At 69.9% G+C, this 113402-nt stretch carries 115 protein-coding genes and 1 pseudogene (1 of these 116 running past the window's edge); 60 read left to right on the top strand and 56 right to left on the bottom strand.

The genetic code is table 11. The features are described 5' to 3' along the window. Positions 1-126 precede the first annotated feature (126 nt). The 4 genes from L942_RS27265 to L942_RS27280 form a co-directional block, all read right to left on the bottom strand. On the bottom strand, positions 127-690 hold the full coding sequence (locus L942_RS27265; RefSeq protein ID WP_037365847.1) for a DNA-3-methyladenine glycosylase I: 564 nt from the start codon (positions 688-690) through the stop codon (positions 127-129). Then, positions 687-1142 (bottom strand): SRPBCC family protein, encoded by a 456-nt coding sequence (locus L942_RS27270; RefSeq protein WP_037365850.1) that lies wholly within the window; start codon positions 1140-1142, stop codon positions 687-689. The genes L942_RS27265 and L942_RS27270 overlap by 4 nt, the downstream gene beginning before the upstream one ends. Next, positions 1135-1464 carry a DivIVA domain-containing protein gene (locus L942_RS27275; protein ID WP_037365852.1) on the bottom strand — a complete coding sequence of 110 codons (330 nt, stop codon included), beginning with the start codon at positions 1462-1464 and terminating at the stop codon, positions 1135-1137. The genes L942_RS27270 and L942_RS27275 overlap by 8 nt, the downstream gene beginning before the upstream one ends. Positions 1465-1763: 299 nt before the next feature. Then, the gene (locus L942_RS27280) at positions 1764-2669 is read right to left on the bottom strand and encodes a glucosyl-3-phosphoglycerate synthase (RefSeq protein ID WP_037365853.1); all 906 of its coding nucleotides are present in this window, start codon (positions 2667-2669) and stop codon (positions 1764-1766) included. 53 nt (positions 2670-2722) lie between these two features. Here L942_RS27280 and L942_RS27285 point away from each other — a divergent pair, with 53 nt between their 5' ends. Further along, positions 2723-3397 (top strand): lysophospholipid acyltransferase family protein, encoded by a 675-nt coding sequence (locus L942_RS27285; RefSeq protein ID WP_037365855.1) that lies wholly within the window; start codon positions 2723-2725, stop codon positions 3395-3397. 6 nt (positions 3398-3403) lie between these two features. On the opposite strand, the gene L942_RS27290 is transcribed toward L942_RS27285, so the two are convergent. Both L942_RS27290 and L942_RS27295 read right to left on the bottom strand, forming a co-directional pair. After that, positions 3404-3946, bottom strand: coding sequence for a TIGR00730 family Rossman fold protein (locus L942_RS27290; RefSeq protein ID WP_200862929.1), 543 nt, complete (start codon positions 3944-3946; stop codon positions 3404-3406). After that, positions 3946-4731, bottom strand: a complete 786-nt coding sequence (locus L942_RS27295) for a TIGR00730 family Rossman fold protein (RefSeq protein WP_037365860.1) — start codon at positions 4729-4731, stop codon at positions 3946-3948. The genes L942_RS27290 and L942_RS27295 overlap by 1 nt, the downstream gene beginning before the upstream one ends. 358 nt (positions 4732-5089) lie before the next feature. On the opposite strand from L942_RS27295, the gene L942_RS27300 reads away from it, so the two are divergent. Continuing rightward, positions 5090-7177, top strand: coding sequence for a M4 family metallopeptidase (locus L942_RS27300; RefSeq protein ID WP_037365861.1), 2088 nt, complete (start codon positions 5090-5092; stop codon positions 7175-7177). 187 nt (positions 7178-7364) lie between these two features. Then, on the top strand, positions 7365-8423 hold the full coding sequence (locus L942_RS27305; RefSeq protein WP_037365862.1) for a chitinase: 1059 nt from the start codon (positions 7365-7367) through the stop codon (positions 8421-8423). A 352-nt stretch (positions 8424-8775) separates the two neighbouring features. On the opposite strand, the gene dapE is transcribed toward L942_RS27305, so the two are convergent. Beyond that, positions 8776-9849, bottom strand: a complete 1074-nt coding sequence (dapE, locus tag L942_RS27310) for a succinyl-diaminopimelate desuccinylase (RefSeq protein ID WP_037365863.1) — start codon at positions 9847-9849, stop codon at positions 8776-8778. A 42-nt stretch (positions 9850-9891) separates the two neighbouring features. Here dapE and L942_RS27315 point away from each other — a divergent pair, with 42 nt between their 5' ends. The 3 genes from L942_RS27315 to L942_RS27325 all read left to right on the top strand — a co-directional run bounded on the left by L942_RS27315 (position 9892) and on the right by L942_RS27325 (position 12397). After that, entirely contained in the window at positions 9892-10332 is a 441-nt protein-coding gene (locus L942_RS27315; protein ID WP_037365864.1) for a hypothetical protein, read from the top strand. 29 nt (positions 10333-10361) lie between these two features. Continuing rightward, on the top strand, positions 10362-11342 hold the full coding sequence (gene dapD / locus L942_RS27320; protein WP_037366054.1) for a 2,3,4,5-tetrahydropyridine-2,6-dicarboxylate N-succinyltransferase: 981 nt from the start codon (positions 10362-10364) through the stop codon (positions 11340-11342). 98 nt (positions 11343-11440) lie between these two features. Next, positions 11441-12397, top strand: a complete 957-nt coding sequence (locus L942_RS27325) for a CHAD domain-containing protein (RefSeq protein WP_037365865.1) — start codon at positions 11441-11443, stop codon at positions 12395-12397. On the opposite strand, the gene L942_RS27330 is transcribed toward L942_RS27325, so the two are convergent. After that, positions 12390-13787, bottom strand: a complete 1398-nt coding sequence (locus tag L942_RS27330) for an FAD-dependent monooxygenase (protein ID WP_037365867.1) — start codon at positions 13785-13787, stop codon at positions 12390-12392. The genes L942_RS27325 and L942_RS27330 overlap by 8 nt on opposite strands. Positions 13788-13874: 87 nt before the next feature. Here L942_RS27330 and L942_RS27335 point away from each other — a divergent pair, with 87 nt between their 5' ends. Both L942_RS27335 and L942_RS27340 read left to right on the top strand, forming a co-directional pair. Then, positions 13875-14495, top strand: a complete 621-nt coding sequence (locus L942_RS27335; RefSeq protein WP_037365869.1) for a TetR/AcrR family transcriptional regulator — start codon at positions 13875-13877, stop codon at positions 14493-14495. Positions 14496-14555: 60 nt separating this feature from the next. Further along, entirely contained in the window at positions 14556-14912 is a 357-nt protein-coding gene (locus L942_RS27340; protein ID WP_037365871.1) for a DoxX family protein, read from the top strand. A 10-nt stretch (positions 14913-14922) separates the two neighbouring features. Here L942_RS27340 and dapC read toward each other — a convergent pair whose 3' ends face one another. From dapC to L942_RS45030, 3 genes are all read right to left on the bottom strand, one after another. Further along, positions 14923-16011: a succinyldiaminopimelate transaminase gene (dapC, locus tag L942_RS27345; protein WP_037365873.1), complete on the bottom strand. Its 1089-nt coding sequence runs from the start codon at positions 16009-16011 to the stop codon at positions 14923-14925. Next, positions 16008-16328, bottom strand: a complete 321-nt coding sequence (fdxA, locus tag L942_RS27350; RefSeq protein WP_037365876.1) for a ferredoxin — start codon at positions 16326-16328, stop codon at positions 16008-16010. Before fdxA ends, dapC begins: the two co-directional genes overlap by 4 nt. Positions 16329-16448: 120 nt before the next feature. Then, a complete protein-coding gene (locus L942_RS45030) occupies positions 16449-16622 on the bottom strand; it encodes a hypothetical protein (protein WP_200862930.1) in 174 nt (57 codons plus the stop codon). 46 nt (positions 16623-16668) lie between these two features. On the opposite strand from L942_RS45030, the gene L942_RS27355 reads away from it, so the two are divergent. The 8 genes from L942_RS27355 (at position 16669) to L942_RS27385 (ending at position 21477) form a co-directional block, all read left to right on the top strand. Then, positions 16669-17418 (top strand): GNAT family N-acetyltransferase, encoded by a 750-nt coding sequence (locus tag L942_RS27355; RefSeq protein ID WP_037365879.1) that lies wholly within the window; start codon positions 16669-16671, stop codon positions 17416-17418. Beyond that, entirely contained in the window at positions 17415-18407 is a 993-nt protein-coding gene (gene cofD / locus L942_RS27360; RefSeq protein ID WP_037365881.1) for a 2-phospho-L-lactate transferase, read from the top strand. The genes L942_RS27355 and cofD overlap by 4 nt, the downstream gene beginning before the upstream one ends. After that, positions 18343-19737 carry a coenzyme F420-0:L-glutamate ligase gene (locus tag L942_RS27365; protein WP_440201344.1) on the top strand — a complete coding sequence of 465 codons (1395 nt, stop codon included), beginning with the start codon at positions 18343-18345 and terminating at the stop codon, positions 19735-19737. Before cofD ends, L942_RS27365 begins: the two co-directional genes overlap by 65 nt. Continuing rightward, the gene (locus tag L942_RS27370) at positions 19734-20261 is read left to right on the top strand and encodes an NUDIX hydrolase (RefSeq protein WP_037365886.1); all 528 of its coding nucleotides are present in this window, start codon (positions 19734-19736) and stop codon (positions 20259-20261) included. Before L942_RS27365 ends, L942_RS27370 begins: the two co-directional genes overlap by 4 nt. Positions 20262-20270: 9 nt before the next feature. Next, positions 20271-20417, top strand: a complete 147-nt coding sequence (locus tag L942_RS43205; protein ID WP_081655255.1) for an LPXTG cell wall anchor domain-containing protein — start codon at positions 20271-20273, stop codon at positions 20415-20417. Next, a complete protein-coding gene (locus L942_RS27375; protein ID WP_037366058.1) occupies positions 20414-20767 on the top strand; it encodes a GntR family transcriptional regulator in 354 nt (117 codons plus the stop codon). Before L942_RS43205 ends, L942_RS27375 begins: the two co-directional genes overlap by 4 nt. Positions 20768-20822: 55 nt before the next feature. Next, the gene (locus L942_RS27380) at positions 20823-21092 is read left to right on the top strand and encodes a hypothetical protein (protein ID WP_037365888.1); all 270 of its coding nucleotides are present in this window, start codon (positions 20823-20825) and stop codon (positions 21090-21092) included. 67 nt (positions 21093-21159) lie between these two features. Next, entirely contained in the window at positions 21160-21477 is a 318-nt protein-coding gene (locus L942_RS27385; RefSeq protein WP_051166283.1) for a hypothetical protein, read from the top strand. A gap of 1 nt (position 21478) precedes the next feature. Here the strand turns inward: L942_RS27385 and L942_RS27390 are convergent, their stop codons facing one another. Both L942_RS27390 and L942_RS27395 read right to left on the bottom strand, forming a co-directional pair. Next, on the bottom strand, positions 21479-22372 hold the full coding sequence (locus L942_RS27390; RefSeq protein WP_037365891.1) for a DNA-3-methyladenine glycosylase family protein: 894 nt from the start codon (positions 22370-22372) through the stop codon (positions 21479-21481). After that, positions 22372-23457, bottom strand: coding sequence for a sugar phosphate nucleotidyltransferase (locus L942_RS27395; protein WP_037365893.1), 1086 nt, complete (start codon positions 23455-23457; stop codon positions 22372-22374). Before L942_RS27395 ends, L942_RS27390 begins: the two co-directional genes overlap by 1 nt. A gap of 140 nt (positions 23458-23597) precedes the next feature. Between L942_RS27395 and L942_RS27400 the strand changes: the two genes are divergently transcribed. Beyond that, on the top strand, positions 23598-24077 hold the full coding sequence (locus L942_RS27400) for a hypothetical protein (RefSeq protein ID WP_037365895.1): 480 nt from the start codon (positions 23598-23600) through the stop codon (positions 24075-24077). A 100-nt stretch (positions 24078-24177) separates the two neighbouring features. Here the strand turns inward: L942_RS27400 and L942_RS27405 are convergent, their stop codons facing one another. Together L942_RS27405 and L942_RS45035 are read right to left on the bottom strand one after the other, a co-directional pair. Next, positions 24178-25041: a glycosyltransferase family 2 protein gene (locus tag L942_RS27405; protein ID WP_200862932.1), complete on the bottom strand. Its 864-nt coding sequence runs from the start codon at positions 25039-25041 to the stop codon at positions 24178-24180. A 70-nt stretch (positions 25042-25111) separates the two neighbouring features. Then, the gene (locus L942_RS45035; protein ID WP_440201345.1) at positions 25112-25363 is read right to left on the bottom strand and encodes a TetR-like C-terminal domain-containing protein; all 252 of its coding nucleotides are present in this window, start codon (positions 25361-25363) and stop codon (positions 25112-25114) included. A 159-nt stretch (positions 25364-25522) separates the two neighbouring features. Here L942_RS45035 and L942_RS27415 point away from each other — a divergent pair, with 159 nt between their 5' ends. Continuing rightward, entirely contained in the window at positions 25523-26497 is a 975-nt protein-coding gene (locus L942_RS27415; RefSeq protein ID WP_037365897.1) for an amidohydrolase family protein, read from the top strand. Here the strand turns inward: L942_RS27415 and L942_RS27420 are convergent. Together L942_RS27420 and L942_RS27425 are read right to left on the bottom strand one after the other, a co-directional pair. Next, on the bottom strand, positions 26494-27624 hold the full coding sequence (locus tag L942_RS27420) for a glycosyltransferase family 4 protein (RefSeq protein ID WP_037365899.1): 1131 nt from the start codon (positions 27622-27624) through the stop codon (positions 26494-26496). The two genes, L942_RS27415 and L942_RS27420, sit on opposite strands and share 4 nt — an antisense overlap. Before the next feature lie 339 nt (positions 27625-27963). Next, the gene (locus tag L942_RS27425; protein ID WP_037365901.1) at positions 27964-29049 is read right to left on the bottom strand and encodes a glycosyltransferase family 4 protein; all 1086 of its coding nucleotides are present in this window, start codon (positions 29047-29049) and stop codon (positions 27964-27966) included. A gap of 18 nt (positions 29050-29067) precedes the next feature. Here L942_RS27425 and L942_RS27430 point away from each other — a divergent pair, with 18 nt between their 5' ends. The 3 genes from L942_RS27430 to L942_RS27440 are packed head-to-tail and all read left to right on the top strand — an operon-like array spanning position 29068 to position 33620. Beyond that, on the top strand, positions 29068-29997 hold the full coding sequence (locus L942_RS27430; protein WP_235079433.1) for a glycosyltransferase family 2 protein: 930 nt from the start codon (positions 29068-29070) through the stop codon (positions 29995-29997). Positions 29998-30028: 31 nt separating this feature from the next. Then, entirely contained in the window at positions 30029-32542 is a 2514-nt protein-coding gene (locus L942_RS27435; RefSeq protein WP_037365903.1) for a glycosyltransferase, read from the top strand. Next, on the top strand, positions 32535-33620 hold the full coding sequence (locus L942_RS27440; protein ID WP_037365905.1) for a glycosyltransferase family 4 protein: 1086 nt from the start codon (positions 32535-32537) through the stop codon (positions 33618-33620). The genes L942_RS27435 and L942_RS27440 overlap by 8 nt, the downstream gene beginning before the upstream one ends. Positions 33621-33918: 298 nt before the next feature. On the opposite strand, the gene rfbD is transcribed toward L942_RS27440, so the two are convergent. Together rfbD and rfbB are read right to left on the bottom strand one after the other, a co-directional pair. Beyond that, positions 33919-34803 (bottom strand): dTDP-4-dehydrorhamnose reductase, encoded by an 885-nt coding sequence (gene rfbD, locus L942_RS27445; protein ID WP_037365907.1) that lies wholly within the window; start codon positions 34801-34803, stop codon positions 33919-33921. Positions 34804-34831: 28 nt separating this feature from the next. Next, positions 34832-35824: a dTDP-glucose 4,6-dehydratase gene (rfbB, locus tag L942_RS27450; protein WP_037365909.1), complete on the bottom strand. Its 993-nt coding sequence runs from the start codon at positions 35822-35824 to the stop codon at positions 34832-34834. A gap of 117 nt (positions 35825-35941) precedes the next feature. Here rfbB and L942_RS27455 point away from each other — a divergent pair, with 117 nt between their 5' ends. From L942_RS27455 to L942_RS27465, 3 genes are read left to right on the top strand one after another with little or no spacing between them, the layout of a single operon-like run. Then, positions 35942-37468, top strand: coding sequence for an LCP family protein (locus L942_RS27455; RefSeq protein WP_037365911.1), 1527 nt, complete (start codon positions 35942-35944; stop codon positions 37466-37468). Continuing rightward, positions 37449-38960: an LCP family protein gene (locus L942_RS27460; protein ID WP_200862933.1), complete on the top strand. Its 1512-nt coding sequence runs from the start codon at positions 37449-37451 to the stop codon at positions 38958-38960. The genes L942_RS27455 and L942_RS27460 overlap by 20 nt, the downstream gene beginning before the upstream one ends. Before the next feature lie 21 nt (positions 38961-38981). Then, the gene (locus L942_RS27465; protein WP_037365914.1) at positions 38982-39686 is read left to right on the top strand and encodes a TIGR03089 family protein; all 705 of its coding nucleotides are present in this window, start codon (positions 38982-38984) and stop codon (positions 39684-39686) included. 37 nt (positions 39687-39723) lie between these two features. Here L942_RS27465 and L942_RS27470 read toward each other — a convergent pair whose 3' ends face one another. Beyond that, positions 39724-40152 carry a DoxX family protein gene (locus tag L942_RS27470; RefSeq protein ID WP_037365916.1) on the bottom strand — a complete coding sequence of 143 codons (429 nt, stop codon included), beginning with the start codon at positions 40150-40152 and terminating at the stop codon, positions 39724-39726. Positions 40153-40432: 280 nt separating this feature from the next. On the opposite strand from L942_RS27470, the gene L942_RS27475 reads away from it, so the two are divergent. Beyond that, positions 40433-42337 (top strand): elongation factor G, encoded by a 1905-nt coding sequence (locus L942_RS27475; RefSeq protein ID WP_037365918.1) that lies wholly within the window; start codon positions 40433-40435, stop codon positions 42335-42337. On the opposite strand, the gene L942_RS27480 is transcribed toward L942_RS27475, so the two are convergent. From L942_RS27480 to L942_RS27495, 3 genes are all read right to left on the bottom strand, one after another. Continuing rightward, complete coding sequence (locus L942_RS27480) at positions 42273-42695, bottom strand: hypothetical protein (protein WP_037365919.1); 423 nt, start codon at positions 42693-42695, stop codon at positions 42273-42275. The genes L942_RS27475 and L942_RS27480 overlap by 65 nt on opposite strands. 84 nt (positions 42696-42779) lie before the next feature. After that, complete coding sequence (locus tag L942_RS27485) at positions 42780-43715, bottom strand: esterase/lipase family protein (protein WP_037365921.1); 936 nt, start codon at positions 43713-43715, stop codon at positions 42780-42782. Between the two features lie 452 nt (positions 43716-44167). Beyond that, positions 44168-45325 (bottom strand): acyl-CoA dehydrogenase family protein, encoded by a 1158-nt coding sequence (locus L942_RS27495; protein ID WP_106965051.1) that lies wholly within the window; start codon positions 45323-45325, stop codon positions 44168-44170. Between the two features lie 119 nt (positions 45326-45444). Here L942_RS27495 and L942_RS27500 point away from each other — a divergent pair, with 119 nt between their 5' ends. After that, positions 45445-47118 (top strand): class I adenylate-forming enzyme family protein, encoded by a 1674-nt coding sequence (locus L942_RS27500; RefSeq protein ID WP_200862934.1) that lies wholly within the window; start codon positions 45445-45447, stop codon positions 47116-47118. A gap of 51 nt (positions 47119-47169) precedes the next feature. On the opposite strand, the gene purE is transcribed toward L942_RS27500, so the two are convergent. After that, positions 47170-47667: a 5-(carboxyamino)imidazole ribonucleotide mutase gene (gene purE / locus L942_RS27505; protein WP_037365925.1), complete on the bottom strand. Its 498-nt coding sequence runs from the start codon at positions 47665-47667 to the stop codon at positions 47170-47172. Between the two features lie 11 nt (positions 47668-47678). Then, positions 47679-48863: a 5-(carboxyamino)imidazole ribonucleotide synthase gene (locus L942_RS27510; RefSeq protein ID WP_037365926.1), complete on the bottom strand. Its 1185-nt coding sequence runs from the start codon at positions 48861-48863 to the stop codon at positions 47679-47681. A 921-nt stretch (positions 48864-49784) separates the two neighbouring features. Between L942_RS27510 and L942_RS27515 the strand changes: the two genes are divergently transcribed. After that, positions 49785-50147 (top strand): hypothetical protein, encoded by a 363-nt coding sequence (locus L942_RS27515; protein WP_037365928.1) that lies wholly within the window; start codon positions 49785-49787, stop codon positions 50145-50147. Positions 50148-50317: 170 nt separating this feature from the next. Here the strand turns inward: L942_RS27515 and L942_RS27520 are convergent, their stop codons facing one another. Next, positions 50318-51646: a glycosyltransferase 87 family protein gene (locus L942_RS27520; protein WP_037365930.1), complete on the bottom strand. Its 1329-nt coding sequence runs from the start codon at positions 51644-51646 to the stop codon at positions 50318-50320. A gap of 52 nt (positions 51647-51698) precedes the next feature. After that, positions 51699-52550 (bottom strand): hypothetical protein, encoded by an 852-nt coding sequence (locus tag L942_RS27525; RefSeq protein ID WP_037365932.1) that lies wholly within the window; start codon positions 52548-52550, stop codon positions 51699-51701. Between the two features lie 256 nt (positions 52551-52806). Between L942_RS27525 and L942_RS27530 the strand changes: the two genes are divergently transcribed. From L942_RS27530 to L942_RS46210, 5 genes are read left to right on the top strand one after another with little or no spacing between them, the layout of a single operon-like run. After that, entirely contained in the window at positions 52807-55080 is a 2274-nt protein-coding gene (locus L942_RS27530) for a sigma-70 family RNA polymerase sigma factor (protein WP_037365933.1), read from the top strand. Between the two features lie 10 nt (positions 55081-55090). After that, positions 55091-55591, top strand: a complete 501-nt coding sequence (locus L942_RS27535; RefSeq protein WP_037365935.1) for a GtrA family protein — start codon at positions 55091-55093, stop codon at positions 55589-55591. Positions 55592-55628: 37 nt separating this feature from the next. Then, the gene (locus L942_RS27540) at positions 55629-56153 is read left to right on the top strand and encodes a GtrA family protein (protein ID WP_037365938.1); all 525 of its coding nucleotides are present in this window, start codon (positions 55629-55631) and stop codon (positions 56151-56153) included. After that, positions 56150-56653, top strand: coding sequence for an HAD family hydrolase (locus L942_RS27545; protein WP_051166284.1), 504 nt, complete (start codon positions 56150-56152; stop codon positions 56651-56653). The genes L942_RS27540 and L942_RS27545 overlap by 4 nt, the downstream gene beginning before the upstream one ends. Further along, positions 56613-56855, top strand: coding sequence for an HAD hydrolase-like protein (locus tag L942_RS46210; protein WP_369094766.1), 243 nt, complete (start codon positions 56613-56615; stop codon positions 56853-56855). The genes L942_RS27545 and L942_RS46210 overlap by 41 nt, the downstream gene beginning before the upstream one ends. Here L942_RS46210 and L942_RS27550 read toward each other — a convergent pair. Then, on the bottom strand, positions 56779-58062 hold the full coding sequence (locus L942_RS27550) for an ATP-binding protein (RefSeq protein ID WP_037366077.1): 1284 nt from the start codon (positions 58060-58062) through the stop codon (positions 56779-56781). The genes L942_RS46210 and L942_RS27550 overlap by 77 nt on opposite strands. A 12-nt stretch (positions 58063-58074) precedes the next feature. Next, on the bottom strand, positions 58075-58776 hold the full coding sequence (locus L942_RS27555) for a response regulator transcription factor (protein ID WP_009072764.1): 702 nt from the start codon (positions 58774-58776) through the stop codon (positions 58075-58077). Between the two features lie 42 nt (positions 58777-58818). Between L942_RS27555 and hisN the strand changes: the two genes are divergently transcribed. Next, complete coding sequence (hisN, locus tag L942_RS27560; protein ID WP_037365941.1) at positions 58819-59610, top strand: histidinol-phosphatase; 792 nt, start codon at positions 58819-58821, stop codon at positions 59608-59610. Here the strand turns inward: hisN and L942_RS27565 are convergent. The 6 genes from L942_RS27565 to L942_RS27590 all read right to left on the bottom strand — a co-directional run bounded on the left by L942_RS27565 (position 59604) and on the right by L942_RS27590 (position 63711). Then, positions 59604-59867, bottom strand: coding sequence for a hypothetical protein (locus tag L942_RS27565; protein WP_037365942.1), 264 nt, complete (start codon positions 59865-59867; stop codon positions 59604-59606). The two genes, hisN and L942_RS27565, sit on opposite strands and share 7 nt — an antisense overlap. Continuing rightward, the gene (locus tag L942_RS27570) at positions 59864-60664 is read right to left on the bottom strand and encodes a TNT domain-containing protein (RefSeq protein WP_235079434.1); all 801 of its coding nucleotides are present in this window, start codon (positions 60662-60664) and stop codon (positions 59864-59866) included. The genes L942_RS27565 and L942_RS27570 overlap by 4 nt, the downstream gene beginning before the upstream one ends. 82 nt (positions 60665-60746) lie before the next feature. Beyond that, on the bottom strand, positions 60747-61322 hold the full coding sequence (locus L942_RS27575; RefSeq protein WP_037365948.1) for a GNAT family N-acetyltransferase: 576 nt from the start codon (positions 61320-61322) through the stop codon (positions 60747-60749). Beyond that, positions 61312-62241: a hydroxymethylglutaryl-CoA lyase gene (locus tag L942_RS27580; RefSeq protein WP_037365951.1), complete on the bottom strand. Its 930-nt coding sequence runs from the start codon at positions 62239-62241 to the stop codon at positions 61312-61314. The genes L942_RS27575 and L942_RS27580 overlap by 11 nt, the downstream gene beginning before the upstream one ends. 1 nt (position 62242) lies before the next feature. Beyond that, positions 62243-62818, bottom strand: a complete 576-nt coding sequence (locus L942_RS27585) for a PH domain-containing protein (protein ID WP_037365955.1) — start codon at positions 62816-62818, stop codon at positions 62243-62245. Positions 62819-62901: 83 nt separating this feature from the next. Then, entirely contained in the window at positions 62902-63711 is an 810-nt protein-coding gene (locus tag L942_RS27590; protein ID WP_037365957.1) for a biotin--[acetyl-CoA-carboxylase] ligase, read from the bottom strand. An 80-nt stretch (positions 63712-63791) separates the two neighbouring features. Here L942_RS27590 and L942_RS27595 point away from each other — a divergent pair, with 80 nt between their 5' ends. Beyond that, entirely contained in the window at positions 63792-64898 is a 1107-nt protein-coding gene (locus L942_RS27595; RefSeq protein ID WP_037366080.1) for a C40 family peptidase, read from the top strand. A gap of 107 nt (positions 64899-65005) precedes the next feature. Beyond that, a complete protein-coding gene (locus L942_RS27600) occupies positions 65006-65548 on the top strand; it encodes a hypothetical protein (protein WP_037365959.1) in 543 nt (180 codons plus the stop codon). Here L942_RS27600 and L942_RS27605 read toward each other — a convergent pair. Next, positions 65508-68435 carry a BTAD domain-containing putative transcriptional regulator gene (locus L942_RS27605; protein ID WP_051166286.1) on the bottom strand — a complete coding sequence of 976 codons (2928 nt, stop codon included), beginning with the start codon at positions 68433-68435 and terminating at the stop codon, positions 65508-65510. The genes L942_RS27600 and L942_RS27605 overlap by 41 nt on opposite strands. Before the next feature lie 70 nt (positions 68436-68505). Between L942_RS27605 and L942_RS27610 the strand changes: the two genes are divergently transcribed. The 3 genes from L942_RS27610 to L942_RS27620 all read left to right on the top strand — a co-directional run bounded on the left by L942_RS27610 (position 68506) and on the right by L942_RS27620 (position 71273). Then, on the top strand, positions 68506-69366 hold the full coding sequence (locus L942_RS27610; protein ID WP_037365961.1) for an alpha/beta fold hydrolase: 861 nt from the start codon (positions 68506-68508) through the stop codon (positions 69364-69366). A gap of 134 nt (positions 69367-69500) precedes the next feature. Beyond that, positions 69501-70337 (top strand): alkaline phosphatase family protein, encoded by an 837-nt coding sequence (locus L942_RS27615; protein ID WP_037365964.1) that lies wholly within the window; start codon positions 69501-69503, stop codon positions 70335-70337. A 111-nt stretch (positions 70338-70448) separates the two neighbouring features. Next, positions 70449-71273: an NBR1-Ig-like domain-containing protein gene (locus L942_RS27620; protein WP_051166287.1), complete on the top strand. Its 825-nt coding sequence runs from the start codon at positions 70449-70451 to the stop codon at positions 71271-71273. A 125-nt stretch (positions 71274-71398) separates the two neighbouring features. Here the strand turns inward: L942_RS27620 and L942_RS27625 are convergent, their stop codons facing one another. Beyond that, on the bottom strand, positions 71399-72382 hold the full coding sequence (locus L942_RS27625; protein ID WP_106965052.1) for a GlxA family transcriptional regulator: 984 nt from the start codon (positions 72380-72382) through the stop codon (positions 71399-71401). 70 nt (positions 72383-72452) lie between these two features. On the opposite strand from L942_RS27625, the gene L942_RS27630 reads away from it, so the two are divergent. Beyond that, positions 72453-73154 carry an NAD(P)H-dependent oxidoreductase gene (locus L942_RS27630; RefSeq protein ID WP_037365969.1) on the top strand — a complete coding sequence of 234 codons (702 nt, stop codon included), beginning with the start codon at positions 72453-72455 and terminating at the stop codon, positions 73152-73154. Positions 73155-73185: 31 nt separating this feature from the next. Next, positions 73186-74064 (top strand): SRPBCC family protein, encoded by an 879-nt coding sequence (locus L942_RS27635; RefSeq protein WP_037365971.1) that lies wholly within the window; start codon positions 73186-73188, stop codon positions 74062-74064. Between the two features lie 42 nt (positions 74065-74106). Here L942_RS27635 and L942_RS27640 read toward each other — a convergent pair whose 3' ends face one another. Further along, positions 74107-74925 (bottom strand): GNAT family N-acetyltransferase, encoded by an 819-nt coding sequence (locus L942_RS27640; RefSeq protein WP_235079435.1) that lies wholly within the window; start codon positions 74923-74925, stop codon positions 74107-74109. Positions 74926-75008: 83 nt separating this feature from the next. Between L942_RS27640 and L942_RS27645 the strand changes: the two genes are divergently transcribed. From L942_RS27645 to L942_RS27660, 4 genes are read left to right on the top strand one after another with little or no spacing between them, the layout of a single operon-like run. Further along, complete coding sequence (locus L942_RS27645) at positions 75009-76103, top strand: hypothetical protein (RefSeq protein ID WP_051166288.1); 1095 nt, start codon at positions 75009-75011, stop codon at positions 76101-76103. Continuing rightward, positions 76084-76293 (top strand): hypothetical protein, encoded by a 210-nt coding sequence (locus L942_RS27650; protein ID WP_037365978.1) that lies wholly within the window; start codon positions 76084-76086, stop codon positions 76291-76293. Before L942_RS27645 ends, L942_RS27650 begins: the two co-directional genes overlap by 20 nt. 14 nt (positions 76294-76307) lie before the next feature. Continuing rightward, positions 76308-77945 carry an acyl-CoA carboxylase subunit beta gene (locus tag L942_RS27655; protein WP_037365980.1) on the top strand — a complete coding sequence of 546 codons (1638 nt, stop codon included), beginning with the start codon at positions 76308-76310 and terminating at the stop codon, positions 77943-77945. 7 nt (positions 77946-77952) lie between these two features. After that, complete coding sequence (locus tag L942_RS27660; protein WP_037365982.1) at positions 77953-78165, top strand: acyl-CoA carboxylase epsilon subunit; 213 nt, start codon at positions 77953-77955, stop codon at positions 78163-78165. 51 nt (positions 78166-78216) lie between these two features. Here L942_RS27660 and L942_RS27665 read toward each other — a convergent pair whose 3' ends face one another. Continuing rightward, positions 78217-78621, bottom strand: a complete 405-nt coding sequence (locus L942_RS27665; RefSeq protein WP_037365983.1) for a hypothetical protein — start codon at positions 78619-78621, stop codon at positions 78217-78219. Between the two features lie 12 nt (positions 78622-78633). After that, the gene (locus L942_RS27670) at positions 78634-79245 is read right to left on the bottom strand and encodes a TetR/AcrR family transcriptional regulator (RefSeq protein ID WP_037365984.1); all 612 of its coding nucleotides are present in this window, start codon (positions 79243-79245) and stop codon (positions 78634-78636) included. A gap of 91 nt (positions 79246-79336) precedes the next feature. Between L942_RS27670 and L942_RS27675 the strand changes: the two genes are divergently transcribed. After that, on the top strand, positions 79337-80623 hold the full coding sequence (locus tag L942_RS27675; RefSeq protein ID WP_235079437.1) for an MFS transporter: 1287 nt from the start codon (positions 79337-79339) through the stop codon (positions 80621-80623). On the opposite strand, the gene L942_RS45930 is transcribed toward L942_RS27675, so the two are convergent. Further along, positions 80613-80735 carry a hypothetical protein gene (locus tag L942_RS45930; protein WP_268745748.1) on the bottom strand — a complete coding sequence of 41 codons (123 nt, stop codon included), beginning with the start codon at positions 80733-80735 and terminating at the stop codon, positions 80613-80615. The two genes, L942_RS27675 and L942_RS45930, sit on opposite strands and share 11 nt — an antisense overlap. Positions 80736-80797: 62 nt before the next feature. Next, positions 80798-80941 (bottom strand): annotated as a pseudogene (locus tag L942_RS45575) (tyrosine-protein phosphatase); the annotation flags it as partial. Between the two features lie 256 nt (positions 80942-81197). Here L942_RS45575 and L942_RS27680 point away from each other — a divergent pair. From L942_RS27680 to L942_RS27695, 4 genes are all read left to right on the top strand, one after another. Then, complete coding sequence (locus L942_RS27680) at positions 81198-81806, top strand: PadR family transcriptional regulator (RefSeq protein ID WP_037366084.1); 609 nt, start codon at positions 81198-81200, stop codon at positions 81804-81806. Then, positions 81787-83406, top strand: coding sequence for a DHA2 family efflux MFS transporter permease subunit (locus tag L942_RS27685; RefSeq protein WP_081655257.1), 1620 nt, complete (start codon positions 81787-81789; stop codon positions 83404-83406). Before L942_RS27680 ends, L942_RS27685 begins: the two co-directional genes overlap by 20 nt. A gap of 1013 nt (positions 83407-84419) precedes the next feature. Further along, positions 84420-85031 (top strand): Maf family protein, encoded by a 612-nt coding sequence (locus L942_RS27690; RefSeq protein WP_037365988.1) that lies wholly within the window; start codon positions 84420-84422, stop codon positions 85029-85031. 103 nt (positions 85032-85134) lie between these two features. Continuing rightward, positions 85135-86481 carry a dicarboxylate/amino acid:cation symporter gene (locus tag L942_RS27695; RefSeq protein WP_037365990.1) on the top strand — a complete coding sequence of 449 codons (1347 nt, stop codon included), beginning with the start codon at positions 85135-85137 and terminating at the stop codon, positions 86479-86481. Positions 86482-86485: 4 nt separating this feature from the next. Here the strand turns inward: L942_RS27695 and L942_RS27700 are convergent, their stop codons facing one another. After that, positions 86486-87214, bottom strand: a complete 729-nt coding sequence (locus tag L942_RS27700) for a hypothetical protein (protein WP_037365991.1) — start codon at positions 87212-87214, stop codon at positions 86486-86488. A gap of 50 nt (positions 87215-87264) precedes the next feature. Here L942_RS27700 and L942_RS27705 point away from each other — a divergent pair, with 50 nt between their 5' ends. The 6 genes from L942_RS27705 (at position 87265) to L942_RS27730 (ending at position 92369) form a co-directional block, all read left to right on the top strand. Then, the gene (locus tag L942_RS27705; RefSeq protein ID WP_037365993.1) at positions 87265-87564 is read left to right on the top strand and encodes an SAV_915 family protein; all 300 of its coding nucleotides are present in this window, start codon (positions 87265-87267) and stop codon (positions 87562-87564) included. Between the two features lie 101 nt (positions 87565-87665). Continuing rightward, positions 87666-89459, top strand: a complete 1794-nt coding sequence (locus tag L942_RS27710) for an acetyl/propionyl/methylcrotonyl-CoA carboxylase subunit alpha (protein ID WP_037365995.1) — start codon at positions 87666-87668, stop codon at positions 89457-89459. Positions 89460-89513: 54 nt separating this feature from the next. Then, entirely contained in the window at positions 89514-90065 is a 552-nt protein-coding gene (locus tag L942_RS27715; protein ID WP_037365997.1) for a DUF1707 SHOCT-like domain-containing protein, read from the top strand. Between the two features lie 8 nt (positions 90066-90073). After that, positions 90074-90469 (top strand): DUF1707 SHOCT-like domain-containing protein, encoded by a 396-nt coding sequence (locus L942_RS27720; protein WP_037365999.1) that lies wholly within the window; start codon positions 90074-90076, stop codon positions 90467-90469. Continuing rightward, on the top strand, positions 90454-91731 hold the full coding sequence (locus L942_RS27725; protein WP_037366001.1) for a sensor histidine kinase: 1278 nt from the start codon (positions 90454-90456) through the stop codon (positions 91729-91731). Before L942_RS27720 ends, L942_RS27725 begins: the two co-directional genes overlap by 16 nt. A 104-nt stretch (positions 91732-91835) precedes the next feature. Next, complete coding sequence (locus L942_RS27730; protein ID WP_200862936.1) at positions 91836-92369, top strand: GNAT family N-acetyltransferase; 534 nt, start codon at positions 91836-91838, stop codon at positions 92367-92369. A 34-nt stretch (positions 92370-92403) separates the two neighbouring features. Here the strand turns inward: L942_RS27730 and L942_RS27735 are convergent, their stop codons facing one another. Continuing rightward, positions 92404-94173 carry a glycerol-3-phosphate dehydrogenase/oxidase gene (locus L942_RS27735; RefSeq protein WP_051166289.1) on the bottom strand — a complete coding sequence of 590 codons (1770 nt, stop codon included), beginning with the start codon at positions 94171-94173 and terminating at the stop codon, positions 92404-92406. Between the two features lie 213 nt (positions 94174-94386). Between L942_RS27735 and L942_RS27740 the strand changes: the two genes are divergently transcribed. Beyond that, on the top strand, positions 94387-95133 hold the full coding sequence (locus L942_RS27740; protein ID WP_037366090.1) for an MIP/aquaporin family protein: 747 nt from the start codon (positions 94387-94389) through the stop codon (positions 95131-95133). Positions 95134-95155: 22 nt separating this feature from the next. Continuing rightward, on the top strand, positions 95156-96664 hold the full coding sequence (glpK, locus tag L942_RS27745) for a glycerol kinase GlpK (RefSeq protein ID WP_037366005.1): 1509 nt from the start codon (positions 95156-95158) through the stop codon (positions 96662-96664). Between the two features lie 700 nt (positions 96665-97364). Here the strand turns inward: glpK and L942_RS27750 are convergent. The 5 genes from L942_RS27750 to L942_RS27770 form a co-directional block, all read right to left on the bottom strand. After that, on the bottom strand, positions 97365-98162 hold the full coding sequence (locus L942_RS27750; RefSeq protein ID WP_037366009.1) for a VOC family protein: 798 nt from the start codon (positions 98160-98162) through the stop codon (positions 97365-97367). Between the two features lie 71 nt (positions 98163-98233). Then, a complete protein-coding gene (locus tag L942_RS27755; protein WP_037366013.1) occupies positions 98234-98818 on the bottom strand; it encodes a class F sortase in 585 nt (194 codons plus the stop codon). Positions 98819-98878: 60 nt separating this feature from the next. Continuing rightward, on the bottom strand, positions 98879-99532 hold the full coding sequence (locus L942_RS27760; RefSeq protein ID WP_037366015.1) for a hypothetical protein: 654 nt from the start codon (positions 99530-99532) through the stop codon (positions 98879-98881). A 196-nt stretch (positions 99533-99728) separates the two neighbouring features. Further along, on the bottom strand, positions 99729-100184 hold the full coding sequence (locus tag L942_RS27765) for a hypothetical protein (protein WP_037366017.1): 456 nt from the start codon (positions 100182-100184) through the stop codon (positions 99729-99731). A gap of 78 nt (positions 100185-100262) precedes the next feature. After that, on the bottom strand, positions 100263-101666 hold the full coding sequence (locus tag L942_RS27770) for an NAD(P)H-quinone dehydrogenase (RefSeq protein WP_009072684.1): 1404 nt from the start codon (positions 101664-101666) through the stop codon (positions 100263-100265). Between the two features lie 133 nt (positions 101667-101799). Here L942_RS27770 and L942_RS27775 point away from each other — a divergent pair, with 133 nt between their 5' ends. Next, positions 101800-102252: a gamma-glutamylcyclotransferase gene (locus tag L942_RS27775; RefSeq protein ID WP_183124553.1), complete on the top strand. Its 453-nt coding sequence runs from the start codon at positions 101800-101802 to the stop codon at positions 102250-102252. A 75-nt stretch (positions 102253-102327) separates the two neighbouring features. Here L942_RS27775 and L942_RS44470 read toward each other — a convergent pair whose 3' ends face one another. The 6 genes from L942_RS44470 to L942_RS27800 form a co-directional block, all read right to left on the bottom strand. Beyond that, positions 102328-102672, bottom strand: coding sequence for a hypothetical protein (locus tag L942_RS44470; RefSeq protein ID WP_158684543.1), 345 nt, complete (start codon positions 102670-102672; stop codon positions 102328-102330). A 185-nt stretch (positions 102673-102857) separates the two neighbouring features. Next, complete coding sequence (locus tag L942_RS27780) at positions 102858-104144, bottom strand: amidohydrolase (protein WP_037366022.1); 1287 nt, start codon at positions 104142-104144, stop codon at positions 102858-102860. 190 nt (positions 104145-104334) lie between these two features. Then, positions 104335-104649 (bottom strand): hypothetical protein, encoded by a 315-nt coding sequence (locus L942_RS27785; protein ID WP_037366025.1) that lies wholly within the window; start codon positions 104647-104649, stop codon positions 104335-104337. 188 nt (positions 104650-104837) lie between these two features. After that, a complete protein-coding gene (gene meaB, locus L942_RS27790; protein WP_037366027.1) occupies positions 104838-105827 on the bottom strand; it encodes a methylmalonyl Co-A mutase-associated GTPase MeaB in 990 nt (329 codons plus the stop codon). Between the two features lie 3 nt (positions 105828-105830). Further along, complete coding sequence (scpA, locus tag L942_RS27795; RefSeq protein WP_037366028.1) at positions 105831-107999, bottom strand: methylmalonyl-CoA mutase; 2169 nt, start codon at positions 107997-107999, stop codon at positions 105831-105833. Then, complete coding sequence (locus L942_RS27800; RefSeq protein ID WP_200862937.1) at positions 107996-109861, bottom strand: methylmalonyl-CoA mutase family protein; 1866 nt, start codon at positions 109859-109861, stop codon at positions 107996-107998. Before L942_RS27800 ends, scpA begins: the two co-directional genes overlap by 4 nt. 229 nt (positions 109862-110090) lie before the next feature. On the opposite strand from L942_RS27800, the gene L942_RS27805 reads away from it, so the two are divergent. After that, a complete protein-coding gene (locus tag L942_RS27805; RefSeq protein ID WP_037366092.1) occupies positions 110091-111845 on the top strand; it encodes a serine/threonine-protein kinase in 1755 nt (584 codons plus the stop codon). A 218-nt stretch (positions 111846-112063) separates the two neighbouring features. Here the strand turns inward: L942_RS27805 and L942_RS27810 are convergent, their stop codons facing one another. Continuing rightward, positions 112064-112684 (bottom strand): MerR family transcriptional regulator, encoded by a 621-nt coding sequence (locus L942_RS27810; protein ID WP_051166290.1) that lies wholly within the window; start codon positions 112682-112684, stop codon positions 112064-112066. Positions 112685-112792: 108 nt separating this feature from the next. Between L942_RS27810 and L942_RS27815 the strand changes: the two genes are divergently transcribed. Beyond that, a protein-coding gene (locus L942_RS27815; protein WP_051166291.1) for a hypothetical protein crosses the window boundary here: on the top strand, positions 112793-113402 show its 5' portion. The gene runs 368 nt beyond the window's last position; 610 of the gene's 978 nt are visible here — the first part of the coding sequence; it begins with the start codon at positions 112793-112795; its stop codon lies off the right edge, out of view.

A 113402-nucleotide genomic window follows, 5' to 3' on the forward strand; every position in this document is an offset into this window, starting at 1 on the left:
GCGGGAAAGATGCCTTGACAAGCACCCCAAGACCGCAGGGAGGCTTCGTATCGGGGTGCAGGGTCAGGGCTGGGTGCACCGATCGTCGGGTGCGGCGGTTGCGGTTGGCGAGGAGGCGTCGGCGGGTTAGGTTGCGCGGAAGCAGCCTTTGACGTGGTCGTCTACCATGCCGGTGGCTTGCATCAGGGCGTAGCAGGTGGTGGGGCCCAGGAAGGCGAAGCCGCGCTTCTTCAGCTCTTTTGCCATTGCCTTTGACTCATCGGTTACGGCTGGGACGTCGGCCATGGTGCGGGGGCGGCGGTGTTTCGGCGGGGCGAAGGACCACAGGAGTTTGTCCAGTGGGATGTCCAGGTTTGCCACCGCTCGCGCGTTCTTCACGGCGGCCTCGATCTTCGCGCGGTTGCGGACGATTCCGGCGTCTTGCATCAGGCGTTCGATGTCCTTTTCGCCGAAGCGCGCGACCTTCTCCGGTACGAAGCCTCGGAAGGCTTTCCGGAAGTTCTCGCGTTTGCGCAGGATCGTGATCCAGGACAGCCCGGACTGGAACGATTCGAGGCACAAGCGTTCGTACAGCTCAGCCTCGCCGTGGAGCGGGACGCCCCACTCCTCGTCGTGGTAGACCGCGTAGTCCGGGGCCGAGTTGCCCCAGCTGCAGCGGGCGATGCCGTCTTCGCCCAGTAGTTCCGTCACTGTTCCCCCATTGAATAGTTCTCCGCGAACTTCGCGAACTGCCGCAGCGAATGCCGGACTCCCAGGGCGAACGCCGGGCGCGCCAGGGGCCAGCCCGCGCGGCCGAGGAGGCCGAACGGCAACTTCAAATGCTCGGCCCAGACGAACGTGCACTGTCCGGCGCCCTTGGCCAGCACCTGGAACACCCCGGTTCCCTGCACCAGGCTGCCCAGGTGACGCACCGTGCAGCGCAGCGGCGGCTCCCAGGTCGTGATCTCCATCGTGTCGGTGAATCCGATGCCGCCGAAGCCGGTGAAGGCCGCGAGCTTCGAGCCGACGCTGCGTCCGTTGCCCTCGATGACGCGCACTGACGTGCCGAGCATCCATTCGCCTTGCCGGGCCCAGTCGGTGAGCGCGAGCCAGGTCGTGCCGGCCGGTGCCGCGACGTCGACCGACAGCACCAGGTCACTCACCCGACGGCCTCCGGTGCGCCCCTTCGCGCGGCTGCAGCGCGGCCTCGAGCCGGGCGACCCGTTCGCGCAGTTCGTCCAGTTCCGCGCCGGTCCTGCGCAGCACCCAGTCCACTTCGGACATTTTGTAGCCGCGGAACACGAGCTGGAAGCGCACCTGGCGGACGTCCTCGCCGGTGATGTCCTCGGCGGGCAGACGGGTGGGCGAGCTGCCCGGCGGCAGCGGCGCCAGTTCCTCGCCCCGGCCGAACACCACAGCGGCCAGCAGGAACACCACGGCGGCCACCAGCAGCATGACTACGAGGTAGATCAGCGCGGTCGTCACGCGACGATCGTGGCACACCGCCGCCGGGAACGTCGCGCTAGCACGGCAAGTCGGAACGACCGGACCACCCAGGCGACCACCAGCGGACCGCACTGGCCGCTCCGCGCACGGGCTGGCACCGCGCCCGCACGCGCCGTGGCCGCCCGTGCGCGCCGCGGTCACGCTCGTGATCGTCTCCGTTCCCCGCCCTCTCGGCTCCGACGCAGCCGCGTGTCCGATGTGGACGCTCGCGTTCGGCCAGCCGCGCGACCTGCTTCGGGTGCCTCCCTGGGAAACCGAACCGCTGTCCGATGTGGACGCTACGGCTGCCGGGCGGCCAGCACCTCCCGCATCGGGGGCCGGTCCACCACCGGCACCTCCGTCACGTCCGGCACCCACTCCCCGGACACCTGCACGAACTGCGTGAACCGCGCCGCCTCCGCGCTCGGCATCCCGCAGCGGGCCAGCGCGGTGCCGAGGATCTGCCGGGCCATCACGCCGAGTTGCAGCAGCGACCGGTTGCGGTGTTTGCGCACGCCGAGGTTGACCTGCGCCAACCCGTCGAGCCCATAGCGCTCCTCGGCGTCCAGCAGCAGGCCGATCTCCACGCCGTATCCGCCGGCGAACGGCACCGACTCCAGGAACTCGCGCGTGCCCGCGTACTCGCCGCCCAGCGGCTGCACCAGTTCGCCCAGCGACGGGCGCAGCGCGGACAGCACCGGGCGCGCCAGCAGCTCCGTCACCCGGCCGCCGCCGGTGCTCTCCAGCCGCAGCGGGCGGCGGTAGAAGCCCTTGACCAGGTGCACGCCGTCTTCGGTCAGCAGCGGACCGAGCAGCGACGGCACGAACGCCGGGTCCGGGTCGACCAGGTCGGAGTCGAGGAACACCACCACGTCGCCGGTCGTCGCGGCGAGCGAACGCCACAGCACCTCGCCCTTGCCCGGACGCGGCGCCAGCTCCGGCACGACATCCTCGCGGCGCACCACACGGGCCCCGGCGGCCGCGGCGACCTCGACGGTCGCGTCCGTGGAACCGGAGTCGACGACCACCAGCTCGTCGACCACCCCGCCGAGCAGCGGGCGCACCGACGCGACCACGGCGCCGACTGTTTCCTCCTCGTTCAGCGCCGGCAGCACGACCGACACGGTCCGGCCGCGTTTGGCGGCGAGGATGTCCGCGGCGCTCCACCCGGGCTCCTGCCAGGTGCGACGGTGAAACCAGCTCATGGGGCGATCGTGCCATGCTAGAACCGGTGCCCGATCCTCCGGAGGGAGAACCCTTGCTGCCGCTGCTCGTCCGTTTCGTGCTCGGACCGCTGGTCCGCGCGCTTTACCGGCCCCAGGTCGAGGGAGTGGAGAACATTCCCGCGGACGGCCCGGTGCTGCTCGCGGCCAACCACCGGGCGGCGCTGGACACCGGTGTGATCACGTTCACCACCCCGCGGCAGGTCCGGTTCCTCGGCAAGGCCGAGTACTTCACCGGCAAGGGACTCAAGGGCCGGTTCATCGCGAAATCGCTCGACGCGCTCGGCTACGTCCCGGTCGAACGCGGCAACGCCCAGGCCGGGCTCGCCGCGCTCGAGGCGGGCCGCAAGGTGCTCACCGACGGCGGCGTCTTCGCGATCTACCCCGAGGGCACCCGCTCGCTCGACGGACGGCTGCACCGCGGGCACACCGGCGTCGCCGCGCTCGCGCTGTCCACCGGGGCCAAGGTGGTTCCGGTCGCCTTGTTCGGCACCGAGGGCATCCAGCCGAACGGCGCGAAAATCCCGCGGCTCGCCAAGATCAAGGTCCGGTTCGGCGAGCCGCTGGACTTTTCGCGGTACGAGGGACAGGACTCGTCCTCGGCGATCCGCCGGTCGGTGACCGACGAGATCATGTACGCGATCCTCGAATTGTCCGGGCAGGAATACGTCGACACCTACCACAAAAGGCCGGACGAAAAAGCGTCGTAACGCGCGTTATCCGGCGGAACGGCTCATGATGTCGATCAGCTTGTCGGCATCGGAGGCGACGCTGATCAGCTGCCGGGTCTCCGGACGCAGGAAGCCCTTTTCCAGCATCTGGTCGGCGAACGCCACCAGCGGCGAGTAATACCCGGCCACGTCGAGCAGTCCGATCGGCTTGCGGTGAATGCCGAGCTGCGCCCACGTCCACACCTCGAACAATTCCTCGAGGGTGCCGACGCCGCCGGGCAACGCGACGAACGCGTCCGACAACGCGGCCATTTTCGCTTTGCGCTGGTGCATGTCGGCGACCACGTGCAATTCGGTGAGGCCGCCGTGCGCGATTTCCACGTCCGACAGCACTTCCGGGATCACCCCGATCACTTCGCCGCCCGCGGCGAGCGCGGCGTCGGCCACCACACCCATGGTGCCGACGCTCGCGCCGCCGTAAACGAGGCCGATTCCCCGCTGTGCCAGCAGTTTCCCGACGCCGGCCGCCGCCTCGGCGTACTCCGGCGAGAAGCCCCGCGCCGAACCGCAGAACACACAGATCCGCATCAGTGCGTGTCCTCCCAAGCCTGATAAGACTCCTGCACGACGCGCACCGCGTCGTCGATGTCGTCGGTCAAGTGCAGCAGGTCGAGATCTTTCTCGCCGATTTTCCCGCCGCCGAGCACCGATTTCGCGATCCAGTCGTACAGCCCGCCCCAGTATTCGGTGCCGAACAGCACCACCGGGAACTTCGTGACCTTCTTGGTCTGGACCAGCGTGAGCGCCTCGAACAGTTCGTCGAGCGTGCCGAATCCGCCGGGAAGGCAGATGAACGCCTGCGAGTACTTGACGAACATGGTCTTGCGCGCGAAGAAGTACCGGAAGTTCACGCCGAGGTCGACCCACGGGTTCAAGCCTTGCTCGAACGGCAGCTCGATGCCCAGCCCCACGGAGAATCCGCCCGCCTCGTTCGCGCCGCGGTTCACCGCTTCCATCGCGCCCGGGCCGCCGCCGGTCATCACCGCGAACCCGGCCTGGGCGAGCGCGGCCCCGATCTTGCGCCCCAGTTCGTACTCCGGGTTGTCGCGTTTGGTGCGCGCCGAACCGAACACGGTCACCGCGCGCGGAACCTCGGCCAGCGCGCCGAACCCCTCGACGAACTCGGCCTGGATCCGCAGCACGCGCCACGGGTCGGTGTGCACCCAGTCGCTCGGCCCCCGCGAGTCGAGCAGCCGCTGGTCGGTGGTGCTGCCCTGGTCGCGCCGATCGCGCCGGAGCACCACCGGACCCTTGTGCCGCTCCACCGGACGTTCGGGGTACTGGCCGTCGGGAAACTCAGACTGTTGGCTCACCAGCCAAGCCTACGGGCCGTCCGGCGGGGGCGGGCGCCCGCGTCGGCACCAGAGCGTGACGGATCGGTTGCCCGCGGCTGAACGCCGGAAAGCAGACCACCAGCGGGTTCCGGTCCTGCTACCAACGGCCGGTTGTCGGCAACTACCGACGAAAGTCGCCCGGACCGTCCCAAACCGGCGTTTTCCCTGGTACGGGGCTAGTTGCGAGGAATAGTCCCGATCGCCCCCGAGGTCCCGCTGGTCCGTTCAGCGCATTGACCGCCCCGGTGAGCGCTTTTTTACTCACGGTGTCCGCGGCCTGATCAGCCCAGCTCAACGCGTTGCGCTTTCCCCATCGTGTACCCCGAAAGGACTGTCGATGACGTCCAGAAGAGGGCTCGCCACCGGCATCGCCGGTGTCGCCGGTCTCGCCCTTTCCCTGCTCGCGCTGCCGGTGACCCCGGCATCCGCGGCCCCCGCCCACCCTTCCGCCGACCCGCTGGCCACCGCGATCGCGGCCGCCGACCGGGCCGCCGCCGGCGCCGTCGGGCTCCGCACGAGCTCGGCCGAGAGCCTGCACCGCGTCAGCACCACCCTGGGCGACGCCGGGCTGTATTACAACTCCTACGAGCGCACCTACGACGGCCTCCGGGTCGTCGGCGGGGACGCGGTGATCGTCTCCGACGGAACGGGCCGCGTGCGCGGCACCGACTCCGCCGAGGGCGCGGCGATCACCGTGGGCACCAAGCCCGCTGTCGACGCGGCGCGCGCGGCTTCGGTCGCCCGCGGCCAGCTGCCGACCGTGAGCACGGTGAGCAAGTCTGATCTGGTCGTTCTCTGGGGCGCGCAGCCGAAACTGGCCTACGAGGTCGTCGTCAAGGGCCGCACCGCGAAGGCTCCGAGCAACCTGCACGTCTTCGTCGACGCCGCCACCGGCAAAGTCCTCGACCAGCGCGACGACGTGAAGGCCGAAAGCCCGGCGATGTCCGGCGCGAACGCCGCGGCCCCCGCCGCGGCGGGCAACGGCAACAGCTACTACGTCGGCCAGGTCAGCATCGACACCACCGGTTCGGGCAGCTCGTACTCGATGCGCGACCCGAACCGGTCGGGCATCAGCTGCGGCCGCGAGGGCGGTTCGGTGTTCACGAAGTCCAGCGACAACTGGGGCAACGGCAGCGGCACCGACCTCGAAACCGGTTGCGTCGACACGCTTTACAGCGTGCAGACCGAGTGGAACATGCTGAAGGACTGGCTGGGCCGCAACGGCATCGACGGCAACGGCCGCGGATTCCCCGCCTCGGTCGGGCTGAGCGACGTCAACGCGTACTGGGACGGCTCGTCCACGCACTTCGGCCACTCGCAGGACAACCAGCGCCAGGCCACGTCGATGGACGTGGTGGGCCACGAGTTCGGCCACGGCATCTTCCAGAACACGCCGGGCGGCGCGGGTTCGGGCAACGAGAACGGCGGGCTCAACGAGTCCACTGGCGACATTTTCGGCGCGCTGACCGAGTTCTACGCGAACAACCCGGTCGACAAGCCGGACTTCACCGTCGGCGAGGGCGTGAACCTGGTCGGCAACGGCCCGATCCGCTACATGTACAACCCGGGCCAGATCGGCGACCCGAACTGCTACTCGTCGTCCATCCCGAACACCGAGGTGCACTCCGCGGCGGGTCCGCAGAACCACTGGTTCTACCTGCTCGCCGAGGGCAGCTCGCCGTCGGACGGCCAGCCGTCGAGCCCGACCTGCAACAACAGCAGCGTCACCGGCGTCGGCATCCAGAAGGCGGGCAAGATCTTCTACAACGGCCTGCTGCACAAGACGTCGTCTTGGAACCACAAGGCGGCCCGCAAGGCCACCCTGCAGGCGGCGGTCGACCTGTTCCCGGGCAGCTGCACCGAGTTCAACGCCACCAAAGCGGCGTGGGACGCGGTTTCGGTCGGCGCGGTCTCCGGCGAGGCCACCTGCACCGGCAACCCGCCGGCGGGCAACGACTTCTCCGTCGCGCTCTCGCCGACGACCGCGACTGTCCAGCCCGGAGAGTCCGTCAAGTCGACGGTGACCACCAAGATCACCAACGGCAACGCGCAGTCGGTGAAGCTGACCGCGAGCGGCCTGCCCTCGGGCGCGACCGCGACGTTCGACCCGGCGACCGTCCAGTCCGGCGCCACCGCGACCGTCACGATCGCCACCTCGGCCAGCACGCCCAAGGGCACCAGCAAGATCACGATCACCGCGACCGGCGCGAACGCCACCCACACCTCGGACTTCACGCTGACCGTGGGCAGCGGCACCCCGCCGGGCTGCGGCGGCGTGGCGGCGTGGGACGCGAACACATTCTACGGTCCGGGCGACGTGGTCTCGTACCACAGCCACAAGTGGACCTCGACGTGGTACTCCGTCGGCGCTGAGCCGGGTGCGCCCGGTTCGTGGGCCGTCTGGACCGACAACGGGGCCTGCTGACGCGGTAACCGCCGCATAGCGAACTCCAGACCAGCCGGGCACGGCGCCTCGTGCCCGGCTGGTCCGCTTAGGCGGAAGTTGTCCAGACCAGCCCCGAATTTGTCTAGACCATACGATCGGCGGTAGGCAGCTCACCGCCCGCCGCTTACCGTTTGCGGCGACACCGTTATCGGGGACGGGAGCCGTGATGAACGGATGGAAGTCACGCTGGTTCGGAACCGCCGTCGCGGCCCTGCTCGCCCTGCCGCTCGCGGGAATCGCCCCCGCGTCCGCGGCCGTCGCGCCGCAGTCGGACACCTGCGCGGTGAAGCCGAGACCATCCGGCCCGGTGCTGCAGGGCTACTGGGAAAACTGGGACGGTGCCTCGAACGGCGTCCACCCCGGCATGGGCTGGGTGCCGATCAACGACCCGAGCATGGCCGCGCACGGCTACAACGTCATCAACGCCGCCTTCCCGGTGATCCAGTCCGACGGCACCGTGCTGTGGGAAGACGGCATGGATTCGACGGTGAAGGTCTCCACTCCCGCGGAGATGTGCGCGGCGAAAGAAGCCGGAGCCACCATCCTGATGTCGATCGGCGGCGCGGCGGCCGGCATTGACCTGTCCTCCAGCGCGGTCGCCGACAAGTTCGTCAGCACCATCGTGCCGATCCTGAAGAAGTACAATTTCGACGGAATCGACATCGACATCGAAACCGGCTTGTCGGGCAGCGGCGACATCAATTCGCTGTCCGCCTCGCAAGCAAACCTGGAACGCATCATCGACGGCGTACTGTCGCAGATGCCACCCGGTTTCGGCCTGACCATGGCCCCGGAAACGGCATACGTAACGGGCGGCTCGGTCACCTACGGCTCGATCTGGGGCGCGTACCTGCCGATCATCAAGAAGTACGCGGGCAACGGCCAGCTGTGGTGGCTGAACATGCAGTACTACAACGGTTCCATGTACGGCTGCTCCGGAGACAGCTACGAAGCCGGCACCGTGCAAGGCTTCACCGTGCAGACGCAATGCCTGGACAAGGGCCTCACTGTACAAGGCACGACGATCCGCGTGCCACTGGACAAACAGGTCCCCGGCCTCCCCGCCCAACCCGGCGCAGGCGGCGGCTATCTGGACCCGAGCTCGGTTTCACAGGCCTACCAGAGCGTCCCCGGCCTCAAAGGCTTGATGGACTGGTCGATCAACTGGGACGGCTCCCGAGGATGGACCTTCGGCGACAACGTGAAGTCGCTGCAAGGCCGCTAAAACCGCTGTGGGCCGGGGTGCCTGCGCAAGACGCCACCCCGGCCTCAGCCCAACTTCCGTGAAGGGCTCCTTGAGGGAATTAGATTCCCTCAAGGAGCCCTTCACGAACAACCAACCCGAAAACCGCAGCCCCCGCACCCACCCAGCCCACCCAACCGCAGCCAGCGCACTCAACCGTCGAGGCACCCAGCCCCCGCCCTGCACCCCGATACGAAGCCAAACTGCGGTTCGGGGGTGCTTGTCAAGGCACGCTTTCCCGCCTTGACAAGCACCCCCGAACCGTCAGCACAATCAAGCTTCGGGGTGCCCCACGCCGAACCAGGCGCAATGTCGCCGCCAGGCGACGAGCAGCTCACCCCAAGAACCGCCTCAAAACCGCAGCCACCCCCCGAATCTCCCCCACCCGAACATTCTCCTGCCGCGTATGCGCCAACGTAGGATCCCCCGGCCCGAAATTCACCGCAGGCATCCCCAGCGCAGCGAACCGAGCCACATCCGTCCACCCCAGCTTCGCCGACGCCTTCCCCCCAGCCGCGGCCACCAGCTCCGCCGCGGCCGGCGCGGACAACCCGGGCAACGCCCCCGGCGACATATCCACCAAGGTCACGTCGAACCCGGCAAACACCTCCCGCACATGCGCCTCGGCCTGCTCCGCACTGCGATCCGGCGCGAACCGATGATTCACCGTCAACACAGCGGCATCGGGAACGACATTCCCCGCCACCCCACCGGAAATAGCAGTAGCCTGCAATCCTTCCCGATAAGTCAGCCCGTCGATATCGACCACCCGAGCCGAATACGCAGCCAGCCGCGCCAACGGCTCCGCCAACGCATGAATCGCGTTGCTCCCCATCCAAGCCCGCGCGGTATGCGCGCGAGCCCCGGACGTCCGCACCTCAACCCGCAAGGTCCCCTGACACCCAGCCTCGATCACCCCGTTGGACGGCTCTCCCACGATCGCGAGATCCCCGGTCAGCCATTCCGGCAGTTCCCGCTCAATCCGCCCGAGCCCGTTCCGGACCGCCTCGACCTCTTCATTGTCGTAAAACACGAAAGTCACATCATGCCGAGGCTCCGGCAACGTAGCGGCGAGATGCAAAAACACCGCATCTCCGCCCTTCATGTCCACCGATCCGAGCCCGTGCAACACGGCGTCGTCGCCGGACCCGGTAAGCCGCGAAGGCAAGTTGGAATTCTCCGGAACCGTGTCCAAATGCCCAGCGAGAATCACCCGCGAAGGACGCCCCAGATTCGTGCGGGCCAGCACCGCGTCCCCGTTGCGCACGACCTCCAGATGCGGAGCCTGCTCGGTCAGCGCCGCCTGCACCGCGTCCGCGAGCTTGCCCTCCTCCCCGGAGACGCTGAACACATCCACAAGGGCAGCAGTGAGCTCGGCCGGATCGGCGCGCAGGTCAAGGGAGGTCATACCGGCACCGTACCCAGCCGGCGCGGGGGCTACCGTGAAGACGTGCGCACGCGAAGCTCCCTGGTCGCTCTCGGCGTCCTCGCCCTCGTCCTCACCGGCTGCAGCAACGAGGCCGGGCCCAAGGCCCGCCCGGGGGCCGGCGATCCGGGTCCGGACGCCCTGCCGACCAAGCTCGACGCGCTGTCGGCCGACGCCTGCTTCACCGGACCGCAGACGCAGCTGCCCAAGGGCTGTGAGAAATACGTCACCGAGGTCGGCAACACCGCCGGTTCGGTGCACAAGCTGGCGAAAGCGGGCAAGACGGTCAACGAGCCGCTCGACGGCGACGCGACCGCGCTCGACCAGGCGGTCGGCGCGTTCCGCCAGGCAGGCTGCACCACCGTGCCGAATCCGGGCGGCGCGTGCACGCAGGCGCTCGTCTCCATCTCGGCCGCGCTGACCGAGATCAAGCAGAAGGTGAACCAGCTGGCCACCACGGGTTGATCCGGTCCGCTTCGGCTACCGTGACCAGCGTGAGCGAGCAGACCCCTGACCCCGAAACGACCGGCGCCGTCGGCGTCGGGCTGGCCACCGTCACTTCCGACGGGACCGTGCTGGACACCTGGTACCCGCATCCCAAGCTGGTCGAAGCAGGCACCAGCGGCACCGAGCGGCTGACCGCGGAGCAGACCGCCGAACTGCTCGGCGAGTCCGCGGCCGCGCTGCTCGGCCCGGACACCGACCGCGGTGTCGAGGTCGTCGCGGTGCGCGTCACGATCGGCACCCTGGCCACCGCGCCCGCCGACGCCCACGACGTCTACCTGCGCTTGCACCTGCTCTCGCACCGGCTGGTCCGGCCGCACGGGCAGAGCCTCGACGGCATCTTCGGCCTGCTGGCCAACGTCGTGTGGACGAACCACGGCCCGTGCCCGGTCGAGGGCTTCGAGCAGACCCGGCTGCGGCTGCGGGCGCGCGGCGCGGTCGCCGTCTACGGCGTGGACAAGTTCCCGCGGATGGTCGACTACGTGCTGCCGACCGGCGTCCGCATCGCCGACGCCGACCGCGTGCGGCTCGGCGCGCACCTCGCGTCCGGCACCACCGTGATGCACGAGGGCTTCATCAACTTCAACGCGGGCACGCTCGGCGCGTCGATGGTCGAGGGCCGCATCTCGGCCGGGGTGCTGGTCGGCGACGGCAGCGACGTCGGCGGCGGCGCGTCGATCATGGGCACGCTCTCCGGCGGCGGCACCGAGGTGATCTCGGTCGGCGAGCGCTGCCTGATCGGCGCGAACGGCGGCGCGGGCATCTCCCTCGGCGACGACTCGGTGATCGAGGCCGGGCTGTACATCACCGCGGGCACCAAGGTCGAGGTCGACGGGAAGACGGTCAAGGCACGCGAGCTGTCCGGCATCTCCGGTGCGGTCTTCCGCCGCAACTCCGCGACCGGCGCGGTTGAGGTCGTGCCGCGCGGCGGCGTCGGCATCCAGCTGAACGAAGCACTGCACGCCAACTGATCCACCGCGAGAGGGTGCGCTCCCCGGCAACGGGAGCGCACCCTCTCGGCGTTTTCACCCGGCCCCGGCCGGGCAGTCGTTCACCTACCATTAACCGGGTGACTTCCGAAGCGACCCGCCGACGCACTCCAGAACCGACGACGCCGGCCGCTCTCGGGCTCCCGGCCGAACCGGTGCAGGTGGGCCCCGAGGCCCCGGCGGCCGCGCACGTCCGCGCCAAACTCGATCACGAACTGCGCGAACTGCTGTCCCGCGAACCAGGCACGCGGGCCGGGACCGATCCGGAAGAACTGCACCAGATGCGGGTGGCGCAGCGGCGGATGCGCAGCGTGCTGAAATCGACGGGTGCCCTGGTTGGGCCGACCGCGGAACCGGTGCGTGCCGAACTCGGCTGGCTGGGCCAGGTTCTCGGCGAGGTCCGCGATTACGACGTGCTGATCGGGCACCTGCGCGAGGTGATCGCCGAATTCGACGTCCGCGACCAGCCCGCCGGGCGGCGGCTGGTGTCCCGCTTCGTCTCCGAACGCACCACCGCCCGCCGCCGGTTGAACCGCGCGTTGTCGAGTCCGCGGTACGCGACTCTGCTGCAGAACATCGCCCAGCTGTCCCGCACCGCCGAGCACGAGATCGACGAGTCCCCGTCCCAGAAACCCGGCTTGGCCGCCGACGTGCGGAAGCCGTACCGGAAACTCGCCCGCGCGGTCGCCGCCCTCCCGCCGAATCCCCCGGACGACGACCTGCACGCACTGCGCATCCACGGCAAGAAACTCCGCTACACCGCCGAATTGGCCCGGTCCGCGGCGAAGAAGAAGCAAGCCGCGAAGCTGTCCGAGCTGATCAAGGCGACCCGCAAATTCCAGACCGTCCTAGGCGATCATCAGGACGCGGTCTTCGCCGCGGAGAAGGTCCGCGGCGCGCTGGCGGGCGCGGACGCCGAGGTCGGCTTCGTCGCGGGCCGGATCGTCGAGCACGAGCTGGCGAAGCGCGCCCACGCCCGCGCCGTCTGGCTCGACGTATGGCACCGCATCGAAGCCGCCGAGCACGCGGTCAGCTAACCGACCACACGTACCCGTCCGGCCGCACCAGCACCCGCTTTCCCGGCGCACCCTCGTACGCCGCATACGCGTGCCCGCCCGCGTCGACGAGGTCCCCGGTGGATCCCTGCGGCAGAATCCGATACGCCGGATGCTCCGTCCCGAGCGGACCTTCGCCGAAGACCAGCTCTGTCGCATGTGGACCTTGGAACAGCTCGAACAACCGCACGCTCTTGCCGTTCGTGTCGACTAGCGGGGCGTCCGGGGCCCGATCGCCCGGCCGCAACGCCCCGGTACCCGCCGGGGACAGCGGACCGCCCCGGTAAGTCAGGTCGAGCTGCTGAGTCTCCGGACCGCGTTCGTGCGCGTCCTCCGCGCCGTCCTTGTACTTCTCCAGCAACGCACTGCTCACCCCGAGCACCCGTGCCGCGACCGCGCGCCGCTCCGCCTCGTAGCTGTCCAGCAGCTCGGGCGACCCGTCGGCGAGCTTCCAGCCGAGGTTGTACGCGTCCTGCACGCCGGTGTTCAGCCCCTGGCCGCCGGTCGGCGGGTGTACGTGCGCGGCGTCCCCGGCGAGGAACACCCGGCCCTTCCGGAAGGCCGCGGCCAGCCGGATGTTCGGCCGCCACACCGTGGACCACGCCAGGTCGAGCAACCGGACCCCGCCGCCGGACACCGCGTCCAGGTGCTCCTGCAACGCGCTCAGCGAGGTGCCCGCGTCGCCGTCGCCGAGCGGGGAGGCGAACTGGAAGTACGGTGTGCCCGGCAGCGGCGTGAACGCGACCCCGGCCATCGGCTCGTCCGCCTTCGCGAACCAGTACGCCGAGCCGTGGTCGAGCCCTTCCGCCGAGACGTCGCCCAGCAGCATCCGGATCGACTCGTCAGTGGTCCCCTCGAACGCGATCACCAGCGCCTTGCGGACGAAGCTCTTCCCGCCGTCCGCCCCGACCAGGTAGTCCACGCGCAGGGTTTCCCCGGTCGAAAGCTCCGCGGTGACACCGTCCTCGTCCTGGGCGAACCCGGTCAGCGCGGTGGTCAACTCCACCCGCACGCCGAACTCGGCCAGCCGGTCCCGGAGGATCCCCTCCGTCTGCGACTGGCCGAGGAACCAGGCGTTCGGGTACGGCACCGCCGGCGTCGGCTCGACCGGCTCGGCCATCCGCCGCACCATGGTGAACTCCCCGTCGAGGTACACCCGCGTCTCGTGCGGCGGCGCACCCGCCGCGAGCACCGCGTCCAGCACCCCCAGGTCCTCGAAAACCTCCAACGTGCGCGGCTGCAGCCCGTCGCCGCGCGAGCCGACGAAGTACTCCTCCGCCTTGTCGACCACCCGCACGCCGACCCCGCGGCGCGCCAGCTCGATCGCCAAGGTGAGCCCGGTCGGGCCCGCTCCCGCTACCAGCACCGTCATGTCTCTCGCCCCTGTCAGTGAATTATGATTCAGTGAATCTGGATTCAGAATGCCCGCTGATAGCGTTCGCGTCAAGGGAGGCGCCGGATGACAGCCACGAGCCGCAGGGACAAAGCCGCCGAAACGGAAACCGCGCTGAAGGAAGCGGCCAAGCGCGTGTTCGCGGCCAAGGGCTACCTGAACACGAAGATCACCGACATCACGAAGGAAGCCGGCCGCGCCGCGGGCTCGTTCTACAACCACTTCGCGAGCAAGGAGGAACTGCTGGTCGCGCTGCTGGCCGATCTGTCCGCGGCCAGCGACGAGCAGGCCACCCGCGACGACCACCTGTCCGACTTCAGCGACCCGGCCGCGGTCCGCTGGCACGTGCGGCAGTACTGGAACTTCTACCGGGCCAACGCGTCCACCATGGTCGCGCTGCACCAGGCGGCGATGGTGAACGAGGACTTCGCCGCCACCTACGCGAGCTTCGGCGTCACCGAGGCCGTGGACGTCAAAGGCCACCTCGAATACGTCACCGCGGCCGGTTGCCGGCTCCCGGCGACCCCCCAGCTCAGCATCGCGATGATGTACCAGCTGATCCACAACTTCGCGCAGATGTGGCTGCTGAGCCCGCCGCCTGCGGACTGGGAGCCGCCGACCGACGAGGAAGCGGTGGAGGCGTTGACGCGGTTCATCTACCGCGGGTTCACCGGCCGCGACTACTGACCGCCGGTCACCTTTCCGGCCCCCGCCCCGTCAAGGCAGGGAGACCGGAAAGGAGCGGCCATGGAAACCGGACTTCTTGTCGCCACCTTCGCCTGCATCGCGATCAACGCCTTCGAGGTCGTGGCGAAGGTCGCCCGTGCGCGGTTCGTCGTGCAGAACTCCGCCGAGGTCGGCGTGCGCCAGCGATGGCTCCCCTACCTGGCGGCTCTGGAGGGCGCGGGCGTCGTCGGGCTGATCGTCGGCTTGCTCGGCTGGCCCGGCCTGGGGTTGGCCGCGGCGATCGGGCTGACGTTGTTCTTCGTCGGCGCGGTGGGTGCCCACGTTCGCGCGAAGGTGTTTCACAACATCGCGTTCCCGGCGGTCTTTCTCGCGCTGGCGGTCGCGGCGGCCGGGTACTTCACGGGGTCAGTCGCCTGACCCCGTGCCGTCAGCCCTGCGCCAACCGCTCTGCGGCCGCCTCGATGCGCTCGTCCGTCGACGTCAGCGCGACCCGCACGTGCTCCTTGCCCGCGGGCCCGTAGAACGTGCCCGGCGCGACGAGGATCCCGCGCTCGGCAAGCCACTCCACCGTGGCCTGCGCGGATTCCCCGCGCGTGGCCCAGAGATACAGCCCGGCCTCGGAATGGGTGATCTCGAAACCGTTGTCCTGCAACGCTTTGCGCAGCACGACTCGCCGCGCGCGGTAGCGTTCGCGTTGCTCGGCAAGGGCTTCGTCGTCGGTCAGCGCGGCCACCATCGCCTGCTGCACCGGGCGCGGCACGATCATGCCGGCGTGCTTGCGCACCTCCAGCAGGGTTTTCACCAGCTTCGGGTCGCCGGTCACGAAACCGGCCCGGTAGCTCGCGAGGTTCGCCGACTTGGACAGCGAATGCACCGCGAGCAGGCCGTCGGTGTGTCCACCGTGGACTGACGGGTGCAGCACCGACAGCGGTTCGGCCTCCCAGCCGAGCGAGAGGTAACACTCGTCGGACACCACGACGGTGCCGCGCTCGCGCGCCCATTCGACCACCTTGCGCAGGTGGTCGACGCCGAGCACGCGGCCGGTCGGGTTGGACGGCGAGTTCAGCCAGATCATCGCCGGGCGGCGCGGGCCGAGCTGGGTCAGCCCGTCCGCGCGCACCACCTCCGCACCCGCGAGCAGCGCGCCGACCTCGTACGTCGGATACGCCAGCTCCGGGATGACCACGACGTCGCCCGGTCCTAAGCCGAGCAGCCGCGGCAGCCAGGCCACGGCCTCCTTCGACCCGATCGTCGGCAGCACCGCGTCCGGTTCGACGCCGGTGATCCCGTACCGCCGCCGCAACGCCGCGACCGCGGCTTCGCGAAGCTCAGGCGTGCCGTGCGTGGCCGGGTAGCCGGGGATCTCCGACACCGACGCGAGCGCGGCGCGGATCGAGTCCGGCACCGGGTCGACGGGCGTGCCGACGGACAGGTCGACGATGCCCCCGGGATGCGCCTGCGCGCGGGCCTTGACCTGCGCGAGCGAATCCCAGGGGAAGTCGGGCAGCCGGGTCATTCGCCCTGCGGGGGCAGAGCCTTGATGAACCCCGGGTCGTGCGCGGTCTTGCCGACCTTGGAGGCACCGCCGGGCGAGCCCAGCTCGTTGAAGAAGTCGACGTTCGCCTTGGTGTACTCGGACCAGTTGTCCGGGACGTCGTCCTCGTAGTAGATGGCCTCGACCGGGCAGACCGGCTCGCAGGCGCCGCAGTCGACGCACTCGTCCGGGTGGATGTACAACATCCGCTCGCCCTCGTAGATGCAGTCCACGGGGCACTCGTCGATACACGCCTTGTCGAGCACGTCGACGCAGGGCTCGGCGATCACGTAGGTCACTGCGTACTCCTGGCTTCTCCTGCTGGGCCGGTCGGTGCGGACATTACGCGCTTCCCTGGCCCCCGGTGGTGGTTAGGCGACCCTTATCCCACCCCTGGAAACGGGGCGGATCCGCGCCGCTCAGCGGTCCCGGCGACGCGGTTTCGGCGCGTTCCGGGCATCGCCGGTAATGGTGAACGCGGGTCCGGCGGGCTTCCCGTCCTCGCGTTTCTCCTGGAGAGTCCGCTTGAACCCGTCGGCGATCTCGTCGACAAGCTCATCGTTGTGCCGGTCGTCCTTGCGCGCGTAACTCATGGGTTCTCCTGCGGAACGGGACAGCTCTCTCCGTCACAATCTAACCGTGAACTCCCGGGAAAAGCTCGAAATCGTGTGCGCGAAAGCGTGGCCGGCGGTGGTCGAGGAGCCGCTCGGGGAATGGACTTTGCGCTGGGCGGACGGCTTCACCGGGCGCGCGAACAGCGCACTCGCGGTCGGCGACCCCGGCTGTGCGGTCCCGGACGCGCTCGAGGCGGTATGTGACTTCGCCCACGCCCGCGGCATTCCGCCCGCGGTTCAGGTGCTGGAAGACAGCGAACTGGAGCGCGAGGTGGCCGCGGCGGGCTGGCGCGAGCAGGTCGAGCACGCCGCCGGGCACCAGGTGTCGGTGCTGACCGGTCCGCTGCCGTCCGGTCCTTCGCCGGACGCCGAGGTGCTCGACCAGGCGACGCCGGAATGGTGGGCGTTGGCCGAGAACACCACCGAGCCGAGTTCCGCCCAGTGGCACGTCGTGACCACCGGGAAGGTCGGTTACGGCGTGGTGCTCGCCGATGGCGTCACGGCGGGCGCGGTGCGCGGCGCGATCGTGGACGGCTGGCTGCACGTCGGCCGGCTCGCGGTCGCACCGGAGTTCCGCCGCCGCGGCCTGGCCACCACGGTGCTGCACGCGCTCGCCGGCTGGGGCCGCGCGCACGGCGCGGAGAAGTGGGTCCTGCAAGTGGCGGCGGGGAACACCGGTGCGCTGGCGTTGTATTCCGCGCTGGGCTGTTCGGAGCACCACAGGTACCGGTACTGGGGCCCGGCGCCGCGGACGTGCGAGGATCGCCAGTCGTGAAGATCGTCGTACTGGTTGGCGGGGTGGGCGGCGCCCGCTTCCTGCTCGGGGTCAAGACCGCACTCGGACTGCCCGCGATCGGCGCGGGCGAGTCCCCGCACGAGATCACCGCGCTGGTCAACACCGGCGACGACGTGTGGATGCACGGCCTGCGCATCTGCCCGGATCTCGACACCTGCATGTACACCCTCGGCGGCGGCATCGACACCGAACGCGGCTGGGGCCACGCGGGCGAGACCTGGACGGTCAAGGAGGAACTCGCCGCCTACGGCGCGGAGCCGACCTGGTTCGGGCTCGGCGACAAGGACATCGCGACGCACCTGATCCGTTCGCGGATGCTGCGCGCGGGCTATCCGCTGTCCCAGGTCACCGAGGCGCTGTGCGACCGCTGGCAGCCCGGCGTGCGGCTGCTGCCGATGTCGGACGACCGGGTCGAGACGCACGTCGTGATCGACGATCCGGAGAACCCGGAGCAGCGCAAGGCCGTGCACTTCCAGGAATGGTGGGTGCGCTACCGGGCCGGCCTGCCCGCGCATTCGATCGTCGCCGTGGGCAACGACGAGGCCAAGCCCGGCCCGGGCGTGCTCGAAGCACTGGCCGAGGCGGACGTCGTGCTGTTCGCGCCGTCGAACCCGGTCGTGTCGGTCGGCACGACGCTCGGCGTGCCCGGGGTGCGCGACGCGCTGCGGAAATCCCGCGCGAAGGTCGTCGGGGTGTCGCCGATCATCGGCGGGAAAGCGTTGCGCGGCATGGCCGACGCGTGCCTCACGGCGATCGGCGTGGAGACCTCCGCGGAGGCGGTCGGCCGCCACTACGGCGCGCGGTCGGACGGCGGCGTGCTCGACGGCTGGCTCGTCGCGCCGGAGGATCACGAGGTCACGGTGCCCGGCGTGGACGTGCGCGCGGTGCCGCTGCTGATGTCCGATGTGGACGCGACGGCGGACATGGTCCGCGCGGCGCTCGACGTGGCTGGAGTGTCCCTTGGCTGATCACGCTTCGCAGAAGATCGAGATCCTGCCGGTCCCCGGGCTGCCGGAGTTCCGTCCCGGGGACGACCTGACCGGCGCGATCGTGGCCGCCGCGCCGTGGCTGCGTTCCGGCGACGTGGTCGTGGTGACCAGCAAGGCGTTTTCGAAGATCGAGGGCCGGCTGGTGCGCGTGCCGAGCGACCCGGAGGAGCGCGACGCGGCCCGGCGCGAGCTGATCGAGCAGGAATCGGTGCGCGTGGTCGCCCGGATCGCGCGCACGCTGATCACCGAGAACCAGCTGGGCATCGTCCAGGCAGCGGCCGGGATCGACGCGTCGAACGTGCGCGGCGACGAGGTCGCGTTGCTGCCCGCGGACCCGGACGCGTCCGCGTTGGCTCTGCGCAACGGGTTGCGGGAACGGCTGGGCGTCGAGGTGGCGGTGGTCGTCACCGACACCATGGGCCGGGCCTGGCGAGTGGGCCAGACGGACGCCGCGATCGGCGCGTCGGGTTTGCGCGTGCTGCACGGGTACGCCGGAGAGGTCGATTCGCAGGGCAACGAGCTGGCGGTTACCGAAATCGCGGTCGCGGACGAGATCGCCGCCGCCGCGGATCTGGTCAAGGGCAAGCTCGGCGGATTGCCGGTGGCGGTCGTGCGCGGCCTGCGGATCGACGACGACGGCTCCACCGCGCGCGACCTGATCCGCCCGATCGAAACCGACCTCTTTCGCTTGGGCGCCAACGAAGCCATCGCGCAGGGCCGCCGGGAAGCCGTGCCGCACCGGCGTTCGGTCCGGCAGTTCAGCGACGAGCCGGTGGATCCCGAAGCCATGCGCCGCGCCGTCGCGTCCGCGCTCACCGCGCCCGCGCCGCACCACACGCACCCCGTCCGGTTCCTGTGGCTGCGCGACGAAGGCCTGCGCCGCAAACTCCTCGACGCGATGCGCGCCTCCTGGGAAGCCGATCTGACCAGCGACGGCTTCACCCCTGAGCAGATCACGAAACGCCTGTCCCGCGGCGACATTCTTTATCGCGCACCGGAATTGGTCATCCCGTTCCTGGTTCCCGAAGGCGCGCACACCTACCGCGACGACCGCCGGAACCGGCACGAGCGCACCATGTTCACCGTCGCCGCCGGCGCCGCGGTGCAGGGCCTGCTGGTCGCGCTGGCCGCCGAGGACCTCGGTTCCTGCTGGATCGGCTCGACCATTTTCGCCGCCGACCTGGTCCGGTCCACTTTGGACCTGGACGACCAGTGGCATCCGCTCGGCGCGGTCGCGATCGGGCACCCGGCCGAGCCCGCTCCCCCGCGCGGACCGCTTTCCCCCGGCGATGGGCTGATCGAACGATGACCCTGCACGAATCCGCCGTCGCCGCGCTCACCGACTGGAAACCCGAGTCTCCGGCGCAAGAGTCGCTGCGGCAAGCGTTTCTCGGCTTCCTGGCGGCGCGACCGGACACTTGTCAGCGCTCCTGCGAGGCCGGGCACCTGACCGCGTCCGCGGTGGTCCTCGACTCGACCGGCACGCAGATCCTGCTGACCCTGCACCCGCGCGTCGGCCGCTGGCTGCAACTCGGCGGCCACTGCGAACCGTCCGACGCGTCGCTGGCCGAAGCCGCCCTGCGCGAGGCGACCGAGGAATCCGGCATGAGCGGCCTCGTCATCGGGGAAACGCCGGTGCACCTGGACGTCCACCCGATCACCTGCTCGCTGGGCGTCCCGACGAGGCATTTCGACGTCCGGTACGTGGTCCACGCCCCGCCCGGCGCGGAACCGGTGCGCAGCGAGGAGTCCGACGACCTGCGCTGGTGGCCGGTCGACGCGCTGCCCGCGGGTTCGGAAGACCTGGCCGAATTGATCGCGGCGGCCCGTTAGCCTGGACGCATGGACCTGGCGCGACCGCACCCGCACCCGGGCGGCACCGGCGCGGCCATCAGCGGATGGGTGGTGCTAATCGGCTTCGCGGTGGCATTCGCGCTGCTGGCGCTGGGCATTGTGGTGAGCATCCGGAAGAAACGGCGGCAACGATGAGCATCACCTACGACCCGGCTTCGTCCGTTCCGCCGTTCGAACAGGTCCGGACCTCGCTGGCCAACCAGATCAACGACGGCACCCTCGCAGTCGGCACGAAACTCCCGACGGTGCGCGGACTGGCCGCGGAACTGGGCATCGCCCCGAACACCGTGGCGCGTGCGTACCGCGAACTCGAGGAAGCCGGTCTGCTCGAAACCCGAGGCAGAGCAGGCACTTTTGTCAGCGCGACCGGCGACGAGACCCTGTCGCGCGCACAAGCCGCCGCGGCCGCGTACGCCGAGGTCATCCGAGGATTGGGCTTGTCCGCGGAGCAAGGCGTGGCCATCGCCGCGGCTGCCCTGCGCTGACCGCGGCGAGGATTTAGCATCTGGTCTTGTCCAAGCCCGACCCGATGGGAAACCCATGCTGAAATTCGTCCTGCCGGGCGCGCTGATCCTGCTGCTGGTGGTCGTCCTGGTCCTGAAATTCACGGTCGGACGGCCGAAGCCGCAGCCGCCCCAGGCCGGGCCGGGGCGGTATCCGGGGCAGCCGGGCGGTCCGTACGGTCAGCCGCCGCAGGGGCAGTACCCGCCGCAGCAGTTCCCGCAGGCGGGGGAAAACCCCCAGCAGCCGGGTGCGCAGCAGCAGTATCCGCCGCAGCCCGGGCAGCAGCAGTACCCGCCGCAGGGTTGAGCCACTCCGTGCGCGAACCCGACTGAGCAGCCTACGATGAAGCCTCGCCCAGGGGAGGAACTTCATCGTGGCTCTACAGCCTTGGCACCTCATCATCTTGCTGCTTCTGGCTGGCCTGGTGTTCGCGATCGTGCGGACGGTGCGGGCCTCGTCGAGGCGCAAGCAAGGCCCGCCGCCGGGGTACTTCCCGCCGCAGCAGGGCTACCCGCCGCCCGGCCAGGGCTATCCGCCGTACCCGGGCCAGCAGGGCTATCCCGCGCAGAACTACCCCGGGCCGCCCGGCTATCCGCCGCCCGGCCCGCAGTACCCGAACGCCCCGCAACCGCCCGTCGACCAGTACCCGCCGCAGGGCCAGAACCCGCAGAACCCGTACCCACCGCGCTGATTCACATCGCCCGGTAATCCCGCAGCTCGATCCGCGGCCCGAACCGCGGCCGCCGGGCCCCGGCCGCCCCGAGATACCGGATCGCCCGCTGCCGCTGCGGCGCGTAGGGCGCGAGCACCTCCGCCATCTCCTCGTCGTCGATCTTCCGCCCGAGCAGCGTGTACCCGACCGTCGCCGGGATGTTGTAGTCGCCGAAGCTGACCGCGTCCGGGTCGCCCCACGCGCGCTGGGCGACCTCCGCCGCCGTCCACACGCCGACGCCCCGCACCTTCCGCAGCCAGGCGCGTCCCTCTGCCCCGCGCAGCCGCACCGCTTCCTCGAGCCGCGGGGCTGCCCGGGCCGCCTCGAGCAAGGCCGTGCGGCGCTTGAGGTCCACGCCGATCTTGTGCCAGTTCCAGTCCACAATGGACCGGATGGCGAGCGGGTCCGGCGGCACCCGAAGGAACTCCGGCCCGGGTCCGGGAGCCCGCGTGCCGAACCACCGGCACAGCTCCGCCCACGACCGGATCGCTTCCTTGCCGCTCACCTTCTGTTCGAGGATCGCCAGCACGAGCGCGTCCCACACCCGCCCGGTCGAGCCCAGCCGCAGTCCCGGCGCGGCGCGGCGCGCCTCGGCGATCACGTCGTGGTGCGCGACGAAGCCGGTGTCGTCATCGTCCGCGCCGAGCAGCGCGGGCACGCCGTCGAGCAGGAACTCCGCCCCATCGCCCCAGGCTTCGGCCTCGACGACCCCGTCCGGCCGGTGCAGCAGCGCCAAGGTTCCTTTGCCGCCGGGCGTGTTCGCGGCCAGCCACCAGACGCCGCGGTCGCGCCGGAAGTTCAGCGACCCGCGCCCGCGGCTCAGCGGACCCAGCACCTGTGCCAGGTCCACCGGAAACCCCGGACGCCACTCCATCACGCGTCGCTCGAAAACCGGATGCCGCCGTCCGGCACCGTAACGCCGGGCCAGATCCGCGCGCCGTCGAGCAGTTCGCAGCGAGCGCCCACCGACGCGCCGTCGCCGAGCACCACGCCGCGCAGCACCGCGCCCTCGCCGACCTGTGCGCCGCGGCCCAGCACCGAATTCTCGACAATCGCGTCCGGGCCGATCACCGCATCGTCGAAGATGACCGAGCCGGACACCGTCGCTCCCCGCCCGACCGCCGCCCGGACACCGATCGTGGTCCCGCCGGCGAGCTTCGCTCCGGAAGAGACGGCAGCCCCGTCCAGCACCAAAAACTCGCCGGTCGGCCCGGCCAGCGCTGACGTGGGCGCGACACCGCGAACCAGATCGGCGCTGCCGCGGACGAACGCCTCCGGCGTGCCGACGTCGAGCCAGTACGAAGCATCGACAAATCCGTGCAGATGCGCGCCGTTTTCGAGGAGCCCGGGGAAAGTCTCGCGCTCGACCGACACCCGCCGCCCGGCCGGAATGGTCTCGATCACCGGACGGCGGAAGACGTAGCACCCGGCGTTGATCTGATCCGTCGGCGGGTTCGGCGTCTTCTCCAGGAAGGCCGTGACCCGCCCGTCCGCGTCGGTCGGCACCGAGCCGAACCGGCTGGGGTCGGGGACCCGCTGGAGGTGCAGCGTCACGTCCGCGCCGGAGTCGAGGTGGGTGCGCAGCTGGGCGTGCAGGTCGGCCCCGGACAGGATGTCGCCGTTGAAGACGATCGCGTGGTCGGCGCGCAGCCGGTCGTAGACGTTGCGGATGGCGCCGCCGGTGTCGAGCGGCTCCTCCTCCACCACGTACTCGAGTTCCAGGCCGTGCGCGGATCCGTCGCCGAAGTACTCCTCGAACACCTCGGCCCGGTACGACGTGCCGAGCACCACGTGCCGGATCCCGGCCGCGCGGATGCGGGAGAACAGGTGGCTCAGGTAGGGCGTGCCCGCCGTCGGCAGCATCGGCTTCGGCGCGGACAGCGTGAGCGGGCGCAGCCGCGTGCCCTGGCCGCCGACCAGTACGACGGCGTCGACCTCGACCTCGACCTCGGACGTCACAGAAATCTCCTTTGTATCACGCACCGCTGAGCGACAAGCCGCGGGAAACGTGGGCGGCGCGGGCCCCGAGGGCCTACCCTAGACAGGAAACAGGCGGGCCTTTCCCGAGAGGCCCCGGGTCAGTCGGGAGGCCGAGGGGAATGGACCCCCGCGATCGCGCGGACGCTCTGCTCGCACGCGCACGATCCCGCGGCGCCTTCGTGGTGACGCCGGACAACATGACGTCTCCGATGGATTCCTCCAGCACCCAGCAGATCTCCGCTTCGGTGGTCTCCGGGCTGGACCCGGACACGACGACGCAGCTGCCCGCGTCGCTGATCGAAGAGAACGACCATCCGCTGGCCAGCGGCACGCGCACCCAGCCGTCGCCGCATCCGCTGGCCCAGCCGACGCCGACGCGGCCGCTCGAAGTCTCGGGCGCGCAGGACACCGCCCCGCAGCCGACGGTGCCGAGCCCGGCCGGTCCGCAGACCACGACGCCGCTGGTCCCGCGCCCGCAGGCGAAGCCGGTGGCGAGCCCGCTGAAGGACCCGGCCGAGGAGGAAATGACCGGTCTGGTCCCGACGATCAAGCAGACCAACGGACGGTCCAACCTGTCCCGGCGGCTCGACGGGCTGTGATCTTCGCGGGGTTCCGCGCCTGATCTTCCCGACCGCGAAGCGTTGCGGCGGCTGAGCATCCGGACGATCCCCCGGGCAGGCCGGGGGTCCGTCGCGAACCTCAGCCCTTGCGCGTCTCCACCTTCACCCGCAGCGCCAGCCCGAGCTTCACCGCCGCGAGCACCGGCTTCCACCGCAGACCCTGGTGCCGGTCGGCGAGGTAGCGGTAGGCGCTCTCGTGGTGGGCGCGCAGCATCTTCGCCGACGCGCGCGCCGTCGAGTGGCCGCCGATGTGCATCACGCTCGCCGACGGCGCGTAGACGTTCTGCCAGCCCGCCTTCGCGAGCCGGTCGCCGAGGTCGACGTCCTCGAAGTACATGAAGTAGCGCGGGTCGAAGCCGCCGACCGAGTCGAACGCTTCGCGCCGGAAAAGCTGGCAGGAGCCAGACAGCCAGCCGGACGTGCGCTCGGTCGGCGCGGCGTTCTCCTGGCGGTATTCGCGGGTCCACGGGTTGCCCGGCCAGATCTTGCCGAACACCGCGTGCCCGATGCCGCGCCCGAACGACGGCAGCAGCCGCGCGGACGGGTACACGGTCCCGTCGAGGTCGTGGATCAGCGGCCCGAACGCGGCCCCGCGCGGCCAGCGCTGGGCGACCTCGAGCAGCGCGTCGAGCGAGCCGGGCTCCCATTCGAGGTCCGGGTTGACCACGACGACCCAGCCGTAGCTGTCGTCCAGCGCCGCGACGCCGCGGTTGGCGGCCGTTCCGTAGCCGACGTTCTCGCCGATGCTGACCAGCGTGACGTTCTCGCGTTCGGCGGCCTTCTCCGGAGCGCCGTCAGTGGACGCGTTGTCGGCGACGACGACGTGCACTTCGCGATCAGTCGCCTTGTCGAGCGTGTCGAGGAACTTCTCGAGCGTTTCGCCGGGGAAGTAGGTCACGGTCACGACGCCGACGCGGTCACCATACGTGCGCTGCTCAGTCACCGCGCCATTGTCCACTGCTCACGGACGGCTACGTCAGCCCACCGAACCGGTCACCCGGAGTGATTCCCGGTTACGCGGTCAGCTCCGCCAGTTCGTCGTCGATCAGCAGGCCTGGGTCGAACTTCATCCCGGTGAAGTGGCCGGCCAGTTCGAGCGACAGCACCCCGTGCAGCCGGGTCCAGAACGAGAGCGCGCGCCGCACCGCGCCGGGGCCGGCGGTGTCGCTGTCCATCCATTCGCGATGGGTTTCCAGGCGCACGTGGAAGGTCGTCGCCTGTTCCGGTTCGCCCGGCCCCGTGTTCGCCTCGATCAGGACTTCCATCACCTCGTCCCGAGCTCGGTCTTGGCTCGCCGATCTAGCTCGGCGCGCTTTCCGGACTTTGTTCAAATCCATGAACCACCGCCCACCACGTCCGCAAACACCCAAGCCGGGCAACGAAAACTGATAGTCTGAAAACCACCTGCGGCAAAGAGGGGCCCGATGAAAACCGTCGCGATCGAGGAGCACTGGACCACCCCCGGCATCGACCGGATGCTGCGCACCGAATCCGGCGACCCGAGCATCGCGCACAACGACCGCGGCGATCTTCCCGAGCGATTGCTCGACATCGGCGACCAGCGCGTCGCGTGGATGGACGAGGCGGGCATCGACGTCCAGATCCTCTCGATCGCGCCGCCGGGAACGCACGGATGCCCGGCGCGGCAAGGCATCGAGCTGAGCCGCGAGGCGAACGACCTCGTCAGCGAGGCGGTCGCGAAGCATCCCGAGCGCTTCCGGGCCATGACGACGCTGCCCATGTCCGATCCGGACGCGGCCCTCGCCGAACTCGAACGCACCGCGAAAGACCCGGCGCACGTCGGGATCATGTCCTACGGCCGCAGCGGAGACCGGCCACTCGACGATCCCGCGTACGACGAACTGCTCGGCGCGGCCGCCGCGCTCGGGCGGCCGGTGTTCGTCCACCCGCAGATCCCGGTGGAGTCTGTTCGCCAGGCTTCCTACCGTGGATTCGGTCCGGAACTCGATCTGGGACTGGCCACGTACGGTCTCGGCTGGCACTACGAAGCCGGGCTCGCCGTGATCCGGCTGATTTTGCGCGGAACCTTCGATCGCCACCCGGAACTGCAGGTCGTCCTCGGCCACTGGGGCGAGGTGGTCCTCTTCGCCCTGGACCGGATCGACAGCCTGTCGCATACCGCACCCCATCTCGAGCGGCGCGTCTCCGAGTATTTCCGCACCAATATTCACCTCGCGACCAGCGGAATGCTCGTCCCGCGAATGCTGCGCAACGCACTCGAATACACGACCGCCGACCGCATCCTGCTGTCCGGCGATTATCCGTTCCATCGGGTCGCGGGCGCGGCCATCACGGAATTCCTGGAAAACGTGCCCCACGAGGAAGACCGGGAAAAAATCGCGCACGCCAACGCGGAAGCCCTTTACGGTCTCCGTTAACGGTTGCGCAAATGCTGATGCCAGGCTTTTCCGTAAGCCTCGCGATGCCGATCCGCCGTGGTCGCCCACGAGAATTCCTTGGCGCGCCGCTGCGCCGCGGAAGCCAGTACTGAGCGACGCGACGGATCGGCCAGCAATTCCGTCAACGCCGCGGCGACATCGCCCGCACCGACCCCGCAGTACGCGACCGCGTCGCCGCCGACTTCCGGCAGCGAAAGACGGCGCGTGGTCAGCACCGCGGCCCCGCAAGCCATCGCTTCGAGAACCGGGAGGCCGAACCCCTCGCCGAGACTCGGGTAGGCCACCAGTTCCGCGCCGCCAAGAAACCCGGCGAGCGTCCCGAACGGCAGGTAACCCGCGCGGATCACGCGAAGCCGGTGCGGGACCGCGTCCAGCGCGCGCTCCACCTGGGTGTCCCAGCCGGGCTGACCGGCGAGCACGAGCGCCGGAGCGTCGCGCTGCCCGGCGACCGCACGAGCGTAACCGCGGATCAGCGCGGGCACGTTTTTCCGCGGTTCGAGCGCGCCGAGGAACGCGATATACGGAGTCGCGCCGAGCCCGATCGCCTTCCGCGCCGCCGCGACCTCCTCCGGAGACGGCGGGTGGAACCGTTCGCTGTCGACGCCGTGGTGGATGATCTCCAACTCCGCCCGCCGCACCGGGCTCACCCGCGCCAGTTCTACCGCTGTCGCGTGACTGGGAACTACGCAGAGTGTCGCCCGTCGCAGCGCGGTAGCGGTCCACGCGCGGAAGAACCGGGCCTTGACCGACGAGTGCAGGACCGCGTCGGTGAAGAACGTGGCGTCGTGCAGCGTGACCACCGAAGCGGCCGGGCTGGCGAGCGGCATCGTGTAGTGCGGCGAGTGCACGACGTCGGCGGCGAGCCGGCGCACGAGCCGGGGCAGAGTGGCTTGTTCCCAGGTCAGCCGGGCAGTGCGCGTCGAGGTCGCGGGCGAGGCGGCGACGATCCGGGAATGCGGCGCGAGCTGGTCGTACAACGGCAGGTCGCGCGGCTGGCAGACCACCGTGAGCCGGGCCCCGTCCTGGTCGAGCGCGCCGACGAGCGAGTCCACGTATCGGCCGACCCCGCCCCGATCCGCGGGCACCGCGGTGGCGTCGATCAGCACACGGGGATCACCGGTCACGTGTGCAGCGTACGGCGATCACCCACCGCACAGGTCAGGAACCGGCAAACTGCCGCCGACTCTGGGCGCCAACACCCTCGCCCACCTGCGCTCACCCGTCTGGGTTCACCCATCCGTGTTATGGCGGTCGCGGCCTGAACCCATGTGCTCGGCCCGCCCCGCCGCCAACGCCCAACTCACAGGACCGCCACCGGAACGGGCACACCCCGTCACCAGTCAGATCAGCGCCGCCCACGCGGCCGCCGACCAGACCGCACCCGCCAGCAGCCAGACCACCACGCCCAGCCCACCCAGCCGCCACCGAGCAGACCGCACCCACTGTCAGCCGGACCGCCGATGCGCCGCCCACACCGCCTCGGCCGCGGCTCGCCAGGTGAACGTCCGGGCCCGCTCGCGCCCGAGTTTCGACAGTTCCGCCGCCTTGTCCGGCGACAGCAGCACCTCTTTCAGCGCCCGGGCCAGCGCGTCCACGTCGCCGCGCGGCACCACCAGCCCCGCCCCGCCGGCGACCTCCACCAGCGCCGGGACGTCCGTGTGCACCACCGGCACCCCGATCGCCATCGCTTCCAGCAGCGGCAGCCCGAAGCCCTCGGCGAGGCTCGGCATCGCCAGCACGCTCGCGCCGCGCATCGCCGTCGCCAGTTGCGCGTCGGTCACCTTCCCCAGGACCCGCACCGATTTCAGGCCGCGGTCGGCCGCGAGCCGCACCGGGTCGATGTCTCCCCAGCCGGGCTGGCCGGCCAGCACCAGGCCGACGTCGCCGACCTCGTCGGTGCCGTCGAGCCGCGCTACCGCGTCGACCAGCACGTCCATGCCCTTGCGCGGTTCGATCGTGCCGACCGCCAGCACGTACCGCGACGGCAGATCCAGCTGAGCAGCCCCCTCCGGCACGGTCACCCCGTGCGGCACGACGCGCACCGGGACGTCCACGTCCAGCAGCACCGCCAGCTCGTCGGCGACCGCGCGGGTCGGCACGATCAGCCCGGACGACCGCCGCGCGGCGCGCGCGATCATCGACCGGTGCCAGCTGACGCCGCGCGCGGTCAGGGTCTCCGGATGGGTCCACGGCACCGTGTCATGCACCGTGACGGTCAGTGTTCGCCCAGCCGGGGCACGGGGCGGCGCGAACGGGGTCGGCGCGTGCACCGCGTCACCGCCCGGCCACCAGCGCAGGCCCAGCTGCCACAGCGCGACCAGCGCCCTCGGCGGCAGCGGCAGCACGCGCGGCCCCTCGACGCCCTCGATCCGGGCCGCGGAGACGTCCGCGTGCCGCGCGACCACGCTGGACACGGTCCAGCCGGGCGGCGCGGTGCGGGCGAGCGCGGGCAGCAGTTCGGCGGTGTACCGGCCGGTGCCACCCGGAACGGGGGCGAGCAGCTGCTCGGCGATCACGACCAGTTCGGGCACGCCGCTATTCTCTCCCAGGTGACCAGCGCGGAATCCGGCACCACCGTCGTCGTGGTGACCTGGCGGGGGGCGGCCCATCTGACCGCGTGCCTCGACGCGCTCGCCGCCCAGGACCGTCCACATCGGACACTCGTGGTGGACAACGCCTCGACCGACGGCACCGCAACGATTCTCGCCGCGCACCCGAGCCGTCCGGAGGTCCTCCGGCTGCGCCGCAACACCGGCTACGCCGGTGCGATGGCCCGCGCGCTCGACCGGATCGACACCCCGCGCGTCGCCTGGCTCAACGACGACGCCGCCCCCGAACCGGACTGGCTCGCCCAGCTGGAAGACACCCTCGAGGAACAGCCGCTCGCCGCCGCCGTCACGTCCCGGCTCGAACTGCCCGACGGCAGCACCCAGTCCACCGGCGTCCGGCTCACCGCAGACGGCCACGGCGCCGACCTCACCGAACCCAGCGACGAGGTCTTCGGCTTTTGCGGCGGAGCGGCACTGCTGCGTACCGAGGCCATGCGCGCGGTCGGCGGGGTCCCGGCGAGCTTCTTCTGTTACTACGAGGACACCGACACCGCGTGGCGGCTGCGGCTGGCCGGATGGCACGTCGCCGCCGCGCCGAAGGCACGCGTCCGGCACCTGCACGGAGCGAGCACGAACCCGGGTTCACCGCGATTTCACCGCTGGAACGAACGAAACCGGTTGCTCATGCTGCTGCGCTGCGCACCCGCCGCGACCGCGGTCCGCGAGCTGGCCCGCTTCGCCGCGATCACCGCGTTGCTCCCGCTGCGCCGGCACCGGCCGGACGCGGCGAACTTCGACCCGGCGCTGCGGCTGCGGGTGCTGGCGGAGATCGTTCTCCGGCTCCCCCGCACGCTGCGGGAACGCGGTCGCGTAAGCCGGATCTCGGCGCTGGGCCGAGGCGCGATCTGGGAAGCCTGGGCTGGCCTTTAAGCTGGGCGGAAATTCGACGGAGGAGCTCGTCTTGGCAGTGGGGGACCCGCAACCGCTCGTCTCGGTGATCGTGGTGAATTACCGCGGCGCCGACGACACCATCACCTGCCTGCGGGCGCTGCGGACCGACCTGGACTACGCGAATGTCGAACTGATCTGCGTCGACAACGCGTCCGGCGGCGACGACGCGGCCCGCATCCGCACCGCGGTGCCCGACGTGCGGCTCATCGAATCGCCGGTCAACACCGGGTTCGCCGGCGGCTGCAACCTCGGCGCGCAGCACGCGAACGGCACCGTCCTCGGCTTCCTCAACAACGACGCCCGCCCGGCTCCGGCATGGGTCTCCGCGGCCGTCGCCGAACTGCGCGCGCAGCCGACCGTCGCCGCGGTGGCGAGCAAGGTCCTCGACTGGGACGGCACCGGCACCGACTTCGTGGACGCGGGTCTGACCTGGTTCGGCATGGGCTACAAGCGGCACGCGGGCAGCCCGCTCGCGGACGTGCCGGAGGCCGAGCACGACGTCGCCAAAGACGTCCTCTTCGGCACCGGCTCGGCGTTGTTCGTGCGCGCCTCGGTGTTCGCCGAACTCGGCGGGTTCGACGAGCGCTTCTTCATGTTCTACGAGGACGTCGACCTCGGCTGGCGGTTGAACCTGCGCGGCTGGCGCGTCCGCTACGTCCCGGAATCGCTCACCTACCACCGCCACCACGGCACGATGGCCAACGTCGACGCGCCGGACACCGGCCGCGAGACCTTCCTGCTGGAACGCAACGCACTGGCCGCGCTGTACAAGAACCTCTCCGACGAATCCCTAGCCCGTGCCCTGCCCGCGGCACTCGCGCTGGCCGTCCGCCGCGCGACCGCGCGCGGCGGCATCGACCCGGACCAGCTGGATCTGGAAAAGGGCGTCGGCCCGGTCGACACGTCGGACGTCCCGGTCCCGCGCACCACGCTCGCCGGGGTGCTGGCAGTGGACCGCTTCGTCGAGATGATGCCTTCGCTGGCCGAGTCCCGCGCCGTCGAGCAGGCCGCGCGCGTGCGCACCGACGCCGACCTGCTTCCCTTGCTGCGCAAGGCACTCGAGCCCGCGTACCCGCTGCCGGATTACCTTCGCGCACACGAAATCCTCGTCGAAGCGTTCGGCATCAAGGACGTTTTCGGGCAGCGGCGCAAGATCCTCGTGCTGACCGGCGATTCGATCACCGAGCGGATGGCCGGCCCGGCGATCCGGGCGTGGAACATCGCCTCGACGCTGGCCGCCGAGCACGACGTGCACCTGATGACCACCAACCCGCTGGTCTCGCCTCCGCCGGCGGCGTTTCAGGTCAGCTCGGGCAAGCACCGCGACCTCGACGGCCCGATCGAATGGGCCGACGTGGTGATCCTGCAGGGGCACGTGCTGGAGCTGGCGCCGTCGCTCAAGAAGCAGCACGAGCACAAAATCGTGGTCGCCGACGTCTACGATCCGATGCACCTGGAACTGCTGGAACAGGGCAAGGGCGCGCCGGACGACCAGCGCGCGCTCGATCTCGCCGGGGTCACCCGGGTCCTCGACGCCCAGCTCGAGCGCGCCGATTTCTTCCTCTGCGCCTCGGAACGCCAGCGCCACTTCTGGCTGGGCCACCTCGCCGCGCTCGGCCGGTTGTCGCCGCGGCTTTACGACGCCGACCCGACCACGCAGTCGCTGCTCGCCGTCGTCCCGTTCGGCCTCTCCCCGCAAGCCCCGACGCGCACCGGCCCGGGTCTGCGCTCCGCGCTGGGCATCGGCGAATCCGACCGCGTCGTGCTGTGGGCGGGCGGTGTTTACAGCTGGTTCGACCCGCTGACCCTGATCCGCGCGTTCGACCTGCTCCGCCAGCGCCGCGACGACGCCCGTCTCGTGTTCCTCGGCATGAAGCACCCGAACCCCGAGGTCGCCGAGATGGACATCGGCGCCCGGACCATCCGGCTCGCGGATTCGCTGGGCCTCAGGGACAAGCACGTCTTCTTCAACGAACAGTGGGTCCCGTATTCGGAGCGGCAGAACTGGCTGCTCGACGCCGATTGCGGGGTCACGACGCATTACGAACACGTCGAGACGACTTTCGCTTTCCGCACCCGGGTTCTCGACTACCTGTGGGCCGGGTTGCCGATCGTGACGACGGACGGCGACGCGTTCGCCGACCTCGTCCGCGCGGAAGGCCTGGGCGTCGTGGTCCCCGCCGAAGACGCGGGCGCGTTGGCGGACGCACTGGAAAAATCCTTGTACGACCGCGAATTCGCCGAGGCGTGCGTCGAACGGATCCGGGTGGTCGCGCAACGGTATGCCTGGCCGGAAGCGCTGAAGCCGCTGGTGGAGTTCTGCCGCAACCCGCGTCCCGCCGCGGACCGGTTGCCCGGCGGTGCCGACCTGACCGTCAGCGATCCGGTACGCGGCACCGCGATGGTCCGGCGCGATTTGGCTCTGGTACGGGAATATCTCGCCGCCGGCGGCCCCGGCGAACTGGCGAGGCGAGCAGCGGGGCGGGTCACGAAGGTGGCGCGGGAGCGGTTGCGCCGTGGCTGACCGTCCGCTGCGCGTCCTGCTGGACGGCACTCCCCTGCTCGGTTCCCGGACCGGGATCGGCCGATATACCGCCGCGTTGAGCGAAGAACTGGCCTCACTGTCCGAAGTGGACCTTCGCGCGGTCGCGTTTACCCTGCGCGGCTGGCGAAAACTGCGGCATGTGCTGCCGCACGGCGTGCAAGCGCGGGGCATGCCGGTTTCCGCACGGCTTCTGCGGGCCACCTGGCTGCACACCCAGCTTCCCCCGGTGGAACTGTTCGCCGGACCGACGGACGTCGTCCACGGCACGAACTTCGTCCTCCCCGGCCGCCTCCGGGCCGCCGGCGTCCTCACCATTCACGACCTGGCTTTCCTCGACGCCCCGCAGGAACTGGCCCCCTCCGACCGAACCCTCCCGGAACTGGTCCGCCGCGGCGCACACCGGGCGAACGTCATCTGCACACCCACCGAGGCGGTCGCGGATTCGGTCGCGGAAAAGCTGGACGTCGACCGGTCGAAAATCGTCGCCACCCCGCTCGGCGTGAATCCCGCCTGGTTCACCGCGCGTCCGCCGGACGACGGAGTACGAGCGAAGCTACGGCTCCCAGAGAAGTACCTGCTGTTCGCCGGTGCCGCCGGACCGCGCAAGGGCCTGGATTGGCTCGCCGCCGCCCATGCCGCCGCACCGGACCTGCCCCCACTGGTCTTCGCCGGCCCCGGCCCGTTCCCCCGGCTGCCGAGATCCGGACAGACCGGTTATCTGTCCGATGTGGACCTTCGCACGGTCGTCGCCGGCGCGGCCGCCCTGGTTCTCCCGTCCCGGGACGAAGGCTTCGGTTTGCCAGTCCTGGAAGCGATGGCGTCCGATGTCCCCGTCGTGTGCACTGACCTCCCAGCCCTGCGCGAGGTAGCCGGAGACTGCGCCACCCTGGTCCCCTACGACGACGTGGAGGGCCTGGCAGAAGCCCTGCGCCAAGCCGTCACCGACCCGCACGGACTCGCCACCTCGACGGCACGCAGAACCCACGCCGCCAGCTTCACCTGGCACAACACCGCACTACGCACCCTAGCCGCCTATCGGCAGGCGACCGAAGCATAATTCGCAGCACACCGCAGCCGACACACATCACCGGGCAACCACCCAGACCCCTCCCGCAACCCCGATCCCCGCCGAGCACGCGGTCTGAGGTGCTTGTCAAGGTACTCTTTCCAGCCTTGACAAGCACCTCAGACCGTAGTGACAATCAAAAAATCGGGGTGGGGGTCCCCAAAACGGATCCCCGGCGGAGCCGGGAAAAGAAAGCCACAGAGAAAGGCACCCCGAAGCCGTAATTGTGCTGACGGTCGGTGGGAGCCTTCGTATCGGGGTGCAGGGCGGGGGCTGGGGCTTTCTCCTTTTATGCGTGTAGGTAGCTGTTTAAAGCCGCGCGCCAATCCCTTAGCGGGGTTAGTCCGGCGTCTCGCCAGGACGCGTTGGAAAGAAGGGAATAGGCGGGGCGTGCGGCTGGGCGGGGGAATTCTGCCGTGGTGCAGGGTTTGATGCGGGCTGGGTCTGCGCCGATTTCTTCGAAGATGGCTTGGGCGAATCCGTACCAGGAGGTTTTGCCTCCGCCGGTGCAGTGCAGGATTTTTCCGGACGGGGCTCGTCCGGCGGCGATGGTCTCGGCTAATTCCCACAGGCCGCTGGCCAGGTCCGCGGACCAGGTGGGGGCACCTACCTGGTCGTCCACCACGGACAATTCGTCGCGCTCCGATTCCAACCGGCGGATCGTTTCGACGAAGTTTGCTCCGCTCTTGCCGTAAACCCAGCTGGTCCGCACTACCCAAGCCGAAGCACCGGACCCGAGAACCGCGTCCTCGCCAGCGGCCTTCGTCCGCCCGTAGGCGTTCTTCGGGCCGAGCGCGTCATCCACCTCGTACGGCCGATCCGCGTCCCCGGGGAAGACATAATCCGTCGAAAGGTGAATCAACGGCACCCGCCGCGAAGTGCAAGCCGCGGCCAGCACTCGCGGGCCGTCGACGTTCACTGCGAACGCTCGGGCCTCGTCGGACTCCGCGGCGTCGACCGCCGTGTAAGCCGCTGCGTTGATCACCACTGGCACCGCACCTGCGGACGCGGCTCGTTCCGCCAGTTCGCCGACCGCGCTGATCACCTGGCCAGCCGCCGTCACGTCCAGCTCCGCCGACGAAGGCGCGAGCACCTCCGTTTCCGAGCCCGCGGAATTCACCAGGTCCCGGCCGACCTGGCCGGAACCGCCGGGCACGAGCACTGCCAGCCGCACCGGCGTACCTCCTACTGCGAAAAGGGTTTCAGGACGTGCCGAGCGCGGCGCGGGCCTTCAGCGGCTCCCACCACGCGCGGTGGTCGGCGTACCAGCGCACCGTCTCCGCCAGACCGTCCTCGAACGACACCCGCGGAGCGTAACCGAGTTCCCCGCTGATCTTCGCGATGTCGACCGAGTACCGCCGGTCGTGGCCCTTGCGGTCGGCCACCGGTTCGACCATTTCCCATCCGACGCCGACCGCCGCGAGCAGGCGTTCGGTCAGTTCCCGGTTGGTCAGCTCGGTGCCGCCGCCGATGTTGTAGATCTCGCCCGGACGGCCGCCGTCGGCGACCAGCTGGATTCCGTGGCAGTGGTCGTCCACGTGCAGCCAGTCGCGGACGTTCAGACCATCGCCGTAGAGCGGGACTTTCTTGCCGTCCAGCAGGTTCGTCGCGAACAGCGGAATGACCTTTTCCGGGAACTGGTACGGGCCGTAGTTGTTCGAGCACCGCGTGACGCACACCGGCAGCCCGTGCGTCCGGAAGTACGAGCGGGCGATCAGATCCGACGACGCCTTCGAGGCCGAGTACGGCGAATTCGGCTCCAGCACGTGGTCTTCCGACCACGAACCGTCCTGGATGGACCCGTACACCTCGTCCGTCGAGACGTGCACGAACTTCCCGACCCGCGCCTCCAGCGCCGCCTGCAGCAACGTCTGCGTGCCGAGGACGTTGGTGAGCACGAAGTCCGCCGAACCGAGGATCGAGCGGTCCACATGGGACTCCGCGGCGAAGTGGACGACCAGATCGACGCCGCGCATCAGCTCGGTGACCTGCGCGGTGTCGCAGATGTCGCCGCGCACGAAGCGCAGCCGCGGGCTGTCGGCGACCGGATCGAGGTTCGCCTCGTTGCCCGCGTAGGTGAGCTTGTCGAGCACCACGACCTCGGCGTCGGCCAGGGTCGGATAAGCCCCCGACAACACCTGCCGCACGTAGTGCGAACCGATGAACCCGGCACCGCCCGTGACCAGGACCCGCATCCTCTTCCACCCTTTCGCCCGACCAGGCATTCTCGCCACCAGCCTACGGGTGGCTCACAGCCGAGTCGGTAGAGTTCGGCAAAGCGCTCAACGCGCGGGGCATCCTGGGGAGGAACAGTGGCCGAATGGCCGGGGACGCCGTTGCCGGTGCACCGCGGTCGCGGCGTGGTCGTCGTGCTGCGGCGCGGCGGCAAGATCCTGCTGTCCGTCGTGTCCGTGGCCGTGCTGGCGCTCACCTGGTACGGCTGGCAGTTCATCGGCGACCCGCGATCCGGCTTCTCCACCACGGAGATCTTCGGCGACCAGCAGGCGGACGCCAAGCCGCTCGACGGCGCGATCGACATCCTCCTCGTCGGCCAGGACAGCCGCACCGACGCACAGGGCAATCCGCTGCCCCGCGAGGTGCTCGACATGCTGCACGCCGGCGAGTCGGACGGCGAAAAACAGACCGACACGATGATCCTCGTGCACATCCCGCAGAACGGCGAGCACGCGATAGCCATCTCCTTCCCACGCGACTCCTACGTCGAGATCACCGGCGGCTTCGGCAAGCACAAGCTGAACAGCGCGTACGTCTACGCCTACAACGACACCGCCAAGACCCTGCAGGCCAAGGGCAACACCGATCTCAAGGACGTCGACGAGAAAGCCAAGCTCGCCGGACGCAAGAACCTCGTCGCGACGCTCGAGAAGTTCATCGGCAAACCAGGCATGATCGACCGCTACGCCGAGGTGAACCTGGCCAGCTTCTACGAGGTCACCAAGGCCATCGGCGGCGTGCAGGTGTGCCTGAAAAACCCGGTGAAGGAGAAGAAATCGGGCGTCGACCTGCCCGCCGGGAAGCAGACCATCGAGGGCGTGCAGGCGCTCGCGTTCGTCCGGCAGCGCTACGGCCTGCCGAACGGCGACCTCGACCGGATCGGGCGACAGCAGGCGTTCCTCTCCGGTCTGGCGAACAAGGTGCTCTCCTCCGACGTGCTGGCCAACCCGGTGCGGATCGCGCAGCTCATCGAGGCGGTGAAGAAGTCCGTGGTGCTGTCCGCGGGCTGGGACCTGTCCGAGTTCGCCGCCCAGATGCGCGGGCTGACCGGCGGAAACGTCGAGTTCCACACCATCCCCACCGAGGGCAACGCGGTCATCGGCGGCGCGGACGTGCTGCGCGTCGACCCGGCGAAGGTCCGCGCCGAAGTCAACCGGCTGACCTCCGACGGCGGCGCCCCGCCTTCCAGCGACGCGCCGCTGCCCGGGGCCGGACAGGTCACCGTCGAACTGTTCGACGGCTCCGGCTCCAGCGCCGCCGACCAGGTCCGGGGCCAGTTGCGGGACAAGGGTTTCCAGCTCGGCACCGGCACGAAACTGTCCACCCGCGCAACGACCGTGCTGCGCTACCACCCGTCGGACGAGGCCTCCGCCGATCTGGTCCGCCAAGCCCTCGGCGGCAACGCGTCCGCCGAGCCGGACGCCGACGTCGCCGCCGGGCACGTCCGGGTGATCCTCGGCAAGGACGCGCGGGACACCGCGGAAGCGCCGGCCACGACGTCGTCGGCCCCGCCCGCCTCTACTCCGTCTGTGCCGCCTTCGTCCAGCTCTTCGAACTCACCCGCGCCGCTGATTACGGCGGGCGATGTTCCCTGCGTCAACTAGAGTCGAGCACCCAGCGTGGCGGCGTGCCGCAGGCCGTACGCTGGCGAGCGGGGAGGTAGCCGGGGTGAGCGAAAACCAGGACAAACCGGACCGGACGACGGATTCCGTCGACAGTCCGGCGGTTTCTGACGCCTCCGACCGGGGATCCGACGGCACTCCGGAGCAGACGGCCGCCGAGCCTGCTGCCGAGGAGTCGGCCGAGGACACCGCCGCGGAGGAAACCGGATCGGCGACCGAGGATGCCGCCGCGGAGGAGGAACCCGCTTCCGAGTGGAAGCCGTCGCCGTACCCGCGCGTCGAACTCCCGCAGCCGTCGAACCCGGCACCGCCGGAACCCGAGCGCCGCAAGGGCCGGGTCACCCGGATCACCCGCCGCGTCGCGATCGGCCTGGTCTCCCTGCTCGCCTTGAGCGGGACCGGCTACGCGTACGTCACCAAGGACAAGCTGCAGGACAACGTCGCGACCGCGGACATCCTCACGCCGCGCGAGGGCGAACCCCCGGCCCCGCCCGCCGACGACGGCGGCACCGACATCCTGCTCGTCGGCAGCGACGCGCGCACCGACCAGCAAGGCAATCCGCTGCCGCTGAGCATGCTGAAGTCGCTGCGCACCGAGGACAAGGCCGGGATCAACACCGACACCATCATCCTGCTGCGGATCCCGAAGAACGGCGGCAAGGCGTCCGCAGTGTCGATCCCGCGCGACAGCTGGGTCGACGTGCCCGGCCGAGGCAAGGCGAAGATCAACTCCGCGTACGGTGTCGCCAAGGCGCGCGCCGAGCAGGAGGAGCGTGCCCAGGGCGAGCGCGACCAGGCGAAGATCGCGCGCGATTCGGACGCTGCCGGGCGGCGGGCGCTCGTCCAGACCGTGCAGGACCTCACCCAAGCGCGCATCGACCACTACGCCGAGGTCAACCTGCTCGGGTTCTACCTGATCACCGAGGCGGTCGGCGGCGTGCCGGTGTGCCTGAACCACGCGACGTCGGACAAGGATTCCGGGGCGAACTTCCGCCGCGGCGTGCAGACGGTGAGCGGCGGCGAGGCGCTGTCCTTCGTGCGCCAGCGCAAGAACCTGCCGAACGGCGACCTCGACCGGATCAAGCGGCAGCAGGCGTTCCTGTCCTCCGCTCTGCGCAAGGTGCTGTCCGCCGGCACGCTCGCCAACCCGAGCACGCTGAACAGCCTGATGGACGCGGTGCACCGGTCGTTCGTGCTCGACGACGGCCTCGACGTGCTCGAATTCGCCCAGCAAGTCAAGGGCGTCGCGTCCGGCGACCTGACCTTCGCGACCATCCCGGTGATCACCACGAACGGCCGCAGCGAGGACGGGCAGAGCATCGTCGAGGTCGACCCGGCCGCGGTGCGGAAGTTCGTGGCCGGACTGGCCGGACGCACCAGCACCGGAGGCACCGCGGGAGGCGGCGGCGCGGCGGCCGGGGCGGCGTCGCAGGGCCTGGATTCCGGAATCCCGGGCGTGCCCTGCGTCGACTGACGCCACGGCTAGCCTGGGCGCATGAGTCTCACCGAGCAGCTGCTGCGCCCGCTTCTGGCCTCGCCGGCGAAACCGCTGATCACGCACTACGACGACCGGCTCGGCAGCCGCGTCGAGCTGTCCGTGGCGACAACGCAGAACTGGGCCGCGAAAACGGCGAACTGGCTGGTCGACGAGTTCGACGTCGAGCCGGGCGACGCGGTCGCGGTGCGGCTGCCCGCGCACTGGCAAACCGTCGGCGTGCTGCTCGGCGCGTGGTGGTGCGGAGCCCGCGTGGTCGCGGAGACCGAGGGCGCACGGGTGGTGTTCACCAGCCCGGACGAGGAGGTCGACGCCCCGGCAGTCGCGGTGGTGTCGCTCGACCCGATGGGCCGCGGCCTGTCGACGCCGCCGTCCGGCGGAGCGCTCGACTACCTCACCGAGGCCCGGATGTCCGGCGACCAGTTCGTCCCGATGCAGCCGACCCCCGGCGACACCGCCGCGCTCGGTTCCTCCACTGTGGACGAAGTGTGGGCGGAAGCCACTGCCCGCGCGGCAAAACTCGGCCTGACCGCGGCAGACCGAGTTTTGTCCACGATGGACTGGACAGTGCCGGACGGGGTGCTGGACGGCCTGCTCGTCCCGCTCGCCGCGAGCGCACATCTGGTCCAGGTGACCAACGCCGACCCGGCGAAACTGCCCGCCCGCCGCGAGGCCGAGCGCACCACCGCCGACCTGACCGCGTGAGCGCCGGCCGCGGGGTCGGCACTCACCGCGGTTCTTCTCAGGCGTTCTGCAGTTCGGCCGCGCCCTGGCGACGACGCCAGAACAGCACGTGGTCCAGCGACAGCCGGCCGCCGTTGAAGCCCAGCGCCAGCGCGGTGAGGCCGAGCACCAGGACCAGTTCGTAGCCGCCTTCGCCGGTCAGGCCGTGCGGCGCGTGCACCGAGATCAGCGCGCCGGCCATGTCGATCGCGTAGCCGATGGCGACCACCGGCAGCAGGAAGCCGACGACGAACGCGATCGACCCGAGCAGTTCGAGCACGATCACGAGGAAGGCCGAGACGCCCGGCAGCGGGATGCCGATCCGGCCGAACATGTCGGCGGTCGCCCCGACGCCGCTGTCCCACTTCTGCAGGCCGTGGGCGAAGAACACCACCGCGATGCCGATCCGGCCGAGCAGCAGCGCGACGTCCTTGACTCGAGTCAACATGGAGACAGCTCCCCGATAGGTGAAAATTCAACTGACCCGACCCACGGTAGGGCACTGAACACCGCCGCGGGGGTGTCAGCGAGTGATCGACAGCAAACCGACAGGCACCGGAAATTCGCTGTACGCAGTGCCCGGTCCAGCGCTACCGTGCCGCTGACCGCGAGTGCCCGCTGCCCGCGGCCGTGTTTTCGTGTTCCCGACCCGTGAGGAGTCCCGATGCGCCGGCAGTCCGATCGACCCCAGTTCGGCCTGTCTCCCGCATCCGAGGATTTCCGCCCGCATGAAAGCACTGACCATCGGCGTCCTGGCGCACATCGACGCAGGTAAAACCAGCCTCACCGAACGTCTGCTGTTCGAGACCGGCGTGCTCGACCACGTCGGCCGGGTCGACGACGGCGACACCCAGACCGATTCGCTCGACCTCGAACGCCGGCGCGGCATCACCATCAAGTCCGCCGTCGTGGCGGTCACCACGCCCGGCCACCGGCTCAGCCTTGTGGACACTCCCGGTCACCCGGATTTCATCGCGGAGGTCGAACGCGCCGTCGGCGTGCTCGACGGCGCGGTGCTCGTGGTGTCCGCGGTGGAAGGCGTCCAAGCCCAGACCCGCGTGCTGATGCGCACGCTCGTCCGGCTCGGCATTCCGGTGCTGGTCTTCGCGAACAAGATCGACCGCACCGGGGCTCGCGAAGCATCGTTGCTGGAATCGTTGCGTACCAAGCTTTCCCCGCGATGTGTCGCGATGAGCACCGTGCCGGAGATCGGCACCGCTCACGCACGTCCGGTGCCGCTGCCCTTTGACGAACACCTCGCTGACGCACTGGCCGGGGACGACGCGTTTCTCGAGTCCTATGTGGCCGGTACCGCGTCCGCTGTGGACTACCGAAACGCATTGGTACGGCAGGTGGCCACCGCTTCGGTGTATCCGGTCTTCTTCGGCTCCGCGGTCACCGGCGCGGGCGTTCGCGACCTCATCGCCGGAATTTACGAGCTGCTGCCGTCCCGCGAACGCCGCGGGGACGGACCGCTCGACGCCACCGTGTTCAAAATCGAACGCGGTCGTTCCGGCGAGAAGATCGCTTACGTACGCATGTTTTCCGGATCCCTCGCGGCCCGCCGACCGGTACCGTTCCGCCGCTTGGGCGCGGAAAGCGTCGGCCGCCCCACTGCGGTGCGGGTGTTCGAGCACGGCGCGACCCCGGTGTCCGGCGAGGCGCTTGCCGGAGACATCGCGCGGGTCTGGGGTCTGCCGGAGATCCGGATCGGCGACCGGCTCGGGGAAGGCACGGACCTTTCGCAGGACCGGTTCTTCGCCCCGCCGAGCCTGGAAACGCTGGTGTACCCGGTCGATCCGGGCCAAACCGCCGCGCTCTACCTCGCGCTGACCCGGCTGTCCGAACAGGACCCGTTGATCAGCATCCGCCGCCAAGACCAGGACATCACCGTCCGGCTCTACGGCGAGGTGCAGAAGGAGGTGATCCGAACGACGCTCGCCGAAGAGTTCGGCATTGCCGCCGAATTCGAGGAATCACGCCCGCTGCTGGTCGAGCGTCTGCATGGGACCGGGCACCGCGTTCGCCGCCCCGCCCCGGACGAACGCGTGTTCTTCTGGGCCACCGTCGGACTTCGCGTCGAACCCGGACCGCCCGGGTCCGGCACCGACTACCGGTTGGAGGTCGAACTCGGCTCGCTGCCGCTTTCCTTCCACACGGCCATTGAGGACACCGTGCACGAGATCCTGCGCGAAGGCCTGCACGGCCGGGAAGTGATCGACTGCGCAGTCACCCTCACCGACACCGCGTTCTACCCGCCGGCCAGCACTGCCGGGGATTTCCGCGGCATGACCCGCCTGGTGCTGCGGGAAGCGCTTCGCCAGGCCGGAACGCGGGTGTACGAACCGGTCCACTCGTTCGAACTCGAAGCCCCGGCGTCCGCGCTCAGCGCGGTGCTGCGCAAACTTGTCGAACTGCGCGCCATACCCGGCGAACCAGTGCTCGCCGGCGATCGATGCACTGTGGACGGTCATCTTCCCGCCGCCTCCGCGCACGAACTGGAACAGGCACTGCCCGCGCTCACCCAGGGCGAGGGCACGCTGGTCACGAATTTCGCCGAATACCGGCTCAAGCCGGGTGGCGCCGGGCCAGGTCGAGTTCCGTCCAGCCGCCGTGGGCGGACAACAGCGTGAGAACGCGCTCCGCGAGGGCCGCGAACCGGCGCAGGTCCTCGTGGAGCGCCTTCGCGCGAGTCGAGTCGAGCGGCGCGTGGTCGTCCCACCACAGGCAAAGCACCGCGCTCGCGCACAGCACCAGCGGCTGAACGAGGTCCGTGAACTCCGCGGACGGCTCGGCCGTTTCCCGGCACGTGCTCTCGATTTCCTCGCACGCGTCGAGCAGTTCCCGCAACGGGCCCACCGCGCCGGACGGAGTGCCGTCCCACGACGCGGTGGGCCACGCGCGGTCGCTCAGCTCGAGCCACAGCCGCCATCCGGCGACCAGCTCGGTCTCGTCGTGCGGCGTCCAGGTGTCGGGGAGCAGCCAGAACATGTCACCGACTGTGACAGCGAAGCCGGAGACCGCACAACCAAGCAGGCGAAAGTGTTCGCGTTTGTACCCCGGTGCGGGGGTATCTCAGCTGATCACCGGGGGCACGAACACGCAATTCGGCTTTTTCGCGTGCTGCGGGTCGAGCGCGTTGAGCACCTCGCGCTCCGCGATCGGGTCGTAGGTGATGCCGAGGTGGTCGGTGTGGTCGAGCCCGCAGACGTCCTGGAGGACGAGGTTTTTCACGTTGGGCGCGGGCTTGAGGAAGGCGTTGGTGTACGGGGTGACCACGTCGTCATACCTGGTCTGGATCACCGTGTAGTCGACGCCCGGAACCGTGTCGCCGCCCGCGTTGAGGTCTTTGAGGAACGCCGACCCGGTCGACTGCTCGTTGCAGGCCGGACAGGGGACGCCGACGATGTCGCGAGCGGGCGGGATCGCCTGGATGGCGGTGAGCAGGCCGAACAGGCTGGTGCCGTAATTGGACGGAGAGAGGCCGATCAGCTTGCCGATCTTGTTCGCGCCGCCGAGGTACTTGATCCAGTAGCGCGGGTTCATCCCGCCCTGCGAGTGTCCGACGATGTCCAGCTTCGAAGCCCCGGTGGCCTGCAGAATCTTGTCCCCGAAGGTCGCGAGCTGTCCCGCGGTGCCCGCGACCGGCCCGACCGTCTGCAGGAACGCCCCCGGCGATCCGCCGAAGTTCCCCGCGAACACGCAGTACCCCTCGTCGGCGAGCCGCTGGGAGAGGTTCGCCCAGTTCTCGTACGCGTTGGCCGTGGTGCCGTTGGACAGCAGCACCGGGTTCGGATGCTCCGCGGAGGGTTTGCAGTTCCAGTCGTTGGCCCCCGGCGGCGCGATGGTCGGCTGCCCGACCGAGTAGATCGCCGCGGCGATGATGTTCGGCTGCACCGGACCGGTCGGCTCTTTCCCGGTTGCCCCCGATGCCACCGCGGTGCCGCCGCCGAGCGCGACCACCGTCGCCGCCAGGATGGCCATGCCCCGTCCGAACGCGCGTACGCCCATTCCGTTTCACCTCTCTGTGAACCCGACGCAGTGGTTAACGCGGAACACGAGAAAGAGAAACGCGGTTACTAGTTTTTATCGCAAGCTGACGAGTTCCCGGTTTACCGCATCGATCAAGGACGCCCGGTTTCCCGGGCAGACACTGCTGTGGGCCGCGCCGTCCTGAGTGCTCTGGAAGCTCAGCACCCGCCCCCGCCCGGTGAGGTCGCGGACCGACAACGGCGAGCTGTACGTCCGCTCGCCTCGCTCACGGCGTGCAACTGATGCACCGCGTCGCACGGCGCCCGGATCAGACACCGCAGCTCGTCGGCGTCGCCCGCCTCGGCCAGCGGGTCGGAACTGCCGCCGCCGTCGTAATACTCGCGGCTGACCCGCATCGCCCGGTCCGAGTCAAGAAAGAGCCCCACCACCCAATCCGGGTGGTGGGGCTCTTCAGCGAGATGCCGGGAAGCTCAGCCCTTCAGCAAGGCGCGCGCCATGACGACCTTCTGGATTTGGTTCGTGCCTTCGTAGATCTGCGTGATCTTCGCGTCGCGCATCATCCGCTCCACGGGGAAGTCGCGCGTGTAGCCCGCGCCGCCGAACAACTGCACGGCATCCGTGGTTACCGACATTGCCACGTCGGACGCGTAGGCCTTCGCTGCGGACGCGGTGAAGCCGGCGCGCTTGTCGCCGCGTTCGGAGGCTGCCGCGGAGGCGTAGACCAGGTGACGGGCGGCTTCGATTTTCGTTCCCATGTCGGCCAGCATGAACTGGATTCCCTGGAAATCCGCGATTGCCTTGCCGAACTGCTTGCGTTCCTTGACGTACGCGACGGCGGCGTCCAGGGCACCTTGGGCGATTCCCAGTGCTTGCGCGCCGATCGTCGGGCGGGTGTGGTCCAGGGTGCGCAGCGCGGTTTTCAGGCCGGTGCCTGGTTCACCGATGATGCGGTCAGCCGGGATGGTGCAGTTTTCGAAGTAGATTTCGCGGGTCGGCGAGCCCTTGATGCCCAGTTTCTTTTCCTTCGGGCCCACCGAGAAGCCCGGGTCGTCCTTGTGCACGACGAAAGCCGAAATGCCGTTGGCCTTCTTTTCCGCGTTCGGGTCGGTGACGGCCATCACCGTGTACCACGACGATTCGCCGGCGTTGGTGATCCAGCACTTGGTTCCGTTGAGGACCCAGTGGTCGCCGTCGAGGCGGGCGCGGGTGCGCATGGACGCGGTGTCCGAACCGGCCTCTCGTTCGGACAGGGCGTAGGACGCCGAGGCCTCGCCCGAGGCGATCGACGGCAGGACCAGTTTCTTCAGGTCCTCCGAACCGGACAGGATGATCGGCTGCGTGCCCAGTTTGTTGACCGCCGGGATCAGGGACGCGGAGGCGTCGACGCGGGCGACTTCCTCGATCACGATGCACGCGCCGATGGCGTCGGCCCCTTGGCCGTCGTACTCCTCGGCGATGTGGACGGCGTTGAATCCCGCCTTGACGAGCGCTTCGTTGGCCTCGACCGGGTAGCGCTCCTGCTCGTCGACCTCCGCCGCGTACGGCGCGATCTCCTTTTCGGCTAGCGCCCGGACCGCGGCCCGCAGTTCCTCGTGCTCTTCGGCCAGCTGATACAGGCCCTCGGCCACCTTCAGTCACCTCTTCTGCAGCGAAACGGGAGAAAGTCCCCCGATGTTAGCCCGCGTTCACTCCGATCGCGGAGGCTCGCTGCTTGTGTCCTCGGCCGCACGGTTCGTATGGTCAGGTGATGGCTGCCACTGCGTCGACCCCGCCGCCCGGATTGCCCGCTTCCCTTGACTACCCCGAGGCGCCGATAGGTTCGGTGCTCGCCGGCGCCGCGACACGCTACGGCGACCGGGTCGCGTTCGCGATGGGCGACGACCAGCTCACGTTCGCCCAGACCTGGCGAGCGGCCTGCCAATTCGCGCAGGCGTTGCTTGCCCGCGGCATCGGCCGGGGCGACGTGGTCGCCGTACATCTGCCGAACTGCCTCGCGTATCCGATCGCCTACCACGGCATCCTGCTGGCGGGGGCGACGTTCAGCCCGACGAACCCGCTGCTTCCTCCGGACGACCTCGCCTTCCAGCTCACCGACTGCGGCGCGGCCGCGGTAGTGACGTTCGGGCCGGTCGCGGGCACACTCGCGGCGGTCGCCGACCGGATTCCGGCGCGGCTCACCATCGTCGTCTCCCCTACTGGCGAACTCGACGAGGGGAGCGTGGAGTTCCGCGAGTTCTTCGCCGGCCAGCCCGCGACCAGGCCGGACGTGGCGATCGAGGTGGACCGCGACCTGGCCCATCTCGCCTACACGGGCGGTACGACGGGGCGGTCCAAGGGCGTTGAACTCACGCATCGCAACGTCGTCACGAACACCCTGCAGCACACCTGCTGGTCGACCGGGTCGGTGCCGGCGCTCGACGCGAACGGCGACGTGACGATCGACCAGATCGGCAGCCCGGACGAATGGCCGACCCGCCTGGGCACCGGCATCTCGATCAACCTGACGCCCTGGTTCCACGCAATGGGCGTCATCGCGGGGCTCAACGGCCCGCTGCTGGCCGGCGGGACGATCGTGCTGCACTCCCGGTTCGACCCGGCGGCGTACCTCGCGGACGCGGAACGGCTGCAGGTCACGACCATCGGCGGCGCGCCCGCGCTGTTCGCCGCACTGCTCGCGACGCCTGCGTTCCACACCGCCGACCTGTCGTCGGTGCGCAACATCGGCTCCGGTGCGGCGCCGATGAGCCACGAGATGATCCGCGCGCTGCACCAGCGGTTCCCGGGCGTCGTGATCACCGAGGGATACGGGCTCACCGAGGTGACGATGGGCGCGGTGATCTCGCCGAGCTACCGCTCTGGCGTGCGCAAGGTGGGATCAGTCGGCACGCCGATCTTCGACACCGAGGTCAAGCTCGTCGCGGACGGCAGCGAAGAGCAGTTGCCACCCGGGCAAGAGGGCGAGGTGTGCTTGCGCGGGCCGCAGGTGATGCGCGGGTACCGGAACCGACCGGAGGAGACCGCCGCCGCGCTGGTCGACGGGTGGCTGCACACCGGCGACATCGGCGTTCTCGACGAGGACGGCTATCTGTCCATTGTGGATCGCAAGAAGGACATGCTGCTGTACAAGGGATACAACGTCTTCCCACGCGAACTGGAGGAACTGCTGAGCGCGTCGCCGGGCGTGCTGTCCGCGGCAGTGGTCGGACGGCCGAGCCCGGAGGTCGGCGAGCTACCGGTGGCGTTCGTGGTGCGGAAGCCGGATTCCTCAGTGGACGCCGAGCAGCTGATGGCGGCGGTGAACGAGAAGGTGCTGCCGTACAAACGCCTGCGGGAACTGCATTTCGTCGAGGAGATCCCGGTGTCGGCGGCGGGCAAGGTGCTGAAACGCGAGCTGCGGAAGCAGCTGCCCGACCCGGCTTGAGCTGATGGTGCGCGCGGATGCCGGTCCACAACCGGCATCCGCGTGCCCGGTCTACTTGCCCGCTTTTTCGCGGAGTTTGGCGTCCTTGTCGAGGACGAGCTGCTCCAGGTCCTGCTGGAACTGCGCCAGTTTCGCCTGCAGCTGCAGGTCGGCAGCGGCGAGAATGCGCACCGCGAGAAGACCGGCATTGCGCGCCCCGCCGACGGACACGGTCGCGACCGGGATGCCGGCGGGCATCTGCACGATGGACAGCAGCGAGTCCATGCCGTCCAGGTACTTCAGCGGAACCGGCACGCCGATCACCGGCAGCACCGTCGCCGACGCGACCATGCCCGGCAGGTGCGCGGCGCCGCCCGCGCCCGCGATGATCGCGCGGATGCCCCGGTCGGCCGCGGACTTCGCGTAGTCCAGCATCCGCTGCGGGGTGCGGTGCGCCGAGTAGACACCGACCTCGTACTCGACGCCGAACTCGTCCAGCGCTTGCCCCGCGGCCTCCATCACCGGCCAGTCGGAGTCGCTGCCCATGATCACGCCCACCTGCGGCGCCATTGTGTTCCCCTTCAGTGGATCTCGTAGCCGTCGAGCCAGACGGCGTGGGACAGCCAGTGCGCGGACAGCAGCGCGCGGTCGCGCAGGTCGTCCATGCGGTCGCCGATGAAGTTGACGTGCCCCAGCTTGCGGCCGGGCCGGTCCTGCTTGCCGTAGAGGTGGATCTTCACCTCGGGGAACCGCGCGAACAGATGGTGCACGCGCTCGTCCGGGCTCATCTGCGGCGAGACTTCCGCGCCGAGCACATTCGCCATCACGCACGCCGGCGCGATCAGGTCGGTGCGGCCGAGCGGGTAGTCCAGGACCCCGCGCAGGTGCTGCTCGAACTGCGACGTGCGCGAACCGTCCATCGTCCAGTGGCCGGAGTTGTGCGGACGCATCGCCAGCTCGTTGACCAGCAGCCCGTTCTCGGTTTCGAACAACTCGACCGCGAGCAGCCCGGTGACATCGAGCGTCGACGCGATGCGCAGGGCCAGCTCCTGCGCCTCGTGCACGCGCTCTTCCGCCAGCCCCGGAGCCGGGGCCAGAACCTCGGTGTTGATGCCGTTCCTTTGCACCGTCTCGACGACTGGATACGCCGCGCCCTGGCCGAACGGGGAACGCGCGACCAGCGCGGACAGCTCGCGCTTCATCGCGACTTTCTCCTCGACCAGCAGTTCGGTGCCTGCTTCGAGGAGTTCGGGAACGGTCTCGCGGGCCTGCTGTGCGATGTCGAGCATCCAGACGCCCCGGCCGTCGTACCCGCCGCGCGACGCCTTCAGCACCACCGGCCAGCCGTGCTCGTCGCCGAAGGTCACCACATCGTCCACAGTGGACACTTCGGCGAAGGCGGGACCGGGCACGCCGAGGCCGGCCATCATCTCGCGCATCACGAGCTTGTTCTGCGCGAATCCGAGCGCGGTGGGCGCGGGTCGGACGACGAAGCCCTCGGTGGCGAGGGTGAGCAGGTGCTCGCCGGGCACGTGCTCGTGGTCGAAGGTGACCACGTCGACCTGGCGGGCGAAGTCGATCAGCGCGTCGAGGTCGGTGTGGTGGCCGATGACGACGTCGCTCGCCACGAGGGCCGCCGCGTCGCCCTCGTCGGCCGCCAGCACCTTCAGCGACTGGCCGAGGGAAATCGCCGCCTGCTGCGTCATGCGGGCGAGCTGCCCGCCGCCCACCATGCCCACGATGGGAAGACCGGTTCGTTTGTCCATAGCGCCGCCCAGGTTACTGGGCGAGAACCGGCGGACCACCGGCGACCTGCGGCGGAGGCGGACCGTGGGCGAGGTGCGGGAGGGCTGGGCGGGCGGGTTGGTGCTGGGTTCGGTGGGGCGGGGGCCGAGGCGACCGGCCAGGCTGTAGGTCGGGCGATCGGGCTTGGGCTCACGAGCTGGCCACCGGGAACCCAGCCGCGCTGGGGCAGGGCCCAGGCAACGGTCAGGCTGAGCGCCGAGCCAAGCGGGCTGGCCCCGCCAGCCAACCATGCCGAGGAGACCCAGGAACCGACCACGCTGGCCACGGGACGAATCGGACTTGGGCTCACGGGCTGACACCGGGCGGCCGGACCCGGGCACCTCCAGAAACCGGCCAGGCTGCGCCGGGTCAAGGGGGCTGGTCCACCAGCCAGCCGCGCCGGAGAAACCGCAGAATCGGACTGCGCTCACCGGCTGGCCCGGGAATCGGCCAGACCGGGACGAGCCAGACAACCCAGCCGGGCTGAGCGCCAGGCAAGGCGGGCCGGCGTGGGAAGCCAGCCGTGCCGAGACAACTCAGAAACCGACCTGGCCGGGCACCGGCCGACCAAGCTCGGCACTAGAGCGAGCCAGACGACCCAGCCGAGCTGAGCGCCGGGCAAGGCGGCCCGGCGTCGGAACCAGCCATGCCGACACAGCTCGAAACCTGACCAGGCTGGACATCAACCGATCAAGCTGGCCACCAGGCGGATCCGGCAGGGATCAGGTGCTACCGGATCAGCTTGGACGGTAAGCCGATCTCGCAGATCGGACCGGGATAGCAACCCAACGGGCACCTCAACACCCCCACGGCACCCCCACCCCAACAACCTCGACCCGAAGAGGCCAACACCCGGCCGCCAAACCCCACCCCGAACCGTCCCGCTGAAGGAGGATGTCGGCATGGACTCCGTCACCCTCCCGCGGCCGGTTCTGCACGCTCTTCGCCAAGCGAGCCTCCCCGGGGTGGCCACCGGGATGCTCACCGACGCATCCCGGCCGCTGGCCTTTCCCTCGGGATTCGGCGACGTGCTCGCCTGGCTCTGGACCACCGACTCCAACTCGGCCGTGATTTACCTCGCCGAACTGATGAAGCAGCTCCGCGAACAGCACCCGCTCGCGAAAGCCGTCACCCCGCCCTATCGGTTCGACGAGGTGCTCACCGCGGCCCGCGAATGTCTTCCGGACGACTTCGCGCACGCCGAGTTGCTGATCCAGTACACCCGCACCGCATTGGGCGACTTCTACGGCGGTTCAGCGGACTGACAAAGCGCACTATTCGGTTGATCTGCCCGGCACCGGCACCGGAATCAGAACGATGGCCGTGCCCGTCCGCGAACCAGGGGCTCCGGACGGCCGCGTAACCACCGCGATCCACACAGTAACCGCCACCACCGACAAAACCCGCCAGCAAGCCGCTGACCAGCAAAAACAACCTAAGACAGCTGCGCCCGCTTGCGCGCCCGCCGCTGCAAACCCCACCGCAGCGCCAACGCGAGGGCCAGGACGACCGGCGTCAGGATGTAGGCGTCGCCGAGCACGTTCTGCCACACCTTCCAGTGCAGCTCGACATTCCGGCCGTTCGGCAAGATCAGCAGGACGCAACTGACGAACACGAACGCCACCAGGAACGTGCCCAGCCATCGTTTCCAGGCGGTCGCCGGGGTGGTTTTCGGCAACCGGGAAACCAGGAGCACGACCAGCGGCGCGACCCAAACCCAGTGGTGCGACCAGGAAATCGGCGAGATCAGCAGGATCCAGAACGCCGTGACGAGCAACGCGGCCAGCGCCTGCCCGCGCCGGTGGAAGCGGAACATCAGCCACAGCGCCGGAATCGCGAGCACCAGGCCGATCGCGGTGGCCGCGCCGGACGCCCACGGAGCCAGATCCGTGGCGCGGTTCATCAGGGCGTTCAGCGACTGGTTGCCCGCCCAGTGCACCGGGCCGATCCGGCCGGTGTCGGGGAGCGTTTTCGTCCAGTATTTCCACGAATCGTGCGGGTTGATCAGGAACAGCAGCGCCTGCATGCCGACAAAAGTCGCCAAGCCGCGCAGCGCGTCTTTCCAGCGGCCGGTGACCAGCAGATGGCCGAGGAACACGATCGGGGTCAGCTTGATCGCCGCCGCGAGGCCCACCAGCACGCCTCCCCAGCGGCTGCCGCGCGCGCCGATGACGAGCATGTCCAGCAGGACCATCGCCATCAGGATCAGGTTGATCTGGCCGAGGAAGATCGTCCGCCACACCGGTTCGAAACCGAGGAAGACCAGGAAGAACACGATGGTCGACCGGGCCGGGGACGCCCACCAGCGGGGTCCGTCGGCGGCCGGGCGGGGCAGCGCGCCGATCGCGATCCGGATCGAGAGGGCGAGCGCGGCCAGCGAGGCAACGGTCAGGAAACCCCAGGCCACCTGCACCGGCACCAGCTCGAGCGGAGCGAACAGGAGCGCCGCGGTCGGCGGGTAGGTGAACGGCAGCAGCGCCCAGCCCGGTTCGGTGGGCAGCGTGTTCGCGTCGTAGAGGTTGTCCCCGCGCAACAGCTGCAACGCGCCCGCCCGGTAGACCGCGCTGTCCACGCCGAGGTTCCAGTCGTGCGCCCAGCCCCAGAACCCGATCGCGATCGCCAGCAGCGGAAACACGGCGAAGACGAGCATCGACCGCGGACGCACGGACAGCCGGGCCAGGGATCGGCGCAGAGCGAGCCGGGGCTGCCCGGATCGATTCACCGGAGCTTCGCCGTCGGCAGCGGAGGGTACGGTCCTGGTCACCACACCAGGAAAGCATGACTGCGGGAATGCTGGTCAGGAAGGGTGACCGGGGTCAGCTGTGCGCCAATTCCGTCAGCAGCTCGCATGCCCGCTCATGCGTTCCGGGCAATCGCACCGCGGACACGAGCGGACGGGCGACGTCGCGCAGCTGCGGATCCACGGACAGGCGTTCGTTGAGCGCCCTTCGCAGCGCGACCCCGCGCGTGGCCAGGCGTTCGTTGCGTTCGGCCAGCACCGCGACCGCGGACGGGCCGATCGTCGCGTAGCACTCGCCGGTGTCGAAGACGGCGCGGACGGCGTCCGCGGCGAGGATCATCGCGGTCAGCCGAGGCCAGCCGGACACCGAGGTCAGGTCCAGCGACACGGTGAGCAGCACATTCGCCTCGTGGGCGCCGCCGCGGTAGATCTCGCCGAGGCGGGTCCGCAGGTACGCCGCGGACGGCAGGCCGGTGAGCGGGTCGGTGACCTCGGTGTGCACGAGCTGGTCGGTGGCGACGTCCGCCCAGGCCAGCGCGGTCACCCGGAGCAGTCGGGCCGGGGTGGCGTCGACGTCCGGGGCGACGAATCCGTCGACCGCGTCCGGGTCGGCGAGCACCGCGTGCAAAGCGGCCAGGTCGGACAGCGTTTCCGACAGCCCCGCTCCCGCCGCGGCCCGTGCCCGGCCCAGCCCGGCCAGCGCGTTCTCCGCGCCCGTCGAGCCGTGCCGGACGACCGCCGCGCACACCGCGTCGACTTCGGGCAGTGCCCAATCGCTCGGGAAACGCCAGCCGGCGGCAAGACTGGCTGTTCGCCAGCGAGCTCGCAAGGCCCGCAAATGGCGGTCCCGCTCGAACCGCGCACGCGTCTCGTCCCCCGACGAGTCGCCTGCGGAGCCGGACCGCGCCCCGGTCGCCGGTACGTCCACCGAACCCCCAGCTCCTTCCGGTACCTGTCGATCTTGTCCCCAATCACGAAGGGGACGCGGCGGCGGAGTTCTCGTGACGCGTTTTCCCAGATCTTTTTCGCGCAACCACCGGACGAGGAGGTGAACTTGCTGCGCCTACTGAGGCATCTGCCGGACCACGGCGTGACGAGTGTCGCCGCATCCGTCACACTTGGTGTGCGTTGTAGGGAGTAAGGCGCGTGGAGTCCGCCGCGCGCGCAGCATCCAAAGGAGCCCCGTGTCCACCGTTCCCGCCGATCTCTCCGGTAAGAGTGACGCCGAGCTGATCGCAGAGGTGCGCGCGGGAAAGATCGCGTCCTACGGTCCGCTCTACGAGCGGCACAGCGGCGCCGCGCACAACCTCGCCCGCCAGCTCGCGCGGTCCAGCTCCGAGGCCGACGACCTCGTGTCGGAGGCGTTCTCGAAGGTTCTGGACACGCTGCGTGGCGGGAAGGGGCCGGACAGCGCCTTCCGTGCGTACTTGCTTACCGCGCTGCGTCACACCGCGTATGACAAGACGCGCCGTGACCGCCGGATCGACCTCAACGAGGACATGAGCGACGTCGGCGGCGCCGCGGGCGAAGCGCTCACCGTGCCGTTCTCCGACACCGCCGTCGCCGGCCTCGAGCGCACGATGGCCGCGAAGGCGTTCGCGCGGCTGCCGGAACGCTGGCAGGCAGTGCTGTGGCACACCGAAATCGAGCAGCAGAGCCCGGCTGAAGTCGCGCCGCTGCTCGGCTTGACCGCCAACGGCGTGTCCGCGCTCGCGTACCGCGCCCGGGAAGGGCTCCGCCAGGCGTATCTGCAGGTCCACCTCCAGGAAACCGGCGCGGACCGCTGCCGGGCGACGGCCGACCGGCTCGGCGCCTGGACCCGCGACGGACTGTCCAAACGCGAGCGCTCGCAGGTGGAGAACCACCTCGACGAGTGCGAGAAGTGCCGGATCCTGGCGGCCGAACTGGCCGACGTCAACGGCAGCCTGCGCGCGATCATCGCCCCGATCGTTCTCGGCGGCGCTGCTCTCGGCTACCTGGCCACGATCGGCGCGGCCAAGGCGAGCGCGGCGACTGCCGGTGCCGCCGTCGGAGCGGGAGCCGCCGCGGCAGGCGGGGCGAAGGCGGGTGCGGCGGCAGCCGCGTCCACCCCGCGGCAGTTCGCCGGGGTCGCCATGTCCGGGGCCGCGATGGTGGCCGCGGTGGCCGTCGCGCTGGCCGCGGGCGGCGGAACGCAGACCATTCCGACCGCGCAGCAGGCCCCCGCACCGCCGCCGGCCGCCGCGCCCGCCCCCGCGCCGAAGCCTGCTCCCCCGGCTCCTCCGGCCGCGCCGCCCGCTCCCCCGGCTCCGCCGCCTGCCCAGCCCGCGCCTCCGGCGGTGCCGCCGCCCGCGGCTCCTCCGGCTGCCCCGCCGGCGCAGCCGCCCGCCCAGAACCCGCCTGCCGGGGCGCCGCAGTTGTCCGCGTCCCTGCCGCCCAACGGGGTCGAACTCCAGCCGGGCGGCGGCCCGGTCGCGCTGCCGATCACCGTGCGCAACAACGGCACCTCCGTCTCCGATCCGGTCCAGGCGACGTTGAACCTGCCGGAGGGAGTCCGGGCCGTTCAGGCGAACGGCGGCGGCGCGGTCGGCGCGTACTCCAGCGAAGCGGCCGCGCAGTCCGGGCCGATGCAGGTCGCCTGCCCGGGCGGCACGGGCACGGTCACCTGCAAGACCGGCAGCGGGTTGCAGCCTGGTCAGACGGCCGTGCTGACGTTCCGGCTGCAGGCCGACGAGAACGCGAAGGGCGGCGAGGTGACCGGTTCGGTCACTGCGGGTGCTTCGCTCAAGGTCGACGTCAATGTCCGGGTGAAGGTCAATCCTCCGAAGGACGCTCTGTCGCTGTCGGCGAGGGCACACGGAGTGCCGTGGAAGATCAAGCCGATCATCGAAGCCGATGTGCAGAACACCGGGCAGAGCACGCAACCGGTCACGATCACGTTCGACCACAAGACCGACCAGCCGTTCAGCCTCAAGCAGTTCAAGTGCACGCTCAGCGATACGAGCACGAGCTGCACCAGCGCCAAACCGCTGGCTCCGGGCGAGACCACGAGGCTGTGGGCGGCGGTGGACCGCAAGCCGTTCGACGGCCCGCTCACCGTCACTGTCGGCGCCTCGCTCGGCAGTGCCACGGCGACGCCGGTGCCGGTGCCGCTCGGCTGCTGGTGGGACATGTGCCACGACCCGACGATCGGACCGCTGTCGTCCACGTCAGTACCGCTGCCGTCGACCTCGCCGAGCTCGCCGACCTCGAAGAGCCACGAGCCGAGCTCGCCGAAGCCCTCGAAGCCGAGCGTCCCGCTGCCGTCCACGCCGTCCTCCGACGACGACACACCGGACCCGACCTCGAGCAGCCCGGCCACCACCACGAGCGCCCCGCCGGACCCCAGCTCGAACGGAAAGCCCGGCAACCACGGCAACCACGGCACCCGTCCGCCGTCGGCAGAACCCCGGGGGTTCTTCGGCTGGTTCACGGAGTAGCGTCCGCACGGTGCGCGAACTCCTGGCGAAGCACCGTGAACTGGTCCGATTCGCCCTGGTCGGCGGCACGAGCTTCGTCATCACGCTGACGATCACATACGTCCTGAAGTTCACCGTGCTGCGGACCCATCCGGTTACCGCGTTGATCGTCGGTGTGCTGATCGCCACGATCTTCTCCTACGTGGCGAATCGCGAATGGGCGTTCCGCACGCGCGGCGGCCGGGAGCGCGCTCACGAAGCGGCGCTGTTCTTCCTGATCAGCGGCGTCGCGCTCGGGCTCAACGCGTTGCCGCAGTGGGTTTCGCGGTACGTGCTGCAACTGCAGGTGCCGCACGTGAGCCTGGTCGGGCAAGAGGTCGCCGACTTCGTGAGCGGGATGATTCTGGGCACGCTGCTGGGGACGCTGTTCCGCTGGTGGGCGTTCAAGAAGTGGGTGTTCCCTACCGAGGGTGCCCGGGAGGAATCAGCGCGGCACGACAATCCGGATATTCCGGACCGTAAGGCCGCCTGACACCTGGCGTGACCTCGACTTCTCTAGACTGCGATACGTGACCGTCGTCGAAACCGTGCTCGCCCGCACGCCCGAGCCGTTGCGCTCCGTGCTCGTGAAGCACCGGGAGCTGCTGAAGTTCGCGATCGTGGGCGGCACGACCTTCCTGGTCGACAACGGCGTCTGGTACCTGCTGAAGCTCAGCGTGCTGGAGTCGAAACCGACCACGGCGAAGGCGATCGCGATCATCGTCGCGACGATCGTGTCGTACGTGCTCAACCGCGAATGGTCGTTCCGCACCCGCGGCGGCCGCGAACGCGCCCACGAGGCCACGCTGTTCTTCCTGATCAGCGGTGTCGCGGTGGTGGTGAACCTCATTCCGCTGCTGATCTCGCGCTACTGGCTGCACCTGGAGGTGCCGCACGTGTCGCGGTTCGTGCAGGAGGTCGCGGACTTCGCGAGCGGATCGATCATCGGCATGCTGCTGGCGATGGTGTTCCGGTTCTGGGGCTTCAAGAAGTGGGTGTTCCCGGACGAACTGGGCGAACGGCGGAAGGACGGGGTCACCCGGCTTCCCCGGTGACCCGGCTCGCGCTGTTCGACCTGGACGACACGCTGACGGATCTCAGCGGCGCGTTTTCCCGGTGGGCGGCGGAATTCGCCGCGCGGCACGAGCTTCCCGACGCCGCGATCACGTGGCTGATCGCCGCGCGGCGCGGCGGGCCGATGGACCGGTTCTTCGCCGAGGTCCGGCAGAAATTCGACCTCGCCGAGCCGGTCCAACAGCTGTGGGCGAGCTATCGCGCGAGAATCCCCCAGCTGGTGCAGCTCTATCCGGACGCACTCGAAGACCTCGCTCTCTTGCGCGCCGCCGGGTGGCGAATCGGCATTGTCACCAATGGGATGCAGGACAACCAGCTGGCAAAGCTCCGCCGCACCGGCCTGCTCAACGCAGTCGACGGTTACTGCATTTCCGCCGCTGTCGGTCTGCGCAAACCCGATCCGCGCATCTTCCACCTCGCCGCAACGAAACTGCGGTGCCGTGCTGACCACCGGCGATTGGGTCATCGGCGACAGCCCTGACCTCGACATCGCGGGCGGGCATCACCTCGGGTTGCGCACGCTCTGGATCAGCCACCACCGCGCGTGGCCATCAGGTCGGCCACCGCACCGCGTCGCAACCGGCCTGCGGGAAGCCGTCCGGATCCTCAGCGAGGAACCGGCTCCGAGGGCCACTGCAATTCCCCCACCTCGTCCGGACGCGGCACCTTCAGGAACAGACTGAAAACCGCCGGTCGCTTATTCGACAGTTCCAGCCGCCCGCCGTCCGCTTCGACCAGCGCACGGGCCAACGCCAACCCCACGCCAGTCGAGCCTCCGCCGGAAAAACCGCGTTCGAAAATGTGCGGCGCGATTTCATCCGGCACCCCGGACCCGGTATCCGCGACCTCGATCACCACCGTTCCCTCCGCATCACCGCGGCGGGCGGACAGCGTGACGGTTCCCGCGCCGTGGCGGAGGGCGTTGTCCAGCAACACTCCGATCACCTCGCGCAGCCGAGCCGGAGTTACGCGCACCATCAAGCCGTCCGCGACCTTGAGGCGCAGGTTCCGGCCCTCGACCCGCAGCAGCTGACGCCATTCCTCCGCGATCGCGGGCAACGTCCCCGGCAGATCGACCGGCTCGGCGTCCACCTCGCGCGCGGCCCGGGCGGCGGCCAGCAGTTCGTCCAGGGCCTGGGCCAGGCGGTCCGCCTGTTCCTGCGCGGCCCGGGATTCCTCGACGACATCCGGGTCTTCGTGGCCGGTCAGCGGTTCCAGCCGGAGCTGCAGCGCGGTCAACCGGCTGCGCAGCTGGTGCGAGACGTCCCCGACCAGCTGCCGTTCCCGCTGCACGAGCTGCGCCAGAGCCGAACCCGACGTGTCGAGGGCCTCCGCGACCATGTCCAGTTCGGCCACCCGGTAGCGGCTCGGATCCGGCCGGAAATCGCCGCCGCCCAGGCGGGAGGCTCGGTCCGCGACGTGCCGGAGCGGTTTCGCCAGACGGCGCGCGGTCACGGTCGCCACCACCGCGCCGGTCCCGACGGACAGCACCACGAGCAGGACGACCAGCAACGTCACCTGCGTCTGCTTCGTGCGGACCGGACCACTCGGGATCGCCAGCATCACCGTGCCGCTCCGGGCGGTCGGCACCGATTCGACCACCGGGTCCGGGCCGGGGTTCGCGCCGAGGTGTTTCTCGCTGAAGCCCTCCGCGCGCACGATCAGCATGCCGCCGTCGGGAACGCCGACGCGGAACTGCTCCAGGTCGATTTCCTGGCCGTTCGCGACCTGCGTGTCGACCGTCGCGGCGATGTTGCGCGCCCGTTCGGCCAGGCTTTCCCGGTTGAGGTTCTCCACCAGCCGCCACGCGGTGACGCCGAGCGGGATGCCCAGCACAGCCGCGGTCACCAGCACGGCGAGGAGGATCGCCAGCAGGATCCGGCGGCGCATGCTCATCGGCGGCTACTCGACATTGAACCGGAACCCGACGCCGCGCACGGTCGCGATGCGCCGTTCGGCGTCGGAGTGCGCCGGTTTCGCCTGCCTGCCCGCCGCCTCGTCGGCGGCGACCGCGAGTTTGCGGCGCAGCCAGGACATGTGCATGTCGAGCGTCTTCGACGTCTTGGACTCGAGGTCGTTCCACACCTCGGCGAGGATCTCGTCGCGGCTGACGACCTGGCCGGCCCGGCTCATCAGCACGCGCAGCAGTTCGAACTCCTTGTTCGCCAGCTGCACCTCGTGCGAGTCCACAGTGACCAGTCGCGCGCCGAGGTCCATCCGGACGCCGCCGGCTTCCAGCACCTCCGGCACCCGGCGGCGCAGCAGCGCGCGGATCCGGGCGAGCAGTTCGGCGAGCCGGAACGGCTTGGCCACGTAATCGTCCGCTCCCGCGTCGAGGCCGACCACGAAGTCGACCTCGTCGGTGCGCGCCGTGAGCATCAGCACCGGCAGTTCGGTGCCGCTCGCGCGCAGTCTGCGGCACACCTCCAGCCCGTCCATCCCGGGCAGCCCGAGGTCGAGCACGAGCAGGTCGACCCGGTGCGCGGCGGTCGCGGCCAGCACCGCCGGGCCGTCGGTGACGACCTCGATCTCGTACCCCTCCCGGTGCAGCGCGCGCGACAGCGGCTCGGCGATGGCCGGATCGTCTTCGGCAAGTAGGACCATGCTCACCTGGCCAACCTTACGGCGAACGGGCGTGAAACCATCGTGACCGTGCCTGCCTACTCGGATGACCTCGCTCTCGCCACCCGGCTGGCGGACGCCGCCGACGCGCTGACCACTGCCCGTTTCCGCGCGCTCGACCTCGCGGTGTCCGCGAAACCGGACCGCACTCCGGTGACCGACGCCGACACCGCCGTCGAGGACGCGATCCGCGAAATCCTCGCCGCGGAACGGCCTGGCGACACGGTCGCCGGCGAGGAACGCGGCGGCTCCGCGGGCAGCGAGGGCCGGGCATGGGTGATCGACCCGATCGACGGAACCAAGAACTTCCTCCGCGGCCTCCCGGTGTGGGCGACGCTGATCGCGCTGGTCGAGGACGGCACGCCGGTGGCCGGCATGATCAGCGCGCCGCTGCTCGGCCGGCGCTGGTGGGCGGCCCGCGGCGAGGGCGCGCACCTGCGCGACGCGGCGGGCGAACGGCGCCTGTCGGTGTCGAAGGTGGCGACGCTCGGCGACGCCTATCTGTCCACGACGGACTTGAACAGCTGGACCGAGTACCACTCCCGCGAGAAGTACCTCGCGCTCACCGAGGCGTGCTGGGAGTCCCGCGCGTTCGGCGATTTCTGGAGCCACTGCCTCGTCGCCGAGGGTGCGATGGACGTCGCGGCCGAATGCGTCGTGAACCCGTGGGACGTCGCCGCCGCGCAGGTGATCGTCACCGAGGCGGGCGGCCGGTTCACCGATCTTTCCGGTGCGGAGACGTACGAGGGCGGCTCAGCGCTGTCCACGAACGGCCTGCTGCACGACGAAGTGCTGGCCGTACTGCGCCGTCAATGAGCGCCGGGCAGCACGCCGACCGCGCCGCGCGCCACCTGTGACCAGGTCAGCCTGCCGAAGAGGTAGTGGCAGGCGACCTGTTCGGAGGTGAACGCGGCCCAGTCGTAGCGGTTGCCCTGCTCGCGCCAGAACACTTCCCAGCCGCCGTCGGACGTCGGCAGCAGGCACCACGTGTTGTCCGCTTCCCGGCCGATCGACACGACTTCCTCGGGCACTCCGATGACGCCCAGCCACTTCCGGATCGACTGGGTGTTCATCGTGCCTCCCGCGTGACGTCAACCAGGAATCCCAGCGTGACCAGTTCGTCCGCGGAGAGCACCGCACGGTAGCGGATTCCGCCGCCCGGTCCGTCGAACCACTCCGCCGACGTGGCCTGCCACACCGGCATCGGCTTCAGCACGCGGTACCGGCGGTAGCCGGAACGCAGCGCGGCGGGCGGCAACGCGCGTTCCGCGAACGGCGTGCCGTCCGGCGCGAACACGCGGCCGTGGTCGGTGCCGAAGCGGTCCAGCAGCGTGTTTTCCGGGAGTACCACCGGGTTCGGCTCTTCGACGCAGCCCTCCGCGGGCGGCCACACGTACTCGGCGCCAACCACGAACCGGCGCTCCCATTCGGGACCCTCCGGCGGCACGTAACCGTCGACGACCGCCTCGGGCGGCTCCGGATCCACCGGTGGCGCGGGCGAACGGCGGAAGCCCTGCTTGACGTATCCGAGCACCGCGGTGTCGTCGAGCAACGCCGATTCCGGATGGTCGAACAACGGCCGCCGGGCCACCCCGTCCGCGGGCAGCGGCAGTTGTCGCTCCGGACGGTCCGCGGCCACCGGCAAGTGCCCGAGCGGGAACATGTGCACCGCGAACAGCGCCAGCACGCTTTCCCGGTCGGTGCGCGGAGAACCGACCGGCGGACGGCTTTGCGCGGGCAGCACGCCGGTGCCCGACGGCGGCGTGGGCACCTCGTCAAAGCCGCGTTCGAGCAGCCCGCCGTACTGGGCGGGCACTCGCACCGGGCCGGTAGCGACGTCGGTGTCTGCCGGTTCGGGCTGGTCGGACACTGGCACCCTCTTCTCGGTCGTGCCGGCACCGGGTCGGACGCTCGCCCGCCGCGGAAGGTTCCGGGCGGGCGGGGAACCCACCTTATCGGGCGACGGGGACGCACCGCCGCACCAACGCGCGGGCCGGACCGCGGTTCTCGACCACCTCGAACCCCGCGCCGGTGAACATACCGGTCGTACCGTGGTAAAGGTCCGCAGCAGAGCGCGTCGCGTCCGACACGGGGTAGCCCTCGACGCTTTCCGCACCCTGCTCGGCGGCGTAGTCCACCGCGGCCCGCAGCAACGCCGTCGCCAGCCTGCGCCGACGGCCGCGGCGGTGGATGTAGAAGCAGGTCACCGACCAGACCGCACCCGGTTCGTCCGACGCCATCACGCGTGACCGAGTCAGCCGCGGATTGTCCTTCCGCGGTGACACGGCCACCCAGCCCAGCGGTTCACCGTCGACAATGCCCAAGAGCCCCAAAGGTTTCCCGGCTTGTGCCTCGGCTCGGACGTGCTCCTTGCGGCCTTCGCGCCCGGCGGCCTTGTAGTCGGGTCCGCTGAGCCGGAAGAACGAACACCAGCAGCCGCCCTGCACTCCGCCGGGGCCGAAGAGCCGCTCGAACAACGGCCACGTCTCCGCGCTGAGCGGAGCGAACTCGACGGCGCTATCCGGCAAGCGCGTTCACGACCCGCGACGGCGACGGACGGCCCAGCTGGCCGGCCATCCACACGCTGGTCTCCACGAGCTTGCCGAGATCGACGCCGTGCTCCACGCCCAGCCCTTCCAGCAGCCAGACCAGGTCCTCGGTCGCCAGGTTGCCGGTCGCCGACTCGGCGTACGGGCAGCCGCCGAGACCGCCGGCCGACGAGTCCACAGTGGACACCCCGGCGCGGAGCGCGGCCTCGGTGTTGGCCAGGGCCTGGCCGTAGGTGTCGTGGAAGTGCACGGCGAGCGCCGACGTGTCGCCGAACGCCTCGATCAGCCGGGTGACCTGGTTCGTGGTCGCGACGCCGATGGTGTCGCCGAGCGAGAGCTGCGAGCAGCCGAAGTCGAGCAGCCGCTTGCCCGCCCGCACGACCTGGTCGACGTCGACGACGCCCTCCCACGGGTCGCCGAAGCACATCGACAGGTAGCCGCGAACCTCGAGACCCTCCTTGCGGGCCCGCGTGACCACCGGCTCGAACATGCCGAACTGGTCGTCGAAGGTCGAGTTCAGGTTGCGCTGGGCGAAGGTCTCGGTGGCGCTGGCGAAGATCGCGATGTGGTCGACGCCCGCGTCGAGCGCGCGGTTGAGGCCGCGGTCGTTCGGCACCAGCACCGGGTAGCGGACGCCGTCGTGCCGGTCGAGCCCGGCGAGCAGCTGCTCGGCGTCGGCGAGCTGCGGCACCCACTTCGGGTGCACGAAGCTGGTCGCCTCGAGGGTGGTCAGCCCGGCGCCGGCGAGCCGGTCCAGGAACTCGAGCTTGACCTCGACCGGCACGACCGAGCTTTCGTTCTGCAGCCCGTCGCGCGCCCCGACCTCCCAGATCTCGACCCGCGGCGGCAATCCGGCCGCGGGGACCCGTTCCGGCAGGCCGACCTCTCGAGCACCCACGTCAGCGTCTCCTTCCGCGCGGTTCCCGGCCGCGCGGGGGCAGAGGTTCGGTGTCCTGCGGTCCGGGCGCGCCGTGGTAGTCGTCGTAGGGATTGTCGTTGACTTCGCGGTAAATGACCGTGTGCACGTGCTCGACGTGGGGAATGTCATCGAAGCGCAGCGGCTCGTCCGAGGCCGACTCGATGATGAGCGTGCCGCAGCCGAAGATCCGGTCGAGCAGGCCGTGCTCGAACTGCACGCTGTTGATCCGCGAGAGCGGGATGTCGATGCCGGTGCGCTTGAGCACGCCCTCGCGCGCGATCAGCCGGTCGGTGGTCACGATGAAATGCGTCGTGCGCCAGCGGACCAGCGGCGTGAGGAACAGCCACACCACGAAGATCAGCGCCACCACGGCGACCGCGATCATCGTGATGTCGTTCCACGGCCCGGCGAAGTCCTTGGCGACCACGAGCAGCCACACCGCCGCCCCGACGGTGATCACGAACGCCAGGAACGGGAAGATCAGCATCTTGAAATGCGGGTGGCTGTGCACCACCACGCGTTCGTTCTGGCTGAGCAAATCGTCCGGATAGGCCACGGCGGGCGCTCCCCTGCGAATGTGTGCCGATGTGGTGGATCCACCGTACCGGCGCGGGCCTCGCGCGGGCGCGCCCGTTCCGGTCAAGCAGGGCGGACGTGCACCACATCACCGGCGAAAACCGTCAGCCGCCGCCCGTCGGGCACGTCGACCTGCAACTGGCCGGACGCGTCGAGGTCCGCGGCGCGGCCGGTGAGCGTCGACCCGTCCGGCAACTGCACGTTCACGTCCTGTCCGAGCGTCGCGCACCGCGCGCGGTAGTCGCCGAGCAACCCGGCTTCGGTGAGGTCCCCGCCCGCGGTCCGCCAGCGGCGTTCGAGGTCGTCGAACCTCGTCAGCAGGCCGAGCGCGATCTCGGTGCGGTCGGTGCTCGTCGCGCCCTGCTCGGCGAGCGAGGTCGCGGGCAGGCCGCCCGGACCGGCCGGGACGTCGTCGCCGAGCGGAAGAACGTTCAGCCCGATGCCCAGCACCACGGCCACGTCGCCGCTGCCGACGGCCTCGGCGAGGATGCCCGCGCACTTGGCCCGGTCGGGGCCGGCGAGCACGTCGTTGGGCCATTTGAGGGCAACGTCGACCCCCAGGTCGGTGGCGAGTGCGTGCACCGCGAGCCCAGCGACCACGGACAGTGAGCCGAGCGCGGAGAACGGCACGCCCGCCGGGCGCAGCGCGATGCTCAGGTACAGCCCGGCCCCCTTCGGGGAACTCCACGAGCGAGCCCGGCGGCCCACTCCGGCGGTCTGGTGTTCGGCGAGCAAAACGGTCCGGTCCGCCGCTCCCGCGAGGAGGGCTTCCCGCAGGTCAGCGTTGGTGGAACCGGTCGTCTCCACGACGTCGAGGCGGGCGTAGCGGCCGCCGAGTCCGTCCCGCAGCCGCGCCGCGTCGAGTTCAGCCATGTGCTCACAATATGAGAGTCCCCCTAACGTGCAAGCCGTTCGCTCGTTACCTAGAGGTGCGCTCTTCTAGATTGGACGCCGTGCCGCCGGAGAACCCCACCGCCGCCGCGCCGCCGAAGCCCACCTGGGCTCGCGGCGCGCTGTATCGCGGGCTCGTGGCGTTGCCGCTGGTCGCCGGCCTCGCCACCGCGGGTTGGCTGGTCGCCGGACGCGACCAGCCCGCTCCCGTTCCGGCGCCGGCCGCGCTGACCGCGCCGACGCCCGCCCAGACCGTGAGCGGTCCGTCGGTGCTGCAGGCGAGCGCGCCGGTCCAAGCGCAGGAACCGGCGCAGGGCGCGGCAGGCGGAGGCGGCGGCCCGGCCCCGCTGCAGAAGTGGGCGGATTCGCTCGCCGGCCCGCTGGACATCCCGGCCCCCGCGCTGCTCGGGTACGCCAACGGCGAGCTGACCATGCGCAAGGAGCGCCCGGACTGCCACCTGTCGTGGGTCACCCTGGCCGGCCTCGGCGTCGCCGGCAACAACCACGGCCGCGGCGACGGCGAGCCGATGGGGCTTTCGACGCAGCAGTGGAAGAAGTACGGCGCACAGATCCCGGGCATCGCGAACCCGGCGCTGTCCGACCCGTCGGCCGCGTCCGTCGCCGCGGGTCGCGCGCTGTGCGCGAGCGGCGTCGACCTGTCCGCGGGCAATGGCTGGTGGAAGGCCGTGGCCGGATACGAGAACGGCAGCGGCATGGAGCTGTTCCGGCAGCGAGTGCTCGGCTACGCCCAGCTGTACGCGACGCTTTCCCTGGACCCGGCGAAGGCGAACTCGCCGTCGGTGCACGCCACGCGATTCGCCCTCGGCCAACTCGGCCTGCCGTACGTGTGGGGCGGCAACGGCCCCGACGCGGGCGCGGCCGGATTCGACTGCTCGGGCCTCACCAAGGCGTCCTACGACAGTGCCGGGGTTTCGCTGCCGCGCACGGCGGACAGCCAGTTCCGCGCGGTGCCGCCGGTGCCGGGCGGGCAGGAACCGCAGCTGGGCGACCTCGTTTTCTACGGCAGCCCGGCGTACATCCACCACGTGGGGCTGTACCTGGGGAACGGGCTGATGATCAACGCGCCGACCGAGGGACAGGCGATCCAGATCCACACCTTCCACCGGCCTGGCGACGACTACGCCGGGGCGGGCCGTCCGGCGAACTGACCGAACCGGATTCGCCGGAAAGCCGTCGCCAAAATTTCCGTTTCCGCACGCCATGCCCGTCTGTCGCTTATGCTCCGAAGCATTCTTCCTGACGGGAAAGGCACGCCATGTCCGCTCGCATCGTCTCCGTTCTCGCCGTGGGCGCTGCCCTCCTGATCAGCAGTTGCTCCGGCGAAAGCGGCGGCACCGCTGCTCCAGCCGCCACGTCCTCGGCCGTGCCCACGTCGTCCTCGCCCACGTCGTCCTCGGCCGCGCCGCCCGCTCCGTCGACCTCCGCAGTGCCGTCGTCGTCAGCCGCGGCGGAGGCGACCGGCGGCGACGCGGTCGAGCGGTACGAAGCCTTCATGCACGCCGCGGGCCGGGAAGACCTCGCGACGGTGTGCGAAATCGCCGGTCCGGCCGCCAAGAAGGCGGAGGACGAGGGCATGGGACCGTGCGAGAAGACGATGCCGATGGCGTTCCAGCTGATCTCCCCCGCGCAGAAGAAGGCTCTGCAAACCGCCACGGTCGACCGTTCCAAGATCAAGGAAGGAGCCAAGCGGGTCGAGATCCCGGCGCGTGCGGTGAAGGCTTCGGTCAAGTTCACCGACAGCGACCTCGGCGACGCGGTTATGGAGAAGCGCGGCGGCAAATGGTACGTAGTCGACTGACCCAATGCGCGGCACCGGCTCGGCGGGCTACTTCGGCGGCTTTGCGATAGTGCGCGTCGGCCGGCAATCCCAGCCGGACCGCCAATTCGCCCAGGTAATAGGCGACGGGGCCGAGGGTCACCATTCCGGAACCGGCACCGGCCAGCTCGTTCTCCGCGGGGGCCAGGCGCGCATACAACTCGCGCGCGTCTCCGGTTTCGGCGATGAGGCACGCGCGCAGTTCCAGGAACAGGTCCGGGCGGTCCGGCGGGAGCGTCAAGTCCACTGTGGACTCAAGGCCGTGCTGCGCGTAAAGGCAATGCCGGGCGAGCGGCAGCAGGCCCCGGTCCACTCCGGACATCCCGCTGCCGGGCAACCGGGCCGCGGCGCCGCGGTAGGCGGCTTCCGCGGCGCCGACCGGGCCGGTGACGGCCAGGCGGAGCGCGCGGTACCAGTCGGTGAACACGCTGACGAGCGGAAGGTCATACTGCTCCCCCAGCCGATCCGCCGCGGTCGCGTGCGTGTCGGCGGCGGTGAAGTCGGCGAGCGCTGACTGGGCTTGCATCAGCACCAGGTGGCCGAGCACCTCGAACGTCACCAACCGGTGCCGGGCAGCCAGTTCGACCAGTTCCTCGCCGATCCGCGCGCGTTCCGGAGCCAGACCGGCGCGAGTGAAGGTCTGCGTCCACCGGGCGTTCAATGCCAATGCGAGCAGGGCCGGATCTCCGGCGGCACGCGCCAGTTTCTCCGCTTCGACAGCCGCGTCGTGAGCGCGTTGCCCGCCTTCGTTGCGCAGTTCCAGCGCGATGGTCGCCAGCAGCCGGGCGCGGACGAGCGGATCGGTTGTGGGCGCGCGTTCGGCGGCGTCGGCGATGCGGCGGGCTAGCGCCGGGTCGTCGTTTTCGGTCCAGATTCCCGGCACGTCGAACGCGGTCAATACCCTGATGGTCAACGCGGAATCATCGCCGGCGAGGTCCAACGCCTCGGCACGGTAGCGGCGCGCGGCGGCCAAGGATCCGGTGAACGCGGACGTCCGGGCTAGGCCCATCAGCAATTCCACGGTACGCGGGCCTTGCGCCAGCGCGGCTTTCCAGAGCCGAAGTGCTTCGTGCGGCGCGAAATCTCGCTCAGCGCGTTCTGCCGCCGCTTGCGCATAGGCAGTACCGCGGTCGTCGCCGGCGAGCAGGAAATGGTGGGCCAGCAACGAAATCTCGGACGGCCGGCGGCTCGCCAACGCCTCGCCCACCTCACGGTGGAGCTGCGCACGCCGAGCCAGCGAAAGGTCGTCGTACACCGCGTCGCGGACGAGCGCGTGCGCGAACCGGAACGCCCGGGGTCCGCTTTCGACCAGAAACCCTGCCCGCACCGCGGTTTCCAGTTCGTCCAGGACGTCACCGAGCAGACCGAGATCGACGTCCGCGCCGATCACCGCGGCCTTCCCGAGCACCGCGCGCACGTGGTCGGGCAACGCGGCGATCCGGTTCCGGACGACGTCGCGCACCCCGTCCGGCAGGTCGCCTTCGGCATCCAGCGCGCGGGCGAGTTCCTTGACGAAGAACGGATTCCCGCCGGACCGCCGGTGAATCACCGCGGCGGACTCGGGACCGACCAGCTCGGCCACCGCCTCGACCGAAAGCCCGCCCAGATACAGCCGAACCGGGTCGGCGCGCGCGAGCCTGCCCAACGCCGCGGTCAGTTCGGCGGAGACTTCGGTCGTCCGGTACGTCGCGACCAGCAGCACCGGAGCCGCGGTCATCGATGTCAGCAGCGCCAGAGTTTCCTCGCCCGCCCACTGCAAATCGTCAAGCACGAGCAGCAGCGGACCCCGGCTGGCGACCTCCGCGATCCGCGCGGTCATCGCCTGGTGCCATTCGAAGCGCGCCACCGCCGGGTCGCCACCCGTGGTCCGCGGCGGAACCGTTTCTCCCAGTGCGGCGAGAATCCGCGTCCACGGCCAGGCGGGCGGCACCCCGGCACCGTCCGGATTCACCCCCCACGCCGTGGTCCAGCCCAGCCGCGCGGCGAATTCCTCGACCAGCGCCGTCTTGCCCGCGCCCGCCTCGCCGGACACCAGCACGAGCCGGAATCGCTTGCGGTCAGCCACTTCCGCCGCGACCTCGGCGAGCCGCGCCAGCTCGGGTTCCCGCCCGGCCAACCGGCCCGGAACGGACGGGGCCAACCGCGGAGCCTGCGCGAGGATGTCCTGCTCCACCTGCCGCAACGCCGGGCCAGGATCGACGCCCAGCTCCGCCGCCAGCCCGGCCCGCGCCCGGCGCAACGCGGCGAGCGCGTCTCCCTGACGGCCGGCCCGGTACAACGCGAGCGCCAGCAACCGCCACGCTTCCTCGCGCAGCGGATGAGCGTCCACAAGGGACTCCAGATCCGGCACGGCTTCGGCGGCGCGACCGAGATCCAGCAAGCCGGCCGCCCGCCGTTCCAGCGCGAGCAGCCGCAGTTCGTCGAGCCGGGCCCGTTCCGCGCGTGCCCACGGCTCGTCGGCGAACTCCGCGTACGGTTCGCCCCGCCACCAGCCGAGCGCCTCGTCGAGCTGCGCGACCGACGGCCTCCCCCGGAGCAACGCCTCGAAGCGCCACGCGTCGACCTGCTCCGGTTCGGCACGCAGCGCGTACCCCGGGCCAGCCGTGACCAGCAGCTTCGCGGGGGTTCGCGGCGGACGGTCCGGTTCGAGAGAACGCCGCAACGCGCCGATGAAGGTCTGCACCGCACCGACCGCCCCCGCCCGAGGCTCGGTCCACAACGCGTCGACCAGCGCGTCCGTCGAGACCACCTGCCCGCGGGCGACGAGCAGACGCGCGAGCACCGCACGATGCCGCGGCCCGGGCAACGCCACCGGCCCGCGCGCGTCGCAGGCCGCCAGCGGGCCCAGCACGGAGAACGAGATGGTCATCAGTTCCGTACTGTAATCAGCTCGCTCGTTGCTGATCGGTTGCTGATCGGCCCGGCGCACGCTGGGTCGCATGAACTTCGACTACCAGCGGGTCCCCGTCGCCGACGGCGTGTCCCTCAACGTGGCGGTCGCGGGCTCCGGCTCGCCCGTCGTCCTGCTGCACGGCTTCCCGCAAACCCACCTGATGTGGCGGCACGTCGCCGCCGACCTCGCCGCCGACCACACCGTCCTGTGCCCTGATCTGCGCGGTTACGGCGACAGCGACAAGCCCGCCGACGACGGCGAGACCTACTCGAAGCGCACCATGGCCGCCGACGTCGTCGCCCTCGCCCGCGCCTTCGGACACGAGAAGTTCGCGCTCGCCGGGCACGACCGCGGCGCGCTCGTCGCCATCCGCGCCGGCCTCGACCACCCGGACCACGTGTCCCACCTGGCCATCCTCGACGTGCTGCCGACCCTGGACATGTGGGACGTGCTGCACGGCGTCAGCGCGTCCGTCGCCTTCCACCTCTACCTGATGGCGCAGCCGCCCGGCCTGCCCGAGCAGCTGATCAGCGGCGCGCCGGACGCGTTCTTCAGCTACTTCCTCGACCAGTGGGGCGCCGACCCGGAAGCCATCCCGGCCGACATCCGCGCTCGCTACCTCGAAGCGAGCCGGAACGCGATCCCGTCGATCGTCGCCGACTACCGCGCCTCCGCGGGCATCGACGTCGAGCACGACCGCGCCGACCGCGACGCGGGCAACCAGCTGAAGATGCCGACCACCGTGGTGCAGCAGGACTGGGGCGTCGCGCTGGGCTACGACGCGGTGGCGCTGTGGCGCGCGTGGGCACCGGACCTTGTGCACGAAACCGTGCACAGTGGACATTTCATGGCCGAGGCTTCCCCTGGCAGTGTTACGAAATCCCTGCGGGACCTGCTCGCCCGCTGACCCGCCGAAAGTCGTGCCCCGGACGAGTGGTCGCCAGTTATTCACCCACCGGCCGCTCTCCGGGACACCTCCTCCGTGGCACGGTCTATGCCGCTCCCACCTGAGCGCATTTCCCGACCGATCTTGGAGGACCTGTGTTCCGCAAGCGGATCGTGGCCGCCGTCGCGACGGCGATTCTCGGTGCGGCGGCCGCCGCCCAGCCCGCCTCAGCAGCGGCGTCCGTACCGACCTTCGACCACATCGTGCTCGTCATGTTCGAAAACGAGTCGGCGACGTCGATCGACTCGACCACCGCGCCCTACTTCACCTCGCTCGCCGCGCAGGGCGCGAACTTCACCGACTCCCACGCGCTCACCCACCCGAGCCAGCCGAACTACGTCGCACTGTTCTCCGGCGGCACCCAAGGCGTCACCGACGACACCTGCCCGCAGAATCTCGGCGCCGTGGCCAATCTCGGCTCCCAGCTCATCGGCGCCGGGAAGACCTTCACCGGCTACTCGGAGTCCATGCCGTCGGACGGGTACACCGGCTGCTCGTCCGGCGAGTACCGGCGCAAGCACAACAGCTGGGTCGACTTCTCGGACGTGCCCGCGTCGAGCAACCTGCGTTACTCCCGGTTCCCGACGGACTACTCGCAGCTGCCCAGCGTCGCGTTCGTGACGCCGAACATGTGCAACGACATGCACGACTGCCCGGTCGCCACCGGCGACACCTGGCTGAAGAACAACCTCGACGGCTACGCACAGTGGGCCAAGACGCACAACAGCCTGCTGATCGTGACGTTCGACGAGGACGAAGGCACCTCGACGAACCAGATCTACACGTCGTTCACCGGCGCGCACGTGAAGCAAGGCGACTACTCCGAAACGATCAACCACTACACCGTGCTGCGCACCATCGAGGCCGCCAACGGTCTCCCCGGCCTCGGCAACGCGGCGAGCAAGACGCCGATCACCGACGCCTGGCAGTGACGCGCGCCGGTCGCGGCCGCCTCGCCGGGGCCGCGACCGGGGTGCGCCCAGCTGTGCCGAACTGGAATGTCAGACTTGTCCGACCAGCGGATCTGACAACCAGGGAGAGCGATGGGCGACGGGCAATCTGCCGCCGAGGTGCTCTCCGCGGAACTGGCCGCGCTGCGCGCGCGGGCCGGGAATCCGTCGTTCCGCAAGATGGCCGACCGCTCCGGGCGGATCTCGCACACCACGCTGCACGAGGCGGTCCGCGGCACCCGGTTCCCGTCGTGGGACACCACGCGCGAGTTCGTCCGGGCCTGCGACGCGGACGAACAGCAGTGGCGGCGACGCTGGGAAGAGCTGAAGGGCGTGCCGCCGGAGCCCGAACCGGCCGAGGTCGCCATAGTCAAGACCGTCGAGGCCACCGCGGCCGAACCGGCGCTGATCACCTCGGAACCGGCCGCCCCGGAGAAGCCCCGGCGACGCCGCAAGTACGCGCTGGCCGCGGTCGCGTCCGTCGTCGTGCTGCTCGCCGGGGTCGCCGCGATCGTGGTGCCGAAGCTGAAGAGCGGCGGCCTGGTCGACGTCGGCGCGCGCATCCCCGGCGACAACTCCAAGTTCATCGGCGACGTGACCGTGCCCGACGGCACCGTGCTCCACGTCGGCGAGACCGTCCAGAAGGTGTGGGAGCTGCAGAACACCGGTTCGGTGCCCTGGCATCAGCGGTACCTGCAGCGGATGGACCTGCCGGCCAGCCCCGGTTCGTGCCGTACCCCGGACCGGGTGCTGATCGGCGACACCCCGCCGGGCGACCACGTGATGGTGAGCGTCCCGCTGACCGCCTCGCCCGCGCCGGGGCGCTGCTGGATCGGCTGGAAGATGGTCGACGCGGCCGGCGCGGAGCTCTTCTCGACCCGGCGTCCGGTGTATGTGCTGGTGACGGTCGTCTCCTGACGCGTGTCAGATTCTGTAAGACCCGGTCGCCGGGGTACCGAACACCCCAGTCCACTCGCCAGGATGAGTCTCGCTGGGGGTCGGTCCGTGGCAGCCGCGAACAGCGCTGCCACGGACCGCCGAGTTCAGGCCGGGCGCCGGAAGGTCGTCCGGTAGGCGCTCGGCGACACCCCGAGCGCGGCCTGCAGGTGCTGCCGCAGCGACGCCGCCGTCCCGAAACCGCACGCCGCGGCGACCCGGTCGACCGGCAGCTCCGTTTCCTCCAGCAACTGCCGCGCGCGCTCCACTCGCTGCTGGGTCAGCCACTGCAGCGCCGACATCCCGACCTCGTCGCGGAACCGCCGGGTGAACGTCCGGGTGCTCATCGACTCGCGCACCGCGAGGTCGCGCAGCGTGATCGGCTGGTCGAGATGCTCCAAGGCCCACGCTCGCGCCGCCGAGGTGGACGACGACCTCGGCTCCGGCACCGGACGGCGGATGAACTGGGCCTGTCCGCCCTCGCGATGCGGGGAAACGACCGTGCCGCGAGCGACCTCGTTGGCGACCGCCGCGCCGAAGTCGCGCCGGATCATGTGCAGGCAGAGGTCGATGCCGGACGCGACGCCCGCCGAGGTGAGGACGTTCCCGTCCTCGGTGTAGAGCACGTCCGGGTCGAGCTGCACGCGCGGATACTCCAGCTGAAATTCGCAGGCCGAACGCCAGTGCGTGGTCGCGCGGCGGCCGTCGAGCAGGCCCATCGCGGCGAGCACGTACGCGCCGGTGCAGATCGAAGCGATCCGGGTGCCCGGACGCACGAGGTCCATCGCGTGCTTGAGGGGCGCGGTCAGCTGATGTCCGCCGGGCTCGTATTCGAGCGACGACGCGGGCACGATCACCGTGTCGGCCTCGGCCACCGCCTCCGGACCTTGCGCGATCGGGATGGTGAAGTCCGAATCGGTGCGGATGTCGCCGGGTTCCGGCGTGCAGGTGACGACCTCGTACAACCGCTCCCCGGCAGCGGATCTGGCCTGGCCGAAGAGCCGGTGGACGATGCCCAGCTCCATCACGAGCATGCCGTGCCGCACGAGCACCGCGACCTTGTGCCGCTCCGGATGCCGAAAAACCGCCATGGCCCGATTCTTGCACAAGGTGGCCATCGGGCCACTGTTTTGGCCGTTTCGCCGGTTGCACCCTGGCCTCATGAACGTCTTGTGGATCTACGCCCATCCCGACCCGGCTTCGCTCAACGGCGCGCTCCGCGACGAGGGCGTCGCGACGCTGCGCGATCTCGGCCACGACGTGCGCGTATCCGACCTCTACGCGATGCGCTGGAACCCGATCGTCGACGAGATCGCGACCGTGCCCGAGGACGTCCGGACCGAGCACGGAAAACTCGACTGGGCCGATACGGTCGTCGTCCAATTCCCGCTCTGGTGGGCGGACACCCCAGCCATCCTGAAAGGCTGGTTCGACCGCGTTTTCGTGCAGGGCTACGGCTACGACTACCGCGACGAAACCGGTCACACCCTCCGCTACGGCAACGGCGTCCTGGCCGGGAAACGCGCGATGGTCATCGTCACCGCGGGGGCGCACGAGGACAGCCTCGGCCCGCGCGGCGCGCACGGTTCGCTGGACGATCTGTTGTTCAACGTCCAGCACGGCACGCTCTTCTACACCGGCATGACCGTCCTGCCGCCGCTCAAGGTGACCGGCACGAACCGGATGACGCCGGAGAAGTTCGACTGCGTCGTCGAGCAGCTGCGCAAGCGTTTGCACTCGCTGGAAACGACCGATCCGCTGCCGTTGCGCACCCAGGACGGCGGCGATTACGACCGGCGGCTCGTCCTGCACCCCGAAGTCGCCCCAGGTCAGACCGGGTACGCGGCACACCTGACGGCTTGACCCGTATATACCTCAGTGGTTATATACGAGCATGGCAATCCTGCGGACCACCCCTGACGGACGACCGAGCGTGCGCCTCGAACGGACCCTGGCCCATCCGCCGGAGAAGGTGTGGCACGCGGTCACCTCGCCGGACGAACTGGCGCACTGGTTCCCGGCCGCCGTGACACTGCCGGAATCCCCGGCGCCCGGCGGGAAGATCACCTTCACCTTCACCGAAACCGGGGACGTCAGCGCAGGCGAGATCGTCGGCTACCGGCCGCCGGAGGTTTTCGAGTTCACCTGGAACTCGGACCTGATCCGGATCGAGGTGTCCGCGGACGGAACGGGCAGCAAGCTCGTCTTCACGCACGTCTTCAACCGCGGCGAACCGGACATCGCCCGGCTCGGCGCGGGACGGCACGTCACCGGCTGGGTCGCCTGCCTCGATTCCCTCGAAGCCGCCTTGGACGGCCGCACGCCGGAGCCGCCGGCCGACTGGCACGCGCGGATGGTGCACTACATCGAGGAATTCGGCCTGGAGGACGGCGAAGTCCTGGACGACGGCACGATCCGGTTCCGCCGGGACCTCGTCTGGCCGCCGGCCGAAGACGTCTGGAAGCGGTTGCCGCAGCCGGAAGCCGGCGCGCAGGTGCTGGAGTCGCGGTCGCCGGAGGTGCTGGCCTACACCTGGCTGCACGACGGCGAACCCGCTGGTCGCGTGCGGTGGGAAGTGACCGCGGACCCGCTGGACGGCGTGCGGGTCGAGCTGACTCAGACCGTTCCGGCGGAGCTGAGCGACCTGCGGCCGGACTTGCTGACCGCACGGCACGAGCAACTGAACGCGCTGTTCGCGGCGTCCTTCGGGGTGGAACTGGAGCCGTGGAGCGAAGAGCGGAAGGCGGCGGTGCGGGGGCGGTACAGCTCGTGAGTGTTCATGCCGGTTCTAACCGGATTTAGCACTCACGAGCCCCTACCCCAGCGCGGTGTTGTACGGCGAAAACCGCACCTCCGCAGGCCCCGGCAGCGCTTTTCCGTGGAGCACCAGCCGCGGTGCCGGACCGTGCACCGCCAGGCCGCGCGCCTCGCACCACGCCGACAGCTCCGGAAACCGGTGGTCCACCGCCAGCCGGAGATCGCCGGTCGTGGTCCGGGCGATGCCGCGGATCAGCGCGCGAGCCTGGTCCTCGTCCGCGGCCACCACCGGACCGATCACCAGCACCCCGGCTTGCACGGTGCCGAGCGCGTAGCCGTCGTCGGTCACGTAGACGTGCTCGGCCTCGAACAGCATGCGGTTCAACAACTCCCGCCGCGCGAAGCCTTGCGCCGCACTGTCCAATTCGTACACCCGCGCCACGTCCGCCGGACCGAGCGGCCGCGCCGCCGGACCGCCGTCGTCGGTGAACCGGCCGCGATGGTCGTCGCAGCCGCCGTCGTGCTCAAAGCCCATCGATTCGTACAGCGGACGCGCGTTTTCCGTGGTGTGCAAGGACACGGTGGCGTCCCCGGCCTCGTCGAGAGCGTGTGCCATCACCCGGCGACCAAGCCCTTGGCGCGCGAATCGTTCCGCGACGACGACCATCGACACCGACGCGGTCGGGCCGGTCCGCGTCAGCACCGCTGCCGCGGCGAGGCCGCCGTCCGGGGTGTCAATGCCGAATCCGCGGCCGACGTCCAGCAGCATCGCCCATTTCCGCTCCTCGCGCGGCCACCCGCGATCGGTGCCGAGGTCGAGGCAAGCGGACAGGTCGGCAGGCCCGAGCGAACGGACCGAGGCGTCGGCGAGCAGCACGCTGCCCACCCTAGGCCGGACAGCGGCCGCTTTGGTCGGCTCGACGCCGAAAATTCAACTGCCGCCCGGCATAGGCTTCGCTGGTGACCGACTCCGAAGTGCTGACCGTCCAGCAGGTTCTCGGCGGCGGACGGTTCGCCGAAGTCGGCGAGGTACGGGTGACCGATTCCCGCACCGGCTATGTGGCCGTCGGGGGTTCGCTGGGACGCCCGGTGTGGGCCGGGCACAGCGTGGAGGGTTCGTCCGAGCCGACAGCCTGGAACCGGGTCGGCGTCTACCGCGCCGACACGTTCGAATGCGGGCACCTGCTGAGCCCGCATTGGCCGGTCAACGCGTTGGCGTTCCATCCGGAACTGCCGATCCTGGCCATCGGCTCCGGATCGTACGACGGCGGCTATTTCTACGAAGGCGAGCTGACCGTCCTCGACCTCGAATCCGGCCGTGCGACCTCTTTGCTGAAGGATCGCCGCGAGGTCACCGAACTTCGCTGGCGCGACCGGCACACCCTCGACGCGAAGATTTCGGTCCCCACCGAGGACGACGAGAAAGAACTCGGCACCTCCACGATGGCGGTCGCCATCGTCTTGCCGGACTGGCGAGCGGTGCGAGCCCGTTCACTGCGGTTCGACGGCATCGCGGTGGCACCGACCGCCGCGCCGGTCGCCCCGGAAAAGACCCGGCGGCAGATATGGGCGGTCGCCGCGTTGAGCGACGGACAGATTCTCGCCAGTCTCGAGCAGGTCGCCGCGGAGTGCTGGTCGGCCACCGGCGAACGGGAATGGTCGGTGCCCGCCTCAGGTGTCGGCTGCCAGCTCTGCGTCGACTTCCAGGAGAACACCGCCGTCCTCAACGCCTGGACTGGTTGGACTGGATCGGCCTCGACCGTCGAACGCGTCCGGCTGACCGACGGACGCGTAGAACCGGTCCGGACCTTCGACCACCCCGCAGTGCTCACCGCCGACGAAACCGGACAGCTCGCCATCCGCCCTCCCTCCGAGCGGCTCGATCGTCCACGCCACCGCGATCCACGACGGAGCCGGGCTGCTGCCCGGCAACGCCTGCGTAATCCGCCGCTCCTACCCCGGCGGAGAAGCCCACTGGGTCTACCCCGCCGACCACCAGGTCACCGCGATAGACACCATCGGGTACACCGTCTACGTGGCGTTCAACTCCGGTGAGATCGTCGCGCTCGACGGTCGCGAACTCGGACGGCAGCATCTGCAGGTCAACGGACACGCCGTCGTCCCGCTGTCGCTGAGCGCGCGAGCTCCGGACCGGCTCGTCGTCGGCACGCTCGACGGACGTGTGCTGGTTTGCGAAACAGTGGCGAGGGAGTCCTACGCCACACGCGCGGCAATCGCGCAGTAGCTAAGCTCCGCCACATGAGCAGTGCGACGCAGCCGCTCGGGACGCCGCCCGAGGGAGAACCGGACATCCACACGACGGCCGGCAAGCTCGCGGATCTCTATCGCCGCTACGACGAGGCCGTGCACGCCGGCTCGGCGCGCGCGATCGAGAAACAGCACGCCAAGGGCAAGAAAACCGCCCGCGAGCGGATCGATCTGCTGCTCGACGAGGGCTCGTTCGTCGAGCTGGACGAGCTGGCGCGGCACCGCTCCACGAACTTCGGGCTGGAGAAGAACCGCCCGTACGGCGACGGCGTGGTGACCGGTTACGGCACCGTCGACGGCCGTCCGGTGTGCGTGTTCAGCCAGGACGTCACCGTGTTCGGCGGCGCGCTCGGCGAGGTCTACGGCGAGAAGATCGTCAAGGTGATGGACCTGGCGATCAAGACCGGCCGTCCGATCATCGGCATCAACGAGGGCGGCGGCGCGCGGATCCAGGAGGGCGTCGTCTCGCTCGGCCTGTACGGCGAGATTTTCCGCCGCAATACCATGGCGTCCGGCGTGATCCCGCAGATCTCGCTGATCATGGGCGCGAACGCGGGCGGGCACGTCTACTCCCCCGCGCTCACCGACTTCGTCGTGATGGTGGACGAGACGTCGCAGATGTTCATCACCGGGCCGGACGTCGTGAAGACGGTGACCGGCGAGGACGTCACCTTCGAGGAACTCGGCGGCGGGCGCACGCACAACACGAAGTCGGGCGTCGCGCACTACCTCGGTTCCGACGACGAGGACGCCATCGCCTACGTCAAGGAACTGCTCTCCTACCTGCCGCAGAACAACCTGTCCGAGCCGCCGGAGTTCGACGCGAACCAGCCGCCGGCCGGGTTCTTCGAGAACGTCACCGACACCGACCGCGAGCTCGACACGCTCATCCCGGACTCGCCGAACACGCCGTACGACATGCACGAGGTCGTCACCCGCGTGCTCGACGACGGCGAATTCCTCGAGGTGCACGAGCTGTTCGCGCCCAACATCCTGGTCGGGTTCGGCCGGGTCGACGGGCAGAGCGTCGGCGTCGTGGCGAACCAGCCGACCCAGTTCGCCGGCTGCCTCGACATCGACGCGTCGGAGAAGGCCGCCCGGTTCGTGCGGACCTGCGACGCGTTCAACATCCCGGTGCTGACCTTTGTGGACGTTCCGGGCTTTCTTCCCGGCACCGACCAGGAGTGGAACGGCATCATCCGGCGCGGCGCGAAGCTGATCTACGCGTACGCGGAAGCGACCGTCCCGCTGATCACGGTGATCACGCGCAAGGCCTACGGCGGCGCGTACGACGTGATGGGCTCCAAGCACCTCGGCGCGGACATCAACCTGGCCTGGCCCACCGCGCAGGTCGCGGTGATGGGCGCGCAGGGCGCGGCGAACATCGTGCACCGCAAGACGCTGGCCAACGCGGCCGCGGAGGGCAAGGACGTCGACGCGCTGCGCGCCGATCTGATCCAGGAGTACGAGGACACGCTGCTCAACCCGTACGCGGCGGCTGAACGCGGTTACGTCGACTCGGTGATCGTGCCCGCGCACACCCGCGGCCACATCGCGAAGGCGCTGAGCCTGCTGCGCACCAAGCGCGAATCGCTGCCGCCCAAGAAGCACGGCAACATCCCCCTGTGAGGCCGCGATGACGGACACTCCCCTGCTCCGCGTCGTCCGCGGCAACCCGGACGACGCCGAACTCGCCGCGCTCACCGCGGTGGTGGCCACTGCCGCTTCGGCGTCGGCACCCGCGCCCAAACCGCGTCGTACGTCGTGGTGGGGTGACCGGGCCGCCGCGGTGCACGCGCCGGCGGCGGCTGGCGACGGGGCTTGGCGCGCTTCGGCCTTGCCTCGCTGAGGTTCTCGTGAGCGGTGGCCGGGGCTCGCGACTACCCGCGGCGGTGGTGGCTCATCGCCCCCGTTGCGCCCAGTCCGGCGCGTCCGCACCCGCGTGCGCCAGCAACTCCTGCCGGGTGATCGAACCGAACGGCCCGACCCCGCGCAGCAGCAGGTAATCGCCCGCGTCGGCTTGATCGTGCTCGATCTCGACGTCCTCGGCGTGGTAACTGTCCGTCCAGACGATCCGGACCTGGCAGCCACCGTTCTGGGTGAGCGCGTGCACCTGCTGCACGGTCGCGAGCCGGGCCATCGGTTCCGACTCCCATCGCTGCTGCAGGAATCGCCAGCGCGAAGCCTGTTCGGCCGCGCGCAACCGCTGATCGAGCCCGGCGGCGCGATCCCGGAAAATCCAGACAATCCCGGCCACGACCGCGGCGGCGACAGCCAGTCCGACCAGCCACAAGACCGTTCCCATGTCTCCCGGAGCCTACTCGCGGCGGTGCTCCCGGAGGAATCGCTCAACCAGGCCATGGGTGAATTCCGGCGGAACCGAAGCGCCGGTGACCAGGACGCGGTAGTGGATCGGCCCGACGAGTTGCTCGACCGCGCTGTCCAGGTCGACGTCCGACGGCAATTCGCCGCGGGCGACGGCGCGTTCGAGCGGTAGCCGGTCACGCGCGCGCTGGGCGCGGATGTGCACCTCGCGCAGCCGCCGCGCCAGCTCCGGGTCGTGCTGCGCCTGGCCGAGCAGCGCACGGAACACCGCGCCAGCATCGGCGGTGGTCAGGAATGACGCGATCGCGGCTAGGTGCGTGCAGAGGTCCTCGCGGAGATCGCCGGAGTCGGGCGGGGAAAGCTCCTCCACGAGGTCGTCGCCAAGCGCCTCGAGCAGAATGTCCACTTTGGACGGCCACCAGCGGTAGACAGTCTGCTTGCCGACTCCCGCCCGGGCCGCGATGCCTTCCATCGTGAGCCCGGCGAAACCGACCTCCACCAGCAGATCGTCGACCGCGTGCAGAACCGCTCGGCGCGCGTCCTCGCTGCGGCCGTAACGGTTCCCGTGATGCCGGCGCCCGCCGGGCCCAGTGACGTCGCCCACGCGAAGAAGTCTAGCCAAGACGCAACGTCTCGTCTAGCGTTACGAGCACCAGCTCACTAGGGGGTTCTCAGTCATGTGTTCCGCGTGCGGGGTGCCGACGCACCAACCCGAAGCCGAGGTTGCCGCGGCGGCCCCGCGCAAATTCGCGGCGCTCTACAACAAGGATTGCCGTCCGTATCTGATCGGCACCGGCCTCGCGATGATGGCCGACAACATCGAGCACGTCATCACCTATTGGGTGCTGTGGGAGAAATTCCAGTCGCCCGCGCTGACCGGGTTCGAGGTGATCAGCCACTGGGTGCCGTTCCTGCTGTTCTCGGTGTACTTCGGGGGCTTGGCCGACCGGCACGACTGCCGCCGGATCATCCAGGCCGCACAGGCGCTGTTCATGGCGGTGTCCGCGGCGTGGGGCGTGCTGATCCTCACCGACACGCTCGAGGTGTGGAATGCCTGCGTACTGCTGATTTTGCACGGCTCCGCGGGCGCGATCTGGGGTCCGGGCGAGCAGCTGATGCTGCACGATTTCGTCGGCCCCGCCGAATTGCCCAGCGCGGTCCGGCTCAACGCCACCTTCCGCAGCCTCGGCATTCTCTTCGGCCCGGTCGTCGGTTCGGCGCTGCTGCTCGGACTCGGGCCGGTGGCGGGCATTTTCGTGAACGTCGCGTTCTACCTGCCGCTGACCGTGTTCCTGTTCCGCACCAAGTTCACCGGACACACCCGAGACGGCGGAATCATCCGCCGGCCGAGGGTCGGACTGATGGATTCGGTGCGGGTCATGAAGGAAATCAGCGGGAACCCGACCATGGTCGGGATGATCATCCTCGCCGGGCTCGGCGCGTTCTTCGTCGGTGCCTCGATGCAGAGTTCGATGCCGATCTTCGCGCAGGACCTCGGCGCGGGCAGCGCCGGAACCGCGTACGGCGTGCTGCTGTTCGCCAACGGCGCGGGCGGCGTGATCGGCGGGATCCTGCTGGAAGCGACCGGGAAGATCAAACCCAACGTGCCCGCCGCGGTGATCAGCACGGCGATCTACGGGATCTCCAGCCTGTTTTTCGCGATGACCGCCAGCTACCCGATCGCGGTGGCGTTGCTGGTGATCGGCGGCGTGGCCAACTTGGCGTCGATGTCCATCGGCCAGACCGTCGTGCAGTTGCTGGCGAAACCAGAGGAACGCGGGCGCGTGATCGGCGTGTACAGCGTGTCCGCCAACGGTCTTCGCGCAGGCAGCGGATTCACCGTGGGACTGCTCGGTTCCGCGGTCGGGGTGCACTGGTCGCTGGGCATCAGCGCGGCCGCGCTCACTGTCGGCACCGCGCTCGCCGGGTGGTATTCGCTGGGCAGCCGCCGGGCGCGGCAACTGCACCAGGTCACCGACTGAGCCGGGCCTGAATGCGGTCGACCTCGTCCGCGGCCATTCCGGCGCGGACGAGGTCGTCGCGGACGTCGAGCACCGCGGCCTGGTCCCCGATGTGTCCGATGGAGGTGGACACAGCTTCGGGCGGGGACTTCGAGGCGCCTGATTCCGACGGCACGGCTGCGCACGCGCCTGGGTCCAGCCCTCTTCGGTGCCGAAACGGAGACTGGCGGATCGGTAGAACTGGCCGGGTTCCGTGCTTCCGCCGGATCGGGTCGGCAGACCGCCGAGGTCTCTGGTGTTGAAAAAGCCGTCCCAAGCCACTGCCCGGTTCTCGCCCATCAGCTGATCCTGGCCCGGGCCACCCGCCTCCGGCAACCGGCTCGTCCAGGGCGCGAAAGGACCGTCGAACAGGCGATCGCCGGTTTTTGTCGGTGGTCGTCGTTACGCTCTCCCCATCTCGCAGCACCCATCACCGTCAGCGACAGGCTGCTCACCAGCGCGGATCACGCTGGACCGCAGCTTGCTCCACACCGTATAGTCCACGTGGAATAACCCATGTGGGATCACTCGATTGACGTTTCTGGAGGACACCGTCATGGTCGCGGCCAAGCTCACGGCACTGGGCGTCGCCGTGCTCGAGCTGCTGCACGAGCGGCCGATGCACCCGTACGAAATGGCGCAGCTCATGCGGGAGCGGCACGTCGAGACCCGCGTGAAGCTCAAGGCAGGGTCGCTCTATCACACGGTGGACCGGTTGCAGCGCAACGGTTTCATCGACGTGGTCGAAACCCAGCGGGACGGCAGGCGGCCGGAGCGCACGGTGTATGCGATGACGGCCGCGGGCAAGGACGCCTTCCAGGAACGAGCCCGGCAAATGCTGGGCGACGTGGTGCCGGACTACCGCGACGTGCTCAGCGGACTCGCCGTGATCGACGACCTCGGACGCGACGTGGCGATGCTCGAACTGGAGCACCGGCTCACCCGGCTGCGCGCGGCCGTGGCCTCCGACGAGGTGATCGTCGAACAGCTGGAATCCGACGGCACCCCCGAAATCTACTGGCTCGACTTCCGGTTCAGCGCGGCACAGCGGAAGTTCGAGCTCGCCTGGATCGAGCAGCTGTTCGCGGACCTCGACAGCGGCCGGATCCCTTTTCAGGACAAGAAACTCAAGCTCAAGGACAACGATGAACGCAAGACCGGTTAACCCGTGGGCCGCGCTCAGCGCGCTCTGTATCGGGTTTTTCATGATCCTGCTGGACACCACGATCGTGTCGATCGCAGTGCCCGCCATGCTGCAGCACCTCGGCGCCGGGCTGAACTCGGTGGTGTGGGTGATCAGCGTCTACCTGCTCACCTACGCCGTGCCGATGCTGTTCACCAGCCGCCTCGGCGACCGCTTCGGCCCGAAACGCGTGTTCGTCGCCGGGCTCGTGGTGTTCACCGCGTCGTCGCTGTGGTGCGGCCTGTCCGGCAACGTCGAGATGCTGATCGCCGCCCGTGCCGTGCAGGGCCTCGGTGCCGCGCTGATGACGCCGCAGACGCTGGCGTTCATCACCCACCTGTTCCCGCCCGCGAAACGCGGCCCCGCGATGGGCGCGTGGGGCGGTGTGGCCGGGCTGGCCACCATCACCGGCCCGTTGCTGGGCGGCGTGCTGGTGCAGCACCTCGGCTGGGAGTGGATCTTCTATGTGAACGTGCCGATCGGCGTCGTCGCCATCGCACTGACGTTGTGGCTGGTGCCGGACTGGCAGCCGAAACACTCGCATTCGTTCGACCTGCTCGGCATTCTGCTGTCCGCCGCCGGACTGTTCTGCGTGGTGTTCGGCGTCCAAAATGGACAGCAGTACGACTGGGGCACGGTGTTCGGCGGCATCACGGTGTTCGAAATCATCGGGGCCGGCGTGGTGCTGCTGATCGGTTTCGTGCTGTGGCAGCACTACAACCGCCGGGAACCGCTGGTCCCGCTGGCGGTATTCGTGAACCGAAACTTCTCCGCCGGCACGCTCACCGCGACGACGGTCGGCTTCACCATGACCGGCATGTTCCTGCCGCTGATCATCTACATCCAGACGGTACTCGGCCTCTCCCCCACCATGGCCGGTCTGCTCACCGCCCCGATGTCGCTGCTCTCCGGGGTGATCGCGCCGTTCGTCGGCCGGGCCTCGGACAAAATCAACGGCAAATACCTGGTAATGGGCGGCCTGGCCCTGCTGGCCGCGGGCGTCGGCATCATCGCGCTGCAAGCCCGGCCGGACACGAGCCCGTGGGCGCTGATCCCGGCCCTGCTGGTGTGCGGGCTGGGAGTCGGGTGCATCTTCTCGCCGATGAGCAACCTGACGATGGCGTCGGTCGAGCCGCGGCTCACCGGTACCGCGTCGGGCATTTTCAACACCGCCCGCCAGGTAGGCGGCGTCCTGGGCAGCGCGGCGATCGGTGTGCTGCTGCAGGCGAGGATCAGCGCGTCGATCGCGAGCGAAGCCACCACCGCGGCCGCGCGACTGCCGGAGCAGTACCGCGCGCCGTTCACCGAAGGAATCGGCCACGCCGCCGCGTCCACCGGCGAATTCGGCTCCTCCGGCGGCCCAGCCCCGATGCCGGGCCTCCCAGCGAACCTCGCCGAGCAAGCGGGCCGCCTCGCCAGCGAGGTAGTCCACAATGGACTCACCGACGCCGCCCGCGCGACGCTGATCCTGCCGATCGCGGTGCTGATCCTGGGAATCCTGTCCGCAGCAGTGCTGCGCCGAGTGTCGCCGAGGCCGCACACACCAGCGCCGACCACCCCGACTCCGGAACCCGCACACTGACCGTGGGCCCCGGCTGGGCAACCCAGCCGGGGCAGGGCGGGCGCGGAGCGAAGCGGCGCGGGAGGAAGCCGCGGAGGCAGCGAGTGAAGTCGCGGTGCACCGCAAATCCGCGCTCTCCACAGCCGCAGCTGCGCGATACCGATGTCCAGAGGCAGCTGCACGCGCGCACCTACGACCTAGGCATCGTCCAGACCGCTCGTCCCGCACACCGCTCAGCCCCGCAAACACTCACGCCCCCGCCCGAACCGACCGTGCCCAGGGACGGCCCACGCCGCAGAGAACCCACGCACCCGCGAAGCCCGCCAATCGCGACCACCACCTAGGCGCGGCCCAGCGCGCCCACCGCGCACGTCGCGTGGTTGCCGTCCGGGCCGCTCACCTCCGCCACCGGTGCGCTCCGAGCGCCGCAACTCGACCACACCACACGCTGTGAAGTCGCGATGCACCGCCAAATCCGCACGACGCTCTCCACATCAACAGCCGCGCGATCTACTGACGCCCAGAGACAGGCCGCACCGCCCACAGCGCTCGCGCCCGCCCGCAATCCGCCCATGCCGCACATCCAGCCACGTCGGCCACCGGCGCGCCCCGAGCGCCGCACCACGGTTGCGCCCGACGCCACATGACGTGAAGTCGCGGTGCACCACCGAATCCGCTCTCCACATCCACAGCCGCGCGGTCAACCGACGCCGACAGACAGGCCGCACAGCCCACGCCGCTCACCCCGCACCTGCCCAGGAAGCCGTCCGGGCCGCTCGGCTAGCCACCGGCGCGCCCGGCCGCGACGCCCCACAGCGCCGCGGCCCTAGCCGCTCACCCAGACACCCCGGCCACCGACGCACCCCCGAGCGCCGCACCACAGTCGCGCCCCACACCACACGGCAATCAAGCGTGGGCTCGCCGGTACACCACAACGCCGCCCAGCACCGCCGCTCAAGCCGCTCACCCCGCCACCTCGGCCAGGTGCACAACCTCCACCCCACCACCCACCCCCTCCGAGGTAGCGTTCGACCGTGCGTCTAGTCCTCGCCTCCCAGTCCCCCGCCCGTCTCGCTGTGTTGCGCAGTGCTGGTCTCGATCCGGCCGTTGTCGTGTCCGGTGTCGACGAGGACGCCGTCGCGGCCGCGCTCACTGATCCGGAACCTGCCGAACTCGTCTTGGCTCTCGCGAAAGCCAAGGCCAACGCCGTTGTCGAGATGGTTTCCGAATCCGATGCCGTGATCGTCGCCTGCGATTCGATGCTTTCCATCGGTGGCGAGATGGTCGGCAAGCCCGCCACCGCCGAAATCGCGAAGGAGCGCTGGGCGCGGATGGCCGGCGGCTCCGGCGTCCTGCTCACCGGGCACGCCGTGGTCCGGCTCGACGGCGGGCAGCGCACCAAGGAAGCCTCCGGCACCCGGTCCACCACCGTGCACTTCGCCAACCCCAGCCAGGCCGAGATCGACGCCTACGTCGCCACCGGCGAACCGCTGCACGTCGCGGGCGCGTTCACGCTCGACGCGCTCGGCGGGTGGTTCGTCGAGGGCGTCGAGGGGGACCCGTCCAGTGTGATCGGGATCAGCCTTCCGCTGCTGCGGCAGCTCCTCGGCGAGGTGGGCGTCAGCGTCACCGAAATGTGGAACTAGTTCACATATTGGGACGATGTGTCACTCGGACGAGTGATCAGGGAAAGTCGACTCCGGCCCGCACCCGGGCCAGCGGAAACTCTCGACCTCTCTGGGGTGGCACATGTCCTTCGTCAGGACGTACACCAAGCCGCGCGTGTTCGCCGCGGCCGTTCTCGGCTCGCTCGTCGTGGGCGCCGGCCTCGGCGTGCTCGCGCGGACCACGGAAGCCGGCTGGCTGACCGACACCCTCGACCGCATCGGCACGATCTTCACGACCCTGCTGCAGATCGCGGTGATCCCGCTGGTCTTCACCGCGATCGTGGTCGGCATCAACAGCCTCCGCGGCCTCGGCGGCGGCCGTGCCGCCGCGCGGCTCGGCGGCAAGACCGTGCTGTGGTTCGCGATCACGTCGTTCATCGCCTCGCTGATCGGGATCGCGATCGGCAAGCTGTTCAACCCCGGCTCCGGCGGGCTTGGCGCGGGCGTCGCGGCCACCGCGAAGAACGCCGACAAGGCCGCCAAGAGCATGAGCCACTGGGGTTCCTGGGACGCCTTCATCAAGGGCCTGCTGCCGGAGAACTTCTTCTCCGCCTTCGCCGAGGGCAGCACGCTCCAGGTGCTCTTCCTCGCAGTCGTGATCGGCGCCGCCGCCTACAGCCTCGGCGACAAGGCGAAACCGTTCGTCGAATTCACCACGAGCGTCTTCGAAATCGTCCAGCGCTACCTCGGCTGGATCGTGCGCCTCGCGCCCATCGGCATCATCGGCCTGATCGGGGCCGCCGTCTCCAACTACGGCGACGCGCTGTTCCGTCCGCTGCTCTCGACCACGCTCGCGGTGTACGTCGGCTGCTTGCTGGTGCTGTTCGTGGTCTACCCGATCCTGCTGCAGTTCGTCGCGAAGGTGAGCCCGCTGACGTTCTTCGCCAAGGCGGGAACCGCGATCCAGTTCGCGTTCGCGTCGCAGTCGAGTTCCGCGACGCTGCCGCTGACCCGACAGTCCGCGGTCAACCTCGGCGTTGCTCCTGGATACGCCGCCTTCGCCACCCCGCTCGCCAGTGCGACCAAAATGGACGGTTGCGCCGCGGTGTTCCCGGCGATCGGCGCGATCTTCATCGCCAATCTCGCCGGGGTGCCGCTGAGCTTCGGGCAGTACGTCGGCATCGTGGTCGTCGCCGTGGTCGGCGCGCTGGCCACCGCGGGCACCACCGGCTGGCTGACCGCGCTCACCCTGACCACCGCGTTCATCGGTCTCGACGCGAAGCAGGTCGCGCTCGGCATCGCGCTGATCTATTCGGTCAACCCGATCATGGACATGATGCGCACGGCCACGAATGTCGCCGGCCAGATCGTGGTCCCGACGATCGTCGCGCGCAGCGAGGGCCTGCTCGACGACGAAATTCTCGGCACGCAGACCGCTCGCCCGAACCACGCCGACGAGGGCAGCGCCGCCCGGCCCGCGACCGTCTGAGCGATCAGGAACTGCCGGAACAACGCCGCAGCTGGGACTTCTTCAGCTCGACGTCCGGCCAGCCCCGGAAATTCGACGGCGCGGTGACGGTGCTCGTGCAGCCCATCACCGCGCCGTCGAGTTCGTAGACCTCCGCCACCACCGGCGCCGCCTGGCAACGCGGCGAGCCGGAGACCGCCTGCGGGCATTCGTGCCGGACGACGATCACGTCCGGACGGCCGTCCTGGCTCACGTCATAGAGAGACAGCGAACCCGCGTCAGAGAAATACGGTTTGCCGTAGTCGCGCCACACACCGCCGGATTCGGTGAGCAGTTCCCCGTACGAGCCGCCCGTCGCGTCGCCGCGGATCAGGCACGCGGCGGTCGACCCGTCGATGCAGCGCAACGAAGTCGCGGACAGCTTCGCGCCCAGGTTCGTGATCGCCAGTTCGAACTCGGTGCCCGGCTGCTGCCCGACCTGGACCCGGCCCCATCCGCCCGCGGCGTCCGCCAGCAACACCACCGGAGTCCCGCCGACGCTCACCGCGGCCAGTTGCCGGCACGGGCCGTTTCCGCAGGTCGAGGACGATCCCTCGACCGGAGCGGCGGCGGGCTCGCGCGGGGCCATGGTCACCGCGCCGTCCGGCTTCGGCCGCAGCACGACGACCACGACGAGCGCCGCCGCCGTGACCACCGCCGCCAGAACGGCGGTGAGCAGCGCGGATCGCGGGACGCGCTTCGGCCTAGTCCGCATATCCGAGACTGTAAGCGACCTTGCACACCGTGGCCGTCTATGTTGTCCGAGTGACGAACCCCAATCTGCCCCCGGCCCTCTACCTGCCGACCGGACCCGCCGGACCGACCACCGACGGCCAGACCGGAGCCAACGTCGAACTGCGCCGCACCCCGGACGGCCGCACCGCGCTGGTCGCGTTCACCGCGCTCGACCGGCTCGTCGACTGCTGCGGCGAACACCAGCCGTGGATCCTGGTCAACACCGAGAACCTGGCTCTGGTGCACCAGGTCAACCCCTACGACGTGATCGTGCTGGACTCCGAACTACCGGCCGAACTGCGGCATCAGGCCCCCACCGGACGGGTATAAACAGGACCGAACTGGGTGGTCCACCTCTCAATCCTGGCCCCGCCGGGGTCCGTAGACTCCCGGTTGACCAGCAGCGCGGCGACGGGCACGGGAGGTATGTGGTGAGCGAGCAGGACACCGCGAGCACGGGCGGTCCGGTGACCAAGGTCCTGATCGCGAACCGGGGCGAGATCGCGGTTCGCGTGATCCGGGCCGCGAAGGACGCGGGCCTGCAGAGCGTGGCCGTGTACGCGGATCCGGACCGCGACGCCCCGCACGTGCGGCTCGCCGACGAGGCGTTCGCCCTCGGCGGGACCACGGCGGCCGAGAGCTACCTCGCGATCGACAAGATCCTCGACGCCGCCAAGCGGGCCGGTGCCGATTCGGTCCACCCCGGCTACGGCTTCCTTTCCGAGAACGCCGACTTCGCCCAGGCCGTCCTCGACGCGGGCCTGACCTGGATCGGGCCGAGCCCGCAGTCGATCCGCGACCTCGGCGACAAGGTGACCGCGCGGCACATCGCGATGCGCGCGGGCGCGCCGCTGGTGCCCGGCACCAAGGAGCCGGTGAAGGACGCCGACGAGATCATCGCGTTCGCCGACGAGCACGGCCTGCCGGTCGCGATCAAGGCGGCGTTCGGCGGCGGCGGCCGCGGCCTGAAGGTCGCCCGCACCCGCGAAGAAATCCCGGAGCTGTTCGAGTCCGCGACGCGGGAGGCGGTGGCCGCGTTCGGCCGCGGCGAATGCTTCGTGGAGCGCTACCTGGACAAGCCGCGGCACGTCGAGGCGCAGGTGCTGGCCGACCAGCACGGCAACGCGATCGTCGTCGGCACCCGCGACTGCTCGCTGCAGCGCCGCCACCAGAAGCTGGTGGAAGAGGCCCCCGCGCCGTTCCTCTCCGACGACCAGCGCGCCCGGATCCACGAGTCCGCCAAGGCCATCTGCAAGGAAGCCGGCTACTACGGCGCGGGCACCGTGGAGTACCTCGTCGCGGTGGACGGCACCATTTCCTTCCTCGAGGTGAACACCCGGCTGCAGGTCGAGCACCCGGTGTCGGAGGAGACCACCGGCATCGACCTCGTCCGCGAGATGTTCCGCATCGCGCGCGGCGAGAAGCTCCGGATCACCGAGGACCCGACTCCGCGCGGCCACTCGATCGAGTTCCGCATCAACGGCGAGGACGCCGGCCGCGGCTTCCTGCCCGCGCCGGGCACGGTCACCAAGTTCGTCGCCCCTTCCGGCCCGGGCGTGCGCGTCGACTCCGGCGTCGAATCCGGCAGCGTGATCGGCGGCCAGTTCGACTCGATGCTCGCCAAGCTCATCGTGACCGGCTCGGACCGACAGAACGCGCTGGAACGCAGCCGGCGCGCGCTGGCCGAATTCGAGGTCGAGGGCATGGCGACGGTGCTGCCGTTCGACCGCGTGATCGTGAACGACCCGGCGTTCGTCGGCGACGAGAACGGCTTCAGCGTGCACACCCGCTGGATCGAGACCGAGTTCGACAACCAGATCGAGCCGTTCGTCGCCCCGGACGTCGAGGCCGAGGAAGAGGCGCCGCGGCAGAACGTCGTGGTCGAGGTCGGCGGACGCCGGCTCGAGGTTTCGCTGCCCGGCGGCTTCGCCCTCGAAGGCGGCGGCGCGCCCGCGGCTACGAAGGCCAAGCCGCGAAAGCGGGCCGGCGGCGCGAAGGCAGCGGTGAGTGGCGACGCGGTCACCGCGCCGATGCAGGGCACCATCGTGAAGATCGCGGTCGAGGAAGGCCAGCACGTCGAGGCGGGCGAGCTGATCGTGGTGCTCGAGGCGATGAAGATGGAAAACCCGGTCACCGCACACAAAGCGGGCACGGTCACCGGGCTTTCGGTCGAGATCGGCTCCGCGGTCACACAGGGAACGCAACTCTTGGAGCTCAAGGACTGAAGTTGTGCTGAATGTCGTGGGTGCCGCGCGCTCGCGCGGCCTACCATCGACTACGTGACTGAGGTTCCGTCTCCGCAGCTGCGGATCAGCGACCAGGAGCGAGAGTCCGCGCTGCACGCGCTCGGCGAGCACATGAGCGCGGGACGGATCGACATCGACGAGTACGGCGAACGATCCGCCCGGATCACCGCGGCCAAAACGCGGGGCGAACTGGGCGAACTGTTCGCCGACCTTCCGGTGCCGCATCCGGTGTTCGGCGCGGGTGCGACCGCCGCGCCGGAACCAGCCGCGGACCCGAGGCCCGTGCCGCAGCCCGCGGCGTCCGGCGAGGTCGCCGCGCGGCAGCCGGAATGGTCGGCCGGGCAACGCGCCGTCGCCGCGTTGGTCCCGCTGGTGTGGATCGCCGCGATCGCCCTGATCGCCACCGGCACCGCGGGGTGGCCGGTGATTTTCGCGCCGATCGCGCTCACCGCGGTCGGCCGTGCTCTCTGGGGCAAGGGTTTCGAGCACCATGACCACCATCACCACGACCGGCATCGCGAGCGCCGCGAGGAGTTCCGGGCGATGCGTGACGAGCACCGGCGCCAGCGCCGGCTGGACCGCTGAGGCGGACCATGGCTGACCTGCGGCTGAGTGACGCCGAACGGCAGGACGCGCTCGACGTCCTCTCCGAGCACGTCCGCACCGGACGCCTCGACATCGACGAGTACGGCAGCCGCTCGGCGAAGGTCACGTCAGCCAAACTGGTCAGCGAACTGGTGCCGCTGTTCGAGGATCTGCCCTCGCCGCGGCCGAGCGCGCTGCTGGCCACGGCCCAGCCGGAACCGGTCGTCCCGCCCGCCCGCAACGGCAACGACGGCGGCGGGCTCGGCGCGTTCGTGATGCGGTATTCGCTGCCGCTTTCGATCGCGTTGGCGGTCATCGTGCTCGTCCTGACGCGCGGGCGGCTGCTGATCGTGTTCGCGCTGCCGTTGCTGCTGGTCCTGTTCGGCGGATGGCGGCGGCGCTGAGCTCGCCCGAACGCACGCCGCGGCTCAGCCCGATGATGGGGCTGCGGCCGGGTTCGGTCGATCCGAAGGCCGAGCGATGGGCCGGCCCGGTGTTCGCCGGGGTCGGGATTCTGGCACTCGCGGTGTGCACGAGCATCGCCGCCGGGCAGCCGCACGGCGATCCCGCGCAGTGGCGCACCACGTTGCTTTTCGCTGCGGCGACCGGACTGTGGTTGCTGCTGCTGATCCCCGTTTTTCCGCAGCGCACGCGAAAACCGTGGCTGGCCGTTGGCTTCTTCCTCGTGCTGTTGGCCGGCGCGACCGTTCTCACTTCGCGGCTGGATCCGTTCACCGCCTTCGCTTCGATCGGCTATCCGATCGCGTTCGTATTGTTCCCCACGCGGTGGAGCATCTTCGCCGCGGCCGCGACCGCAGTGGTTCCGTTGCTGGCCAAGGGAATTTGGCAACCGTCGCCACCGTGGCTCACCGCGGTGTCGATCGTCGGGCCGATTCTGTACGCGGCGTGGTTCGTCGGCGCGGAGAACGAGCAACGCCGTCGTACCAACGAGAAACTCGCACAGTCGAACGCGCGGCTGGAAACGGCATTGACGGAAAACGCGGCACTGCATGCACAATTGCTGACCCAAGCCCGAGAGGCAGGGGTGCTCGACGAGCGACAGCGGATGGCTCGCGAAATTCACGACACTGTCGCGCAGGGTTTGACCGGCATCGTCACTCAGCTGCAGGCCGCCGACCGGGCCACCGAAGCGGCGGAACGGCAACGGCATCTCGACCACGTGCACACACTGGCGAAGGACAGTCTCACCGAGGCGCGTCGAGCAGTGCAGGCGTTGCGACCGGAGCCGTTGGCGGACTCGCACCTGCCGGAAGCGTTGGCAGGATTGGCGAATCGCGTGTCCGACACCTCTGGTGCCACGGTGACCGCCAACGTCGAAGGGGACGCTCGGCCGTTGCTTCCGGACCTGGAAGTAGCGCTGTACCGGGTGGCGCAGGAAGCCTTGGCCAACGCGGAAAAACACGCGCGGGCCAGCCGGATCGGCCTCACCCTGACCTACACCAGCGACCTGGTCCTGCTCGATGTCCGGGACGACGGAAAGGGGTTCGCCCCCGGCGACCGCGGCGACGGCACCGGCTTCGGCCTGGAAGCGATGCGCCAGCGCGTGCAGCGAGTGGCGGGTTCGCTGGCCATCGAGTCCGCACCAGGGGAAGGGACCGCCGTGCACGCGGAGTTCCCGGCGATCTCCTCGCCCGGAACCGCTTGAGTCCGTCCGAGCACGCCCGGCCGGCGAAATTTCACCCTGCGCTCACCCCGGCCGTGACGCGGCACGCAGCCGTTTCGCGCCTCCGGACGGTTAGGCTCGAGTCCGTGGAACCCGTGGACATCAACGCGGGCGCGTACTACCTGCGTCAGCTCCGCGCGGACCGGCACCTCGACGACCGGCCCGCGCTGATGGAGGCGTTCGCGGACCCGCAGCATCGGCGGTACGTGCTGAACTACCGGTTGCGCACCCCCGACGAGGCCACCGAGTACATCACGCTGCGCGCTGCGCAGTGGGCGTGCGACGAGCGATGTTCGTGGGCCGTGGCCGAACCGGCGACCAGCCGGTTGCTCGGCGAGGTCGGCCTGCGCGACCTGGACCTCCGCTTCGGCACCGCCGAGGCGTCGGTGTGGACGCACCCGGCCGAACGGGGCAAAGGCATCGCCGCGGTCGGGCTGTCGGCCGCGATCCAGTTCGGCTTCGCCCGGCTGGGCCTGCACGAAATCGCTTACCGGCACGACGAAAGCAACACCGCGTCCGAAATCGTCGCGAAGCGGGCCGGGTTCACCCGCGTCGGGCCCGAAGACCGGCCCTCGCCCAGCGGGGAAACGCTCATCCGCTGGGTGCGCAAGCCCTCGTGAGTGCCGGTGCTTCCCGGCACCCACGAGGAAAGACTCAGCTGACCGGCTCGATCAGCCCGGCCCGGGCCTCCGGAGCCGCCGCCCGCAGCGCGTCCGCCGATTCGTCCGTCGGCTGCAGCTGCGAATCCCGCTCGGCCTCGACGCGCGCCCGGTAGACCTCGACCTCGCGCTTGGTCGTCTCCTCCGACCAGCCCAGCACGCCGGCCACCAGCTGCGCGACCTGCTCCGCGCAGTCGATGCCGCGGTGGGCGTACTCGATGGAGATCCGCGTGCGGCGAGCGAGGACGTCCTCCAGGTGCAGCGCACCCTCGTGGCTGGCCGCGTACACGACCTCCACGCCGAGGTAATCCGGGGCCGACTCGATCGGCTTGAGCAGCTCCGGCCGGTCCGCCGCGAGCGCCAGCACCTCGTGCACCAGCGAGCCGTAGCGGTCGAGCAGGTGCCGCACGCGGTACGGGTGCAGCCCGTGCTCCGCGGCCAGGTGGTCGGCCTGGTTGACCAGCGCGTGGTAGCCGTCCGCGCCGAGCAGCGGGACCTTGTCGGTGATCGACGACGGCGGGCGGCCGGGCAGGTCGACCACCGCGGCGTCGACGGCGTCGGCCGCCATCACCCGGTACGTCGTGTACTTGCCGCCCGCGATCGCGACCAGGCCCGGCGCGACCCGCGCGACCGCGTGCTCGCGCGACAGCTTCGACGTCTCTTCGCTCTCCCCGGCCAGCAGCGGCCGCAGGCCCGCGTACACGCCTTCGATGTCGTCGTGCGTCAGCGGCGTCGCGAGCACCGAGTTCACGTGCTCGAGCAGGTAATCGATGTCGTGCTTGGTGGCCGCCGGGTGGGCGAGGTCGAGGTTCCAGTCGGTGTCGGTGGTGCCGACGATCCAGTGGTTGCGCCACGGAATCACGAACAGCACCGACTTCTCGGTGCGCAGGATCATCCCGGACTCCGACACGATCCGGTCGCGCGGAACCACGATGTGCACGCCCTTGCTGGCCCGCACGCGGAACCGGCCGCGGCCGCCGGACAGCCGCTGCAGTTCGTCGGTCCACACGCCGGTGCAGTTGACCACCGCGCCGGCCTGGATCTCGGTCTCGCGGCCGTCCTCGACGTCGCGCACGCGCACGCCGGAAATCCGGTCCGCTTCGCGCAGAAAGCCGACGACCTGGGTGGAGGTCCGGACCACCGCGCCGTAATGCGCGGCGGTGCGCGCGACGGTCATCGTGTGCCGGGCGTCGTCCGCCTGCGCGTCGTAGTACCGGATGCCGCCGATGAGCGCGGACCGCTTGAGCGCCGGGACCATTCGGAGGGCACCCGCGCGGGTGAGATGTTTCTGGCCCGGCACCGACCGGGCGCCGCCCATCGTGTCGTACATCAGCAGACCGGCGGCGGTGTAGGGACGCTCCCAGATCCGGTGCGTCAGCGGGTACAGGAAGCTCACCGGCTTCACGAGGTGCGGGGCGATCTTCGTCAGCATCAGCTCGCGCTCGTGCAGCGCTTCGCGCACCAGGCCGAACTCGAGCTGTTCGAGGTACCGCAGACCGCCGTGGAAGAGCTTGCTCGACCGGCTCGAGGTGCCGGACGCGAGGTCGCGGGCCTCGACGAGAGCCACCCGCAGGCCGCGGGTCGCCGCGTCGAGCGCCGTGCCCGCGCCGACGACCCCGCCGCCGATCACGACCAGGTCGAAGGTCTCTTCGCCGAAGCGCCGCCAGGATTCCTCCCGGCCCGCCGGACCCAGCTGGGCCGGGTCGCTGCCGTTGTGCGGGTTCGTCACCACTCGTTCCTCCTCGTGCTCCACCTTCCCCAGCATCGCACGCTTGCGTGATCGTCTGCTGACCCCGAGGTGACACGTGTGGCGGAACCCATGACGATCATGGTCACATTGGTTCGCCCGGCTTATGGATTGCGCGCGTACGCACCGGTAACGTGCCGCGGACTGGGGTCGGCTACGGGGCGGTGGCCGGACGTGATCGGCCCTGCACAGACTGTCCAGTGTGGAGGTGCGGAAAGCGTGAGTCAGAGTCTGAGTCCGGGTGCGATCATCGTCTGGGAGACGCTCGGCACAGCGGTGCTCCTGTTATTGGGCAACGGCGTGGTGGCCAACGTGGTGCTGCGCAAGAACAACGGCTTTCAAGCCGGCACCCTGTTCATCACTTTCGGGTGGGGCTTCGGCGTGTTCGCCGGGGCCAGCATCGCCGCGCCGACCGGCGCGCACCTCAACCCGGCGGTCACGCTGGGGCTTGCCATTTCGGGCAAGGTTTCGTGGACGGTCGTGCCGTATTACCTCGTCGGGGAAATGCTCGGCGCGATCCTCGGCGCGGTGCTGTGCTGGCTGACCTACAAACTGCAGTTCGACGACCACCCGAATCCCGAGGAGACGCTGGGCATCTTCTCCACCGCCCCGCAGATCCGGAACAAGGCGTGGAACCTGGTCACCGAGATCATCGGCACCTTCGTGCTGGTCGGCTGGATCCTGTTCAACCCGGTCTACAAGAACGCCTCGTCCGGCCCGGAGTTCGGCAACGCGGCACTCGGCTACGCGGGCGTGGCGTTCGTCGTGCTGGTGATCGGCATTTCGCTCGGCGGGCCGACCGGCTACGCCATCAACCCGGCCCGCGACCTGGGCCCGCGGCTCGCGTACGCGTTCCTGCTGCCGATCAAGGGCAAGCGCGACCCCGACTGGGGCTACTCGTGGGTGCCGGTCGTCGGGCCGCTGGTCGGCGCGGCGCTGGCCGCGGTGGTCTGGCTCGGCGTGCACAACCTGACCTGATCCCCTTTCCTGGAGGAAATCCATGACTTCGTATGTCGCCGCGATCGACCAGGGCACCACGTCGACGCGTTGCATGATCTTCGACCACTCCGGCCGTGTCGTCGCGGTCGACCAGCGCGAGCACGAGCAGATCTTCCCGCAGGCGGGCTGGGTCGAGCACAACGCCGAGGAGATCTGGGAAAACACCCGCGCGGTCGCCGCGGGCGCGCTCGCCAAGGCCGATCTTCGGCCGAACGACATCGCCGCGGTCGGCATCACCAACCAGCGCGAGACGGCGCTGGTGTGGGACCGCAAGACCGGGAAGCCGGTGTACAACGCGATTGTCTGGCAGGACACGCGCACCGACAAGATCGCCGCCGAACTGGGCGCGCTCGGCGGCGGCCAGGAGCGCTATCGCTCGAAGACCGGTCTTCCGCTCGCCACGTATTTCTCCGGCCCGAAGATCAAGTGGATCCTCGACAACGTCGAGGGCGCGCGGGCCAGGGCCGAGGCAGGCGACCTGGTGTTCGGCAACATGGACACCTGGGTGCTGTGGAACATGACCGGCGGCACCGACGGCGGCGTGCACGTGACGGACCCGACGAACGCGTCGCGCACTCTGCTGATGGACCTCGACACCCTGCAGTGGGACGAGGAGATCGCGGCGGAGATGGGGATTCCGCTGTCGATGCTGCCGGAGATCCGGTCGTCGTCGGAGGTGTACGGCAAGGTCCGCCCGCGCGGAGCCCTCGCCGAGGTGCCGATCGCGGGCATCCTGGGCGACCAGCAGGCGGCGACGTTCGGCCAGGCGTGCCTCTCGCCGGGCGAGGCCAAGAACACTTACGGCACCGGCAACTTCGTGCTGCTGAACACCGGCACGGAGAAGGTGCTGTCGGAAAACGGCCTGCTGACGACGGTCTGTTACAAGATCGGCTCGAACGACACGGTCTACGCGCTGGAGGGTTCGGTCGCGGTCACCGGTTCGCTGGTGCAGTGGCTGCGGGACAACCTGGGGCTGATTTCGTCGGCGGCCCAGATCGAGGAATTCGCCCGGACGGTCGACGACAACGGCGGCGCGTACTTCGTGCCGGCGTTCTCCGGCCTGTTCGCCCCGTACTGGCGCTCGGACGCGCGCGGCGCGATCGTCGGCCTGACCCGGTTCGTGAACAAGGGCCACCTCTCGCGGGCCGTGCTGGAGGCGACGGCGTTCCAGTCGCGCGAGGTGATCGACGCGATGAACGCCGACTCCGGGGTCCCGCTGAAGTCGCTGAAGGTCGACGGCGGGATGGTCGTGAACGAGCTGCTGATGCAGTTCCAGGCGGACATCCTCGGCGTGCCGGTGATCCGCCCGGTGGTGAACGAAACGACCGCACTGGGCGCCGCCTACGCCGCCGGGCTGGCGGTCGGGTTCTGGGAGTCGGAGGACGACATCCGGACCAACTGGGCGAAGGACAAGCAGTGGGACCCGTCGATGGACGAGTCCCGGCGGGAGAAGGAATACCGGAACTGGAAGAAGGCCGTGACGAAGACCTTCGACTGGGTGGAGGACTGATCTCCGGCGCGCCCAGCGCGGGTCGAGCTTCGTTCGCCGGTCGGCTGGCTGAATGTCGGTGAGGGAGCCCTGGGGGAATCTGAATTCCCTCGGGGCTCCCTTGCGTCTGCCCCATGCAGGGCACCGCCCGCCGTATCGATGCGGCCCGATGCCAGCTGCGGGACCGCTGGAAGATCAGCCCCGCTCAGCTCGCAGTGCCGCTCGACGCCGCGCAACTCAGCCCCGCCCTGCCTGGCAACGCGACCCAGCCACGCCTCGCTGCCAATGCCGCCACGCAACCCGAGCAGACCGGCAATGCGGCTCGGCGTGCCTATCCACCAGCGCCGCACGCCAGCACAGCCCGGCGACAGGGCGCGGCGCGCCTGGCCACGAGCGCCGCACGCCAACACAACCCGACAACACGACCCGGCGCAGCTGACCGCCAGCACCACAACTCAGCGCAACCGGCCACCGCGGCCCGGCGCGCCTGGCCACCAGCGCCGCACGACCCAGCGCAGCCCGGCAACACGACCTCGCCGCACCGAGCCACCAGCGCCGCACGACTCATCGCAACCTGGCGATACAGCCCGGCGCGCCTGGCCGCCAACCACCACGCGACCAAGCACAATCCGGCAACAAGGCCCCGCCTGCCCGGCCGTCATCGCACCGGCCAGTCAGCCCACCGCGGTCAGCTCGCGCAGCCAAGCCGAAACCCCTGACGTCACCCCCACCCGTCCTGAGTGCCGGACTGTGCGTTGGGCGCCATCAACGAGAATCCCGCCCCCTGGTTGTCCACCGCGACCACCATCCGGCCGTGCGGGGTGTCCACCGGCGGGCTCACCACCGTTCCGCCCAGTGCCGGGATGCGGGAGGCCGACTCGTCCGCGTCGGCGGTCCAGAAGTACGTCACCCAGCCGGGTTGTGCGGTGCTGTCTGCCGCCAGCTCGCCGAGGCCGCCGACTGGCCGGCCGTCCACGTCGAGCGTCGCGTAGGTGAAGCCCGGCCCGGACATGTCCCCGAAGCCGTATCCGAACACATCCCCGTAGAACTGCTTCGCCGCGGCGAAATCCCGGGTCATGCATTCGTTCCACGCGGGAGCCCCGGGCGTCAGCGTGGCCTGCGTGCCGGAGTGCCGACCCGGTTGCCACAGGCCGAACGTCGCTCCGGTCGGGTCGGTCGCGATGGCCATCCGGCCCTCGGTCAGAACGTCCATCGGCGGGGCGATGACCTGCCCGCCCGCCTCGGCGATCGCGGCTGCCGTTTTGTCTACATCGGACACCGACAGGTACGTCGTCCACATCGGCGGCATGCCCGCCTGCTCCGGCGGAATCTGGCCGATGCCCGCCACCGGTTTGCCGGCTATCTGCGCCATTCCGTAATAGCCGGTCTCCGGGCCGCCGGATTCGACTGTCCAGCCGAGCAGCGACTCGTAGAACGCGACCGCCTTCTCGCGGTCGGGCACCATCAAGTCGACCCAGCACGGAGTGCCCGCGGGCCACGGTTCTGTCCTGGTGATCATGCGTTCCTCCCAGAATTGTGCCAACCGCCACAGTGTCGCACCGGGGACCGACAAAAACCGGGAGCGTCTTTTCAATGCCCGCCGTTCACCAGGTGGGCGTACACGATGATGTTGTCCACATAGCTGTGTGCGGACCGGTCGAACGCACCGCCGCAGGTGATCAGGCGCAGCTCCGGATCCGAGGTGTCGCCGTAGACCGCGTCGGTCGGGAAGACGTCCTTGGGCACCTGGTCCACTTTGGTCACCTCGAAGTGCGCGGTGGTGCCGTCGCGGCGGGCGATGTCGACGTCGTCTCCCGGCTTCATTTCCTTGAGCCGGTAGAAGATTCCCTTGTGCTTGTTTCCGTCCACGTGCCCGAGCACGACTGCGGGGCCGATCTCGCCCGGCGTCGGGCCGTTTTCGTACCAGCCGGCCTGCATGGGCGTGCTGACCGGCGGCACTTGCACCGAATTGTCGGGATTGAGCCCGAGCGGAACGAGGCTGGAATGCGCGTCGATGCTCGGGATGTCCAGCGACACCGGTTCCGATTTCGGCAGGGCGGCCGACGAAGCGGACGGAGCGCTGGACGCGGGTGCCGCCGCGGTCGGGGAACCGACCGAGCACCCGGCCAGCAGCGCGGCGAGCGCGACCGATGCCGCGGCGAGTGTCTTCCTCATCCTCTACTCCCGATCCGCCTGGGCCTGGCCGCGGGAAAGCAGCCAGGCCCAGGAGACTAGTCAGCCACGCCGGCGACGCGCCGCCACGAGCCCGGTGCCGCCGAGGGCCAGCACCCCCATCGCGCCGGCCGCGATCGGCAGGCCGAGGTTCGACTGGTCGTCCGCGACCGGGCCGTCCGTGCCGCCGGTCTGCGGCGCGCCGGACGGGACCTTGCTGACCTGCTTCGGCGCGGGGCCGGGGGCGGGCGTCGGCTTGGGGGCGGGCTTCGCGCCCAGCACGGTGAACTTCGCGGTGACGTCGGCACTGCCGCACGAGACCGAAACCGCGTACACCCCGGGCTTCACCCCAGCGCGGACGGTCGCGGAGCCCTGCGAGACCGGGGCCTTCGCCGGGTCGTTCTGCGGACCGACCGGGTGCAGCTTGCCGAACTGCAGCGCCGCCGACTTCAGGTTGTGGATCTCCGAGGCCTCGCAGCCGACGCGCACCGTCACGCGGTCCCCGGCGTGGCCGGAGGACGGCAGCACCCGGATGAACGCCTTCGGCACGCCAGGGTTGCCGCCCGGCGGTTCCTCGGTGGTGGGCGGCGTGGTGGTGGGCGGCGTGGTGGCGGTGCTCGTAGCGGGCGGCGTGGTGGGCGCCTCCGCGGCGAAAGCCGGTGCGGCCGAAAGCATTCCGGTGGCGACGAGGGCGGAGAAAACAACGGTACGCTTCATGACACTCCCCTTGCTGAAATGCGATTCACGCCGCGCGAAACAGCGGCGAATCCACGCCCGGGGCGACAGTTCCCCCTGCGGCCCGGGCGTTTTCGTTCCGACAACAACCAAGACGCCGCCGCCCGCCGCGGGGTTGCCCCGGGAACGAAAAAACCGCCGGAAACCATTTTCCGACGGTTTCTCGAAACGTGGACGATTAGCTGGCGAGGCTCCCGTCGCCGGCTTTCGCCGCGCCCTGGGGCACCCGCGACACCTGCGGGGCGGGCACGGTGAACGTCGCGCGGTACTGCTTCCCGCCGCACGTGACGGTGAGCGGGTAGCTACCGGGCTTGGTCCCGGGCACCAGGCTCGCGGACGCGCTCATCGTGGCCTTCACCCCGACCGTCTCGCCGTAGGAGTACTGGGAGAACTTCAGCGCCGGCGAACTGAACTCCGCCGTGCCCGCCTTGGCCCCGGGGCAGTAGGCGAGCGCGGTGTTCGGGTCGGTACCGCGCTGGTAGACGTTCACCTGGCCGTGCAGCACCGCGGTGTCCTGGTTCAGCTGGACGGTCACCGGATCCGCGGCGGGGCCCTCCGCTGCCGCCACGGCCGGGACCGTGGTCCCGGCCAGTCCGATCGCCGCCGCCATCGCCACAATCGCGCTCTTGCGCACCCTCGTTCCTTCCCCGTGCGACCCGTCTTCACCCCGCAAGACGCGAGCTGCGGCGCGGGGTTGCCCGGACGCGGAAAATCAGTCCAGATCGTCGTGCCGCATGAGCTGACGGCCCGCTTCGGTGATCGATCCGGACAGCGACGGGTATACCGAGAAGGTCAGCGCCAGGTGGTCCACCGTCAGCTGGTTCTGCACGGCCAGCGCGATCGGCAGGATCAGCTCGCTCGCCGACGGGGCGACCACCACGCCGCCGACCACCACGCCGGTGGCGGGGCGGCAGAACAGCTTCACGAAACCACGGCGCAGGCCTTCCATCTTCGCGCGCGCGTTGGTGGCCAGCGGCAGCATGATCGTGCGCGCGGGCACCTCGCCGGAGTCGATCGCCTGCTGGCTGATGCCGACGGTCGCGATTTCCGGGTGGGTGAACACGTTCGCCGCGACGGTCTTGAGCTTGATCGGCGCGACGCCCTCGCCCAGCGCGTGCCACATCGCGATGCGGCCCTGCATGCTCGCCACCGAGGCCAGCATCAGCACGCCGGTGCAGTCCCCCGCCGCGTAGACGCCGGGGACGCTCGTGCGCGACACCCGGTCCACCGCGATGAAGCCGCCGGGGCCGGGCTCGATGCCGACGCGGTCGAGGCCGATGTCGGCGGTGTTCGGGATGGACCCGACGGTCATCAGCGCGTGGCTCGCCTCGATCACGCGACCGTCGGCCAGGTGAACTTCGACGCCCTTCTCGGTGCGCTCAACGCGTTCCGCCCGGGCCTGCTTGGCCACCGTGGTGCCGCGCTGGGTGAAGACCTCTTCGAGCACCGCAGCGGCGTCGGCGTCCTCGTGCGGCAGCACGCGGTCGCGGCTGGACACGACAGTGACCTTCACGCCCATCTCGGTGTACGCGGAGGCGAACTCGGCGCCGGTGACGCCGGAACCGATCACCGCGAGGTGCTCGGGCAGCTCGGTCAGGTCGTACAGCTGCCGCCAGTCCAGGATCCGCTCGCCGTCCGGCACCGCGCCGGGCAGCACGCGCGGGGTGGCCCCGGTGGCGATCAGCACGACGTCCGCGGACAGCGACTCGACCTTGCCGTCGGAGTGCGTCACTTCCACCGTGTGGGTGGCCAGCCCCGGCTCGTCGTCGGCGAAGCGGGCTTCGGCGGTGATCACGCGCACGCCCTCGCGCTGCACCCGGGCGCGGATGTCGGCCGACTGCGCGAGCGCGAGGCCTTTCACCCGTCCGTGGACCGTCGGCAGGTCGACGGTGGTGTCCGCGAGGTCGGTGTTGATGCCGAGTTCGCCGAGGTCGTGCATCTTCGCGAGCGCGCCGGACGAGGCGATGAACGTCTTCGAGGGGACGCAGTCGTAGAGGACACAGGCGCCGCCCAGGCCGTCCCGCTCGACGATCGTCACGTCGGCGCCGTGCTGCGCCGCGACCAAGGCGGCTTCGTAGCCCGCCGGGCCGCCACCCATGATCACGATCCTGGTCACCTGGGTCCTCCTATGTCACGCGTGCTTGGCGGTGGTCCCGACCCTACGCGGCGAACGTGACCGGCAAGCGAAGTGCCCGGGACACGGCATGTGCATCCGATCGGGACGGGGATGGGTCGCTAGGCTGTGCCGCGTGCCGTTGTATGCCGCTTACGGATCCAACATGGAGCCCGCCCAGATGCTGGAGCGCGCCCCGCACTCGCCCATGGCGGGCACCGGCTGGCTGGAAGGCTGGCGGCTGACCTTCGGCGGCGAGGACATCGGGTGGGAAGGCGCGCTGGCCACCATCGTCGAAGACCCGTCGTCGCGGGTGTTCGTGGTGCTGTACGACGTGACCGCGCTCGACGAGGAACGGCTCGACCGCTGGGAAGGCGGCGAGCTGGGGATGCACACGAAGATCCGGCTGCGGGTCCAGACGATGGACGGGTCGGTGCTGGCCTGGCTGTACGTCCTGGACGCCTACGAGGGCGGGCTGCCCTCGGCGCGGTATCTCGGGGTGCTGGCGGATGCCGCGGAGGCGGCCGGGGCCCCGGCCGATTACGTGGACGACCTGCGCACCCGGCCGTGCACCGGGATCAGCGGCTGACGCTGCCTCCGACTCACTGTCCGTGAAGGGCTCCTTGCGGGAATCTGATTCCCGCAAGGAGCCCTTCACGGACTTTCAGCCGTTCGAGAGCCGAGGCAAACCGGCGGCCTCGACCTCGTGCGGGCGGCCCGGAACGCTCGTTTCCGGAGTCATCCACACCCTGCCCTGGCCGGGCCGGAAGTTGTCCCCAGCGGTGCCACCCTGTGGATAACTCCGTGCCGCGAGGTGCTCCACCGGCTCACCGGGCAGCTGCCCAATACCACACGGCAGAGGCTCACCCACATGGGCATCCAGCACCGCAGAGCGCAGGAAAAGTAGCAGTGCGTCACCGAAAGTGGCGGCAAAAATGCGGTCCACGAAGCGGCGTCGACCGCCGCGAAACCCACCGAATCCATTGTCGCGCAACACAAAACCACGCATCGGCGACCACCAGCCACCCGCCACAGCGGGGCAGCACGAAAGTCCGAAATGACTCTCGGTGAACGGGCCGCGACTACCGCACCGCGGTCTAGACCACGCCGCGTAATTTCCCGCTGACACCCCCGCACGAGGGGTGCCTCTCACCCACCCAAGTTGTCCACATCGGCACCAGCCCTGTGGATAACTCAGGCCAGCGAGGCGAGCGCGGTGTGCACCAAGGTGCGCACGCCGACGAGCAGCGCGCGCTCGTCGAGGACGAACGTCGGACGGTGGATGTCGGCCTGCGGAGCGGGCGGACCGGACCACACGCCGAGCCGGGCGAAGGCCCCGCTGACGTGCTCCAGGTACCAGCCGAAGTCCTCGCCGCCGGACGACTGTTCCGTCCCGGCGAGCCCCGATTCGCCGACCGCCGCCTCGACCCCCGCGCGCATCAGCGCGGTCGACTCCGCGTCGGACACCACGGGCGGCACGCCGCGCCGGTAGTCGAGCGAGAAGCCGACGCCGGTCGGGGCCAGCAGCGATTCCACCGACGACGCGACGAGCGGCTCCAGCGCCTTCCACACCTCGTGGTCGGCGGTCCGCAGCGTGCCGCGCAGCACCCCGTCCTGCGGGACCGCGTTCGCGGCCTGTCCGGCGTGCACCGCGCCCCACACCAGCACGGTGCCGGACCGCGGGTCGACGCGCCGGGACAGTACCGACGGCAGCGACGTGATGACCGTGCCGAGCGCGTACACCAGGTCCGCGGTCAGATGCGGCCGCGAGGTGTGCCCGCCGGGCGAGGTGAGGCGCAGCTCGATCAGATCCGCGGCGGACGTCAGCGCGCCGACCCGGGTGCCGACCTTGCCCGCTTCGAGCCGGGGGTCGCAGTGCAGGCCGTAAATCCGCTCGACGCCCTCCAGCGCCCCCGCGGCGATCATGTCCAGCGCGCCGCCGGGCATGACCTCCTCCGCGGGCTGGAAGATCAGCCGCACGCGGCCGGGCAGCTCGGGCGCGCCGGCGAGGGCGCGGCCGGCGCCGAGCAGGATCGCGGTGTGTGCGTCGTGGCCGCACATGTGCGCCGCGCCCTCGGTGGTCGAGGAGTACGGCAGGCCGGTGTCCTCGGTGAGCGGCAGCGCGTCGATGTCCGCGCGCAGGGCGACGCAGCGCTCGCCCTTGCCGATGTCGCACACCACGCCGGTGCCGCCGGGCAGCACCCACGGCTTCAGCCCGACCCGGCGCAGCAGCGAGACGATCAGCTCGGTCGTCGCGAACTCGTTGCGCGACAGCTCGGGGTGGGCATGGATGTGCCGCCGCCACGCGAGCACGTCCGTCGCGTTCGCGCGCAGCCAGTCGTCCAGCCAGAACGGGCCGCGGCCCGCGCCAAGGTCTTCCACCGGAGCCATGCTGACGCCGGCTTCGGTCAGCAGCGCGTCGGGCGCCGCGATCGGGTTGTGGTCACCTGGAACGTCCGGCCGTGAATCGAGCACCGTCACGCCGCACCTCCTCCCGCAACACGAGCGCAGGGGAACACGCAACGTGCCGATCGATCTTTCTTACGCATTGAAATCGATCGTGCACCATGCAGGTGGCAAGCGGCGGCGCGAGGCCCTTCCACCAAGACGGCCGGTAGAAGATCTGCGGCGAACGGCTGACGAAGTTCGGCGTGGGTGAACGCCGGAAAGCTCAGCCGCCTTGGGCCTTGCGGCGCTTGATGCGGTGCCGGCGACCGAAGAACACGATGGCGAGCAGCACCACCGCGGCCCCGCCGGCGATGAGGTTCTTCTTCGTCTTGGCGGCGTTGGCCTTGTCGGTCTGCGACGGGTCCAGCACCGGTCCCGGCGGGGCTTGGCGGAGCGCGTTCACCTGCGTGATCGCCGTCTCAGCCGCCGCGGTGACCGAGGCCGGAGCCGAGGTCGCCGCGGACGCCGCCGCGGGCATCGCCCCGGTGAGCAGCACGCCGAGCAGACCGGCCAGCAGCAGTCCCCGCACCTTCGCCATGACTTCCCTTCTACGCCGTCCCCGTGCATTGTGCCCGTCGAAGCGCGGGCGCGGCAGCCGCCACGCGGTGGAGCCGGGCCGCTCGCCCCGCGAGGTCGACCGCCGGGCGCAGCAAACCCCGGAGACGGGCGAAAGCCACTTGTGCGCACCGCGTTTTTCCTTCTTGGACGACGTTCAAAAAGCGGGACTCACGACGGCTCGGCGAAGGCCGCCAAGATCCGCTCCGCGGCCAGCGTGGCGGTGAGTTCCCCGTCGCGCACCGCTCGTTCCACGCCGGCGACCTGCGCGCGGACGGCCGGATGCGCGGTGAGCCGGTCGAGCAGCTGCTCGCGGACCATCGACCACGTCCAGTCGACCTGCTGCCGTTTGCGCCGTTCGCCAAGATCACCCGATTCGGTGAGGACTTCGCGGTGCTTCCCGATCGCCGCCCACACCTCGTCGAGACCGCTCCCCTCGAGCCCGCTGCACGTGAGCACCGGCGGCGTCCACAGCGCGTCCTTGCCGTAGATCATCCGCAGCGCGCCCTGCAACTCGCGCGCGGCACGCTTGGCGTCGCGTTCGTGCGGGCCGTCGGCCTTGTTCACGGCGATGACGTCGGCGAGTTCCAACACGCCCTTCTTGATGCCCTGCAGCTGGTCGCCGGTGCGCGCCAGGGTGAGGAAGAGGAAGCAGTCGACCATGTTCGCCACGGTCACCTCGGACTGTCCGACCCCGACCGTCTCCACCAGCACGACGTCGAAGCCGGCCGCTTCCATCAGCACGATCGTCTCGCGCGTGGCACGGGCGACGCCGCCGAGCGTGCCGGACGTCGGCGACGGCCGGATGAACGCCTTCGGGTCGACCGCCAGCCGCGCCATCCGGGTCTTGTCGCCGAGGATCGAGCCGCCGGTGCGGGTCGAGGACGGGTCGACGGCGAGCACCGCGACCCGGTGCCCGGCCGACGTCAGGTCGGTGCCGAGCTGGTCGATAAATGTCGACTTGCCGACTCCGGGCACGCCGGTGATGCCGACGCGTTGCGCGCCGCCGGCGTGCGGGAGCAGCTCGACCAGCAGCTCCTGCGCTTGCCGGCGGTGGTCCTCGCGGTGCGATTCGACGAGCGTGATGGCCTTGGACAGGGTCCCCCGGTCGCCGGCGAGCACGCCCTTGGCGTATTCGCCGACGTCGATCCGCCGCGGCAAGGTTCAGGACTCCTGCGCGGCCAGCTGCTGCAGCAGGTCGATCGCGGCGTCCGCGAGCACCGTGCCCGGGCCGAAGATCGCCGCCGCTCCCGCTTCGCGCAGCTCGGGGTAGTCCTGCGGCGGGATCACGCCGCCGACCACGACCACGATGTCCTCGCGGCCCAGTTCGGCCAGCTCGCGGCGCAGCGCGGGCACCAGCGAGAGGTGCCCGGCGGCCAGCGAGGACACGCCGATCACGTGCACGTCCGCCTCGGACGCTTGGCGGGCGACCTCGGCCGGGGTGGAGAACAGCGGGCCGACGTCGACGTCGAAGCCGAGGTCGGCGAAGCCGGTGGCGATGACCTTCTGGCCGCGGTCGTGGCCGTCCTGGCCCATCTTCGCGACGAGGATGCGCGGGCGGCGGCCTTCCTCCTCGGCGAATTTCTCGACCAGTTCGCGGGCCTTCTCGACGTTGTCCGACTTCCCCACCTCTTCCCGGTACACGCCGGAGATCGTGCGGATCTGGCCGGAGTGGCGCCCCCAGATCTTCTCCAGGGCGTCGGAGATCTCGCCGACAGTGGCTTTCGCGCGCGCGGCGTCGATAGCCAGTTCGAGCAGGTTGCCGTTGTTCTGCGCGCCTTCGGTGAGACGGCGCAGAGCGTCCTCGGTGGCCTGCGAGTCGCGTTCTTCGCGCAGCCGACGCAGCTTCTCCAGCTGCTGTGCCCGTACGCCCGCGTTGTCGACCTTCAGGACGTCGATCTGCTCGTCGTCGGTGACCTGGTACTTGTTCACGCCGATGACCGGCTGTCGTCCCGAGTCGATGCGCGCCTGCGTACGCGCGGCCGCTTCCTCGATGCGCAGCTTCGGGATGCCTTCGTCGATTGCGCGTGCCATGCCGCCCGCGCCCTCGACCTCGGTGATGTGGCCCCACGCCTTGCGCGCGAGGTCGTAGGTGAGCTTCTCGACGAACGCGCTGCCGCCCCACGGGTCGATGACGCGCGTGGTGCCGGATTCCTGCTGGAGCAACAGCTGTGTGTTGCGTGCGATCCGCGCGGAGAAGTCGGTGGGCAGCGCGAGCGCTTCGTCGAGAGCGTTGGTGTGCAACGACTGCGTGTGCCCCTGGGTGGCAGCCATTGCTTCGACGCACGTACGCGTGACGTTGTTGAAGACGTCCTGCGCGGTGAGCGACCAACCGGAGGTCTGAGAGTGCGTACGCAGCGACAGCGACTTCTGAGACTTCGGTTCGAACTGCTTCACCAGCTTCGCCCAGAGCAGCCGCGCGGCGCGAAGCTTCGCGACCTCCATGAAGAAGTTCATGCCGATGGCCCAGAAGAACGACAGCCGCGGCGCGAACTTGTCGACGTCCAACCCCGCGTCGACGCCCGCGCGGATGTACTCGACGCCGTCCGCGAGCGTGTACGCCAGCTCCAGATCGGCGGTCGCCCCGGCCTCCTGCATGTGGTAGCCGGAGATCGAGATCGAGTTGTACTTCGGCATGTGCTGCGAGGTGTAGGCGAAGATGTCGGAGATGATCCGCATCGACGGCTGCGGCGGGTAGATGTAGGTGTTGCGGACCATGAACTCCTTGAGGATGTCGTTCTGGATGGTCCCCGCGAGCTGCTCCGGCTTCACCCCCTGCTCCTCGGCCGCGACCACGTACAGCGCGAGCACCGGCAGCACCGCGCCGTTCATCGTCATCGAGACGGACATCTTGTCCAGCGGGATGCCGTCGAAGAGCTGGCGCATGTCGTAGATCGAGTCGATCGCCACGCCGGCCATCCCGACGTCGCCGGACACGCGCGGGTGGTCGGAGTCGTAGCCGCGGTGCGTGGCGAGGTCGAAGGCGACCGAGAGGCCCTTCTGCCCGGCCGCGAGGTTGCGGCGGTAGAAGGCGTTGGACTCCTGCGCGGTGGAGAACCCGGCGTACTGGCGGATCGTCCAGGGCTGGTTGACGTACATCGTCGGGTACGGCCCGCGCAGGTACGGGGCGATCCCCGGATACGTGTTCAGGAAGTCCACATCGGACAGATCGGCGGCGGTGTAGACCGGCTTCACGCCGATGCCCTCGGGGGTTTCCCAGGCCAGCGCGTCCGGGCCTTTGCCGGTGGCGTCCTGCACGGCCTGCGCCCACGCGGCGCGGTCGGCCGGTTCCGGCTTGCCGAGCGGGACGTCGGCGAAATTCGGGATGCTCATGCGGAGACTCCCAGCTGTGCGTGGAGGCTGGTCAGGATTTCGAGCGCGTCGCACCCGGCGTACAGATTGCCGCTGATTCCGTCGTAGGTTCCCTTGCCCGCCAGCAGCACACTGTCCGCGCCGAGCGACGCCGCGACGGACGCGGCCTGGTCCTCGTACGCCGCGTCGGTGCCGCAGACGCAGGCGATCTTCGCTCCGCTCTCCCGGAACGCGCCGGGCAGGTCGTCGGTCGCGCCGGGGTTCACCGCCTCGATGCCGCCCGCTTGCAGCAGGTTCGTCGCGAAGGACGCGCGGGCGGTGTGCGCGGCGACCGGACCCAGCGTGGCCAGGAAAACCTTCGGCCGCTCGCCGTGCTCGGCGAGGTAGGCGTCGGACGCGTCGCGCAGCTTCTCGTACTCCTCGGCGTACCGGTGCCGCGGCAGTCCGCCGTCCACAGTGGACGGAAGTGGCTCGCGGGCGACCGGCTTTTCGTCCAGGTTCGGGAATTCGCTGACGCCGGTGAGCGGATCGCGGCGGGTGGCGAGGCGGCTCGCGCGCTTCTCCCAGGTCTGGGCAAGCCGTCCGGCCAAAGCTCCGGAGGTCAGCTCGGCCTCGATGCCGCCCGCCGCCTCGATCGCGGTGAACTCGCGCCACGCGGCTTCGGCGAGGTCATCGGTGAGCTTCTCGACGTACCAGGAGCCGCCCGCCGGGTCGATCACGCTGCCCAGTTTCGACTCTTCGATCAGGATCGCGTTGGTGTTGCGGGCGATCCGCGAGGAAAACGCGTCCGGCAAGCCGATCGCCGCGTCGAACGGCAGCACGGTCACCGCGTCCGCGCCGCCGACTCCGGCCGCGAAACAGGCCACGGTCGTGCGCAGCATGTTCACCCACGGGTCGCGCTGGGTGAACATCGACGGCGACGTGACCGCGTGCTGACGCATGCCGCGCGCTTCCGCGGCCGCGCCGGAGACCTCGAGGACCCGGTCCCACAGCCGGCGCGCGGCGCGGAACTTGGCGATGGTGAGGAACTGGTCCGCGGTCGCGGCGAGCCGGAACTCGAGCTGCGCGGCCGCCGCGGCGACGTCCAGGCCCGCGTCGGTGAGCGCACGCAGATAAGCGACGCCGGCCGCGATCGCCGCGCCGAGTTCCTGTGCGTCGGAGCCGCCTGCCTCGTGAAACGGCAGTCCGTCGGCGACGATCGTGCGGACCTTGGGGTACTTGCGGGCAACCTTCGCGGCCAATTCGGCGGCCGGGCCGAGCGGGAGAGACTGCCCGGTGCGCGCCGAGGCGCCGATCGGGTCCGCACCGAGTGTGCCGACGGCCTCGCTGGCCGGGATCTCGCGCTCGGCGAAGAGGTCGAGAAGTGCCTGAGCAGCGGTTTCGTACTCCGCACCGGCGTCGAGGACGATCGCCGCGAGGCCGACGTACACCTCGTTCAACGCGTCCGCCAGCGCGGAGACCGGGAGCGAACCCTCGCCGAGCCGCAGCCACACCGAGGACGCGCCGCCTTCGAGGTCGGCGAGGATCGCCGCGTTCGCCGCGCGGACGTCTTCGCGCTGGTGCCGGACCCGGATGTCCCATCCGGTGTCGACGGCGCCCTCCGGCCGGGAGCCGCGCACGAACGGCGGCAGCCCCGGGAAGCCGAGTTCGCCGCTCGCGTCGTCGGCGGTGTAGAGCGGCTGGATCTCGATGCCGTCGTAGGTGCGGGAGACGAGCTTGCTCTCTGGCGCACCCGCGAAATCCTCGGGGAGCTTGCCGCTCTTGCGCAGCACTCCCGCCACCAGCTCCTGCCACTGGGCGCGGTCCGCGGTCGGAAACTCCGCCGCGAGCGCGAGCCCGGGCTCGGAGTGCGGCGCCGACTCCGGACCAGCCACGTTCGTCATACCCAGTGATGGTAGAGGCAGGCAACTACCGGCACCTGTGACTCTGCTCGCCCCCCGTACGGGTGAACTCAGGGGTAGCGGTGCTGGGTCGAAGACTGTCGGTGCCGTGGGCCACAATCAGGGGGTGCCCTCGGACAACAGCGACCTGGACCAGCCCGGCAACACCGACAGCACCGACAGCACCGGCTCCGCGAACGCCGAGCCGTCGACCGGCGGCGAGCAGCAGCGGGTGGTCGCCGGACGCTACCGGCTGCGGTCGGTTCTGGGGTCCGGGTCGATGGGCACGGTCTGGTCGGCGTACGACGAGTTCCTGCACCGGCCGGTCGCGGTCAAGGAGATGAAGGTGCCGCCGGGCATCCCGGCGGAGCAGGCGGACGAACTGCGCGAGCGCACGCTGCGCGAGGCACGGGCGATCGCGGTGCTGTCGCATCCGAACGTCATCACGCTGCACGACGTCGCCCGCGAGAACGACGCGCCGTTCGTCGTGATGGAGCTGCTGCCGTCGCGCAGCCTCGCGCATCTGCTGCGCGACCACGGCCCGCTGACCGTCGAACAGGCCGCCGCAGTCGGCATCGCGGTCGCCGCCGCGCTCGAAGCCGCTCACGAAGCAGGCATCACGCACCGCGACGTGAAGCCGGGCAACGTCCTGGTGGCCAGCGACGGCCGGATCAAGCTCACCGACTTCGGTATCGCCCGCAACGTCTCCGAAGCCACGATGACCAGAACCGGGATCATGCTCGGTTCGCCCGCCTACATCTCGCCGGAAGTCGCGTCCGGCGGCGCGGTCACCCCGAGCGCCGACCTGTGGGGCCTCGGCGCGACGCTGTTCGCCGCCGTCGAAGGCGCGCCGCCGTACGACGCGGACGGCGACCCGCTGGAAACCGTCGGCAAGGTGGTGAACGGCAAGGTCCCGCGCCCGAAGCCGGGCCCGTTGGCCGATGTGATCACCGCGCTGATGAAGAAGGAGCCGGAAAAGCGGATCTCGCTGCGCGAGGTGCGCCACCGGCTGTACCCGAAGCAGACCAAGGCGACGGTGGACCTGTTCGGCCCCGAACTGTTCCGCACGCCAGACGGCAAGAAGACGGCCGCGCACCTGGACGCCACCGACACCCAGGTGATCAAAACGGTCGCCCCGAAACCGGATTCGCCGGAGCAGCCCGCCGCACTCGCCGCGGACCCGGGCCCGCTGCCGTTCCTGCGCTCGGGAAACACCGGCTCGACCCCCGCGTTCACTCCCGCGCCCGCGCTGCCACCGCCGCCACCGCTGCCCGCCCCGCTGCCGCCGCCACCCCCGCGCCGCAGCGGCAAGGCCACCGCGATGCTGGCAGTCGCGTCCATGGTCCTGTTCGCACTGGCCTGCGGCGGCGGTTTCGCACTGGCCCGCGTGGTGAGCGGACAGGATTTGCTGCCGCCGCAAAGCCCGCAGACCGGAGTACTGTCCACCGCCGGCACGGTCGGCGGCTCCGCGCAGCCGCTGAAGCTGGTCCCCCAGCACGCCAACGCGAGCGCGACCGCAAACGTCACGCGCGACAGCGAATACACCCTCTCCGTGCCCGAAGGCTGGCAACGCTTCATCGCGTCGAGAAAATCCACGTTCGGCACCTCGACGGTAGTCGAGTACATCTCCCCGGACGGCCGCCAATCCCTGCGCCTGGAACGAATCCCGAACTTCTACGAAAAGTATTCCGAAGCCGACGCGATGGCCGCACTGCGCTCGTCAGGCTCGCAGGATTCTTTCACCTTCACCCGCGAACCAGTGCGAACGAACAACGGCACCGAAGTCATGTTCCGCGCAGTCGAACGAGCACAAAGCAACTCGGCAAACCCAGACGCAGTAATCACCAGAGCAACCTTCGCCCTGATAAAACAATCCGAAAACACCCTGTGGCTCCTGTCGCTCACAGTCCCCGCAGAACAAGAAGACACCGCCTCCGCAACCTTCCACCAAATCTCCCCCACCCTCTCCTTCCCCGCAGCCTCATAAACAACCCCCCGCACCAGCGCACCCACAGCAACCAGGCAGCCAGCCCCCACCCTGCACCCCGATACGAAGCCTCCCTGCGGTCTTGGGGTGCTTGTCAAGGCACGCTTTCCCGCCTTGACAAGCACCCCAAGACCGTCAGCACAATCGGGCTTCGGGGTGCCCCCCACCCTGGGGCGCGCAATGTCGCCGCCAGGCGACGAGCCGCCCCCGCCAACCCCTCACCCCTCCGGATACCTCCGCGCAGTCTCCGCAGCCTGAGCCAACCTCCGCAGCCCCTCGAACAACCGATCCCCCAAAACAGTCCCCACCACCGCCGCCTCCACAATCCGGTCCATCGACCCGACCGCGGCGACGGTATCCAAATCGACCTCGGCAATCCGATCCGCGAGATCCGCATACCGCCCCAGCTGATCCAGCAGCACCTGGTGCCCCAACGCCCGAATAGTGCACACCGTCCCCACCAACGATTCCACCACCGGATCATCGTCCCTGAATTTCCACCCGTGCTCGCGAGCAAGCGGCCCCAATAACTCCAAAGCCCACTCGCGATCATCACCGGCGACGTCCACCGCAGCCCCGGACAACGCCCGCTGCATCACCCCGAGCACGTTGTAGGCGGCCCGATCCGAGTCGACCGCCGCGACGACCTCGCGCACGGTAGCCACCGACAGCCCGCCGATCTCCACCAGCGCCCGGATCAGCTTCAGCCGCCGCACGTGCTCCTCGCCGTAGCGAGCCTGGTTGGGGCTGGTCCGCTCGCCGGCCGGGAGCAGCCCCTCCCGCAGGTAGTACTTGATCGTCGCCACCGGGATCCCGGACTCGGCGCTCAGCTCTGCCATCCGCACCCGCTCGACCCTACTTCCGGGAAAAACCCTGAGGACTTCTCAGTATGGATAGCTTAACTTCCCATAACGGAGAGCTTCACTATCTATTCTGGGAGGACCACCATGACCACCACCGTCGACCCGCCCGCGGCGCTGGACACCGCACGGATGCGCACCTGGCACCGGCCTTCGCTGTGGTTCGCCGCGGCGATGGCCGTCGCGGCCGTGCTGACCGTCGCGGCGATGCTGCTCGACCAACGGACCCTGCTCGGCGCGCCGGTGTGGGCGAAGCCGTTCAAGTTCGCCGTGTCCGGCGCGCTCTACTACTTCACCTGGAGCTGGCTCGTCTCGCTGCTGCGCGGACGGTTGCGCACGGTCGCTAGCGTCGCCACGACCGTCTCCGTCGTGCTGTTCGCCGGCGAGTACGTGGCAATCGTCTTCCAAGCGGCGCGCGCCCGGCCGAGCCACTTCGCGAACACGTCACCGTTCGACGCCGCGCTGTTCCAGGTCATGGGCATGATGGTGGCGGGGCTCTGGCTCGCCACGCTCGTGACCACCGTGGTGCTCATGTTCACCCGCATCGAGGACCGCGCGGTGTACTGGGCGGTGCGCACCGGGGCGGTCGTCGCCCTGCTCGGGGCGGGTTTGGGCGCGACCATGACCGGGCCGACGACGATCGAGCGCGCCGAGATCAAAGCCACTGGGCATTCCGACCTCATCGGCGCGCACAGCG

This window comes from Amycolatopsis orientalis DSM 43388 (genome assembly GCF_000411975.1).
Classification (GTDB): domain Bacteria; phylum Actinomycetota; class Actinomycetes; order Mycobacteriales; family Pseudonocardiaceae; genus Amycolatopsis; species Amycolatopsis orientalis_D.

Excerpts from the sequence above, each read along its gene's own strand:
- L942_RS27280 (WP_037365853.1), bottom strand. The coding sequence starts at position 2,669 with ATGAGCTGGTTTCACCGTCGCACCTGGCAGGAGCCCGGGTGGAGCGCC.
- L942_RS27290 (WP_200862929.1), bottom strand. The coding sequence starts at position 3,946 with ATGCGGATCTGTGTGTTCTGCGGTTCGGCGCGGGGCTTCTCGCCGGAG.
- L942_RS27300 (WP_037365861.1), top strand. The coding sequence starts at position 5,090 with ATGACGTCCAGAAGAGGGCTCGCCACCGGCATCGCCGGTGTCGCCGGT.
- L942_RS27305 (WP_037365862.1), top strand. The coding sequence starts at position 7,365 with ATGAACGGATGGAAGTCACGCTGGTTCGGAACCGCCGTCGCGGCCCTG.
- dapE (WP_037365863.1), bottom strand. The coding sequence starts at position 9,849 with ATGACCTCCCTTGACCTGCGCGCCGATCCGGCCGAGCTCACTGCTGCC.
- L942_RS27330 (WP_037365867.1), bottom strand. The coding sequence starts at position 13,787 with ATGACGGTGCTGGTAGCGGGAGCGGGCCCGACCGGGCTCACCTTGGCG.
- L942_RS27335 (WP_037365869.1), top strand. The coding sequence starts at position 13,875 with ATGACAGCCACGAGCCGCAGGGACAAAGCCGCCGAAACGGAAACCGCG.
- L942_RS27340 (WP_037365871.1), top strand. The coding sequence starts at position 14,556 with ATGGAAACCGGACTTCTTGTCGCCACCTTCGCCTGCATCGCGATCAAC.
- dapC (WP_037365873.1), bottom strand. The coding sequence starts at position 16,011 with ATGACCCGGCTGCCCGACTTCCCCTGGGATTCGCTCGCGCAGGTCAAG.
- L942_RS45030 (WP_200862930.1), bottom strand. The coding sequence starts at position 16,622 with ATGAGTTACGCGCGCAAGGACGACCGGCACAACGATGAGCTTGTCGAC.
- L942_RS27365 (WP_440201344.1), top strand. The coding sequence starts at position 18,343 with ATGTGGACGCGACGGCGGACATGGTCCGCGCGGCGCTCGACGTGGCTG.
- L942_RS27370 (WP_037365886.1), top strand. The coding sequence starts at position 19,734 with ATGACCCTGCACGAATCCGCCGTCGCCGCGCTCACCGACTGGAAACCC.
- L942_RS43205 (WP_081655255.1), top strand. The coding sequence starts at position 20,271 with ATGGACCTGGCGCGACCGCACCCGCACCCGGGCGGCACCGGCGCGGCC.
- L942_RS27375 (WP_037366058.1), top strand. The coding sequence starts at position 20,414 with ATGAGCATCACCTACGACCCGGCTTCGTCCGTTCCGCCGTTCGAACAG.
- L942_RS27380 (WP_037365888.1), top strand. The coding sequence starts at position 20,823 with ATGCTGAAATTCGTCCTGCCGGGCGCGCTGATCCTGCTGCTGGTGGTC.
- L942_RS27390 (WP_037365891.1), bottom strand. The coding sequence starts at position 22,372 with ATGGAGTGGCGTCCGGGGTTTCCGGTGGACCTGGCACAGGTGCTGGGT.
- L942_RS27400 (WP_037365895.1), top strand. The coding sequence starts at position 23,598 with ATGGACCCCCGCGATCGCGCGGACGCTCTGCTCGCACGCGCACGATCC.
- L942_RS45035 (WP_440201345.1), bottom strand. The coding sequence starts at position 25,363 with ATGGAAGTCCTGATCGAGGCGAACACGGGGCCGGGCGAACCGGAACAG.
- L942_RS27415 (WP_037365897.1), top strand. The coding sequence starts at position 25,523 with ATGAAAACCGTCGCGATCGAGGAGCACTGGACCACCCCCGGCATCGAC.
- rfbB (WP_037365909.1), bottom strand. The coding sequence starts at position 35,824 with ATGCGGGTCCTGGTCACGGGCGGTGCCGGGTTCATCGGTTCGCACTAC.
- L942_RS27460 (WP_200862933.1), top strand. The coding sequence starts at position 37,449 with ATGTTCCCTGCGTCAACTAGAGTCGAGCACCCAGCGTGGCGGCGTGCC.
- L942_RS27465 (WP_037365914.1), top strand. The coding sequence starts at position 38,982 with ATGAGTCTCACCGAGCAGCTGCTGCGCCCGCTTCTGGCCTCGCCGGCG.
- L942_RS27470 (WP_037365916.1), bottom strand. The coding sequence starts at position 40,152 with ATGTTGACTCGAGTCAAGGACGTCGCGCTGCTGCTCGGCCGGATCGGC.
- L942_RS27475 (WP_037365918.1), top strand. The coding sequence starts at position 40,433 with ATGAAAGCACTGACCATCGGCGTCCTGGCGCACATCGACGCAGGTAAA.
- L942_RS27480 (WP_037365919.1), bottom strand. The coding sequence starts at position 42,695 with ATGTTCTGGCTGCTCCCCGACACCTGGACGCCGCACGACGAGACCGAG.
- L942_RS27485 (WP_037365921.1), bottom strand. The coding sequence starts at position 43,715 with ATGGGCGTACGCGCGTTCGGACGGGGCATGGCCATCCTGGCGGCGACG.
- L942_RS27500 (WP_200862934.1), top strand. The coding sequence starts at position 45,445 with ATGGCTGCCACTGCGTCGACCCCGCCGCCCGGATTGCCCGCTTCCCTT.
- purE (WP_037365925.1), bottom strand. The coding sequence starts at position 47,667 with ATGGCGCCGCAGGTGGGCGTGATCATGGGCAGCGACTCCGACTGGCCG.
- L942_RS27510 (WP_037365926.1), bottom strand. The coding sequence starts at position 48,863 with ATGGACAAACGAACCGGTCTTCCCATCGTGGGCATGGTGGGCGGCGGG.
- L942_RS27515 (WP_037365928.1), top strand. The coding sequence starts at position 49,785 with ATGGACTCCGTCACCCTCCCGCGGCCGGTTCTGCACGCTCTTCGCCAA.
- L942_RS27550 (WP_037366077.1), bottom strand. The coding sequence starts at position 58,062 with ATGCGCCGCCGGATCCTGCTGGCGATCCTCCTCGCCGTGCTGGTGACC.
- L942_RS27555 (WP_009072764.1), bottom strand. The coding sequence starts at position 58,776 with ATGGTCCTACTTGCCGAAGACGATCCGGCCATCGCCGAGCCGCTGTCG.
- L942_RS27565 (WP_037365942.1), bottom strand. The coding sequence starts at position 59,867 with ATGAACACCCAGTCGATCCGGAAGTGGCTGGGCGTCATCGGAGTGCCC.
- L942_RS27590 (WP_037365957.1), bottom strand. The coding sequence starts at position 63,711 with ATGGCTGAACTCGACGCGGCGCGGCTGCGGGACGGACTCGGCGGCCGC.
- L942_RS27600 (WP_037365959.1), top strand. The coding sequence starts at position 65,006 with ATGTCCGCTCGCATCGTCTCCGTTCTCGCCGTGGGCGCTGCCCTCCTG.
- L942_RS27605 (WP_051166286.1), bottom strand. The coding sequence starts at position 68,435 with ATGACCATCTCGTTCTCCGTGCTGGGCCCGCTGGCGGCCTGCGACGCG.
- L942_RS27610 (WP_037365961.1), top strand. The coding sequence starts at position 68,506 with ATGAACTTCGACTACCAGCGGGTCCCCGTCGCCGACGGCGTGTCCCTC.
- L942_RS27620 (WP_051166287.1), top strand. The coding sequence starts at position 70,449 with ATGGGCGACGGGCAATCTGCCGCCGAGGTGCTCTCCGCGGAACTGGCC.
- L942_RS27625 (WP_106965052.1), bottom strand. The coding sequence starts at position 72,382 with ATGGCGGTTTTTCGGCATCCGGAGCGGCACAAGGTCGCGGTGCTCGTG.
- L942_RS27630 (WP_037365969.1), top strand. The coding sequence starts at position 72,453 with ATGAACGTCTTGTGGATCTACGCCCATCCCGACCCGGCTTCGCTCAAC.
- L942_RS27635 (WP_037365971.1), top strand. The coding sequence starts at position 73,186 with ATGGCAATCCTGCGGACCACCCCTGACGGACGACCGAGCGTGCGCCTC.
- L942_RS27655 (WP_037365980.1), top strand. The coding sequence starts at position 76,308 with ATGAGCAGTGCGACGCAGCCGCTCGGGACGCCGCCCGAGGGAGAACCG.
- L942_RS27660 (WP_037365982.1), top strand. The coding sequence starts at position 77,953 with ATGACGGACACTCCCCTGCTCCGCGTCGTCCGCGGCAACCCGGACGAC.
- L942_RS27665 (WP_037365983.1), bottom strand. The coding sequence starts at position 78,621 with ATGGGAACGGTCTTGTGGCTGGTCGGACTGGCTGTCGCCGCCGCGGTC.
- L942_RS27680 (WP_037366084.1), top strand. The coding sequence starts at position 81,198 with ATGGTCGCGGCCAAGCTCACGGCACTGGGCGTCGCCGTGCTCGAGCTG.
- L942_RS27685 (WP_081655257.1), top strand. The coding sequence starts at position 81,787 with ATGAACGCAAGACCGGTTAACCCGTGGGCCGCGCTCAGCGCGCTCTGT.
- L942_RS27695 (WP_037365990.1), top strand. The coding sequence starts at position 85,135 with ATGTCCTTCGTCAGGACGTACACCAAGCCGCGCGTGTTCGCCGCGGCC.
- L942_RS27700 (WP_037365991.1), bottom strand. The coding sequence starts at position 87,214 with ATGCGGACTAGGCCGAAGCGCGTCCCGCGATCCGCGCTGCTCACCGCC.
- L942_RS27720 (WP_037365999.1), top strand. The coding sequence starts at position 90,074 with ATGGCTGACCTGCGGCTGAGTGACGCCGAACGGCAGGACGCGCTCGAC.
- L942_RS27725 (WP_037366001.1), top strand. The coding sequence starts at position 90,454 with ATGGCGGCGGCGCTGAGCTCGCCCGAACGCACGCCGCGGCTCAGCCCG.
- L942_RS27735 (WP_051166289.1), bottom strand. The coding sequence starts at position 94,173 with ATGCTGGGGAAGGTGGAGCACGAGGAGGAACGAGTGGTGACGAACCCG.
- glpK (WP_037366005.1), top strand. The coding sequence starts at position 95,156 with ATGACTTCGTATGTCGCCGCGATCGACCAGGGCACCACGTCGACGCGT.
- L942_RS27750 (WP_037366009.1), bottom strand. The coding sequence starts at position 98,162 with ATGATCACCAGGACAGAACCGTGGCCCGCGGGCACTCCGTGCTGGGTC.
- L942_RS27755 (WP_037366013.1), bottom strand. The coding sequence starts at position 98,818 with ATGAGGAAGACACTCGCCGCGGCATCGGTCGCGCTCGCCGCGCTGCTG.
- L942_RS27760 (WP_037366015.1), bottom strand. The coding sequence starts at position 99,532 with ATGAAGCGTACCGTTGTTTTCTCCGCCCTCGTCGCCACCGGAATGCTT.
- L942_RS44470 (WP_158684543.1), bottom strand. The coding sequence starts at position 102,672 with ATGCGTGGTTTTGTGTTGCGCGACAATGGATTCGGTGGGTTTCGCGGC.
- L942_RS27785 (WP_037366025.1), bottom strand. The coding sequence starts at position 104,649 with ATGGCGAAGGTGCGGGGACTGCTGCTGGCCGGTCTGCTCGGCGTGCTG.
- scpA (WP_037366028.1), bottom strand. The coding sequence starts at position 107,999 with ATGAGCATCCCGAATTTCGCCGACGTCCCGCTCGGCAAGCCGGAACCG.
- L942_RS27800 (WP_200862937.1), bottom strand. The coding sequence starts at position 109,861 with ATGACGAACGTGGCTGGTCCGGAGTCGGCGCCGCACTCCGAGCCCGGG.
- L942_RS27810 (WP_051166290.1), bottom strand. The coding sequence starts at position 112,684 with ATGGCAGAGCTGAGCGCCGAGTCCGGGATCCCGGTGGCGACGATCAAG.